Annotated in this window: 82 protein-coding genes and 1 pseudogene; 73 read left to right on the plus strand and 10 right to left on the minus strand. The window is 40.9% G+C overall.

The window, feature by feature from the left end:
* From J2S74_RS22540 to J2S74_RS22590, 11 genes are all read left to right on the plus strand, one after another.
* Nucleotides 1–732 (plus strand): IS4 family transposase (locus tag J2S74_RS22540; RefSeq protein ID WP_307330460.1); only part of this gene is annotated, 732 nt, incomplete at its 5' end.
* A 174-nt stretch (nt 733–906) separates the two neighbouring features.
* Nucleotides 907–1,497: a hypothetical protein gene (locus tag J2S74_RS22545; RefSeq protein ID WP_307330463.1), complete on the plus strand. Its 591-nt coding sequence runs from the start codon at nt 907–909 to the stop codon at nt 1,495–1,497.
* Nucleotides 1,498–1,943: 446 nt separating this feature from the next.
* Complete coding sequence (locus J2S74_RS22550; protein ID WP_307330465.1) at nt 1,944–2,321, plus strand: response regulator; 378 nt, start codon at nt 1,944–1,946, stop codon at nt 2,319–2,321.
* Between the two features lie 248 nt (nt 2,322–2,569).
* Nucleotides 2,570–3,433, plus strand: coding sequence for a class II fructose-bisphosphate aldolase (locus J2S74_RS22555; RefSeq protein WP_307330468.1), 864 nt, complete (start codon nt 2,570–2,572; stop codon nt 3,431–3,433).
* A gap of 231 nt (nt 3,434–3,664) precedes the next feature.
* Entirely contained in the window at nt 3,665–4,312 is a 648-nt protein-coding gene (gene fsa / locus J2S74_RS22560; RefSeq protein ID WP_307330666.1) for a fructose-6-phosphate aldolase, read from the plus strand.
* Nucleotides 4,313–4,503: 191 nt separating this feature from the next.
* A complete protein-coding gene (murA, locus tag J2S74_RS22565; protein ID WP_307330471.1) occupies nt 4,504–5,790 on the plus strand; it encodes a UDP-N-acetylglucosamine 1-carboxyvinyltransferase in 1,287 nt (428 codons plus the stop codon).
* A 239-nt stretch (nt 5,791–6,029) separates the two neighbouring features.
* A complete protein-coding gene (gene glpX / locus J2S74_RS22570) occupies nt 6,030–6,995 on the plus strand; it encodes a class II fructose-bisphosphatase (protein ID WP_307330473.1) in 966 nt (321 codons plus the stop codon).
* Between the two features lie 644 nt (nt 6,996–7,639).
* Entirely contained in the window at nt 7,640–8,914 is a 1,275-nt protein-coding gene (gene rho, locus J2S74_RS22575; protein WP_307330476.1) for a transcription termination factor Rho, read from the plus strand.
* A gap of 270 nt (nt 8,915–9,184) precedes the next feature.
* Nucleotides 9,185–9,430 (plus strand): type B 50S ribosomal protein L31, encoded by a 246-nt coding sequence (locus J2S74_RS22580; RefSeq protein ID WP_307330478.1) that lies wholly within the window; start codon nt 9,185–9,187, stop codon nt 9,428–9,430.
* Between the two features lie 288 nt (nt 9,431–9,718).
* A complete protein-coding gene (locus J2S74_RS22585; protein ID WP_307330667.1) occupies nt 9,719–10,333 on the plus strand; it encodes a thymidine kinase in 615 nt (204 codons plus the stop codon).
* Nucleotides 10,334–10,528: 195 nt separating this feature from the next.
* Nucleotides 10,529–11,029, plus strand: coding sequence for a hypothetical protein (locus tag J2S74_RS22590; RefSeq protein ID WP_307330479.1), 501 nt, complete (start codon nt 10,529–10,531; stop codon nt 11,027–11,029).
* A 195-nt stretch (nt 11,030–11,224) separates the two neighbouring features.
* Here J2S74_RS22590 and J2S74_RS22595 read toward each other — a convergent pair whose 3' ends face one another.
* Nucleotides 11,225–12,562 (minus strand): FAD-dependent oxidoreductase, encoded by a 1,338-nt coding sequence (locus J2S74_RS22595; protein WP_307330480.1) that lies wholly within the window; start codon nt 12,560–12,562, stop codon nt 11,225–11,227.
* A 169-nt stretch (nt 12,563–12,731) separates the two neighbouring features.
* On the minus strand, nt 12,732–12,905 hold the full coding sequence (locus J2S74_RS22600) for a hypothetical protein (RefSeq protein WP_307330481.1): 174 nt from the start codon (nt 12,903–12,905) through the stop codon (nt 12,732–12,734).
* A gap of 153 nt (nt 12,906–13,058) precedes the next feature.
* Here J2S74_RS22600 and prfA point away from each other — a divergent pair, with 153 nt between their 5' ends.
* From prfA to glyA, 11 genes are all read left to right on the plus strand, one after another.
* Nucleotides 13,059–14,132, plus strand: a complete 1,074-nt coding sequence (gene prfA, locus J2S74_RS22605) for a peptide chain release factor 1 (protein WP_307330483.1) — start codon at nt 13,059–13,061, stop codon at nt 14,130–14,132.
* Nucleotides 14,133–14,138: 6 nt separating this feature from the next.
* The gene (gene prmC, locus J2S74_RS22610; protein WP_307330485.1) at nt 14,139–14,990 is read left to right on the plus strand and encodes a peptide chain release factor N(5)-glutamine methyltransferase; all 852 of its coding nucleotides are present in this window, start codon (nt 14,139–14,141) and stop codon (nt 14,988–14,990) included.
* A 222-nt stretch (nt 14,991–15,212) separates the two neighbouring features.
* On the plus strand, nt 15,213–15,851 hold the full coding sequence (spoIIR, locus tag J2S74_RS22615) for a stage II sporulation protein R (protein WP_307330487.1): 639 nt from the start codon (nt 15,213–15,215) through the stop codon (nt 15,849–15,851).
* 249 nt (nt 15,852–16,100) lie between these two features.
* Nucleotides 16,101–16,541, plus strand: a complete 441-nt coding sequence (locus J2S74_RS22620) for a GNAT family N-acetyltransferase (RefSeq protein WP_307330491.1) — start codon at nt 16,101–16,103, stop codon at nt 16,539–16,541.
* Between the two features lie 248 nt (nt 16,542–16,789).
* On the plus strand, nt 16,790–17,851 hold the full coding sequence (locus tag J2S74_RS22625) for an L-threonylcarbamoyladenylate synthase (protein WP_307330494.1): 1,062 nt from the start codon (nt 16,790–16,792) through the stop codon (nt 17,849–17,851).
* Between the two features lie 146 nt (nt 17,852–17,997).
* Nucleotides 17,998–18,519, plus strand: a complete 522-nt coding sequence (locus J2S74_RS22630; protein WP_307330669.1) for a manganese efflux pump MntP — start codon at nt 17,998–18,000, stop codon at nt 18,517–18,519.
* A 299-nt stretch (nt 18,520–18,818) separates the two neighbouring features.
* A complete protein-coding gene (locus J2S74_RS22635; protein WP_307330497.1) occupies nt 18,819–19,463 on the plus strand; it encodes a low molecular weight protein arginine phosphatase in 645 nt (214 codons plus the stop codon).
* Between the two features lie 42 nt (nt 19,464–19,505).
* Nucleotides 19,506–20,798, plus strand: coding sequence for a methyl-accepting chemotaxis protein (locus J2S74_RS22640; RefSeq protein WP_307330500.1), 1,293 nt, complete (start codon nt 19,506–19,508; stop codon nt 20,796–20,798).
* Nucleotides 20,799–20,885: 87 nt separating this feature from the next.
* Complete coding sequence (gene rpiB, locus J2S74_RS22645; RefSeq protein WP_307330502.1) at nt 20,886–21,329, plus strand: ribose 5-phosphate isomerase B; 444 nt, start codon at nt 20,886–20,888, stop codon at nt 21,327–21,329.
* A gap of 325 nt (nt 21,330–21,654) precedes the next feature.
* Nucleotides 21,655–22,230 carry a TIGR01440 family protein gene (locus J2S74_RS22650; protein ID WP_370876052.1) on the plus strand — a complete coding sequence of 192 codons (576 nt, stop codon included), beginning with the start codon at nt 21,655–21,657 and terminating at the stop codon, nt 22,228–22,230.
* A 145-nt stretch (nt 22,231–22,375) separates the two neighbouring features.
* Complete coding sequence (glyA, locus tag J2S74_RS22655) at nt 22,376–23,617, plus strand: serine hydroxymethyltransferase (protein ID WP_307330675.1); 1,242 nt, start codon at nt 22,376–22,378, stop codon at nt 23,615–23,617.
* Nucleotides 23,618–23,823: 206 nt separating this feature from the next.
* On the opposite strand, the gene J2S74_RS22660 is transcribed toward glyA, so the two are convergent.
* Nucleotides 23,824–24,108 carry a hypothetical protein gene (locus tag J2S74_RS22660; protein ID WP_307330505.1) on the minus strand — a complete coding sequence of 95 codons (285 nt, stop codon included), beginning with the start codon at nt 24,106–24,108 and terminating at the stop codon, nt 23,824–23,826.
* A 415-nt stretch (nt 24,109–24,523) separates the two neighbouring features.
* Between J2S74_RS22660 and upp the strand changes: the two genes are divergently transcribed.
* The 13 genes from upp (at nt 24,524) to J2S74_RS22725 (ending at nt 37,333) form a co-directional block, all read left to right on the plus strand.
* A complete protein-coding gene (upp, locus tag J2S74_RS22665) occupies nt 24,524–25,153 on the plus strand; it encodes a uracil phosphoribosyltransferase (protein ID WP_307330508.1) in 630 nt (209 codons plus the stop codon).
* A 270-nt stretch (nt 25,154–25,423) separates the two neighbouring features.
* Nucleotides 25,424–26,566, plus strand: a complete 1,143-nt coding sequence (gene wecB, locus J2S74_RS22670; RefSeq protein WP_307330510.1) for a non-hydrolyzing UDP-N-acetylglucosamine 2-epimerase — start codon at nt 25,424–25,426, stop codon at nt 26,564–26,566.
* 166 nt (nt 26,567–26,732) lie between these two features.
* Nucleotides 26,733–29,021, plus strand: a complete 2,289-nt coding sequence (locus J2S74_RS22675; protein ID WP_307330513.1) for a S8 family serine peptidase — start codon at nt 26,733–26,735, stop codon at nt 29,019–29,021.
* Between the two features lie 435 nt (nt 29,022–29,456).
* Nucleotides 29,457–29,693 carry an AtpZ/AtpI family protein gene (locus J2S74_RS22680; RefSeq protein WP_307330516.1) on the plus strand — a complete coding sequence of 79 codons (237 nt, stop codon included), beginning with the start codon at nt 29,457–29,459 and terminating at the stop codon, nt 29,691–29,693.
* Nucleotides 29,690–30,097 (plus strand): ATP synthase subunit I, encoded by a 408-nt coding sequence (locus J2S74_RS22685; protein ID WP_307330519.1) that lies wholly within the window; start codon nt 29,690–29,692, stop codon nt 30,095–30,097. The genes J2S74_RS22680 and J2S74_RS22685 overlap by 4 nt, the downstream gene beginning before the upstream one ends.
* A gap of 60 nt (nt 30,098–30,157) precedes the next feature.
* Nucleotides 30,158–30,898: a F0F1 ATP synthase subunit A gene (gene atpB / locus J2S74_RS22690; protein ID WP_307330522.1), complete on the plus strand. Its 741-nt coding sequence runs from the start codon at nt 30,158–30,160 to the stop codon at nt 30,896–30,898.
* A 146-nt stretch (nt 30,899–31,044) separates the two neighbouring features.
* Complete coding sequence (gene atpE, locus J2S74_RS22695) at nt 31,045–31,260, plus strand: F0F1 ATP synthase subunit C (RefSeq protein ID WP_217067090.1); 216 nt, start codon at nt 31,045–31,047, stop codon at nt 31,258–31,260.
* A 165-nt stretch (nt 31,261–31,425) separates the two neighbouring features.
* Nucleotides 31,426–31,929 (plus strand): F0F1 ATP synthase subunit B, encoded by a 504-nt coding sequence (gene atpF, locus J2S74_RS22700; RefSeq protein WP_307330528.1) that lies wholly within the window; start codon nt 31,426–31,428, stop codon nt 31,927–31,929.
* Nucleotides 31,926–32,480, plus strand: a complete 555-nt coding sequence (locus J2S74_RS22705) for a F0F1 ATP synthase subunit delta (protein ID WP_307330532.1) — start codon at nt 31,926–31,928, stop codon at nt 32,478–32,480. The genes atpF and J2S74_RS22705 overlap by 4 nt, the downstream gene beginning before the upstream one ends.
* 11 nt (nt 32,481–32,491) lie before the next feature.
* Nucleotides 32,492–33,997 (plus strand): F0F1 ATP synthase subunit alpha, encoded by a 1,506-nt coding sequence (gene atpA / locus J2S74_RS22710; RefSeq protein ID WP_307330545.1) that lies wholly within the window; start codon nt 32,492–32,494, stop codon nt 33,995–33,997.
* 349 nt (nt 33,998–34,346) lie between these two features.
* Nucleotides 34,347–35,243: an ATP synthase F1 subunit gamma gene (gene atpG / locus J2S74_RS22715; protein ID WP_307330548.1), complete on the plus strand. Its 897-nt coding sequence runs from the start codon at nt 34,347–34,349 to the stop codon at nt 35,241–35,243.
* 110 nt (nt 35,244–35,353) lie between these two features.
* Nucleotides 35,354–36,766 carry a F0F1 ATP synthase subunit beta gene (gene atpD / locus J2S74_RS22720; protein ID WP_307330550.1) on the plus strand — a complete coding sequence of 471 codons (1,413 nt, stop codon included), beginning with the start codon at nt 35,354–35,356 and terminating at the stop codon, nt 36,764–36,766.
* A 159-nt stretch (nt 36,767–36,925) separates the two neighbouring features.
* Nucleotides 36,926–37,333 carry a F0F1 ATP synthase subunit epsilon gene (locus J2S74_RS22725; RefSeq protein ID WP_307330551.1) on the plus strand — a complete coding sequence of 136 codons (408 nt, stop codon included), beginning with the start codon at nt 36,926–36,928 and terminating at the stop codon, nt 37,331–37,333.
* A gap of 225 nt (nt 37,334–37,558) precedes the next feature.
* Here J2S74_RS22725 and J2S74_RS22730 read toward each other — a convergent pair whose 3' ends face one another.
* Nucleotides 37,559–38,107 carry a transposase gene (locus J2S74_RS22730; RefSeq protein WP_307330552.1) on the minus strand — a complete coding sequence of 183 codons (549 nt, stop codon included), beginning with the start codon at nt 38,105–38,107 and terminating at the stop codon, nt 37,559–37,561.
* Between the two features lie 1,140 nt (nt 38,108–39,247).
* Between J2S74_RS22730 and ndhC the strand changes: the two genes are divergently transcribed.
* The 33 genes from ndhC to J2S74_RS22895 all read left to right on the plus strand — a co-directional run bounded on the left by ndhC (nt 39,248) and on the right by J2S74_RS22895 (nt 75,275).
* Nucleotides 39,248–39,619 carry an NADH-quinone oxidoreductase subunit A gene (gene ndhC / locus J2S74_RS22735; RefSeq protein ID WP_307330553.1) on the plus strand — a complete coding sequence of 124 codons (372 nt, stop codon included), beginning with the start codon at nt 39,248–39,250 and terminating at the stop codon, nt 39,617–39,619.
* Nucleotides 39,610–40,137 (plus strand): NuoB/complex I 20 kDa subunit family protein, encoded by a 528-nt coding sequence (locus tag J2S74_RS22740; protein ID WP_307330554.1) that lies wholly within the window; start codon nt 39,610–39,612, stop codon nt 40,135–40,137. The genes ndhC and J2S74_RS22740 overlap by 10 nt, the downstream gene beginning before the upstream one ends.
* Nucleotides 40,134–40,757, plus strand: a complete 624-nt coding sequence (locus J2S74_RS22745; RefSeq protein ID WP_307330556.1) for an NADH-quinone oxidoreductase subunit C — start codon at nt 40,134–40,136, stop codon at nt 40,755–40,757. Before J2S74_RS22740 ends, J2S74_RS22745 begins: the two co-directional genes overlap by 4 nt.
* A gap of 14 nt (nt 40,758–40,771) precedes the next feature.
* Entirely contained in the window at nt 40,772–41,881 is a 1,110-nt protein-coding gene (locus J2S74_RS22750) for an NADH-quinone oxidoreductase subunit D (protein ID WP_307330558.1), read from the plus strand.
* Nucleotides 41,881–42,843: an NADH-quinone oxidoreductase subunit NuoH gene (gene nuoH, locus J2S74_RS22755; protein WP_307330559.1), complete on the plus strand. Its 963-nt coding sequence runs from the start codon at nt 41,881–41,883 to the stop codon at nt 42,841–42,843. The genes J2S74_RS22750 and nuoH overlap by 1 nt, the downstream gene beginning before the upstream one ends.
* Before the next feature lies 1 nt (nt 42,844).
* Nucleotides 42,845–43,300 carry a NuoI/complex I 23 kDa subunit family protein gene (locus J2S74_RS22760; protein WP_307330560.1) on the plus strand — a complete coding sequence of 152 codons (456 nt, stop codon included), beginning with the start codon at nt 42,845–42,847 and terminating at the stop codon, nt 43,298–43,300.
* Nucleotides 43,297–43,794: an NADH-quinone oxidoreductase subunit J family protein gene (locus J2S74_RS22765; protein ID WP_307330561.1), complete on the plus strand. Its 498-nt coding sequence runs from the start codon at nt 43,297–43,299 to the stop codon at nt 43,792–43,794. Before J2S74_RS22760 ends, J2S74_RS22765 begins: the two co-directional genes overlap by 4 nt.
* On the plus strand, nt 43,795–44,103 hold the full coding sequence (gene nuoK / locus J2S74_RS22770) for an NADH-quinone oxidoreductase subunit NuoK (protein WP_307330562.1): 309 nt from the start codon (nt 43,795–43,797) through the stop codon (nt 44,101–44,103). It abuts the gene before it with no gap.
* A gap of 192 nt (nt 44,104–44,295) precedes the next feature.
* Nucleotides 44,296–46,170, plus strand: coding sequence for an NADH-quinone oxidoreductase subunit L (gene nuoL / locus J2S74_RS22775; protein ID WP_307330563.1), 1,875 nt, complete (start codon nt 44,296–44,298; stop codon nt 46,168–46,170).
* The gene (locus J2S74_RS22780) at nt 46,167–47,693 is read left to right on the plus strand and encodes a complex I subunit 4 family protein (protein ID WP_307330564.1); all 1,527 of its coding nucleotides are present in this window, start codon (nt 46,167–46,169) and stop codon (nt 47,691–47,693) included. The genes nuoL and J2S74_RS22780 overlap by 4 nt, the downstream gene beginning before the upstream one ends.
* Nucleotides 47,694–47,698: 5 nt before the next feature.
* Nucleotides 47,699–49,159: an NADH-quinone oxidoreductase subunit N gene (locus tag J2S74_RS22785; RefSeq protein WP_307330570.1), complete on the plus strand. Its 1,461-nt coding sequence runs from the start codon at nt 47,699–47,701 to the stop codon at nt 49,157–49,159.
* Between the two features lie 773 nt (nt 49,160–49,932).
* Nucleotides 49,933–50,166, plus strand: coding sequence for a DUF1146 family protein (locus J2S74_RS22790; RefSeq protein WP_307330572.1), 234 nt, complete (start codon nt 49,933–49,935; stop codon nt 50,164–50,166).
* 350 nt (nt 50,167–50,516) lie between these two features.
* Nucleotides 50,517–51,296 (plus strand): YwmB family TATA-box binding protein, encoded by a 780-nt coding sequence (locus J2S74_RS22795; protein ID WP_307330581.1) that lies wholly within the window; start codon nt 50,517–50,519, stop codon nt 51,294–51,296.
* A gap of 32 nt (nt 51,297–51,328) precedes the next feature.
* Nucleotides 51,329–52,654 carry a UDP-N-acetylglucosamine 1-carboxyvinyltransferase gene (murA, locus tag J2S74_RS22800; RefSeq protein ID WP_307330584.1) on the plus strand — a complete coding sequence of 442 codons (1,326 nt, stop codon included), beginning with the start codon at nt 51,329–51,331 and terminating at the stop codon, nt 52,652–52,654.
* 789 nt (nt 52,655–53,443) lie between these two features.
* Complete coding sequence (gene spoIID / locus J2S74_RS22805; protein ID WP_307330587.1) at nt 53,444–54,490, plus strand: stage II sporulation protein D; 1,047 nt, start codon at nt 53,444–53,446, stop codon at nt 54,488–54,490.
* A 481-nt stretch (nt 54,491–54,971) separates the two neighbouring features.
* Nucleotides 54,972–56,516, plus strand: coding sequence for a glycine betaine uptake BCCT transporter (locus J2S74_RS22810; protein ID WP_307330590.1), 1,545 nt, complete (start codon nt 54,972–54,974; stop codon nt 56,514–56,516).
* 479 nt (nt 56,517–56,995) lie between these two features.
* Nucleotides 56,996–57,769, plus strand: a complete 774-nt coding sequence (gene spoIIQ / locus J2S74_RS22815) for a stage II sporulation protein SpoIIQ (RefSeq protein ID WP_307330593.1) — start codon at nt 56,996–56,998, stop codon at nt 57,767–57,769.
* 677 nt (nt 57,770–58,446) lie between these two features.
* Nucleotides 58,447–58,731 (plus strand): sporulation transcriptional regulator SpoIIID, encoded by a 285-nt coding sequence (spoIIID, locus tag J2S74_RS22820; RefSeq protein ID WP_307330596.1) that lies wholly within the window; start codon nt 58,447–58,449, stop codon nt 58,729–58,731.
* A 134-nt stretch (nt 58,732–58,865) separates the two neighbouring features.
* The gene (locus J2S74_RS22825; protein ID WP_307330598.1) at nt 58,866–59,870 is read left to right on the plus strand and encodes a rod shape-determining protein; all 1,005 of its coding nucleotides are present in this window, start codon (nt 58,866–58,868) and stop codon (nt 59,868–59,870) included.
* Between the two features lie 210 nt (nt 59,871–60,080).
* Nucleotides 60,081–60,887, plus strand: coding sequence for a flagellar hook-basal body protein (locus J2S74_RS22830; protein WP_307330601.1), 807 nt, complete (start codon nt 60,081–60,083; stop codon nt 60,885–60,887).
* Between the two features lie 573 nt (nt 60,888–61,460).
* Entirely contained in the window at nt 61,461–62,291 is an 831-nt protein-coding gene (locus tag J2S74_RS22835) for a flagellar hook-basal body protein (RefSeq protein WP_307330604.1), read from the plus strand.
* Between the two features lie 42 nt (nt 62,292–62,333).
* Nucleotides 62,334–63,020, plus strand: a complete 687-nt coding sequence (locus tag J2S74_RS22840; RefSeq protein ID WP_307330605.1) for a DNA-directed RNA polymerase subunit beta — start codon at nt 62,334–62,336, stop codon at nt 63,018–63,020.
* A 317-nt stretch (nt 63,021–63,337) separates the two neighbouring features.
* The gene (fabZ, locus tag J2S74_RS22845) at nt 63,338–63,769 is read left to right on the plus strand and encodes a 3-hydroxyacyl-ACP dehydratase FabZ (protein WP_307330608.1); all 432 of its coding nucleotides are present in this window, start codon (nt 63,338–63,340) and stop codon (nt 63,767–63,769) included.
* Between the two features lie 543 nt (nt 63,770–64,312).
* Nucleotides 64,313–64,474 (plus strand): hypothetical protein, encoded by a 162-nt coding sequence (locus J2S74_RS22850; protein ID WP_307330611.1) that lies wholly within the window; start codon nt 64,313–64,315, stop codon nt 64,472–64,474.
* A 148-nt stretch (nt 64,475–64,622) separates the two neighbouring features.
* Entirely contained in the window at nt 64,623–64,757 is a 135-nt protein-coding gene (locus tag J2S74_RS22855; RefSeq protein ID WP_307330614.1) for a hypothetical protein, read from the plus strand.
* A gap of 140 nt (nt 64,758–64,897) precedes the next feature.
* Complete coding sequence (locus J2S74_RS22860) at nt 64,898–65,203, plus strand: hypothetical protein (protein ID WP_307330617.1); 306 nt, start codon at nt 64,898–64,900, stop codon at nt 65,201–65,203.
* Between the two features lie 463 nt (nt 65,204–65,666).
* Nucleotides 65,667–67,100, plus strand: a complete 1,434-nt coding sequence (locus tag J2S74_RS22865; RefSeq protein WP_370876053.1) for a C40 family peptidase — start codon at nt 65,667–65,669, stop codon at nt 67,098–67,100.
* Nucleotides 67,101–67,339: 239 nt separating this feature from the next.
* Nucleotides 67,340–68,461 carry an N-formylglutamate amidohydrolase gene (locus tag J2S74_RS22870; RefSeq protein WP_307330623.1) on the plus strand — a complete coding sequence of 374 codons (1,122 nt, stop codon included), beginning with the start codon at nt 67,340–67,342 and terminating at the stop codon, nt 68,459–68,461.
* 130 nt (nt 68,462–68,591) lie between these two features.
* Nucleotides 68,592–69,767 (plus strand): poly-gamma-glutamate synthase PgsB, encoded by a 1,176-nt coding sequence (pgsB, locus tag J2S74_RS22875; RefSeq protein WP_370876054.1) that lies wholly within the window; start codon nt 68,592–68,594, stop codon nt 69,765–69,767.
* A 192-nt stretch (nt 69,768–69,959) separates the two neighbouring features.
* Nucleotides 69,960–70,412: a poly-gamma-glutamate biosynthesis protein PgsC gene (gene pgsC / locus J2S74_RS22880; protein WP_307330627.1), complete on the plus strand. Its 453-nt coding sequence runs from the start codon at nt 69,960–69,962 to the stop codon at nt 70,410–70,412.
* A gap of 97 nt (nt 70,413–70,509) precedes the next feature.
* A complete protein-coding gene (locus J2S74_RS22885; protein ID WP_307330629.1) occupies nt 70,510–71,688 on the plus strand; it encodes a CapA family protein in 1,179 nt (392 codons plus the stop codon).
* A 282-nt stretch (nt 71,689–71,970) separates the two neighbouring features.
* The gene (locus J2S74_RS22890) at nt 71,971–74,247 is read left to right on the plus strand and encodes a gamma-glutamyltransferase (RefSeq protein WP_307330631.1); all 2,277 of its coding nucleotides are present in this window, start codon (nt 71,971–71,973) and stop codon (nt 74,245–74,247) included.
* An 8-nt stretch (nt 74,248–74,255) separates the two neighbouring features.
* Entirely contained in the window at nt 74,256–75,275 is a 1,020-nt protein-coding gene (locus J2S74_RS22895) for a hypothetical protein (RefSeq protein ID WP_307330634.1), read from the plus strand.
* Between the two features lie 131 nt (nt 75,276–75,406).
* Here the strand turns inward: J2S74_RS22895 and J2S74_RS22900 are convergent, their stop codons facing one another.
* Nucleotides 75,407–76,396 carry a DUF3231 family protein gene (locus tag J2S74_RS22900; RefSeq protein WP_307330637.1) on the minus strand — a complete coding sequence of 330 codons (990 nt, stop codon included), beginning with the start codon at nt 76,394–76,396 and terminating at the stop codon, nt 75,407–75,409.
* A 154-nt stretch (nt 76,397–76,550) separates the two neighbouring features.
* Here J2S74_RS22900 and J2S74_RS22905 point away from each other — a divergent pair, with 154 nt between their 5' ends.
* Complete coding sequence (locus J2S74_RS22905; protein WP_307330639.1) at nt 76,551–76,838, plus strand: hypothetical protein; 288 nt, start codon at nt 76,551–76,553, stop codon at nt 76,836–76,838.
* A gap of 148 nt (nt 76,839–76,986) precedes the next feature.
* Here the strand turns inward: J2S74_RS22905 and J2S74_RS22910 are convergent, their stop codons facing one another.
* From J2S74_RS22910 to J2S74_RS22930, 5 genes are all read right to left on the minus strand, one after another.
* Nucleotides 76,987–78,213: an ROK family transcriptional regulator gene (locus tag J2S74_RS22910; protein WP_307330642.1), complete on the minus strand. Its 1,227-nt coding sequence runs from the start codon at nt 78,211–78,213 to the stop codon at nt 76,987–76,989.
* Between the two features lie 422 nt (nt 78,214–78,635).
* Nucleotides 78,636–79,298, minus strand: a complete 663-nt coding sequence (locus tag J2S74_RS22915) for a DUF624 domain-containing protein (protein ID WP_307330645.1) — start codon at nt 79,296–79,298, stop codon at nt 78,636–78,638.
* Nucleotides 79,299–79,304: 6 nt separating this feature from the next.
* Nucleotides 79,305–80,138, minus strand: a complete 834-nt coding sequence (locus tag J2S74_RS22920; protein ID WP_307330648.1) for a carbohydrate ABC transporter permease — start codon at nt 80,136–80,138, stop codon at nt 79,305–79,307.
* 29 nt (nt 80,139–80,167) lie between these two features.
* Nucleotides 80,168–81,100, minus strand: a complete 933-nt coding sequence (locus J2S74_RS22925; RefSeq protein ID WP_307330650.1) for a carbohydrate ABC transporter permease — start codon at nt 81,098–81,100, stop codon at nt 80,168–80,170.
* A 76-nt stretch (nt 81,101–81,176) separates the two neighbouring features.
* Nucleotides 81,177–82,490, minus strand: coding sequence for an ABC transporter substrate-binding protein (locus J2S74_RS22930; protein WP_307330655.1), 1,314 nt, complete (start codon nt 82,488–82,490; stop codon nt 81,177–81,179).
* Nucleotides 82,491–83,006: 516 nt separating this feature from the next.
* Here J2S74_RS22930 and J2S74_RS22935 point away from each other — a divergent pair.
* The 4 genes and pseudogenes from J2S74_RS22935 (at nt 83,007) to J2S74_RS22950 (ending at nt 89,149) form a co-directional block, all read left to right on the plus strand.
* Nucleotides 83,007–84,032: pseudogene (locus J2S74_RS22935) on the plus strand (DUF5005 domain-containing protein).
* A gap of 175 nt (nt 84,033–84,207) precedes the next feature.
* On the plus strand, nt 84,208–85,986 hold the full coding sequence (locus tag J2S74_RS22940; protein WP_307330657.1) for a glycoside hydrolase family 2 protein: 1,779 nt from the start codon (nt 84,208–84,210) through the stop codon (nt 85,984–85,986).
* Nucleotides 85,987–85,992: 6 nt separating this feature from the next.
* Nucleotides 85,993–87,390: a glycoside hydrolase family 43 protein gene (locus J2S74_RS22945; protein ID WP_307330660.1), complete on the plus strand. Its 1,398-nt coding sequence runs from the start codon at nt 85,993–85,995 to the stop codon at nt 87,388–87,390.
* Nucleotides 87,391–87,751: 361 nt separating this feature from the next.
* Nucleotides 87,752–89,149, plus strand: coding sequence for an N-acetylmuramoyl-L-alanine amidase (locus J2S74_RS22950; protein WP_307330663.1), 1,398 nt, complete (start codon nt 87,752–87,754; stop codon nt 89,147–89,149).
* Nucleotides 89,150–89,332: the final 183 nt, after the last annotated feature.

Genomic DNA, 89,332 nt, shown 5'->3' on the forward strand with positions numbered 1-89,332 from the left:
CCCTTAAACTTGACCAATTATAAATGGGCTAAATTTCGTAAAACGAAAGCTGGTGTAAAGCTACATCTACGACTTGTTTTCATGGATAAAGATACTGTTTATCCTGAAAAAGCTGTTATAACCACTGCGAAAGAACATGATCGAAACCAACTTGAAGTCCTCATAGACGATAAGGATGCCATGTATGTCTTTGACCGTGGGTATGTTGATTACGAGCGTTTTGATCGCATGACTGATGATGGATATTTCTTTGTATCTAGACTGAAGAAAAACGCAGTCATACGTGAAATTGAATCCTTCTCACTTCCTGAAGATAGTACTGTTCTATCCGATAAAATGGTCTATATAGGTACTACTCAAAAAAGAGCAGAAAATATCTTTCGTCTCTTAGAAGTGATTGATACGAAGGGAAATATCCTACGATTAATCACTAACCGATTTGATTTAAGCGCAGAAGAAATAAGTGAAATTTATCGATCACGTTGGGCTATCGAGTTGTTTTTTAAATGGTTAAAACAGCATGTAGAAATCAAGCATTTTTACGGAATGAGTGAAACAGCACTTCAAAATCAGGTGTACTTAGCACTCATTGTTTATTGCTTGAATGTCTTGATACAACTTGAAACGAAAAGTAAAAAGTCGTTACTGCGGATTACACGTTGGCTGAAAGCTTCGCTATGGAAACCAGCTTATAAATGGTTACGAAGGTTCGAAGAACCATCCAGTTCTTAGATAGATTTAACTGTCGTTGTCGTCCTTGTTTCTAAATGTATAATTTTCCCAAATGGACAGAATCACCTTTTTCTTTAGGCTTTGTCTTTTTGGCTCAAATTAAAGAAAAAATATTTACTGAATTTTTAGACTATATTAATGCAATGCTAGTGGTATGAAATAGAGAAAAATAGAGTGTTAAATTCAATTATTGCCCCCATGTTTGAAGTAGAAGCTGTGGAAGGAGAGGACGATGAATTAGAAGAAGACACAACAATGAATCCTGTGGAAAAATACAATGTATTTGCTGACTTTGAGCTGTATCATACTTATGGTTTAGCGGAAGAGCGTATGTTCTACCACAGCATAGCAACAGGATATGTGTTAGGGTCAGGTCACTTAGGGCATGCAGTGGGACATTTTGATTTATTTGAAATCAATGAAGCAGGTGATGAAGTTACGCTAATAAGAAAAATGAATGAAGATACGCATTATGATGCTGTTCAAGAAGTTAGAGGAACAGATGATTGGGAAGAAAAAATCATTCAATATATGTTGGAAAGTGTGGAAGCGGTAGAGGAATTGTTTTTTAAATATACAGAGGGGGTAGAAGAAACAGAAATATCCTTTGACGGCCAAACCTTCACTGTCTACCCTGTGGAAATGGACGGGAGAATCCATTATTTCAAAGAAGGTGAAGGATTATGGATGAAGTATTACAATGATCAAGCAACCATCGAATTCCATGGTGAAGCCCAACAGGCAACCAGAATTTTAAATAGGTAAATCACAGTTAAACGAACACGGGTCTTCTACAAGATGTTGTTTTTGTTAGAATATAATATTGCTTGGATACGCTGCAGGCCCCGCTTGTGGGCAACGGCGTAATGTCACCGTAGCCGCCGTCTTCCGCTTCTCCAAGCTTTTCAAAAAACAACAAAGTAGTGCTACGATGAGGATACCCGTGTTTTTTTTGTTTATTGTTCCTTCACAAAATAATACTGAAAAATTACCAAAAAAACCTAACACAAAATAAAAAATTTTACGACAAAAATTTTACTTCTCTTAACATACTACATGGTAGAGTAAACGTGTGGTTAACGACAATTCAACGGACATTATTTGACAAATGTCGTAAAATTTATTTTTATGTCATTTTAAAGGATTATTTACAAATTTAGCGAATTCTTATTTAATAAGAGTATAGTGAAGTGAAGTGGAGGGAAATCAAGGTGAAGAAGAAATTATTAATCGTAGATGACCAATTCGGAATTCGAGTGCTTCTTAATGAGGTATTTGAAAAGGATGGTTATGAAACATTGCAAGCTTCTAATGGGAAACAAGCCCTCAAACTAGTAACGGAGGAGCATCCTGATTTAATTTTACTAGATATGAAAATACCTGGAATGGATGGGTTAGAAATCCTTAGAGAAATTAAGAAAATGGATAACGTCACCTCTGATGTCATTATGATGACAGCGTATGGGGAACTTGAAATGATTAATGAAGCGATGCAACTGGGAGCGCTTACTCATTTTGCGAAGCCATTTGACATTGATGAAGTTAGGGAAGAGGTAAAAAATTACTTAGCTGCTAAACAAGGGAAATAATAATACATATTTGTGAAAATAAGTACAATTTTTTTAAAATTCACATGAAAAACATTTTTCTTATGCTATAATATCTTTTGAGTCAACCCTTAGAATGGTTTTGGCTGTGATCCAGTGAGGTTCATGGCTTTTTTGTTTACAAGAGGATAAATTGTCTTATTTTAGCAAATATTATCACTGTTGTTATAGGAAACTGAATCATTCTTAGGAAGAAAAACGAGCACGTGAATCAAAGGAGGATTATACGAATGCCTTTAGTATCAATGAAAGAAATGCTTGAAGAAGCAAAAGCAGGCGGCTATGCAGTAGGTCAATTTAACTTAAACAACTTAGAGTTTACACAAGCAATCCTACAAGCTGCAGAAGAAGAGCAATCTCCAGTTATCCTTGGGGTATCTGAAGGTGCTGCACGTTATATGGGAGGATTCTACACAGTAGTTAATATCGTAGAAGCTTTAATGGCGGATTATGGAGTAACTGTTCCTGTTGCTATTCACCTAGACCACGGTTCAAGCTTTGAGAAATGTGTAGAAGCGATGTATGCTGGCTTTACTTCCGTAATGATTGATGGATCCCACTACCCGTTAGAGGAAAACATCGCCCTTACAAAAAAAGTAGTAGACGTTGCACATACACTTGGAGTTTCCGTAGAGGCTGAATTAGGCCGAATTGGTGGACAAGAGGATGATCTAGTTGTTGAGGAAGCTGATGCAATGTATGCAATCCCAGCTGAATGTGATCAGCTAGTTCGTGAAACTGGTGTAGACTGCTTTGCACCTGCTTTAGGATCTGTACACGGACCTTACAAAGGGGAGCCAAACTTAGGGTTTGACCGTATGGAAGAGATCGGAAGAACTACTGGTGTACCATTAGTACTACATGGAGGAACTGGAATTCCAACTCACGATATCCAAAAAGCGATTTCCCTTGGAACTGCAAAGATTAATGTAAACACAGAAAATCAAATTGCTTCTGCGAAAGCAGTTCGTGAAGTACTTGCTGAAAAGCCAGACATGTACGACCCACGTAAATACTTAGGACCAGCTCGTGACGCTATTAAAGAAACAGTTATTGGCAAAATGAGAGAGTTCGGTTCATCAAATAAAGCATAATTAACATAAAAGTTGGCGGTACCCCTTAAATGAGGTGCTGCCCAACTTTCCTTTTTTGTCACCATTCGTCAAAATTTTCCGAAAACCGCAAACGTTTACTAAAGGCCCTCGGATTATGGAGAAAAGTATAAAGTTTTGGAATAGTATAAATCGGTGATTAAAAAAGTAAGTGGGTTACTAGCGAAAGAAGAAGTAATTATCCAAATTAACATATACGAGGTGTTTTCACTTATGAAGTTTTTCATTGATACTGCAAATTTAGATGAAATCAAAGAAGCGCATGAATTAGGTATTCTCTCCGGAGTGACGACAAACCCTTCCCTTGTGGCAAAAGAGGGTGTTAATTTTCAGGACAGACTGAAAGAGATTACCAGTGTTGTAACTTCTGGGTCTGTAAGTGCTGAGGTTATCGCGTTAGATGCGAAAGGAATGATCGAAGAGGGAAAAGAGCTCGCTTCCATCGCCCCAAACATTACCATTAAAGTACCGATGACCCTAGAGGGTTTAAAAGCAGTGAAAACTTTTAGCGACTTAAATATTTCAACAAATGTTACTTTAATTTTTTCAGCAAATCAAGCACTTCTAGCAGCAAGAGCAGGGGCAACGTATGTATCCCCATTTTTAGGAAGATTAGATGATATTGGACACAATGGATTAGAGCTAATTTCTCAAATTGCAGAGATATTCGAAGTACATGATATTTCTACGGAAATTATTGCTGCCTCTATCCGCCACCCGCAGCATGTGACGGAATCTGCAGCGAGAGGGGCTCATATTGGGACTGTTCCACTAAAGGTAATCAAACAGTTGGTGAGTCACCCGTTAACGGATGCGGGAATTGAAAAATTCCTTCAAGATTGGGACAAAACGAACCAATAAGGAACGAAAGATAACCCAAAAGGCAGTAAAATGCCTTTTGGGTATATACTAGTACCTGATTATAATTTCATGTCTAAAATAATTTTTCTCCGTATAAAATGGTAGATAGAAGGCATTTTATGTTACCATTTTATAGAGAGTAAAATGATAATATTTTATGTCAAACATGAATGACAGAAGGGAAGCTGGTTATGGAAAAACTATTGATCGAAGGCGGCCACCCGTTAGAAGGAACAGTACAAATAAGTGGAGCTAAGAACAGTGCTGTAGCACTTATTCCGGCAGCAATTTTAGCTGATTCTCCGGTAACGATCGATAATCTCCCGAATATTTCAGATGTGGAAACTTTAGCAGAGCTGTTAGAGGAAATTGGAGGTACAACGAATCTGGAGGACGATACACTCGTTATTCATCCAGAAAATATGTTTGCCATGCCACTTCCGAATGGCCGTGTAAAAAAACTTCGTGCCTCTTATTACATGATGGGTGCGATGCTTGGAAAATTCAAAAAAGCGGTTATAGGTCTCCCGGGAGGCTGTAATCTAGGCCCGAGACCAATAGATCAACATATAAAAGGATTTGAAGCCCTTGGTGCAAAGGTAACCAATGAACAGGGAGCTGTTTACTTACAAGCAGACGAGCTTGTTGGGGCAAGAATATACCTAGATGTAGTTAGTGTAGGAGCAACTATTAATATTATGCTTGCGGCAGTGAAAGCCAAAGGGAAGACAATCATTGAAAATGCAGCAAAGGAACCTGAAATTATTGACGTTGCCACCCTATTATCCAACATGGGAGCAAATATAAAAGGTGCAGGTACGAATGTCATCCGGATTACGGGTGTAGATGAGCTTCATGGCTGCAGACATTCCATTATTCCAGACAGGATTGAAACAGGTACCTTTATGATTTTAGGAGCAGCCATGGGCCAATCGGTTCTTGTGGACAATGTTATTCCAGACCACGTGGAATCCTTAACGGCAAAACTTAGGGAAATGGGCATCATGGTAGATGTGGCAGATGATCAAATATTAGTCCGCTCCAGTGAAAATTTAAAGTCAGTTGATGTGAAAACACTTGTGTATCCTGGTTTTCCAACGGATCTGCAACAGCCATTCACTAGCCTCCTAACCCAAGCGGATGGTGTGAGTATGGTAACAGATACTATTTACAATGCAAGATTTAAGCATATAGACGAACTCCGTAGAATGGGGGCTAACATTAAAGTAGAAGGCCGCTCAGCATTAGTTAATGGGGGTACTCCATTACAAGGGGCAAAAGTAAGGGCAAGTGACCTCCGTGCCGGAGCATCCCTCGTTGTTGCAGGCTTAATGGCAAATGGAGTAACAGAAATAACAGGAGTAGAGCATATTGACCGCGGTTACGGAGGATTAGAAAACAAGCTCAAAGGCTTAGGCGCAAAAATATGGCGAGAAGCCCTAACCGAAAAAGAACTCACAGAAATCAAAAACTCATAAATATAGACTATAGAGGTCTCCGTGCAAGTGAAATTTTGCACGATGGAGAATGAAAAGTGCTGGCAATGGCTGCACTCGCCGCACGGTATCTATGAGAAGACCACTCATAGATACCTTTGTGAAGATTGCGGCGGCTGCGCTCATTGCTTCGGTGGCACAAAAGATAAAGTGCGATCTTTTGTGCCACCTATTTTCAGGGTAGAAAACTTAAAAATATAAAGTACTGTGAGGGGAAACAGATGGAAAGAAGCTTATCCATGGAATTAGTACGAGTTACAGAAGCAGCTGCCCTAGCCTCCGCCCGTTGGATGGGAAGAGGGAACAAGGATGGAGCAGACAAAGCAGCAACGGAAGCAATGAGAGATGTATTCGACACTGTCCCAATGAAAGGCACCGTTGTCATTGGGGAAGGGGAAATGGACGAGGCCCCGATGCTTTATATTGGAGAAAAGCTAGGTAACGGTTACGGTCCAAGGGTAGATGTGGCCGTTGATCCGTTAGAAGGTACAAACATTGTTGCAAATGGGGAGTGGAATGCCTTGGCAGTCATCGCCATTGCAGACAATGGCAACCTCCTACACGCTCCTGACATGTACATGGACAAAATTGCAGTAGGACCAGAATCAGTTGGAAAAGTAGATATTGATGCCCCAGTTTTAGATAACTTGAAAGCCGTGGCAAGAGCGAAAAATAAAGACATTGATGATCTAGTTGTTGCTATCTTAAACCGGGAACGCCATCAAAAGTATATTAATGATATTCGCGATGCCGGTGCAAGAATCAAACTCATAAGGGATGGAGACGTTGCAGCAGCCATCAATACTGCCTTCGAAGACACTGGGGTAGACCTCCTCATCGGTTCCGGTGGTGCTCCAGAAGGTGTTTTAGCAGCAGTTGCATTAAAATGTTTAGGTGGCGAGCTTCAAGGGAAACTATTACCACAGAGTGAGGAAGAGCTTGCTAGATGCAAAAAGATGGGAATTGATGATGTGAGCCGAATCCTCCGAATGGAAGACTTAGTGAAGGGTGACGATGCTATCTTTGCAGCCACTGGAGTAACAGACGGTGAGCTTCTTAAAGGGGTACGCTACAAAGGAACTATCGGTACAACACAATCCCTTGTCATGCGTGCCAAGTCTGGTACGGTCCGCTTTATTGACGGAAAACATATGCTTACGAAAAAACCAGATCTAGTAATTCGCTAGTTAGGAGAATATAGTATGGCTATGATACAGGCTCAAACAGCTTTTTAAATAAACGTTTGTTTAAGTTCATATTAAGGGGGGAGAAATCTTTCCCCCAAACCCTCTTTCAAATCTGCTATAATAGAGTTAATATAATTGCTTACAGCACTTGAACTATAGAAAGTTTTATGCTTTGATTATATTGTAATCAAAAACTGTCTATCCTAGTAAAACAGTCTATTAGGGGCTGTTCAAAAAAGGGCGATCTCCGCTTGAGCATACTTTTAGCGATGACTGTAGCGGCTGCTTTTTTACATTCAGGCCAGGAGCGGGTTTCTTCTAGCTTGATGTGCACTGTGGTGCCATTACTATAAAATTTTGGCACATCTACTAGAGTAGATAGAAATAAAAGCCTATAACCTCTTGTAACTTCTCGAGACTTCTATCCCAAACCCTACAAAAATTAAAGGATCATTCAATATTACATGCAAAAAAAATTAACATAAAGGAACAATTATAATTTTTTTCCGCACGTATTTAAATGAAAACTGGACTTGCTCTTGTAAACGGTCAGTTTCACAGGAATGAACACATGGAAAACTTGAGGATGTGTTACATAGATACGACAACTTTTTAAAACAGAAGTAAAGGTGTGATTTATACTCATGGGAGTAACATTGAAAGAATTAGAGCAGATGAAGCTCAAGGAATTGTACGAAATGGCCAAGGAAGTAAAAGTGTCCTACTATAGCCAGCTTACAAAAAAGGAACTGATTTTTGCAATTATGAAGAAGCAAGCGGAACAAGAAGAGCTTATGTTTATGGAAGGTATTTTAGAAGTAGTGCCGACGGAAGGCTTCGGATTTCTCCGTTCTAACACGTATAAGCCAAGTTCCCAGGATATTTACATCTCCGCATCTCAAATCCGTCGATTTGATTTAAGAAACGGTGACACTGTATCTGGGAAAGTTAGAAAACCAAAGGAAAATGAACGTTATTATGGATTACTGCAGGTTGCTGCAGTTAATGGGGAAGATCCAGAAGCAGCTCGCCAACGCCCGCATTTCCCACAATTAACACCACTATATCCACAGAAAAAAATGACTCTGGAATCTGCACCACATTTAGTGGCATCACGAGTGATAGACATGATTTCTCCAATTGGGTTTGGACAACGTGGATTAATTGTTGCACCACCTAAAGCAGGTAAAACCCTTCTTTTACAAGAAGTCGCAAATAGTATTGCCGAAAATCACCCGGACATCGAGCTAATGGTACTTCTCATTGACGAGCGTCCAGAGGAAGTAACGGACATGGAACGTTCCATCAAAGGGGAAGTGGTTAGCTCCACCTTCGACGAGGTTCCTGAGAATCATATTAAGGTTGCAGAATTGGTGTTAGACCGGGCCATGCGTTTAGTAGAGGCGAAAAAGGATGTCGTTATCCTAATGGATTCGATCACTCGCCTTGCTCGCGCCTATAACTTAGTAGTTCCTCCAAGTGGACGAACTCTATCCGGTGGTATTGACCCAGCGAGTTTCCACCGCCCTAAGCGTTTCTTTGGTGCAGCCCGTAACATTGAAGAGGGCGGAAGCTTAACAATCCTTGCTACTGCCTTAGTGGATACTGGGTCACGTATGGATGACGTCATTTACGAGGAATTTAAAGGAACAGGTAACATGGAAATTCACCTTGATCGTAAGCTCTCTGAGCGCCGTATCTTCCCGGCAATTGATATTCGCCGATCCAGTACACGTCGCGAAGAGCTTTTATTACCGAAGGAGCAAATCGAGAACTTATGGGCAATCCGTAAAACGATGAACGATCAGCCAGAATTCCTAGAACGATTCCTGAAAAAAGTGAAAGATACGAAAACAAACGAAGAATTCTTCAATTCCTTCGAGCAAGAAAAAACAGGTAAATTAAGAGTTAGAAATTAGTAACGCAGAGGCAGACAGTAAAAGCGTTACTGAACAATATGATTGCGGTTATTTTATAAGAGGGCGTGTTAGTTAGTACTCACAATCTCTTTGTTTAGTTTTTTCTATATATTGGTATACATTAATTACGGCATTTAATCTAAAGCCTGTTGCAAATTGATCTTACACTTGATATAATTTCGTCATGTGTGAAATTGATGGGAGTAATCCTCACATCAACATTTGTAAACTCTGTTTCGAAAGACTCAGGGCGGAAGGAGATGAAAAAGAATGAAACCAGAAATCCATCCTAATCACCGTAAAGTTGTATTTAAGGATACAAGTACTGGATTTATGTTCTTAAGCGGATCAACAAAGCACTCTAGTGAAACAATCGAGTGGGAAGATGGAAACACTTATCCATTAATCAACGTCGAGGTATCCTCTGACTCTCACCCATTCTACACTGGACGTCAAAAGTTTGCCGATGCAGGCGGACGTGTGGAACGCTTCAAAAAGAAATACAACAGAAAGTAACAGTAATCAAACAGGTAAGCACCGCTTGCCTGTTTTTTTATCCCTAAAAATAAAAAATTTCCATTACCCAAAAAATCCGCACCGTTGTTAGGTTTCGCCCAACAAAAACAAAAAACAGCAAAATCTCCATTGTCCCCTTTGCGGAACATGACTATAATAAGAAGAGTACAATTACCGTTCGAGCCCCATCAAGCTGAACGGTTCCTTTATTTTATAGACCCAAAACATCGGAGAGTACATAAGCTACTTAAAACGATAGATAGAACAAAGAACAGGGAGAGTCGTCATATGCATTTAACCAGGAGAGAAGGCTGGCTGGAAGTAGTCTGCGGAAGTATGTTTTCAGGAAAGTCTGAGGAGCTTATCAGAAGAGTACGTCGAGCATATTACGGTCGACAAAAAGTACAAGTCTTTAAACCAGAAATCGATAACCGCTACAGCGAAAAAGAAGTGGTCTCACACAACGGCACAAAAGTATACGCCCAACCTATACGGGAAGCCGCAATTATATTAGACCTAATAGAAAAAGACACACAAGTCGTCGCTATCGATGAAGTACAATTTTTCGACCAAGCAGTAGTGGAAGTAGTCCAAGAACTAGCAGACCAAGGAATCCGCGTTATTGTAGCAGGCCTTGACCAAGACTTCCGAGGCGAACCATTCGGAACCGTCCCAGCCCTCATGGCCATGGCCGAAACAGTAACAAAGCTACAAGCAATCTGCATGTCCTGCGGCTCACCAGCAAGCCGCACCCAAAGGCTCATCAACGGTAAACCAGCATCCTACGATGACCCAATCATCCTCGTGGGTGCATCCGAATCCTATGAGCCTCGCTGCCGCCATTGCCATGAAGTACCAGGCAAGCCCAGCATGCACGTAAAACAAATCCAAACCACTTATTAAGAAAAAAGAGACCCCGCCATCTTTAGAGGGCGGAGGTTCAAATAAACACCAAATTAAAGGCCGATTGTTAAATCGGCTTTTTCCTTTGCCATAAAAACAGTACAGCGGCCCAATAAACCCAAACCCTCAAAATTTTTTTCACGAATTGTATTTGCATCCGTCATTTAGGAAAAGCTACCTCTAGGAGGTGTTTATATGAAGTATACCTTAGCTGGAATAGGTTTGCTTCTTCTTATAATTACAGGTTGCAATGACTTAGATACTCCTGAAGTCGGCGGCTTTGGTAACAATACAAACCCACAAACTGCACATGGACAAAAGGACTGGGGGGAAAGTCTATTTGGACCGGGTCCCGCAAACTACGGTGTGGCACAGCATAATCAGCAAGATCGAGTGGACAATTTTAGTGAGATAAATTCCACAGGTAAAAGCTATCGTTCACCACAAGCACCACACCCTACACATGCGGATGATCAGGAACGAATGGAGAATATCGTTTACGACTATCCCAATGTAGTCCCAGGCATGGTTGTCATAATGGGTGGTCAAGCTTGGGTTAATATTATGCACGAGGATCATCCTAATCCCGGAGTATCCCAAGAAGAAAATAATCGTCGCGTTCAAGAAATAGAGGAACGATTAATTCAAGCAAACCCAAGATACAACTATCGTGTCATCGTTAATGACTGGAGATAAAGCCTTAATGCCTTCTGTTAAAAGATCAGAAGGCATTTTTTATGCAAAAAAAGGGGTATTTTCAGGTAAGTTCTGCAGTTATGGAACAGGTAAGTGCAAAGAAAGGAGTGTTACCTGTCGCATGAAGTGTTTATAGAACAGGTAAGGTAGAGGGAGAAAGTGTTACCTGTCCTATAAAACTGTCCATAAAACAGACTAGTTATTCCCATATCTTCTTGCTGCCTGCTGAAGTGGATCCCATACTCCGTTAAAAGGAGGAGCATAGCTGAGATCGAGATTCTCCAAATCAGAAATTGTCATTTCATGGTACAAGGCTGTTGCTGCCACATCGATTCTCTTATCTACTCCCGATTTCCCAACTATTTGTGCCCCAAGAAACCGGTCCGTTTCCTTATTACGTAACAATTTAATGTACAGCTTTTCGCTATTAGGATAATATCCAGAATGGGTACGCCCAGTAAATTCCAATGATTCGTAAGGAATATGAAGTCCTTCTGCTTCCGCTTCACTAAGCCCTGTTCTACCTATGGTGAGATCAAAGAACTTCATAATGGAAGTCCCCACAATTCCCTGAAAAGTTTTAGGTAAACCAGCAATGTTACTTCCAGCTACTCTGCCTTGCTTGTTAGCGTGAGTTCCTAATGGGATATAATCATCCAGCTCCTTTATACGATGAAATTGGGTTGCACAGTCTCCGGCAGCATAAATATTTTCCACGTTCGTTTCCATATACGGATTGACAATGATTGCTCCTGATGTGTGAAGGTTCAGTCCGATATTTTTAACAAAGTCTGTATTAGGTTTTACTCCAATCGCAACGATGACCATATCACTTCGATACGTCCCTTTATCCGTTACAACGGTTTCTACCTTATTTTTTCCCGAAAAACCTTCCACAGACTCCCCAAGAATTACCTCAATCCCTCGGGCCTCCGCCTCATCATGAATTTGGTCACTAATCTCCTTGTCAAATACATTACCAAGGCTGTCAGCCATATCAATAATTCGAACTTTCCTCCCCAACCCCACCATATTTTCTGCTACTTCAAGGCCAATATAACCACCGCCAATAATTGTCACATTAAGGACATCCTCCTTCATATCCTTAATAATATGTTTTGCATCGGGAATTGTTTTAAGGACATGAATGCCATGAAGCTCCCCACCCTCCCATTTCGGAAAAATAGGAGCAGCTCCCGTTGCAATTAAGCATTTTTCATAAGGGATTTCAAATGATTTATCATTAATGAGATCCCATCCTTTAACAGTTCTCTCTTTTGGGTTTATTTCCCGAACCTCGTGAAAAATTCTTGCATCAATATCATACTCATCCTGAAAAGTCTCCCGTTTGCGGGCAATGAGTTTTTCAGAGCTGTCAATAACGCTCCCAATATAGTAGGGGAGGCCGCACTGGGCATAGGAATAATATTTTCCCTTTTCCAAAACGGTAATCTCCGCAACCTCACTGTTCCGAACAATTTGCATAGCAGCACTCATCCCGGCCGCATCACCGCCAATAATAACAACCCTCATCTCCTGAAGCCCTCCTTCCTTAGTCACAATTATAATTGTGGAAAAATAATATATAGCAATAGTTGTATACCTTACAATTCCCGATGATCTTCTAAAAATAACGTATATTCCTATTGTTAACGTATATTTTTCCCAGTACTCGGTCAAAGTTTCCAATAGAGGATTAATTTTAAGAAACACTTGTATCAAACAAAAATTCTGCATTTTTAGGATAGACCTCCATGCAAGTGATATTTGCACGATGGAGTATGAAAAGTGCCGGCAATGGCTCCGTCTGCCGCGCGGTAGCTAGGAAAACCCCACTCCTAGCTACCTTTGTAAAGATTGCGGCGGCTTCGCTCATTGCTTCGGTGGCACAAAAGATAAAGTGCAATCTTTTGTGCCACCTATTTTCAGGATAGACCTCTTTTTTGTAAAATTTTATTGATTTTTACAAATGACTCTCCCTATACTATAATGAGACTGTTGAGCGTTTATTAAATGAGGTGAAGGAACAGTGTTCGATCGATTAGAAGCCGTAGAAGAACGGTACGAAAAATTAAATGAGTTATTGATGGACCCTGATGTCATTAGTGACCCGAAGAAGCTCCGTGACTATTCTAAGGAGCAATCAGATATAGAAGAAACGGTGCAAACCTTCCGCCAGTACAAGGAAGTGAAGCAGCAATACAATGATGCCAAAACTATGCTCCGTGAAGAAGACTTGGATGACGAAATGTATGAAATGGTAAAAATGGAGATAGATGAGCTAGAAGAACAAATTCAGCCGCTAGAAGATAAACTCCGCGTTCTCTTATTACCGAAGGACCCTAACGATGACAAAAACGTTATCGTAGAAATCCGCGGAGCTGCAGGTGGAGACGAGGCAGCCCTTTTTGCTGGTGACCTGTATCGAATGTATACTCGCTTTGCTGAGGAGCAAGGTTGGAAACCAGAAGTAATTGAGGCGAGCCCGACTGCCATCGGTGGTTACAAAGAGATCATCTTTATGATTAACGGAAAAGGTGCTTATTCTAAGATGAAGTATGAAAATGGTGCCCACCGTGTACAGCGTGTACCAACGACAGAGTCTGGTGGTCGAATCCACACTTCTACAGCAACGGTAGCTGTTTTACCAGAGGCAGAGGAAGTGGAAGTAGACATCCACGAGAAGGACATCCGTGTGGACACCTTCGCATCCAGCGGACCAGGGGGGCAAAGTGTAAACACGACAATGTCTGCTGTTCGTTTAACGCACATTCCTACAGGTGTTGTTGTATCGTGTCAGGACGAAAAGTCTCAAATTAAGAACAAAGAAAAGGCCATGAAGGTATTGAGGGCCCGAATTTACGATAAATTCCAAAAGGAAGCGGAAGCAGAATACGCTCAAACTCGTAAATCTGCTGTAGGTACTGGGGACCGCTCAGAGCGAATCCGCACGTACAACTTCCCACAAAGCCGTGTGACTGATCACCGTATTGGTTTGACCCTGCAGAAGCTTGACCAAATCCTGCAAGGGAATCTCGATGAGATCATCGACCAATTAATTATGGAAGAACAATCCCGTGCCATGGAAGAAGCAGGGGAGTAACAGAAGATGTCTGGAAAAAAAGTTTACGAGGCCCTTCAATGGGCTTCTTCTTTTTTACAAAGTCATGATTATGAAGAACGGATCGGAGAAATATTGTTACTGCATCATACGGGCTGGAGCAGGTCAAGGCTGTTTAGTGAATATCAATCCGTTCTAGATGCTGAGGTATGGTCAGCCTTCCAAAGGGATGTGACGAAGGCAGCCAGCGGAACGCCTGTACAATACATTACTGGAGTGGAAGAGTTTTATGGCCGTATTTTTGCCGTAGGCCCGGACGTCCTCATCCCTCGGCCGGAAACGGAAGAGCTAATCGAAACGGTGCTGGAATTGGCTTCGAGTCTAGATGCTATTCAACTTGTGGACGTTGGTACAGGCAGTGGAATTATTGCCATAACCTTAAATTTAGAATTGCCTAAGAGTGAGGTCCATGCTGTGGACATCTCTGCAAGTGCATTGCAGGTGGCCCGCAACAATGCAGCTCAACTAGGGGCATCAGTCACCTTCCATAAGGGTGACCTTTTAGAACCCATCCTTTCTTCTGGGAAAAAATTCAATGTGGTAGTTTCCAACCCGCCATATATACCAGAGGGGGACCGATCGATTATGAAAGGGAATGTCCTCGACCATGAACCGGAGCTAGCATTATTTGCAGGGGAAGATGGTTTGGACATATATAGGGAGTTAGTAGCACAAATTCCAAAGGTCTTGGAGGTTCCAGGAGTAGTTGCCTTCGAAATCGGCCATGGACAAGGAGCAGCTGTGAAGTCTTTACTTCAAGGTACCTTTCCTACAGCACGTGTGGAAGTCCGAAATGATATAAACGGAAAAGAACGAATTGTATACGCAGTAGTTCAATAATAGAGTGTTTGGTTAGGATGGTTTCAAGTTGTGGCACACTGGAGCAACTAAGGACCATCCTTTTTTATAGGTTAAAAACATTAACCAAGAGAAAGAGCGGAACTCGCGTTTCAAACCTCTAAATCTATTAAACTGCAAATTTTGTCGCTCGAATCTATGAATTTCTATGTTTATATTTTTTCCCTTCTGTCCAGAATGAGGACTAGAAGGGGGAGGTTACAAATGAAGCAACAAATTCATCGAATTAGAATTTATTTATTAGCGGCCTTATCTATTTTAATTTTATCGTGGGAAGGGCAAGTAATCATGCCTGTATACGCAGATGAAGAATTTTTTATTCCAGAGGAATCTATTAGATTACGAATTCTAGCAAATAGCAATAATCCAGTCGATCAAACTGTTAAACGAAATATTCGAGACGCGGTAAATGCTCAAATCACAGAATGGGTGGAACAACTAGACGATTTGGAGCAGGCCCGTCATATTATAGACGAAAATTTAGATGAACTTAATCAAATAGTTGCCAACGAGCTGGAGAAAGCAGGAAGCAGGGAATCATTCAATGTTTCCCTAGAAGAAACAAACTTTCCTACGAAACTTTACGGTAACAGACTTTATCCTGCCGGAACTTATGAGGCGGTCCTCATTACACTTGGTGATGGTCAAGGGGACAACTGGTGGTGCGTCCTATTTCCACCATTGTGTTTCTTAGATTTTTCCAACGGAGATGCAGTAGCACATGAGGCAGATGACCATGATTCAGAGCATGACTACGAATATCAAGAGGAAGAGGACGGTGTACAGGTTTCCTTCTTCATTGTGGATATTTTTACTAGCATAATGGATAAATTCCGTGCTTAATTTTACCAATATATTTGCAAAACAAATGTAGCTGAAGTCACTTTAAATTAGTATTATCGATTTACTCAATATATATTTGAATTCGATAGAAGCAGGCGCTACTCCCCCGGGCGCCTGCTTTCTTTATGAACAGCCCCTATGAACCTACCCATTCTATTAAATATTAAAAATCTAGCAAATTATTAGTAATATATTTACTAACAGATAATATATATACTAGTACAAGCCGTATTAGAAAGGGTGGAAAACATGAGTTTTATTGTAAGGAAAGCGACGGAAGAAGATGCATTACCAATACAACACTTTATATCAAAAATAGGGGTAGATCCCACTTTATCTACAGACTGGTCCTCTTTCTTAGTAGCAGAAAATGAACAGGGGGACTTTGTATCCATCGTGAGAATTCAGCAAATTACAGAAGAGATAGGTCTTCTTAGAACCTTAATCGTAGACTCAGAAAAAATTACTAGTATTTTCATTTTAGAGTTTTTAGAAGCAACCCTCCATTATGCGAAAAATGAAGGTATTAATGCCCTTTATATGTTAGCTGCAAGCGATGCAGGTTTTCTGAAGAATTTAGGTTTCAACAAGGTGGAAAAGGACTCTCTTCCAATTGAATTAAAATCAGTAGATGATGTACAAGTACATTTGAAAAAAGGTCTTCCAATCTTCGCAAAAATAAATAATTAACATAAAAAGCTACAAAAAACTACAAAATGTGCATAAGTCCATTGCTTATACACATGGACTCACAAGGTTATACACAGAAAACCGGGAGTTATCCACTGAAAAATGTGGATAACTCTTGTTTTATCCCCGATCTGTCCACAGTTATTGACATTTCAACCATTCAAAAGCAAAATAATCATAACTGCTACATAAAACCGAAATACAGGAATAGTAGTTCAAAGGAACCGCATGAATCTAGGAGGCCATTAATGGACCATCAAAATACAGACATATTAAATGTGGGTAAAACCATAAATAACTTGGAGGAAGATCCCTCCATACAAATAGCAGCGCAACGTTTACAAGAAGGGGAAGTGGTAGCCTTCCCTACGGAAACAGTCTACGGACTTGGGGGAAATGCCCTATCTGATAAAGCTATCCACCGGATTTTTCAAGCAAAAGGAAGGCCTTCTGATAACCCACTAATTGTACATATTGCCGATGAGAATAAGCTTGATGACTATGTGGAGAAAATCCCATCCCATGCTCAAAAGCTGATGGAAGCGTATTGGCCGGGTCCCCTTACAATAGTTTTAGAAGACAAAGGGAAGTTATCCACAGGGGTTACAGCTGGGTTATCAACAGTGGCGGTCCGTATGCCAGATCACCCCATTGCTTTAGCATTGATCCGTGCAGCAAACCTGCCACTTGCAGCACCAAGTGCCAACACCTCTGGTAAACCTAGTCCTACAACGGCACAGCACGTTTACAAAGATCTGAAGGGATCCATTTCTACCATTATTGATGGAGGTCCAACCGGTGTTGGTGTTGAATCTACCGTTGTGGATTGTACAGGAAAAACGGTAACTATCCTTCGGCCAGGTGGAATTACAAAGGAACAGCTGGAAGAGGTTGTGGGCCCAGTTGATGTGGACCCCGCTTTAATAACAGAGGATACAGCACCAAAGTCACCGGGAATGAAATATACTCATTATGCTCCAAGTGCACCATTAGTGCTTGTGGATGGAAGCCCTGCTTTCTTTGAAAAAAAAATTAGTGAAGCTCGTGCATCTGGTAAAAGGGTCGGAATATTAATTTCAGAGGAAAACAAAGGTCGTTTCATCGCTCACAAAGAAGTGGTTTTGGGGTCAAAAAAGGACTTATCCACAGTGGCAGCAAAATTATATGAGTCCCTTCGAATATTCAATGAACAAGAGGTGGATATTATTTTTTCGGAAGTATATCCAGAGATGAACTTAGGGGCAGCAATTATGAACCGCCTGAGAAAAGCAGCTGGAGGAAACGTTCTAGTTGAACACCTTCCTAGATAAAAGCAACTAGGAGATGAATTGCCGAACAATACACATTTCACTTAATATAACAATCTGGATATAAATCCCTTTGGACTTGCATACATTATAAAGTAGCTAGTCCAAGGGGTGATACAGTGATAGGAGAACTTATTACAATAGGGTTTATGGCTTTTGCTCTCAGTATGGATGCATTCTCTCTTTCTATCGGCATGGGCCTTGTTGGATTAAGATATAAACATATTGCAAAAATAGGAATGACCGTAGGTGGCTTTCACGTCCTTATGCCGCTTATTGGTATTTTATTAGGAAGGTTATTATCCCAGTATATTGGATTTTTAGCCTTTATTCTTGGGGGAGTTGTCCTTATTTTTATAGGGGTGCAAATGATCCTTTCCACCTTCAATTACAATGAAGAACGTAGTGCCGTATTAAGTCCCACTGGCTGGGGGCTGTTTCTTTTTTCATTAAGTGTAAGTATTGACAGCTTTTCCGCTGGCCTTAGTCTTGGGATGCTCGGTGCAAAGACATGGATAACCCTAGTAAGCTTCGGATGGATGAGTGCTCTATTAACAATAGTAGGATTAATTCTTGGGCGGAAAATGGGAAATTGGATTGGAGGATACAGCGAATGGCTTGGAGGAGCCATCCTCGTTGCATTTGGAGTAAAAATAATATTTGCAGTATAAGGAGGCGTCTCAAAAGGTGTTTTTTACCATTTGAGACGCCTTCAATGCAATGAACGAAGCCGATGCACTCTTTTCAAAGTCCACTATGGGTGTTTTTCTCATAGTGGACTTGCGTCGAGGGAAGTCATTGCCATTATGTCGAGGCACCCTCTAAAACCATGTCGAAAAATAATGAAAATTAGGCGACAAAAATAAACGCTGAGGAGATTTAACAATAAAATATGATAAAATATTATAGTATATAATGGAAATTAGAAGATTATAAACCCTATATTAAACTACAGGAGGAGCGTTTAAAGGTGAAGAAAGTATTGTTTGTTTGCACAGGTAACACTTGCCGAAGTCCTCTGGCAGAAACAATATTTGAGCATACAAAAACGAGTGAGGAGCTAGAAGCAAAGTCAGCAGGGCTGTATGCCATGGAAGGAGCCCCTATGTCAGAAGGTTCCAGATCAGTTTTGGCCAATAAAGGAATACTTGAAAGCCACTCTGCCCAAACGGTGACCAAAGAATTGTTGGAGTGGGCTGATGTGGTATTAACGATGACAGAAGGGCATAAACGGGCTGTAATTGAACAATTCCCAGAACAATCCCTCAACGTTTTTACACTAAAGGAATTTGTTTATGACGATGCTGAAACATTAGAGAAGCTTGAGCAAATTAAGGAACAAATTGCGGAACTGGAGCTAAAGAGGGCCTCCTTACTTGCCGATAATCAAGGTAGAATTGATAATATTTCCAAACAAAAGGAATTGGAGCAGGAGCTATATGATCAATTGCTACCGTATCAACAAAACATTGAGCGTTTAATGGCTGAGCTTCCTTCGTTTGATATCCCTGATCCATACGGAGGAAATATTCAAATCTACGAGGAAACCTTAAAGGAAATTGAAGAAGCAATAACGATGCTATTGAACAAAATAAATCGAGATTTCTCGTCGTAGTTATAGACTGGGACAGGAACAGAGAGGGTTGCAGGGGGAAACATGGACAACAAAAGCTACCGATTTAGTATTCGAAAAAAATTAGTATTAGGCATTTGTTTCGTGGCGGTGATTACTTATGCTACAAGTGCTTTTTTCATCTTCTTTTTATACGATTATATTGGTGATTTTTTAGGAGTCAATGAAAATGTTTTTATGATTATTACCTTGCTTCTAGGAGTTTTTTGGTGTGGTATATTAGGATATTTTGCAGCAGGCTATATTGTTAAACCACTTCAAATGTTGGAAAAAGCCGCTAGGAATGTGGGGTTAGGGGATATTAACAATAACATCAGCGTTCCAAAATCTGATGATGAGCTCCGTTCTTTAGCCCTTGCCTATAATGAGATGATTTACAGTCTTCGTACGATGGTGACAGATATTAACGAAAATTTTAAAGAAACGAATACAAGGGTTTGGGAAATAAGGGAAGCTTCCACAACTGCCGCTAGTCAGGCTGATATTATTTCACAGAGTACAGAGGAAATGGCGGGAGGAGCAGACGCATCTGCCAAAGCTATTCAAAAAACGGCAGCATCAATGGAAGAGATATCTTTACTTGCGAAAGAAGTACAGGCGAATGCTAATAACTCCCATAAACTTTCAAAGGAAATGGTAGAAACATTAGGAGAAAGTAAGGAAGTAATTCAGTCCCTAGTGGATGGAATTCAAAATCTTGCTTCGGAAAATCAAGTGTCTTTAACCAAAGTTCATCGTCTAGAATCCCATGCTAATAAAGTAGGGGAGATTATATCTTTAGTGGGGGACATTGCCCAACAAACAAATTTGCTTGCGTTGAATGCATCTATTGAGGCTGCAAGGGCTGGGGAACAAGGGAGAGGTTTTGCTGTTGTTGCTGATGAGGTGAGAAAGCTTGCAGATGAAAGTAGTCAAGCCGTTCAAGGGATATCAGAGCTGGTGAAAAATATACAACACGAAGTAAAAAACGTGGTGAAGCAAATTACCAGTCAAGTGGAAGCAGCTAATTTGGAAGCAAATAAAGGGACACAAACGAATGAGGCCATAATGGAAATGTCCGACTCTGTAAATGAGGTTGCAGTATCCATTCATGAGATTCTTCATTTAGTGGACAAGCAAATGACAACGATTCGCTCCACCACGGAACAATCTCAAGAAGTGGCAGCTATTGCAGAAGAAACGTCCGCTGGTGCGCAAGAAGTAACATCTGCAACGGAAGAGCAAACAGCAGTTATGCAGCAAATTGCTGCTTCCGCAGAAGTACTTGGTGAACGTGCGGAAAAATTAAAGAAAACGATTGGGAAGTTTTCCGTGTAAAGGAAAACGACTCTTTTAGGGGAAAAATAAATATGGTAAGCTAATTTAATAATATAAACATATGGAAATAGCAGGGAGGATTTTATTATGAAAGTAGCCATTGGTTCAGATCATGGCGGTTATGAATTAAAGGGAGAAATTATTGAGTTACTAAAGGAAATGGGTATTGAATATAAGGATGTTGGCTGTGAATGTTCAGACTCAGTAGACTATCCAGACTATGGATTACCTGTAGCAGAAATGGTTGCAAATAGAGAAGTGGATCGGGGAATCCTTATTTGCGGAACAGGGATTGGAATGTCTATTGCTGCAAATAAAGTAAAGGGAGTCCGTTGTGCCCTTGTCCATGATTTATTTACGGCAAAGGTTACCCGTGAACATAACGATACAAATGTACTGGCAATGGGGGCTAGAGTAATTGGGCCAGGTCTCGCAACGGAAATTGCTCGAACTTGGCTTGGCACAGAGTTCCAAGGCGGACGCCATGCACGCAGAATAGAAAAAATTGCAGAGTACGAAGGAAACAAATAAACCACTACGCATGTATTTTAAAAAAAAGCTGAAAATACATGCGTTTTTATTTAAGGCTGTATTCGTTAAAATTTGTTACTTTTTTTAAAAAGCTCGGACAAGGCGGCGACTCCAGTGTTGCCCGCTGAAAGCGTCCGCCTGTAGCGGATACAAGCCACATTATATTTTTCACAGGAAAAATCTTTTAGAAAACAACCTTATTTCATTTTAATAAGTTAAACAAGTACGAAGAATCCTTTGTATAATTACAAGTAGAATCGTTGCACCATAGAACTAAATTACATAAACGGAGACGAATATATAACATATAGTGGAGAAAGGAATGATGGCAATGGATTTTTCCACATTACAGTCCGCATTAAAACAAGGTCTGGATGATCTTCAGCAAGCAGCAAAGCTTGAGAAGGGACAAATATTAGTGGTGGGTACAAGCACTAGTGAAGTGGTTGGAAAACATATCGGAAGTGCTGGGACAATGGAGGTAGCAGAAGTTATTTGGGCTGTCTTAAAACAATTCCAAGAAAAAACAGGAGTATACTTTGCATTCCAGTGCTGTGAACACCTTAATCGTGCCCTGGTTGTAGAGAAGGAATTGGCTGTCAACCGTCAGTTAGAACCGGTCACGGTAGTTCCCGCAGTTACTGCTGGGGGCTCCATGGCAACGTTAGCTTATGAAAAGATGCACCATCCGACAATGGTGGAAGAAATAAAAGCTGATGCGGGAATTGATATTGGGGATACTCTTATTGGAATGCATTTAAAAAAAGTAGCTGTACCAGTTAGGAGTTCCGTAAAGCAAATAGGAGAAGCTCATTTAACAATGGCACGAACCCGCCCGAAGCTTATTGGTGGCGAACGGGCTATCTATAATACACCAAAGGAAGATCAAAGCTGCCATTAAATGTAGAAAAAAAGTAAACATTTTATTGAAAAATTTCTGAATTTGAGGGAAGATAGAAAAATGAGATTCAAATGCCGAGAGTAAATAGGAGTCGGTAAAGATTTGAAGGAGGATTTAACCCGTGAATACAACAAAAACAGAATTTTTGAGTGAGGTTAAAAAGCAGGACGGTGATTTATTTAAGGCGATGGAGGCAGAGTTGCACCGTCAGCGAGCAAACATTGAGCTCATTGCTTCGGAGAACTTTGTTTCCAAAGCGGTAATGGAGGCACAAGGCTCTGTACTAACTAATAAATATGCAGAGGGCTACCCGAACAAGCGCTACTATGGAGGCTGTGAGCATGTTGATGTGGTGGAGGATATTGCTAGGGACCGTGCAAAAAAACTTTTTGGTGCAGAGCATGTAAATGTTCAGCCCCATTCTGGTGCCCAAGCAAATATGGCTGTTTACTATGCTATCCTTGAGCATGGTGATACGGTATTAGGAATGAACCTTTCCCACGGCGGGCACCTTACACACGGTAGCCCTGTAAACTTTAGTGGGAAACAGTATAACTTTGTTGATTATGGTGTGGATGAGAAAACAGGAAAAATTAATTACGACGATGTATTAGCTAAGGCAAAAGAGCATCAGCCAAAGCTCATTGTTGCTGGTGCAAGTGCCTATCCTAGGGAGATCAACTTTGAAAAATTCCGTCAAATTGCAGATGAAGTTGGGGCTTACTTAATGGTGGATATGGCTCACATTGCTGGTCTTGTTGCAACAGGTGATCATCCGAGTCCTGTACCATATGCAGATTTCGTTACAACAACAACACATAAAACATTACGGGGACCGCGAGGCGGGATGATTCTTTGTAAAGAAGAATACGGTAAAAAGATCGACAAAGCTATTTTCCCTGGACTTCAAGGTGGTCCGTTAATGCATGTTATCGCAGCGAAAGCAGTAGCGTTAGGGGAAGCGTTGTCTGGTGAGTTTAAGGTGTATTCTAAGCAAGTGAAGCTAAATGCAGCGGCTCTTGCTAAAGCTTTAAAAGAAGAGGGGATTAACCTTGTTTCCGACGGAACAGATAACCACCTGATCCTTTTAGATCTTCGCAGCCTTAATTTAACGGGGAAAGATGCAGAGCATGCCCTTGATGAAGTGGGGATTACGACGAATAAAAATACAATTCCTTATGATCCAGAAAGTCCATTTGTAACAAGTGGCCTTCGAATTGGAACGGCTGCGGCAACTTCCCGCGGATTTACGGAAGAAGCCATGTATGAGACTGGAAAAATTATTGCCAACGTCCTTAAGGGACCACATAAGGATGACGTTATGTCTGAGGCGAAAAAAGCAGTAGAAGCACTCACGGCTAAATTCCCTCTATATGATGATAGATAATAAACGAAGAGGTGTCTCAAAGATTTGTTTAAATCTTTTGAGACACCTTTTTGTCTAAAGATAAGAAAACATCTTCTAAGTTTCCCTATTATTATTTTTATGAATACAAACTCTTTGTTTGTCAAGGCTGTCATGCTATTCGTAAATCCCCTTATTGCTGTAAACTTTTGTACCACAAACCCTGTTGTATAGCGTATTCCAAACAATTAAAAAATAAGCAAATGGCTGAGGAGAGCAACTAGTGTGCCTATGTATAATACTCTCTTTTTTCCAGTGGCATTGGTTTTTGGTTTTAATATAAAGTGGCCAATGGCTAGTCCTATTGGGATTGGCAACCAGGCGTACCAGAAGAGGACGGTACCTAGGAGGAAGTAGCCTGCTAGTTTGAGTATTAGGTCTTTTTCTTTTTGTTGTTCGGTGGTGTAATAGCCGAATGCGACGGCGGCTATGATGGGAAATATGTATATGGGGAAAAATAATAATGAGTTCATTGGTTGGTTCCCTCCTCTGTTTGGAACAGTTTCCTGAAACCTTTTTGTGTTGTGATAGAAAATAGTATACCATTTCTGGGCATTGTAAGAACGTGGGCGAGGGAGACAAGTGGAAATAATTATTGACAAGTTTGTGGGTAATTCTGTGGCAATTTACATTTGTTCTTGAATCAACGTTTGTTTTTATGTAGAATTTTCAAAGAGAATATCAGAAATCGTCGATAATTCACCAAGATTTAGCATGATAATAAAAGGCTTTTTTCGAATAAATTGTTGTTTATTTAAATTACTGATGGAGTGGAAGGCGACGATTCCAGCGTTGCCCGCGGAAAGCGTATGCCTATAACGGATTTGAATAAAGATTAAACAATCTTTTAGAGATAAGTCTAAATAAAAATAAAAAGGAGTTAATAAAATGAGCAAAGTTTTTGTTTTTGATCATCCCCTTATTCAGCATAAGTTAACGTACATACGAGATAAAAATACTGGGACGAAGGAGTTTCGTGAGTTAATTGATGAGGTTGCAAGCTTGATGGCCTTTGAAATTACTCGTGATTTACCCCTGCAGGATGTGGAAGTGGAGACTCCGGTAGGTATGGCCCAGAGTAAAATGATTGCTGGTAAAAAATTAGGTCTTGTTCCAATTTTACGTGCTGGTCTTGGAATGGTGGATGGAATTTTGAAATTAATTCCCGCTGCAAAGGTTGGGCACGTTGGATTATACCGTGATCCTGAAACGTTGAAGCCGGTGGAGTATTATGTGAAACTTCCTAAGGACATCGAAGAGCGTGAGTTTATCGTTATCGATCCGATGCTTGCAACGGGTGGTTCTGCAGTAGAAGCCATCCATTCCTTAAAGAAGCGAGGGGCAAAAAATATGAAACTCATGTGCTTAGTTGCTGCTCCTGAGGGTGTGGAAGTAGTTCAAGAGGCACATCCTGATGTGGATATTTATCTAGCTGCTATGGATGAGAAGCTAAATGAAAAGGGCTATATTGTACCAGGTCTCGGGGACGCTGGAGACCGTTTATTCGGAACCAAATAAGTAGAACATGTAGATATAGAAGCTAGTGAGTATTTGCTTCGCCCACCACTTCACCTACTCCTGCGGTTACTCGTCGCAAAGGAACTTCACTACGAGAAAACCACTCGTAGTGGGCTTTTAAAAGATTGGAAGGCTTACGCAAAATACTTCGAGGGTGAGTCAAAAGGTTGAAAAAACACCTTTTGACTCACCCTCTTTTCTTTTTCCATCCTAACTTTTGCATCTCCCTCATATGTATTAAACAAGCGTATCATATAGGGAGTGATATTTTTGCCGAAACAAATAAAGGTGATGACCATATTTGGAACAAGACCTGAAGCCATCAAGATGTGTCCATTAGTATTGGAGCTGCAAAGGGAAAGGGACATTTTTGAACCGATTGTCGTAGTCACGGGGCAGCACCGAGAAATGCTGGATCAAGTGTTGCGGATCTTTGGAGTGGTGCCTCATGTGGATTTAAATATAATGAAGCCGCGGCAAACTTTATTGGATGTGACTGTTAGGGCTTTAGAAGGATTGGATGAAGTACTGAAAGGGGTTCAACCAGATATTGTCCTCGTTCATGGGGATACAACAACCACTTTTGCTGCGAGCTTAGCAGCTTATTATAATCGAATTCCCGTTGGACATGTGGAGGCAGGCTTACGTACGTGGAATAAATATTCTCCGTTTCCAGAGGAGATGAATCGACAGTTCACAGGGGTGTTAAGTGACCTCCACTTTGCCCCCACGAAAAAGGCGGCGGACAATTTATTCCGGGAAGGTAAGGGGGAAACTTCCGTTTATATTACAGGCAATACGGCAATCGATGCATTAAAAACAACCGTAACTGAGGATTATCGACACAGGATTTTAGATCACCTTGGTGAGGACCGTTTGCTGTTAGTAACAGCTCATCGCCGGGAAAACTTAGGTGAACCAATGATTAATATGTTTCGAGCAATTCGCAGGCTCGTAAATGAATATTTTGACGTGCAAGTAGTTTACCCCGTTCATCTAAATCCTATTGTTCGTGATTTGGCAGATAAGGTGTTAGGAGACAACCCGCGAATACATCTCATAGACCCCCTTGAAGTCCATGATTTTCATAACTTTGCGGCCCGTTCCTATTTGATTTTAACGGACTCAGGCGGGGTGCAGGAGGAAGCCCCTTCTCTAGGTGTTCCTGTATTAGTATTGAGAAATACGACAGAGCGACCTGAAGGAGTGGACGCTGGAACCTTGAAGCTAGCCGGAACAGATGAAGAGAATATTATTAATCTGGCAAAAAAATTATTAGACGATCAGGAAGCTCATGCTACCATGTCCAAGGCATCGAATCCCTATGGAGACGGTGAAGCCTCACAGAGAATCGCAGAGGCCATTAAATATTACTTCGGAAAACGGGAAAACAGGCCACCCCCATTCCAATAAAGTTATGTTAAATGGTTGCTCGCGGAAAGCATCCACCAGTAACGAACCGACAAATATGTGAATGAAATTTACCCAGAATTGGTATGCTAAGGGGAAATAAATTCCCCTTAGCTTTAATTTTTTCAGCATTAGAAATAAATGTTAGGGAGTAGAGGTGATCTGTTACATGGGTAAGACAAGATGGCGATATCTCGTGCTTGTCTTTCTTTTCATTTTACAAGTACCGCTCCAACATGGATATACAGCCTCAACGGATATGGAGCAGCAGGTATTACCGATTCATTTTCCAAATAGGCCTGTATTTACTGATAATGAAGATGAATCGGCCATTTTTATTGTGGAAGCAAGTGGAAACCCAATGGAAGCCATTGAATTAGTAAAATCAGTATTCCCTTCAGCAAAAATTAGAAGGACTTTCCAAAAGCTATATAATGGATTTTCTTTAGAGATCACTCGGAAGGACGTGGAAAGGCTTACCACCCTTCAAGGGATTAACCGAATTGATGAAGTTGCGTATTATGAGCCTTCCCTTGACGAAAGTGTCCCTTTCATCAGTGGTAATGACATTCGTCAGCTCCTTGATGAAGAAGGGGAAAAGATTACTGGTAAAGGTGTAAAGGTTGCTGTCATTGATACAGGAATAGACTACGAACATCCCGATTTAAAAAACAATTACTACGGCGGTTTCGATGTCATTGATGAAGATGACGATCCAATGGAAACAAAACAGGAGCAGGGGATCCCTACCTTGCATGGCACGCACGTAGCTGGAATTATTGCAGCAAATGGCCGGTTGAAGGGGGTTGCCCCTGATGCGGAAATTTACGCATACCGTACATTAGGTCCAACAGGAATGGGGACAACAGAGCAAGTCATTGCAGCCATTGAAAAGGCTGTGGAGGATGAAGTGGATATTTTAAACCTGTCTTTAGGGAATACAGTGAACGGACCAGATTGGCCAACAAGTGTGGCCCTCGATAAAGCGGTAGAAAAGGGGGTTGTGGCCGTTACTTCCAATGGAAACAGCGGACCAAGCCTTTGGACGGTAGGCTCACCAGGTACCTCTTCTAAAGCCATTTCCGTTGGAGCATCGACACCACCAATGCGAGTTCCCTATTTAAAGACGGGACCAAATGATGAGGAGGAAATTCCGGTCATTCCTATGCAGCGGGCAAAGCCTTGGGAAATGAAGCGGGAATACCCAGTTGAATTTCTAGGATTAGGGACGCAGGATGATTATATAAACAGGGACGTCCGTGGAAAAATAGTCCTTGCTGAGCGTGGCCAAATAAGTTTTACCATAAAGGCAAAGCTTGCGAAACAAGCAGGAGCAGAGGCGCTAATCGTCTATAATCACACAGACGGTGAATTCTCTGGAATGCTAGAAGAGCCGGTAGATCTCCCGGTTATTAGTATTTCTAAAAATGTGGGAGAATCCATAAAAGCTCAATTAGAAAAAAAGGATGTTTACCTTCGTACTGTTTATCGGCAGGAAGAGGACTTTATTGCACCATTTAGTTCCCGGGGGCCTGTTACCTATACGTGGGATATTAAACCCGACGTAGTGGCACCAGGTGTCGCCATCGACAGTACTGTTCCGAGGGGTTACTTAAATTTGAATGGGACGAGCATGGCCGCTCCTCATGTGGCTGGTGCAGCAGCCTTAATAAAACAGAAGCATCCGGATTGGACACCGGATCAAATAAAGGCAGCATTAATGAATACAGCCAAGCCCTTGGTGGATCAGGACGGAGAACTTTATCCACCCCATGTGCAGGGAACGGGCAGGATACAACTTAATGAGGCTTTGAATGCAGAAACTCTCGTATACCCAGGTTCCGTGTCCTTTGGCAAATGGCTTCGTACGGACAGTCGCTTAGAAAAAACAGTGGAACTTACGATTGAAAACCATTCTGATGAGCGAAAACGATATACAATTGAACCACCATTCCAGGTTCCCGACGGAATTCAATGGAAGGTACCTTTTTCCCTCTATTTATCCCCTGGGGAAAAAAAGACGGTACCTATTACAATGGATGTACTTCCATCTGTTTTTAAAGAAGGTATCTACCATGACATAATCAAAGTAAGAAGCGGAACAGACGTTGTAAATGTTCCATATATGTTTTTCGTAGAAGAACCGAATTACCCAAGGTTGATGGCGTTCATGTTCGAACAAACGACGGAACCAAACACCTTCCACTATGAGGTGTACTTCCCAGGAGGAGCAGATACTTTCGGAATAGCCCTCTATGACCCAGATACCTTCCAATTCATCAAGTACATTGATATACAAAATGAAATTGAGAGGGGCATGTACGAGCAAGATGTGAAAGTGGAAGGCCTGAAGCCAGGAATATACAAAGCCCTAATCTTTGCAGAAAAAGAAGGACACGAAGATACCATCGAAAGGGACATCTATATCGGCACCTGGGAGTTAGGGGAAACCCCTTAGTACCACCAGTGCACGAAATCCACTTGTAAAAAATGATTTCGTGCACTGGAACCCTGGAGTAGTGCACCAAATTAGAAAGGAAAACAAATTAAAAAACTTTCCTGCAGCTTATTTATCAACAAAACCACTATAAAATGAGTGGTTATAATAAATTGAATATTCAAACATTATTTTTTCCTTGATTTAGCAAAGACAATAGGACTTTTTTTATGTATAATAAAGATTGTGTGAAATAGAGGGATTTTTCAAAAAACAGGGCGTTTAGAAAGCGCTTTTAATTACTAAAAGAAACAGATGCCATCTGCCATATTTTACGAACAAATTCTCAATTGACATACAGGTACCCCTATTGTACGATTACAAAGGATATTTATCCAAGTAATGTAATAGGAATAAAATTTAATTGAGAAATCCTACTGTAAGGGTGAGTGCAACATGCAGGAGCCTTCTAAAAAATTTCGACAAGTGGTAAGATTACTTGCTTTAATGTCAACGATCAGTTCCTATTTCGTAGGGTCTGTATTGGTTGGTATTTTCGGCGGGAGATGGTTGGACAAGCAATTTGATACGGGGACAACGTTTCTCATTATTGGATTGCTCCTCGGAATTGGTACAGCAGTCACAGGGATTTACTACGCAATTCGCCGTTTTTTAGGGGGCGACCAAACATGAATGATTATAAAGCTGTTGCCAAACGATACTGTATGTACACAGTAATTTTAATTATTATCTTCTTAATTATTGCTCTATTCTTCACAAGTCAACGTTTTTTTCTTGGACTTGCATTGGGGACAGCATTTAGTCTCCTTAACCTTCTAAGTACATATCATCAGGTGAAGTCCATTGGTACAATTTTGGAAGGTGGTACCGTCCGATGGACATTTGGTACGGCAACGAGAATTATTACAGCGGTACTGGGAGTGTTCATTGGAATGCAATTTCCACAGTACTTTGATTTAATGGGTGTAATCATAGGTTTAATGATTACCTATGTTCTTATATTAATTGAACCAATTTTTTTCTTTAAGCAGTTGAATAATCAGACTGGCGCAGGTGAAGGGAATCGCGAAAACTAAAGCTAAAATCCCTCATCTATCGACCAACAAGAGTATTTACAAGAAAAGAGGTGAGAGTAATTGGGTGATTATTACAGACAACCTGTCGTATTCCTATTTGATAATCCGAACTTAGGGATCAACTTAGCGAACGTGTTCCTAGTTACTGTTTCGATGGCAATCGTGTTTTTGGTTCTTTTCTTCATGTCTAGAACAATCAAGATGTATCCAACAGGTGCTCAAAACGCCCTGGAATATTTGATTCAGTTCATTAAGAATGTAATTAGCAGTACGATGGATTGGAAGCAGGGTAAACACTTCGTTATACTTGGAATTTCCATCATCCTCTATGTATTTGTGTCAAACATGATGGGTATTCCATTCGAGATGGCGGCAACAACAGAGGAAGGGTATAAGTATGTTTGGTGGAAGTCACCAACATCTGAACCGATATTGACTCTATCCTTAGCAGCGATGGTAATCGTAATGACACACATTTATGGTATTAAGTTGAAAGGGCCGAAGGAGTATGGGAAAGATTATTTCCGTCCAGTATTCTTCTTGTTCCCATTCAAAATCATTGAGGATTTCTCTAACACATTAACGTTAGGAATGCGTCTTTACGGTAACGTATATGCGAAGGAAGTACTAATGGTAATGCTTGTAGGTTTAGGGACTTCTGGAATCCTTTGGGGGATATTCGCATTTGCACCAATGGTTGTATGGCAAGTCTTTGGTACATTTATCGGGGCACTACAGGCCTTCATCTTCTGTATGCTGACAATGGTATACATGTCTCACAAAGTAAATGAAGAGCACTAAGTTCATTTACGTGCGCAGGTGAAAAAACAGTAATGCGCATACAACAAAAGCAACACTCTAATACCTTGGTAATTATGCTCTTAATCATATAGAGCGTTACAAAATAAAAAATAAACTATTTTTCATAATTTAAGGAGGATTTTATCATGGAATTTTTAGCAGTAGCAATAGTAGCAAGTTTCGCTGCCATCGCAGGGGCGTTTGGTGTAGCAATCGTAGTACGTAGTGTAGTTCAAGGTATCGCTCGTCAACCAGAAATGAGAGGGCCAATCCAGTTACTATTATTCATCGGTGCTCCATTAGTAGAGGCGGTTCCAATCCTTGCTATCGTAATTGCCTTCATGTTATACGGTTCTCTATAAGTTAAGGTTTGAATGGTAGGATAATTTTAGACTTTGTCATAAGACAACAATTCCTAAAATTGAGAAACATCTCTACCGTGTAACAGTAAGCTTAAATGGCGGAGAAGTTGAATAGTCTTCGCCTTTCCTTATGAAAGGACTCGAAAGCGAAGGAGGCGAAAAAATTTGGATGCATTATTTGGAACACACCTTACTTGGTTAGATGCTGTTTATCAAATTCTAGGATTTCTAGTGTTAATGTGGCTATTAAAAAGATATGCACTCGGTCCAGTAATGGATATGATGGAGAAACGTGAAAAGCACGTTGCTGATCAAATCTCCTCCGCGGAAAAAAACCGTGAAGAAGCTGAAAAGTATTTAGCTGAACAACGAGAAGCTATCCAAACCGCTCGCAATGAAGCAAAAGAAATCGTAGAAAGAACAAAGAAGTTAAGCGAACAACAAGCTAGCGAGATCATCGCCAGTGCGAAGAAGGACGCAGAGCGTATAAAAGAAACGGCTATTGCCGAAATCAATCAAGAAAAAGAACAAGCAATCTCCGCGCTTCGTGAGCAAGTTTCTACCTTGTCTGTCTTAGTGGCAACAAAAGTAATTGAGAAGGAACTAAATGAGCAGGAGCAAGAAAAGCTTATTCGAGAAACTCTTAAAGAAGTTGGCGAAGAGCTATGAGAAGACATCCAGTAGGCTATCGCTATGCAAGTGCATTGTTTGAGTATGCACAAGAAAATAATGTACTAGATCAACTTTCTCAAGAGCTAGAGGTTGTCTCACAGGTTTTGCAAGATACGAACCTTCTTGACGAAGTGTTTATTCATCCGAAGATAACTTCAGATGAAAAGAAGAGGATTGTAACTAATAGTTTTAAAGGTAAGGTAAGTGAAGCGGTTCTTAATCTGCTATATATCTTAATTGATAAAAAGCGGGAAGAAGTTCTCCCATCCATTGTGAGAGATTTCAAGAACCTTTCCAACGAAGCAAAAGGAATTGCAGAAGCAACGGTCTACTCAGCAAAAAAGCTGTCAGACGATGAGAAGCAAGCTATTGCTCAAGTTTTTGCCGCTAAGGCAGGCAAGCAGCAGCTGCTTATTGAAAACGTTGTTGATAAAGATATAATCGGCGGTTTGAAGGTTCGAATCGGCGATCGTGTATATGATGGAAGCGTTGCACAGAAGCTTGAACGCCTACAGCAGCGTATGATGTACGGGAACGTTAGTAGATAGGGGTGAACGTAATGAGCATCAGAGCCGATGAGATCAGCTCTCTTATAAAAAAGCAGATTGAAGGCTATCAATCTGAAATTGAAGTAAATGATGTTGGTACCGTCATCCGAGTTGGAGACGGAATCGCTGTGGCTCACGGTCTTGAAAATGTAATGGCCGGAGAGCTTTTAGAGTTTTCAAATGGTGTCATGGGAATGGCACAAAACCTTGAAACTGATACAGTAGGTATCATTATTCTTGGGCCTTATACAGAAATTCGTGAAGGTGATGAAGTACGCCGTACTGGACGTATCATGGAGGTTCCAGTTGGTGAACAGCTTCTAGGACGTGTAGTTAACTCATTAGGTCAGCCGCTAGACGGCCGCGGCCCAATCGAGACGACAAAAACTCGTCCAATCGAAAGCCCTGCTCCTGGTGTTATGGATCGTAAATCGGTACATGAACCACTTCAAACAGGGATTAAGTCGATCGATGCCCTTATTCCAATCGGACGTGGTCAACGTGAGTTAATCATTGGAGACCGTCAAACTGGTAAAACGGCAATCGCCATTGACACAATCATCAACCAAAAAGACCAAGACATGATTTGTATCTATGTTGCTATCGGTCAAAAAGAATCCACTGTTGCGGGCGTAGTAGAAACATTACGTGAGCATGGTGCATTAGACTATACAATCGTTGTTACAGCATCTGCTTCCCAACCAGCTCCATTATTATTCTTAGCGCCATACGCTGGGGTAACAATGGGTGAGGAGTTCATGTACAACGGTAAACACGTCCTAGTTATCTATGATGACTTAACAAAGCAAGCTTCCGCATACCGTGAGCTTTCCTTGTTACTACGTCGTCCTCCAGGTCGTGAAGCATATCCAGGGGATGTATTCTATCTTCACAGCCGCTTACTTGAGCGTGCAGCGAAGTTAAGTGATGCAAAAGGTGCAGGCTCTTTAACAGCCCTTCCATTTATTGAAACACAAGCGGGGGACATTTCTGCATACATTCCAACAAACGTAATTTCCATCACAGACGGACAGATTTTCTTACAATCTAACCTATTCTTCTCAGGTATCCGTCCAGCGGTAGATGCCGGTTTATCCGTATCCCGTGTTGGTGGTTCCGCACAAATTAAAGCGATGAAAAAGGTAGCAGGTACACTGCGTCTTGACTTAGCTTCTTATCGTGAGCTTGAGGCGTTCGCACAATTTGGCTCCGACTTAGATAAAGCAACACAAGCAAAGCTTAACCGTGGTGCTCGTACTGTAGAAGTATTGAAGCAAGGTCTTCACCAACCACTTGCTGTTGAAAAACAAGTTGTAATTCTATTTGCCTTAACAAAAGGTCATTTAGATGACGTGGAAATTGCTGATATTCAACGCTTTGAAGCTGAATTATTTACATTCTTAGAGCACAACAATAAAGAGCTTTTGGATCATATCAAAAACACTGGCGGTCTTCCTGAGGAAGCAGATCTTAAGAAAGCGATTGAAGATTTCAAGCAATCCTTCAGCGCATCTTAATAAAAGTGTAGCATAGCATCTAAACAGCACAGTCCATAACTCCACTTTATTAGTATAAATGGAAGTAGTGGAAGGCGGCGACTCCAGCGGGAAAAGCAATAGCTACAAGTGTTTACTTCATGAGTTAGCTTCGAGTTGTCTCGACGGATGCAACACCAGAGCAGTGCTAGCAGAGGAAGAGACAGTAGGCCGGAGGGCGCTTTTCCCGAGGAGGCTGAAGCATTGCCCGCGGAAAGCGTCCGCCTGTAACGGATTCGATAAATTATAGTAAGTTAACAATTGGCTTATAAAAAGTGGAGTTACGGAGTCATGTTTTATTGGAGTTCGTAAGTAAAGGTGGTGAAGAACGTTGGCTTCATTAAGAGATATTAAGTCGAGAATTACCTCGACGAAAAAGACAAAGCAGATTACAAAGGCGATGGAAATGGTATCTGCTGCAAAGCTTAATCGTGCACAATCGAAAGCAACTGCCTTCTTCCCTTATACGGAGAAAATCCGTGAGGTTGTTTCCAGTATTGCTTCAGGCAATGAAGATTCAGAAGAAGGAATTTCTCACCCGATGCTAGAGGCGCGTGACGAAGTAAAGAAGACGGCTTATATTGTCATCACTTCAGACCGCGGGCTATGTGGTGCCTACAACAGCAGCTTGCTTAGGCACACATATAAAACCATAAACGAGCGTCACCAATCTCCTGAGGAGTATGGTTTGATCGTTATTGGTCGGGTTGGACGAGATTTTTTCAAAAAGAGGGGCATGCCGATCTACCAAGAGATTGTTGGCCTTCAGGATCAGCCTGAGTATGGGGAAATTAAGAATATTGCTTCTACGACGGTTCAGATGTTTGTGGATGGTATTTTCGATGAGATTTACCTACACTACAATCATTTCGTGAGTGTTATCAGTCAAAAGGTAACGGAATCGAAGCTTCTTCCTTTGAATGAGTTTGGGGCTGAAGCAGGAGCTGAAGGAGATAGCAAGAAGGCGGCTATGGAATATATCTATGAGCCGGATCCGAAGAGTATTTTGGAGAATTTGTTACCGCATTATGCGGAGAGCTTGATTTACGGGGCATTATTGGATGCAAAGGCTAGTGAGTTCGGTGCCCGTATGACAGCGATGCAATCTGCTACGAATAATGCGACGGATCGTATTGATGAGCTGACGTTAGTATACAACCGTGCTCGTCAGGCGGCAATTACGCAGGAAATCAACGAGATCGTTGGTGGAGCTGCGGCTTTAGAATAAAGTTGTTTTTGGGGTAAAATCAAGCCTCTACAAATAGATCGTGTGTAGGTATAGGTTTGTTTAAACAATCAGGACTGTTTGAACAAGTAAGGAAGTAAGGAGGAAAGCAGATGAATAAAGGACGCGTCACTCAAGTAATGGGTCCGGTCGTAGACGTACAGTTCGGCCGTGGTCAATTACCTGAAATTTATAACGCATTAAAAATTGAGCGTCAAGCTCAGACTTCTGGGGAAGTTGACGTTGACCTTACCTTAGAAGTGGCACTTCACTTAGGTGATGACACTGTTCGTACAATTGCCATGTCTTCCACAGACGGTATTGTTCGTGGTATGGAAGTTGCGGACCAAGGTAAGCCAATCGCTGTTCCAGTTGGTGACGATACATTAGGACGTGTATTCAACGTTCTTGGTGAAAACATCGACCTAGATGAGCCTATTGCTCCATCTGTTCGTCGTGATCCAATTCACCGTCAGGCTCCTGTTTATGAAGAGCTTTCTACAAAAACAGAGATCCTTGAAACTGGTATTAAAGTAGTAGACCTTCTAGCACCGTACATTAAGGGTGGTAAGATCGGTCTCTTCGGAGGTGCCGGTGTAGGTAAGACGGTATTAATTCAGGAATTAATCAATAACATTGCACAAGAGCACGGTGGAATTTCCGTATTCGCAGGGGTAGGGGAGCGTACTCGTGAGGGGAACGACCTTTACTTCGAGATGAAGGATTCCGGCGTTATCAACAAAACAGCGATGGTATTCGGTCAGATGAACGAGCCACCTGGAGCACGTATGCGTGTTGCATTATCAGGCTTGACAATGGCGGAATATTTCCGTGATGAAAAAGGTGCAGACGTACTTCTTTTCATCGACAACATCTTCCGTTTCACGCAAGCGGGTGGTGAGGTATCTGCATTATTAGGTCGTATGCCTTCTGCCGTAGGTTACCAGCCAACACTTGCTACAGAAATGGGTATGCTGCAAGAGCGTATTACATCGACGAAGAAAGGTTCCGTAACATCGATCCAAGCGATTTACGTACCTGCCGATGACTATACTGACCCAGCACCAGCAACAACGTTTGCTCACTTAGATGCTACAACAAACCTTGAGCGTAAGCTTTCTGAGATGGGTATCTATCCAGCGGTGGATCCATTAGCTTCCACTTCCCGTGCATTGTCACCGGAAATCGTTGGAGAAGAGCACTATGAAGTTGCTCGTCAAGTTCAGCAAACACTTCAAAAGTATAAAGAGCTTCAAGATATCATTGCCATCCTAGGTATGGACGAGCTATCTGAAGAAGATAAATTAACAGTACACCGCGCCCGTCGCATTCAGTTCTTCCTTTCTCAAAACTTCCACGTGGCGGAGCAGTTTACAGGCCAACCTGGATCTTACGTGCCGGTTAAAGAAACAATTAAAGGTTTCAAAGAAATTATCGAAGGTAAGTACGATGACTTACCAGAGGATGCTTTCCGTCTCGTAGGTAGAATCGAAGAAGTAGTAGAGAAAGCGAAGCAAATGCAATAAGAAGCTTGGGCTTTTGCAAAAATCGTGTAAAAAGACTTCCTAGTGAAGTATTTTGTTGGAAATCCTGATTTCTTTGAAATTTTGTAATTTCCTAGGGAATATTGCTAGGTTATAGTTGCGAATTTTGTAAAAGGGTCGCTTCGAAAAGGAGGGTGAACCGTGAAGACGATGCAAGCAAATGTCGTCACTCCTGATGGCAGCGTATTTGAAGGACAAGTAGAGATGGTTACTGTAAAAACTACGGAAGGTTCTCTTGGTATCATGGCCAATCACCTACCATTAGTTGCAAACTTAACTATCGGTGCTGTTCGCCTTAAAACAGAATCAGAAGTTCAGCTTATCGCTGTCAGTGGCGGTTTTATAGAAGTTCGCCCTGACGTTGTAAGTGTGTTAGCTGAATCAGCTGAATTACCGTCAGACATTGACGTCGCAAGAGCCCGTGCAGCGAAAGAACGTGCTGAACGCCGTCTCGAGCGAGCAAAACAAGAAAACATTGATTTCAAGCGTGCCGAGCTGGCCTTAAAACGTGCAATCAACCGATTAAACGTAGCCACCGGCGGGCAATAATAAAAGAATAATTAGATGGAAACGTCCAGAGCGAAGGCTCTGGACGTTTTTTCAGGTTTTGGGGTAAGGAGGGGGGGAGAAGCTTGCACCTATATGGTCACGGTGTCCCGGAGAAGGTTGACCGGGACGACAAAACCCAGAAAAAAAAAAGGAGAAAGGAAGAGGAAAAAGGAGCGTGAATTAGGGAGAAAATGTCCCGGACAAACCCGTCCAGGACAAATAAAATTAATAGCTACACCATTCAATATACTTCACTTTATTTTGATTATTAGACCCTTTAAATTGGTTAATAACTGGTGAAAGATCCATATAGGGTGGAATATTTGTTTGTACATTAGGCTGATAATACATCATGCTGCTCCACAGGTATATTTCTGGGTTCTTTACTATTTTAGCTTCGACAGGATTAAAGTGAATGTATTTACTTAAATGAAGAATTCCCCTTTTATCCTTAACGGGTTTGGATGTAAAGCGCCCCTCAAAAACTGGTCCTCTATAGTTGTATTTATTATTAAAGTATCGGGCATAAAGCTTGTTAATGTCGTACATAATTATTTTGGATATTTCTGTTCCGTTTGAGCTTATTTGAAGATGATAATGGTTATTCATGAGGCAGAAAGATGTAAGTTGGAAGGGGTATTTAGAATGAGTTCTTTCAACTAAATTTAGAAAGAACTGACAATCTTGTGGTTCATAAAAAAGTGACTCTTTTCTTATTCCACGGTTTAATATGTGGTACTGTTGACCTGGTGTCCATATTCTTTTTTTCGACATAATCAGATCGCTCCTACTCTAATAAAATGTTTTTTCTAAATTCGACAAATTATTTTTGTTTCCTTTTAAGTTTTTATTCAGATTTGACAGTTTTGTGAACAATTGAGAGGAAGGTTAGCAAGTGGTGTACGCTATAAAGTTCATTCCACTCCCCATGACGGTAAAACAAATTACCGTTTGAACAATTTGTTATTTTTCTATAGAAAAAAGGTATATTTTTATGTAATGGTGAATGGTATATAGTGTTGGGCTTGTTTTTGGGGATGGGGATTTTGGTGTGTTGTTTTATTTAAAAAAACACTCTGGGGCTGCGAAGGAGGGCTAGAATTGAAAAAATGGCCTCTTACTAGTTTTATTAAATTATTGAGTTGTTGATAAATCTAAAAACTTTAGGTTTTTATGGTAGTAGTTCTTTGACTTTTTACGGTAGCTTTAACTAGCTCCCCAAGTGCTGAAAGCCCCAGATAGCAGGAATTTAGCCAAATGAATTTCTAGAATGATATCACAATCAATTATCCTGCTATAAATTGATAGGAGGTAGGCCTCAAAGATCGGATTTATCTTTACTGTTCCAGCTTTATTATTTCATTTACTACAAAAAAATAATTTGTTAAACAAAAACACTAGATTGTTGATTTTTCGCCATATTTATTACACTTAATTGTTTAGAAAGTATAATAACTTAAACTGTACTAATGAAACTAATACAGCTGTTATAATCAAATTTTGTAGAAAAAAGATTGTTAAATGGCGCACAAAATCATTAAAAAACCGTCCAATGTAAAAGTGTAGCTATATATTTTTCAAAAAAAGAAAAACAGATATTTTTCCATATATAACCATCAACAATAAACAGAACCGAAATTTAACCATAACACCTTTGCTGACCAAAAAAATTTAATTTTTATTAAATAATAATAATTATAATTAAATAACCACCAATTGCAACACTCAAAACCCTTTTAAATCAACGTTTGGACCAAAATTAACAATCAGTAAAATAAGGAAAACAATATTAATATGGTATCAATAGTAATTACCTGAGAATTTCGAATAATATAGACATTAATTTCTCCACTTTGTTATAATTTGAGTGGGAGTTGGATTAAAACAGAATATTACATGGAGGGGAGTGAATATATGGGACTGGGAGTATATTTTGATAATTATATCTATGTGTTATTATTCATGACTTTAGGTGTTGCACTTCCAGTAGCAGCGCTAACATTTGGTAGACTTGTTCGACCAAATAACCCATACGCAGAGAAGTTGACTACGTATGAAAGTGGTATAGCTCCAACGGGTGATGCGCAGGTTCGGTATCATGTAGCCTATTATATCGTAGCGCTCGAGTTCGTCATTTTTGACGTTGAAACCGTTTTCTTATACCCTTGGGCCGTAGCGCTAGGACAGCTCGGTTGGGTAGGTCTTAACATTGGCTTAATCTTTATAGCCATCTTAGGGTTAGGACTTGCATATTCTTTCAAAAAGAAGGTGCTAGAATGGAACTAAAAGGTTTTCGCGAAACAGAACAATATGACCCTCGTATCCTCGAGGATATACAGAAAAGTGTGTTTTTCACCAAGCTTGAGCAATTGAAAGCATGGTCACGTACAAGATCTTTATGGCCTCTTACGTTTGGTCTTGCCTGTTGTGCAATTGAAATGATGAGCACTGGTGCAGCGAGATATGACTTTGACCGTTTTGGGGTTATTTTTCGTGCATCACCAAGGCATGCGGATGTCATGATTGTGGCTGGTACGGTAACAGCGAAAATGGCACCGGTACTAAGAACTCTATATGATCAAATGCCTGAGCCGAAATACGTTATATCCATGGGTTCCTGTGCTACTTGCGGTGGACCGTACAAAGAGTCCTACAGTGTATTAAACGGGGTAGACCGTATTGTACCAGTTGACGTATATGTACCGGGTTGTCCTCCAACTCCTCCTGCATTAATTGATGGTGTAGATTTGCTTCGTGAAAAGATTCGTAGAGAAGCAAAAGGAGAGAAGGTGACACAAGGATGAGTCAAGAAGTGTTGGACCTTATTGTGAAAAAAGTCGATGGATTCCTTGGAGAAGAGGTTGTAGGTAAAAAACCTGAACCTCCGCCAGAGCCGGAACCAGAAGAGGAACCAAAGGCAGAAGAGGCTGAAGCCGATGACCCAAAGGCAAAAGCTAGAGCTGCAAGGGCAAAAAAGGCTGCAGCTGCAAAAAAGGCGGAGGAACCGAAACCGCCTGCACGACTAAACTTCGGAAAGCCCTTAATAGAATTGCCAAGTGAAAAATGGTCCGTTGAACTTGCGGAGCTGCTTCGTGATGATCCGGAACTTCAATTTGATTTCTTATCTTGTATTACAGGTGTGGATTACGAAGAACATATGGAAGTTGTTTATAACTTTTATTCAACTGTAAAAAAGCACTACCTCTATTTGAAAGTGATAACACCTCGTGAAAAGCCATCTGTTGTTTCTGTAGATTCTGTTTGGAAGGCAGCAGATTACATGGAACGAGAAATTTATGATTTGCTAGGTGTTGATTTCCCAGGCCATTGGAATTTAAAAAGAATTCTTCTTGATGACGGCTGGGAGGGTCATCCACTTAGAAAAGATTATATTACCGACAAAAAAGCTCTTGGATTGGATTAGGGGGTGCTGAACGGATGTCAATTAAAACGGAAACGATGACATTAAATATGGGTCCACAACACCCTAGTACACACGGCGTATTCCGATTGCTCGTTGAAGTAGACGGGGAAACGATTACGAAGGCCGAACCAATCATGGGTTATTTACATCGTGGATCTGAGAAACTAGCAGAAAACTTTATCTATACGCAATTTATCCCATACACGGATCGATTGGATTACATGAATGCCATGACAAATAATTACGTTTATTGTGCTGCTGTAGAGAAATTGCTAGATTGGGAGATTCCTGAGAGGGCAGAGTATTTACGGGTTATCACAATGGAGTTAAACAGGATAGCCAGTCATCTTGTTTGGTGGGGAACGTATTTGCTTGATATTGGTGCTCTAAGTCCATTCCTGTACGCATTCCGTGATCGCGACCATATTCTTGATTTGCTAAATGAAATCAGCGGTGCGCGAATGACCTTTAACTATCATAGAATTGGCGGAGTAAAATGGGATGCTCCGGAAGGATGGGTTGATAAAGTTAAAGAGAAAGTTAAGGTTTTACGTGAAAATATCAACGAATACGACACCCTTGTGACAGGGAATGAGATTTTCCAAGCCCGAACAATAGGGGTAGGGAAATTAACAAAAGAACAAATCTTAAACTGGGGGATTTCTGGACCATTAGCACGTGCATCTGGTCTAAAGATCGATATACGTAAGGAGGAGCCATATTCCATCTATGATCGATTTGATTTCGATATCCCGACACAAGAAGAAGGGGATGTATACGCCCGCTATAAAGTAAGAATTGCGGAAATGTACGAATCTCTTAAAATTATTGAGCAAGCATGCGAGCAAATTCCTGAAGGGGATATTATCCATAAAAAAGGTGCACGTATCATGATGATCAAGCCTCCGGCTGGAGAAGCTTACACTCGTGCGGAAGCATCAAAAGGAGAAATCGGGGTTTACGCCATTAGTAATGGTAAAAACAAGCCTTACCGTGTAAAGCTTCGTAGACCTTCCTTCGTTAATGTAGCTATTTTACAAGATATACTTATAGGCCAAAGCATTCAAGATCTCGTAGCCATTTTCGGTAGCTTAGATATCGTTCTTGGGGAGGTGGATGCGTAATGGATCTCCTGTACATGACGATTTATTCCGTCATAATTTTAAAGTTAATGTTAGCAGGTGTTACGTTTTCCATTCTTTTTGAGCGTAAAGTTATCGGGTACATGCAAATGCGTCCAGGGCCAAATAGACACGGTCCTTGGGGTATACTTCAAACGGTTGCTGACGTTATGAAGCTCCTCATGAAAGAGGATGTTATTCCACGTCAGGCTGATAGAGCGATATTTGTATTAGCTCCAGTTATCGCTTTTGCTCCAGCATTTACGGTATATGCCGTTATCTCATGGAGTGACACAATTTACGCAGCGGATTTAAATATTGGTGTGCTTTATTTTCTAGGGGTATCCTCCATGACAATGTTAGGGGTATTAATGGGCGGATGGAGCTCAAATAACAAATACTCCTTACTAGGTGCTATTCGTGGGGTTGCTCAAATGATCAGCTATGAGCTCCCGTTAGTCCTTTCCATCTTAGGTATCGTAATTTTAGTAGGTTCATTAAATCTTAGAGATATCGTTTACTTTCAGCAAGATATAGGAATGTGGTTTATCATTCCTCAATTCTTAGCCTTTGTTATTTACATGATTTCAGCAATTGCTGAGTTGAACCGCTCTCCATTTGATTTACCTGAAGCAGAGTCAGAGCTTGTATCAGGTTACCATACGGAATATTCAGGGTTTAGATATGCGTTCTTTATGTTAGCAGAGTACACTTATGCGATTGCTATTGCAGCTTTTGCCACAACGCTATTTTTGGGCGGTTGGTTAGGTCCAGCCTTCTTACCAGGAGTTGTTTGGTTCCTGTTAAAAATGTGTATCTTTATGTTCATTTGGTTCTGGTTACGTGCAACATTACCACGTGCCCGCGTAAGCCATTTGATGCAATTTAGTTGGAAGGTACTCATCCCGTTAGCGTTATTGAACATTGTAGTTACAGCGATTATAAAAGTGTGGATGGGGTGGTAAAATGTTTCGATTATTAAAAGGATTCGGTGTAACCTTTAATTATTTTAGGAAAAAAAATATCACCATCCAGTATCCTGATGAAAAAGTAGTTATGCCGGCGCGTTTCCGCGGAATCCATAGATTTTTTCCAGATAAATGTATCGTCTGTGACTTATGTGTCAAGGTTTGCCCTACAGATGTTATTACACTAACTGGAAAAAAATCAGAAGAGAATCCGAAGAAGAAAGTAATAGATACGTATAACATTGATTTCCAAGGCTGTATATTATGTGATTTTTGTACAGAGGTTTGTCCTACGGATGCGATCGTTATGACGGCAAGATATAACAATTTAAGCTCCTTCAATCGTGCGGAGCAGTTTAAAGATATCCATTGGTTATCCGATAACCACGTCTACGGTCATTATGAAGAATCGGACCCTGTACCGGAGATGGGAGAAAGAGGTGAGCGTAAGTGAGTACGCAGTTAATCTTCTTTCTTGTTCTAGCAATCATTGCTATCGCTGGTGCGGTCTTAGTTCTTAAACTAAATAAAATCTCTCATCGAATAGTGTCTATGTTCTTCACCTTCTTTGCAACAGCAGGTATTTACTTCCTTTTAGGTGCAGAGTTCATTGGGATTATCCAAATTATCGTTTATGCGGGTGCCGTAACGATACTCTTCGTCTTCGGTATGATGATGACGGAGCACCGTAACATAACCTTTGGATATCATCCTAGGAAAATCCATAGGGTCCTTAGTTTCATAGGAGTTGGAACGTTATTAGGATTAATGCTCTATGGCATCTCTACCCTGGACAATTTGCCGTTAAAAGAGCAATACGTAGGAACGGCAGAGGATATTGGTATTTCCCTTTATGGACACTACTTTATTGCTGTTATTGGAATGGGCTTTTTGCTTACAGCAGCTCTAATTGGAGCAATCGTTATTGCTCGGAAGGAGGCGAAGTAAATGGTCCACATTACATTCTTTTTAGCCCTTGCAGCAATTCTCTTTTGTATCGGATTGTACGGCGTGTTAACTAGAAGACATTTGGTTATCGTCCTAGTCTGTGTGGAGTTAATGCTTATGGCCGTAAGCATCAACTTAATAGCATTCTCTGCTATAGGACCATCCGCCGGTATCGAAGGTCAAGTGTTTACACTGTTCATCATTTCAGTCGCAGCAGCAGAGGTAGCTGTCGGTTTAGCAATATTAATTGCACTATATCGTAATAGAGAATCTATCGACGTAATAAAACATGACTTGTTGCGCTGGTAAAAAAGAAAAGCGGAAGCGTCTTGAACACGAGCGAAACACTGCTTGAATTTACTTCTTTGTAGTTTTGCGACGAGTTTACGAGGAGCAAGTAGACGCTGGAGCTAGACAGCTAAAGTTAAAAACAATATTTTAATCTAAAATAGATTGTGAACTTTTAATCTATCAACGATTAATAGAGGAAAAGGTGATGGTATGATACAAAATGCCTGGTTAATACCGGTCTTTCCGCTAATCGCCTTCATCATCCTGTTATTCTTTGGGAGATATCTTAAACAGAAATCTGCTTACGTTGGAATAACAGCTATGGCCCTGTCGTTCATACTAGCTGTACTTGTCTTGTTTGAACGAATTGGTGGAGATACCTATACAAATACGATTACATGGCTAACATTTGGAGATAGTACGATCAGCATGGGGTATGAAGTAACGGCATTGAACGCAATGATGCTCATTGTTGTAACCCTAGTAAGCTTAGTCGTACACATTTTCTCAAAAGAATACATGCATGAAGATGATAGAATAAATGTTTTCTACTCCTATCTAGGATTATTCTCCTTCTCCATGCTAGGTTTGGTGCTGGCACCAAACATTCTTCAACTCTTTATTTTCTGGGAGCTAGTGGGATTATGCTCGTACTTGCTTGTTGGATTCTGGTTCTTCAAGCCAGAAGCGGCAGCCGCTGCGAAAAAAGCCTTCTTAACAACTAGAATTGGGGATGTTGGTTTACTTATCGGTTTAGTCCTTCTATTCACTGCTACCGGCAGCTTCGAATACGGAGAAGTATTTGCAGCAATGGAAGCTGGACTATTAAACGGAACAATTAGTGAAGCACTAGTAACGGTAATTGCTATCTGTATCTTCCTTGGTGCTGTCGGTAAATCGGCACAGTTCCCGCTTCATGTCTGGTTACCTGACGCAATGGAAGGTCCAACGCCAGTTTCCGCTTTAATCCACGCAGCAACGATGGTTGCTGCAGGGGTATACTTAGTTGGTGTTATGTATCCTGTATTCCTTGCATCTAACACAGCTATGACAGTAGTAGCTTATACTGGTGCAATAACGGCAATTTTTGCCGCAACCATTGCATTAGTAAATACAGATATAAAACGGATTCTTGCCTACTCTACGGTCAGTCAGCTTGGTCTGATGATCCTAGCCTTAGGTACTGTAGGATATGTTGCAGGTCTATTCCACCTTATGACACACGCATTCTTTAAAGCCCTCCTCTTCTTAGGAGCAGGTAGTGTTATTTACGGACTTCACCACCGTCAAGATATACGAAAAATGGGTGGTCTATGGAGCCGCATGAAAGTTACATCCATTACCTTCTTAATAGGTGCATTAGCCATCGCTGGGGTACCACCATTAGCAGGGTTCTGGAGTAAGGAGCTTGTTTTAGCAGCTGTATGGTACGAAGGGGACATCTTCCTTTTCATACTAGCAGTTCTAACATCTCTATTAACGGCATTTTATATGTTCCGTCTGTTCTTTAAAGCCTTCACTGGAGAGTTTAGAGGGGATCATGAGCCACACGGGGAGAACTCTAAACTAATGACTATGCCATTAGTAGTGTTAGCAACTTTAGCTGTTGTTGCAGGATTTGTGAATACACCATTTGGTTTCTGGTTAGAAGGATTTTTAACAGAAGGATTAAATGTAGGCTACTCCGCACATGGGGATGCTTGGTTAATCTTCTTATCTATTGGTATCGCAGTCGCAGGTATTGCTCTTGCGTGGGCAATGTACTATAAAAAATCAATTCCAGAGGACTTCTTGTCTAGTAAATTCCCTGGAGCCCATAAAGTTCTTTTGAACAAGTATTATATGGATGAATTCTATCAAAAAGCGTTCGTACTACCTACCGTTACCATCGGGAAATTCTTCTGGGAAGTGGACAGAAGTATCATCGACGGTATCGTGAACTTTGTTGGTCGTTCGACACGCAATTCTGGACGTACTTTTGCTAAACGCCATGATGGACAATTGCAAACTTACGGTCTTGTTACCATCATCGGAGGTCTCGCAGTCATCGCAGTTGCCTTCGTGTTAGGGGGGTATTTCGGATGATTGACACTATACTTTCATGGTTGGTCTTCTTACCATTAGCCGGAGCACTCTTAATCCTGACGATTCCGAAAGAAAACAAAAACGTGATAAGGTCCATTGCAATTGGGACATCGATCCTTGCGTTTTTCGTATCCGTCGTTTTATGGGCAGCCTTCGATAGGGGACATTCTGGGATGCAATTTTACCAAGTTGTTCCTTGGTTAAACCTTGACTTCCTGCAAATAAATTATGAAGTTGGTGTCGACGGATTGTCAGTACCACTTGTGGTGTTAACAACAATCGTAACGACCTTAGCATTATTTGCATCCTTGTCGATTCAACATCGAGTAAAAGAGTTTTATGTTTGGACCTTGGTATTACTTACGGGGATGCTAGGTGTATTTGTAGCTTTAGATATGTTCCTATTCTTCTTATTCTTTGAGCTAACCCTCATTCCAATGTTCTTCATTATCGGAATATGGGGTGGAAAGGAACGAGAATACGCATCATTCAAGTTCCTTGTATACACCGGATTAGGTAGTGCCATCATGTTCATTACTTTCATTGCTATGTTTGTTTATGGTGGAACAGCTATGGGAGGACTTCAGAACTCATCCTTTAGTATTCCACAATTAGCGGAAATTTATGCCAACACTGATGCAATTTCTGCAGGTGTTAGGGGAGCATTGTTCTTAGCTCTATTTATTGCCTTTGCAGTAAAGCTTCCAATCTTCCCGTTCCATACTTGGTTGCCAAATGCCCACGTTGAAGCACCAACAGCAGCGTCTATGATTTTAGCTGGTGTGTTGTTGAAAATGGGGGGATACGGTTTAATTCGTGTCGGAATTGGGATTTTACCAGACCAAGCAGCCCGCTTTGCAACATTAATTGCTATTCTCGGTGTTGTAAATATCATTTACGGTGCACTATTAGCCCTAGTACAAACGGATTTGAAGCGTCTTGTTGCCTTCTCGAGTATTAGTCATATGGGGATCGTTCTTTTAGGAATTGCATCCTTCACGGCATCAGGGATACAGGGGGCAATCTTTCAGCTTGTCTCTCACGGATTTATTTCTGCACTCCTGTTCTTTATGGTAGGTGCCCTTTATGAACGAACGAAGACAAGAACGATTTCTGAACTGGGAGGTCTATCTAAATCCGTACCGATTCTTGCAGGTTTCACCCTTGCAGCGGCGATGGCTTCTGTAGGTTTACCTGGATTATCTGGGTTCGTAAGTGAGCTTTTAGCTTTTATTGGTGTATTTGGAGCAGATGCATCCATTTTACCAGCTGCAAAGCTATGGGGTGTTATCGCTGGAATAGGTATTATCTTAACAGCGGCATACCTTCTATGGGCTGTACAACGTACAACATTCGGACAACTGAACGACAAATATAAAGAATTACAAGATGCACGTCCATTGGAATATATCCCTATGATCGGTTTACTTGGGTTCAGTATTCTCATCGGAGTATATCCATATATCTTAAGTGACGTGATTAACATTACAGTTCTAGACATCTTGTCAAAGATAGGGGGTTAAAGACAATGTTGTTAGCTAATGATGCAAACTGGTCTTTAATGACTCCGGAAATCGTTTTAGCAGCTCTTGCGTTAATCATCTTTACGATCGACTTTATGACCGATATTAAAGGGAAGAAACCTTTCCTTGGACGTTTGAGTATCATTTCTTTGCTTATTACAGCTGTACTCGTACTGTTTACAAACAATGATGGAGGTACGATTGGGCACGTTTTCGTTGTAGACTCCTTCTCCATGGTCTTTAAGTTGATCATTCTTGTAGGTGTAGCGCTAGTCATTGGGATCAGTATGTACTACCTAGATAAACATGAAGACATCTATCAAGGGGAGTATTATTCCTTAATGCTCTTTGCTACCCTAGGTGCAATGCTGATGGTTTCCTCAGCAGATTTGATTGTTTTATTTGTAGGGTTAGAGATCCTTAGTATCTCGTCTTACTGTTTAGCCGCCTTCAAAAAATATAATCGAAAGTCCACAGAGGCAGGTATCAAATACGTTGTCCTTGGTGGAACAGCATCAGCGTTTATCCTTTATGGGATGTCGTTCCTATATGGTCTAACGGGAACAACTAGTATTGTGGAAATCCGTGAAGCAATACCAACATTATGGGTTGATTATACATGGGTTATTGCCATGAGCTTTTTATTCATGCTGGCAGGTTTTGGTTTCAAAATTTCCGCAGTTCCATTCCATATGTGGGCACCAGATGTATATGAAGGATCACCAACACCGGTTACAGCATTCTTATCCGTTGTCTCAAAGCTTGCGGGCTTTGCCATCGTGTTGCGTTTGTTCTTCGTAACATTCGAAAATATTTACGTAGAATGGGCATTTACCTTTGCTGTCATAGCAGCATTAACCATGGTTATTGGTAACTTTATTGCCCTTACTCAGAAAAATGTGAAGCGTTTAATGGCGTATTCAGGTATTGCTCAAGCTGGTTACTTACTCGTACCGATAGCGGCAGTGGTAACAGAAGCAGATACCTTTACTATGATTGCTTTCTATGGAATGGCCTATGTATTAATGACACTAGGAGCTTTCGCGATCATTATTTTGGTTACGGAGGATTCAGGAAAGGAAGATATGTCCAGCTTTAAAGGGCTGTGGGAGCGCTCCCCATACATGGCAGTAGCAATGTCTGTATTTCTTATTTCATTGGCAGGTCTTCCACTTACACTAGGTTTCTGGGGTAAAGCTTACATCTTCTTCGGTGCTGTTGCAGCAGGCATGACATGGTTAGCAGTAGTGATGATCGTCACAAGCGTAGTTTCCTTTTTCTACTACTTTGGCATCATCAGGCAAATGTTCATGCGCGAACCAGAACCAACGGACCAAGAAATCAAAGTGCCTGTATACCTTTCCGTAGTGGTTACAATTTGCTTAGCAGTAACTGTAGCCCTAGCGTTCATTCCAAGCATCGTAATGGATTGGCTGCAAGGCCTAACCTGGATGGGGATGTTCTAATTAATACTTTGTGAAAAAATGTCCTGTTTACGGACATAATCAGCCTCTCTCACCGAATTTACTATTACAAGTAAGTTCAATGGTGAGAGAGGTTTTTGTTTTTAAAAGGCTATATTTTAAAGTTGTCTTTATAGAAAAATATTAGTTGGCTTGGATACGCTACAGCCTCCTACACTCCTCCAAGCTTCTCAAAAAAACAAAGGTACCAAAACAGCCTTTAAAAAGCAGGTTTAGGACAAATTAGCTTTGGTGAATTATTTAAGTATATTTCTATTTATATAAGAAATAATCCACTATGTTTACTTCTTCTCTAATTCGACTTTTTGTACCAAAAACTTACAATTGTCACGATGTTTTGGAAGAATTTCACTAATTTATACTTGGTAATTCATGTAATTATCCTAACAATTTAAACCAAAAATTATCCAATATTAGGAAATTACGAACTTGTAACTAAAGTACTATTTGTAACATGTCTGTAATATTTATCGCATGAAGTGGGGGTTTAGCACGTAAATATAGTAATAAGTTTATTATTATCTACAAAAATCCAAAAAGTATTCTTTTATAATTAAAAGAGCACCCATTTATTTCGGTACCCAAAGTATGAAAATAAAAGAGTTTTCACAAAAAAAGGAATAGCAATTTGTAAGGAAATTCGATATTATTATCATTGTGACCTTGTATCGTCTATTAAGGAGAATGGTGGATACTGGGACAAGTTAAAGACCGCAAGAACTATGCTTAAGTAGATGTGTTTGGAGGTAATAATCATGTTCCAGTCTTTGGGGCAGCAAGCTTTACTAAGTATCTTCGTAAACCTAATGGTTTTAACAATCGTTTGGTGGTCTATACAAACCTTTAAAATGGAGTTGTTTGTAAAAGATCCAGACGATCCAAAGGCAAAGGTACTGGTTATCATCATAGCAGTTGCATTGACACATTTAGTGAGCAGCTTTTTGTTAAATTATTTAAACTGGTCCATGATGTTAAGGCATTTATTTTAATAATTGTTGAGACATTTCCAGTAAATGAACGTCTAACTTAAAGAGTAGAAAAAATTGAAAGTAATGCATAAAAGTAACAGTTGATAGGTGTAGACTGTTTAGATCTAGCGCCTCCATGTTTTTTCAAGGTGCTGATGGTATTACTTACATAGGATTGGTATGTAATTAGTATTAAATAAATCGCATTTTTTCAATACCGTGTCCTATTGTGAAAAAAGTGAAGCACATGCAGAAAATGGCGTGTAATGTCGTGTTTTAGTGGATACTTCCATGTATGTCTTTCTCTTATAAGGCAACAATGCTAATAAGAGATCTCGTTCAAAAGAACGGTTTATCAGGAGAGGATATACATGGGGAAAAAGTGGCAATTAATCACCGTTACATTAGCACTGTTATTAAGCTTCACACTTCTATTTGAAGAGAGTAAAACTCGTTCAGAAAACAATGACACTCAATTACCGAAAGAAACCTTACAAATTATTGAAGAGGAATTGACTGGGCTGGATATTCGTTTGAATAACTACCATATTTACGGTCGTAATCACCAAGATGGAATTCCCTCATACGATAAAGTAATGGATTATCTAAACTATTGGAAGCAGACGAATGATCGAGTTGAATGGACGTTTCAAGAAACAAAAGGAAGAGAAAAATGGATAGGAACTTATAATGATCCCACATCGTCTTATACAGAGAAAATGACGGTATTTATTACACCATCAAATAATGGGAAGCAATACAGTGCCTACACCATTTATGAAGTTTCGTTTTTACCGATTGAAAAATGGCATGATTCGTTTTCTGAACTGTTTGATTCCACATCAACGTTGGCACATTTGAACAGCGATGACGTATTTTTGCGAGTGGAAGGATCAGTAAAGGGTAACGACGCAGCAAATGTGGATCAATGGGGCAATATGATTATGGACGTATTTTCTGCAGATATAGTTGAAGGCATAACTGAAGAAACGTTCGTCTCCTTATCAGCCCATACAGACTTGTGGGGACAGGAGATTGACTCGAACGGGCAAAAAATGAATCTACAAGTGGCATTACGAGCAATCCAAGACGGATTGGGCGAAGAAACAACCGTAACAATTGGAACACCACTAATAACTACTGAATATTAATAATATAGAATCTGGACGCGGAGGGGAATACTTTGGAAAAAATCATCGTCCGCGGTGGCAGGCGCTTGAACGGCACTGTCCGAGTCGAAGGAGCAAAAAACGCCGTTTTGCCGGTCATCGCTGCATCCATTTTGGCCAGCAAAGGCACGAGTAACATTTATGATGTACCAGCACTTGCTGATGTATACACAATAAATGAAGTATTACGCAATTTAAATGCAGATGTATCATATGAGGATGGACACATCTCAGTAAATGCTGAAGGAATGTTAAATACAGAAGCACCTTTTGAGTATGTTCGTAAAATGCGAGCGTCGTTCCTTGTGATGGGACCATTATTGGCCCGTGTGGGACACGCAAGGATTGCTTTACCTGGTGGATGCGCCATTGGCTCACGTCCGATAGATCAGCATCTTAAAGGTTTTGAAGCCATGGGTGCTGAAGTTGAAATCGGAAATGGTTTCATTGAAGCAAAAGTCGATGGTCAGCTAGTTGGAACAAAAATCTATCTAGATTTCCCAAGTGTAGGCGCCACAGAAAACATTATGATGGCTGCGACTATGGCAAAGGGCTCTACAATTATCGAAAACGCTGCGGAAGAGCCTGAAATTGTATGTCTTGCAACGTACTTAAACTCCATGGGAGCAAAAGTGCGCGGGGCAGGAACAGGAACAATCAGAATCGAAGGTGTGGAAGAACTGCATGGTGCAGACCACACAATAATTCCAGACAGAATTGAAGCTGGCACATTTATGGTTGCCGCTGCTATTTCTGGCGGAAACGTTTTGGTGGAAAATGTACTGCCAGAGCATTTACGCCCACTTATTGCAAAAATGACAGAAATGGGTGTCATTATTATTGAGGAAAGTAACGGACTGCGTGTAATTGGCCCAGAAAAACTTAAATCTGTGGACATTAAAACAATGCCACACCCTGGTTTCCCTACAGATATGCAAGCGCAAATGATGTCATTGCTTCTTTGCTCTGAGGGAACTGGAGTCATTACAGAAACTGTATTTGAAAACCGATTTATGCATGTAGAAGAGTTCCGTCGTATGAACGGAAACATCAAAATTGAAGGCCGTTCTGCTATCGTTACAGGGCCAAGTGAACTGCAAGGCGCTGAAGTGGCAGCAACAGACTTACGTGCAGGAGCAGCACTTATTTTAGCGGGACTCGTAGCTGACGGCTACACCCGAGTTACTGAACTAAAACACATCGATCGCGGCTATGTAGATCTCGCAGGTAAATTAAAAAATCTAGGTGCCGAAATCGAACGTGTATATGAAGTAGACGAAGAGGAACTGGAAAACAAAGAAGCACCAGCTCCACTAAAAATGAATCCAAACTTTGCTTAAGGATGTCAGCTCCAATATTTGTTGGAGCTGCTTTATTTATGTACAAAGTTTTTTTTCCAATTTAAAAAGGTGTATTTGCTTGGCATACTAACTTAATTCCAATACTATGTTATATGTTATCCAAATATGAAATAAAAAAGCGTTGTATTGAAATTGTAACAAAGTCCATTCAGCTGTAATAATACAGTTCAATGGACTTTTTATTTCAGGGAAAAACACTATATTAAAGCCCGAAAGAGGAAAAAGGTAATAATGGTTTCCAAAAGCTTCAAAATGAATTATTAAATGAATAAATTAATGTGTTTATACAAACCCTTTAGATAAATAACTACAAAATTAATTACCATTGGATTGAAATGTATCCAACTTATGTATGGTAAAAAATTTAAAGCAGAGTTTCTAATGAATGCTCTATTATACTCATGGTTTTAACCCGGGTAAAATGAACCTGGTTCAGCTTACCGGGGATCAAATTACTCTTTTCAAAACACCTCACCCCCTAAAAACTACTTCCCTTAATTCATCGCTTTCCATCAAAGAGAAAACACCGGCATACAATTGCTAGACGGACTTAAGTAGTAGAGACACGACTCATTTTTTTTTTTCATAAAGGGGTTAATGATAACTAGGTTTCACCGGTTTTCTATTAAAACCTACTAGTGCTAGAAAAAAATCTAGTATATTCTCTGTTAAATTTGTTCTAACTAGTAATGAGGTTTCATAGATATGTGGTGTAGGCAGGAAAAGGAAAGAACCGGAGATGTTATCATTGGAGAGGTGAAAATAAAAATGAAGCAGATCACAGCCGTAATGTTCATATTCATAGCAGTAATTTTAGTTATCCCGTCCTTACTTGTTGTGGGATTTTCAAACGATGACCCTGTACCAGTAAATACATTTTCTTCAGAGGAAGATGTACCCGATTTAGTGGTAACAGATGGGGAGCCTATGGAGGAAAAAGTTATTTCTGTCTTCCGTACGGAATCGGAAACGATTGAAGAAGTTCCTTTAGAGGAATATATTGCTGGTGTGGTAGCAAGAGAAATGGATGCAGCTTATGAGATGGAAGCCCTTAAAGCCCAGGCTTTGACGGCTAGAACATACATTATAAATTTACTCTTAATGGATAGTAACCTTGATTTGCCAGATGGTGCTGATGTATTAGACACGGTGCAACATCAGGTTTACTCCAATGAAGAGGAAATGAGGGAACGTTGGGGAACGGATTTTGACTGGAAGATGGCAAGGATAAAACAGGCGGTTTATGAAACACAGGGTCAAATAATCACTTACAATGGGGAGCCTATTACAGCTTCGTTTTTCTCCACTAGTAATGGCTTCACGGAGAATTCAGAGGAATACTGGACAAGTGAAATCTCTTATTTAAGGAGTGTTGAAAGTCCTTGGGATAGAGAATCCCCTCGATACGAAGGAGAAGCGAGTTTCTCTGTGGAAAGGTTTGAGCATACATTAGGTGTATCTTTAGGTGATGGGTCCGTTGGAAATGTGTTAAGTAGAACAACTGGAGGTAGAGTAGCTAAAATAGAAATTGGAGGTCAGGAGTTCACGGGCCGTGAAATTCGCGAACTCTTGGAATTGGATTCCACAGACTTTACAATAGAGCGTGTAGGTGACGTCATTGAGGTTGAAACCCGTGGTTGGGGTCATGGTGTCGGTATGAGTCAGTTTGGTGCCCATGGAATGGCCCAGGAAGGCTTTACCTATGACCAAATTATTAAACATTACTACCAAGGGGTAGAAATTCAGCATGCAGATAGCTTTCTCGGCTCCTTAATGGCTGCAGAGCAGACGGAAGGGGAAGTGACCACTCCGTAAAAAAATGGAGTGATTGTCACCAATTAATATTAATTTAAACCAAGGCTGGAGGGGATGGAAATTAGGTATCCCTTTCAGTCTTTACTTCTTTAGAGTGAAAAATCAAGTATTCCCCCATTTCCACCCCACTTCGCGAAAAAGGACGAATTTTGACTTATTTGTTAGCAATTATAACGATGTTAAAGACCATTTCTCATTTCTAAATAATATAAGGGAAAACCCTGTAGAATCCCCGCAATGCCCTTTTTCCAATTCTTAAACGTTATGGTTTAATTAAAAAAGGTTAATTTTCGACTACATAAAAATAAAGGCTGTTTTAGCAAACTTTGTTGCTTTTAAAAAGCTTGGAGAAGCGGAAGGCGGCGACTCCAGTGTTGCCCGCGGAAAGCGTCCGACTGTTGTTGCATCCAAGCTAAAAAATATGCTTTCAAAACAACAATCTATGCGAAAAGAGCCAAATTAAAAGGAAGTGAATTTTGTTTTGGATAAAGGTGAGAATGGCTCGAGGGTTTTTAAAATATCTGTCGGAATTGCAGCGGTATTTGTCCTGATCGGTATACTCATGCCTAATAGATTAGGATGGGCGATGGAACAAGCACAAGGGTTTATATTGAATTCATTTGGATGGTTTTATCAACTGGTGGCAACGTTTTTCCTGTTTTTTGCCTTGTTTATGGTTTTTAGCAAATACGGAAAAATAAAATTAGGAAAAGCAGATTCAAAACCGGAATACAATCGACCAACATGGTTTGCCATGTTATTTTCCGCAGGTATGGGGATTGGTTTATTGTTTTATGGTGTTTCTGAACCTATCGCACATTTTTCTGCTCCTCCGCAAGGGGAAGGAAGCACAGAACAATCTGCAATAGCTGGACTGAGATATACTTGGCTTCACTGGGGGCTCCATGCTTGGGCAATCTATGCCATCGTAGCATTAGCACTCGCTTATCAAAAATTTAGAAAAGATGCACCAGGACTAATGAGTGCAACGCTCTATCCTGTACTTGGTGAAAAGGTGAAAGGTCCTATTGGTCAAACAGTGGACATCGTTGCAGTTTTCGCTACACTATTCGGTGTAACTGCTTCGCTGGGACTGGGAACACAGCAAATAAATGCTGGGCTAGAATACCTGATTGGTATTCCGAATAACTTCACGGTACAAATGATTATCATGGGAATTATTACCGTACTTTTCATCATCTCAGCAAATACAGGAATCTCAAAAGGTATTAAATACCTTAGTAATACAAATATGACCCTTGCGGCCATATTATTTATTACGATGTTAATTTTAGGACCAACGGTGTTTTTATTAAATACGTTTACGACCACATTGGGAAGCTACGTACAAAACCTAGTGACCATGGGTTTACGTTTGTCTCCGTTTGATGAGGCAGAAGCGGCTTGGACTCGAGGGTGGACCGTTTTCTATTGGGCGTGGTGGATTTCTTGGACGCCGTTTGTGGGAATGTTCATTGCAAGGGTTTCAAAGGGGCGTACCATCCGTGAGTTTACGGTAGCGGTTCTATTAGTTCCAACCCTTGTATGCGCACTCTGGTTCACCATTTTTGGAGGAACAGGGATTTATTTAGAATTAATCGGAGGCTTAAGTGTTTCCAGCCAAAGCCTAGAGACAGCATTGTTCTATGTTTTTCAACAGTTACCGTTCGGTGTCATCCTGTCCATTTTAACAGTGGCATTAATTACGACCTTCTTTGTTACTTCAGCGGACTCTGCAACCTTCGTTCTAGGAATGATGACAACAGGAGGAAAGCTCAACCCACCGAACCGAGTCAAAATCACTTGGGGAGTTATTTTAGTTGCTTGTACAGCAGTATTAATGGCTTCCGGTGGATTAAGCGCCCTGCAAACAGCCATAATTGTAAGTGCCTTACCATTAACCTTTATAGTTCTAGTCATGTGCTATGGCTTGGTAAAAGCATTAAATAAAGAGATAAAAGAATTTAGCGTAGAAAAAACAGATAAGGAAACAAAAGAAAAAACACGCAAAATAAAAGCAAGCTAAATTCTATCGAATTGATTTTTGTTAAGAGATAGTTCGAAGTAATGAAAGGCGGCGACTCTAGTGACGAGCATGGTATCTAGAATTTCCAGCAAGTTGTCTCGATGGATACGCTACAAAACGATGCCTGTAACGGAGTCGAGTGAAAAAAATACTAACATTCTAGTAAAAAGGATGACCTAAAGGACAATACTTTTAGGGGCATCCTTTTTGATTGGATAACCCTGTTTAACTTTGATGTTGATTTTTCCTTCAGGTAGAGAGTGCTCCTGCGCCACTTCGTTTGCTCGTCGCAGGTAGAGAGTGCTCCTGCGCCACTTCGTTTGCTCATTTAAGCAATGAACAACGCTTGATTTCATAAGGGGTAATAGGGCCTCTTACTAGGTTATTCATAGGAAAATTGATTTTAAAAAAAATAATTTTCTAAAAAATGTATAAAGTTTAATCAATTTGATCAAAATGGTTGCTGAGGTGGTGATCAAATGAGTAATCATGAGGAGAAACAAGAAACAATGCAGGCGAAATTGAAAGGTCTAATGAAAAAGCGTTGGGCTGTGCCTGCAATCTATCTAGCATTAGCAGCACTAGTTTTGACAACATTTATGTGGCTTTCAGGATCTGGAGAGGATCTTGCAGACCGAGACTCTGAGTTTGATATAGAGAACCCAGATGGTCTTGAAGAACCATTGGCAGGAGACGATGAAGAAGCAATTCCTGTAACAGCTACAAATGAAGTATTCCAATTGCCAGTGCTAGACGAAAATGAAGTTGCAGTTGTTGGTACTTTTTATGACTATGAATCTTCTGCGGAAGAAAGACAAAACTCTTTAGTCCAATACAACAACTACTTCTATCAAAACAGAGGTATTGACCTTTCTTCTGAAGAAGGTGAAAGCTTTGACGTTACGGCTGCTATGAGTGGTACCGTAGTAAGAGCGGAAGAAGATGCCCTCTTTGGACAAGTGGTTCACATTGAACACGACGAAGATATTGTGACAATCTACCAAAGTCTTGAAGGAGTATTAGTAGAAGTTGGACAAACCGTGAAACAAGGTGACGTCATTGGTAGAGCTGGAAGAAATCTTTATAACAGCAATGCCGGTGTACACGTACACTTTGAAATTCGTAAGCAAGGTGTTCCTGTAAATCCAATGGATTTCATGGATCAACCAATGTCAGCTTTACCTCAATTCTCTGAGGATGACATCGCTGAAGAACAAGCACGAGAAGATGTTTTACCTTCCGAACACGAATAATAGACCCGAATAAAAAGGGCTATCTATCATTCAAGTTTGGAACGCTAAAGAACTGAGTCAGTAAAGGAAAACAATGTTTCCTACTTAACTAGGAAACATTGTATCCTATTGATCTTCTAAGTTTAGAATTAACAAATTTAAGCAGTAAAATGAAACTCAACGACTGAGAGATTTGTAGATGTAAACGAAAAAAATCAATTCGTTTTAGCTAGCACACCCGCCAAAGGAAAACAAAGCACTCAAGTCAATTTAAAAAGCAAAATCGCCTTGCACACAAACAAGCAGACGATTCAGCAATAAAAAGTTCACAAAATTTTCAGGGACCGGGTCCTTGAAATGAGGTTGTTACCAAAAATTTAATTGGTGGCAACCTTTTTTTGTTCCCTTATAAATCTTTGCTTTTTTGTGTTGTGTAAGGGTTTTAGCACTTCATTTATCATAAATATTATATTTGATTTACACTGTTCCTTGATTTTATGCATATCTCCCCGGGTTGGCTAATAAAATTTAACAAACCTTACCACAATGATAGGTCGTTCAAGAAGTATGAAGAGCGTGACAGGCAACCTGCATGCAACGGTGAACGCAGTAATTACATCTAAGAGAACGTCACGCTAGGGGTGCTGTCTTTTCTTCGTCTTTTTGAACTCCAGAAACACTCTAGGGAGGCGAGAGGTGTGCACGATTACATCAAAGAGAGAACAATCAAGATTGGAAGGTACATCGTAGAGACGAGGAAAACAGTAAGAACCATTGCTAAGGAATTTGGTGTATCCAAAAGTACCGTTCATAAGGACTTGACTGAAAGGCTTCCAGAAATTAACGCAGAGCTGGCAAATGAAGTAAAGGAGATCCTCGATTATCACAAGTCTATTCGACATTTGCGTGGCGGCGAAGCTACAAAGGTCAAATACCGAAAATCCGATGCGAAGAAAGAACCAGTTGCAGAAACAAAAGTATGATCATTCTAAATTCCTCCCACTATTTACCGTCAAAATATGATAAAATAATACAATAGTATAAAACTATTGTAGAATCGGTAAATTGAGTAAAAAAATTAGATCAATAGTCACACCATACTCAGGGAGGAAACGGAATGTTTGGAAGGGATATTGGAATTGATTTAGGTACAGCCAACGTGTTGATTCATGTAAAAGGAAAAGGGATCGTTTTAGATGAGCCATCGGTTGTTGCGATCGATACAACATCAAATCGTGTCCTCGCAGTGGGAGACGAAGCCTTTCGTATGGTCGGCCGAACTCCTGGAAATATTGTTGCCATCCGTCCATTAAAAGACGGGGTCATCGCAGATTTCGACACTACCGAAGCCATGTTAAAACATTTTTTAAACAAGGTCAAGGTTAAAAGCTGGCTGACAAAGCCACGTATTTTGATTTGCTGTCCTACAAACATCACTTCTGTAGAACAGAAAGCTATTCGAGAAGCTGCTGAAAAAAGTGGTGGAAAAAATGTGTACTTGGAAGAAGAACCAAAAGTGGCTGCAGTTGGTGCAGGAATGGATATTTATCAGCCAAGTGGAAACATGGTCGTAGATATAGGCGGTGGAACTACCGATGTTGCCGTTCTTTCCATGGGAGACATCGTCACCGCCTCTTCGATCAAGGTTGCAGGGGACCGCTTTGACAGCGATATCCTCCACTATATTAAGAAAAAGTACAAGCTGTTGATCGGAGACAGAACAGCAGAACAAATTAAAATAACCGTGGGAACAGTTTTTCCAGGAGCTAAAAATGAAGAAATGGATATTCGCGGCCGGGACATGGTTAGTGGCTTACCTAGAACTATTTCAATCAATTCAGAAGAGGTTAGGGAATCATTGGACGAAGCTATCTTCCATATTGTCCAAGCTTGCCGAAACGTATTAGAACGAACTCCACCTGAGCTTTCTGCAGACATTATTGATCGTGGAATCATTTTAACTGGTGGCGGTGCTTATTTGCATGGAATAGAACAGCTTCTCTCTGATGAGCTAAAGGTACCAGTTTTAACTGCAGAAGAACCTATGCACTGCGTTGCGAACGGAACGGGAATTTTATTGGAAAACTTAGAACGTGTATCAAGGAACAAAATACGCCTTTAGAAGGCGATTCAAGAAACGACAAACATAATAGAAAAAATTACCTTTCATTTGTTTTGCAGTTTCTTATGTGGCAAATTGTCTACATATATTATAATTAAAATCGACCTAGTCTATTATAAAAAATCTCCTCTACAGTTGTATAGAGAGTGTCGTACTGTTGATTATTAAAATACTGATGAATTTTTCGCAAAGAGGAATAGAGGTGGGAGTATGCTCCGAGGTTTATATACAGCAGGTGCAGGAATGATTGCCCAGCAACGTAGACAAGAAATGTTAACAAACAATATGGCTAATGCTAATACACCAGGGTTTAAAGCAGACCAAGCTTCCATGAGATCCTTCCCCAACCAGCTCTTAAAGGCTATGGGGACAAATCACATGCAAAAGTTCGGAACCAATCGAATCGGAGAACTGACAACGGGTGTGTACCTTCAAGAAGCAACTCCCAATTTCATTCAAGGGGCATTACAGGAAACATTTAACACAACAGACATAGCCCTACTCCAAGGGAACGTTCCTGGACAAGTCACCCTCATGTATTCGGTGGAAAACAACGAAGGGGAAGTTCGTTATACTAGAAACGGCAACTTCACCTTTGATGGACAAGGCTTCCTCACTACATCACAAGGTAATTATGTTCTAGATGCAGCAGGTGAACGAATTCAAGTTGGAAATGAAGATTTCCGCGTCACAAGGAACGGAGAAATTCTAGACGCTGACGAACAGCTTATTGCCCAACTAAATGTAGCAGTCATCCCAGATGCAGGGCAGCTTGTGAAAGAAGGGAACGGCCTCTTTCGATATGGCGGGGAAGAACAGGTAGTAACAGCTGTTAATAATGACGGCGTTACCTATCAGCTTCAGCAAGGCTTTATCGAACAATCCAACGTAGATACAGCCCAAACCATGACAGAAATGATGACAGCCCTGCGCACCTTTGAAGCAAACCAGAGAGTGCTTCAAGCCTATGACCGAAGCATGGAACGTGCCGTAAACGACATAGGAAGAATCGGCTAAGGTTGTTTTAAAAAAGCTGTTTTGTAAACATTTCAGCCAATAGCAACAAACAGAAAGATATTTCCAACCAAACAATAAACCAACCATGTTACAATAGTATTACTTTAATAACTTTTTTAGAAAGCTTGGAGAATTGGAAGGCGCCGACTCCAGCGGGAAAAGCAACTGCTGAAGACACCAGAGGGACGAGCTATTTCAGAGAGGCATCACGCGTGATGCCACTTGAATACGTTTCGAGTTGTCTCGGAACGTCATCGTTTACGATGGCTCTTGGATGTAGCTCCAAAGCAAAGCTAGCAAATGTTTTTGCGTCGAGTAATCGCAGACACAGGACTTGGGCTGTCTTCAGGCGTGATTGGTCCGCCTGTCTCTTCCTCTGATAGATCAGCTTCGTTGTATATCCGTCGAGATAAATTGATGTCTATTCGACGAAGCAATACACTTTGTAGCGGATCCAAGCTAAATTATATTTTAAAAAACAATAATCCATTTTGAAAAGAGCCTTCTACATATTCTGTAAGGTAATAACGATATGTTTATATACAAAAATTATAATAAAGCGAGTGAACCAAGATGAACCAAGCCATGATTACCTCTGCTGTAACAATGGGACAACTGCAGCATAAGCTGGATACAACTGGCCATAACTTAGCAAACTTAAATACGACCGGATACAAACGCCGAGACGTCTCCTTTTCCGACCTTTTATTTCAGCAAGTAAACAATCAAATCATGGCTCATCACGAGATTGGAAGACAGACACCAAATGGTATTCGAGTAGGCTCAGGGGCCGGCATAGCTCAAACAGCACTCCGCTTTGAACAGGGATCACTTCAAACAACGGACCGCCCACTAGACGTGGCCCTAACAGAGAAGGGATATTTCTTTGAAATTTCCCCAACAGAGGAAGGCCAACGCCGCTTCACGAGAGATGGCGCCTTTTACTTAAGCCCTAACCCAGAAGCAGATGGAACCAACCATCTCGTAAACCAAAATGGAGATTACATTTTATCGTCCGATGGGACACCAATAAATATCCCAAGCCAATACGAGGACATAAAAATTCGTGAAAATGGCATCATCGAAATCACAGCTTTAGGGGGAGAAAGTATCATTGTCGGGCAGCTTCAACTCGTACAGGTGGACAAGCCACAGCTCTTAACATCGTACGGCGACAACACCTTTATTTTCCCAAATCTTGAAGACCTTGGCCTAGAAGAACAAGACGTACTCCAAGACGCCACAGGAATAGGAGTATTCCACCAAGGAGCCCTTGAAATGTCCAACGTAGACATGGGACGAGAAATGGCAGAAATGCTGCTAGCACAGCGGAATTATCAATTCAACGCACGGGCCATCTCCATCACCGATCAAATGATGGGACTCGTGAACAACATAAGATAGTTAAACTGGGCAAAAGCTTAACATGACGAGGAGTTTGTCATAATGAATAACCATAAAAACAACAACCAAACAGAACTAAATAACCAAACACCAGAAGACCAACAACAAAATACTTCCTCTTTTGAAAAAACTCACGCCGAATCCGCAGAAAACGAGTCCAATTCCAATACAGTTAAAGAGGAAGGCGCTTCGACTCCTGCGGATCAGCCTAGTTCTGAAATGGAGAAAGAAACAGAGAGAGAAACGAATGAGGAACAAACCTCAGAAGACAATTTAGATGGGGTCGAATTAGAATCAGATTCCAATAAGGATGCAACACCTATAGGAGACGCAACAGACGCAAAGGCTGTTACATCAAGGATGCAACGCTATCACCAACAGGAAGAAACATGCGACAACAGCAAGAGCAACGAACAGGATGAGGAAGCTATGAAGAAGGAAGAAGCCAACACCCGTGAACAACGCCGGAATAAAGAGAGAGAAAAAGAAAAGGGTAAAGGAAAGAAACGGGAGCGAAAAGGGCGCATCCGGTTAATTCCAGTATGGGTGAAAGTGATTGTCTTCGTTCTACTATTAGCTGGCAGTACAGCAGCAGGAGCCATGTTCGGATTTGGTTTCGTAGGTGAAGGAGGAGAACCTAGGGACATCTTAGATCGTGAAGTATGGTACCAAATTTGGGACTTCATCTACACAGACACAGAACTCGAACGAACAGAAAATGTGGAATAAAGATAACGCAAGAAAACCGCTCCAAGGTGAAATTAACCTTAACCTCAGCGGTTTTTTATTTTGGGGGATTTGTAAACTTGTAACTTGTTTTAAAAAGCTTGGAGAAGAGAAAGGCGGCGATTCCAGCGACAAGGGAGGCTGCTTGAAATAGCTACGAGTTGTCTCGACGCATACGCTCCGAAGCAATGCTTGTAGAGGAAGGAATGTAGCCTTATTTTAATTATTGGTGGACATGTTCCCCTTGTTTCAGTGACGTAAAAAAAGTAAACTAAAGAGAGAATAGGAGTATTACCTACATATAGGAGGAGGTCACAAATATGTTAACCATAGAAGAAATAAAGGAAATTATCCCCCACCGTTACCCATTTTTATTAGTGGACCGTATTTTAGAGGTAGAAGAGGGGCAACGTGCCGTTGGGATTAAAAATGTAACTGCAAATGAAGAGTTCTTTAACGGGCATTTCCCTGATTACCCAGTAATGCCGGGAGTTCTTATCATTGAAGCATTAGCACAAGTTGGTGCAGTAGCAATGCTTAAAAAAGAAGAAAACAGAGGAAGACTCGCCTTTTTTGCAGGAATTGATGGCTGTCGCTTCAAAGGGCAAGTAAAGCCAGGCGATCAGTTACGGTTAGAAGTGGAAATGACAAGACTTCGTGGAAAAATTGGAAAAGGGAAAGCCGTCGCATCCGTAGACGGAAAAACAGTCGCAGAAGCAGAAATAATGTTTGCCCTAGGCGACAAAGAATAAAAATTAATATTACAAAATATTACAGGACCCGGTCTGTCACAGACCGGGTCCTTGTCTAATTTATGAACAAATGTTAAAACTTATGAAAATGTGTCAAAAAAATCAAAAAGAGGTTTGAGGAAGTCGTTATGGTGAAATAGAAGTCATAGAAATAGTAATAACAATTGAAACAATGCTAAGTAAAGGAGAAGTGTCATAACGAGATGTCCCTATAATAAATAAAAAGAGCTCCTACCCTTGTGTGCTTTATAAAATACCGATTCTAGCAAGCTGTTCTTAAAAAAGAAACGTTCTAATTTTGGAATAAAGGAGCATCAAGCCTCATATTCATTTTTATGGGAAGGTGTTATTTTACAATAATATCTACCCGGAAATACAAATACTGAGTTGGTATTCGCTGCAGCCCACTCCCTTTCCGCGGGCGAACCGCAAGCCTCCTCGGGCTTACGCTCACACCAACTGTAATAAAAACTTGTATTTTCATACCCTATGGTGCAAATTTCACTTGCATGGAGTCTACCCTGAAAGAGAAGGAATGATTGGATGTTAAAGAAACCATCCTTAGCATTACTAAGCCTATTTTTAACTTTAGGTTTATTAGGGGCATGTGTTGTAGACGATGGCTATGACCCTAAAGAGGAGCCGATGTTGGAGGAAGATGTTGAGTTTGAAGAAGAGTCCTATGAAGAGGAAGAGGACTCATAGTTAGAATGTGAATCTTACGTAACTTGAGGGGAACCAGGGTAAGTCCTTATATCTTATATAAGGATAAATCCCTTTAACATAGATTATGGGAGTGTGTTTCACCACTCCTTTATCCTATTAAACAAATCTGTTAAGGAGGAATTTTAAAATGAAGAAAAAATTATTATTATCAGTATTGTCAACAATGTTCGCTTTAGGATTTCTAGCTGCTTGTGCAGATGTGGAAGATGAGCCATTTGAGGAGGATCCAATGGGTGAAGAAGGAGATCCAGGCCTAGATTGATGTAAGCACGAAAGTATGTTTAGAAATTAGGATAAAAACATCCATTCATTAATCCTGTTGTTATTGGTAATGCTAACACAGTACAAACAATAGTAATTGCCACTTTAACGAATAGCTTTTAACAACAGGAGGAATGGATGATGAAAAGAAAGTTGCTGACATTAGCTTTAGCAAGTATTCTTGCCATGAATATCGTATCTGCTTGTGCAACAGTTGAAGAGGATGAACCTTTAGATGATCCACTAATGGAAGAGGATCCATTAACGGAAGAACCTATTGATGAAGGAGATCCTGGCTTAGATTACGATCCTGAAACAGAAGAGGATATAGACGAAGATTTTGATCAGGACGTTACCGACGATGAGGAAGACTTCACCGAAGACGATGAAGAAGAAGACTTCGATGAAATGGATGAGGATGAAGAAGAAGACGAAGACAACGAATAGTGAAGGATCCAATGCAAGTGAGAAACATACTTTAGTAAAGTCTCATGTGATGAAGCGATGAATTTCACTTTTAGTGATTGGAGCGGAGCATAGAATGGTAATAAGCAAAGATAGAATGCCACCACATTCCATCTATCAGCTTAAAAGAACAAAATTTTGCGGGACTTGATCTCGCAACCACCTACTCCCTTAGATTATATATAGAATGAAGCCAATGAGTCCGCCACCCTCATTGGCTTCTTCTTTTATTGAAACCTAATTAATAATTAATTTGTCAAAATTCAATGGAAAAACACATCTTTAGTAGTAAAGATAGGCCTTTGGTCCCTCTTTGATTGCGAAAAAACTTGATAAAATTTGGATATACAACCAAAGTTCACCACAGTGACAGGATGTAGCTATCAACATGACACATACATCAACGATTTTATTGTAGAACAAACGGGAAAGAGGTGGAGAAATGGTGAGTCTTCAATCGAAGCTAGGAGTAACGATTGCAACGACGGTAGCCGCTACTGGCGTATTTCTTGCTGCTCCTAATATGGCTGAGGCATCATTTGGTCAAAGAAACTTATCCTTCGGAATGCAAAACTCCGATGTGGTTATACTCCAAGAGCAGTTAAAGGAATTAGGTTTTTTTAAGCATCACACAGCAACAGGATATTTCGGACCAATTACGAGACAAGCAGTCCAGGATTTCCAGAGAGCAAATCGACTAACACCAGACGGTATTGTAGGACCGAAAACCTTCGGAGCCTTACGAAGTGCTACAGCTTCCACAAAAAGTACACAGGCAGCAAGCGGTACAAATTCAAATAATACAACATCAAACCAATCAAACACGCCCCAGACAGCTCAAACGGGAAACAGCGCTGGGACGAACAGAGCTCCATTACAGCAGTTGCAAACAAACCAAACATTAAGAGTTGGCTCAAGAGGAGCAGAAGTGGAGAAGTTGCAGCAATATTTAAAACAGGCAGGTTTTTTTGATCACCCGACGGTAACAGGCTTTTATGGGGCAATTACGGAAGAAGCAGTCCGCCGCTTTCAACGGTCTCGCGGCTTAACGGTAGACGGGCTCGCAGGAAGGCAGACATTGACTGCTGTAAACAAGGAAATTGCTGCAGGAAGCACCGTTAATAACAGTTCGACAAACAGAACAAATAACCAAAGCAGCGGGGGAACTTCGTCTACTAGTAATACAGGAAGTCAGACGACCAACGTCAGTTCCACTGCAACACAACAATCATCACAAACGGCACCGACAACCACAGCTTCCCAACCAGCATCTGTGATTTTACAGTCTGGAAGCCGAGGAGATTCAGTGACCGAGCTTCAATCCCGACTAAGGGTATTAGGTCATTTTAACCAAGAACCTACAGGATTTTTCGGAGACATTACAAGAAATGCAGTCATTCAATTTCAAAGACAATGGAATCTCGTTGATGACGGTTTAGTGACCCAAGCCACCTGGAACAAGCTGGAAGAGGTATCATCCGTACACCTGGCAAGTGCTGAACCAGACTCTGTTACCGCCTTTAACGTTCTGAATCTAATAGCCGATGCGGGAACCTACATAGGAACCCCTTACCTTTGGGGAGGAACGACAGGAGCAGGCTTTGACTGCAGCGGCTTCATCCAATATATTTTCAGAAAAAACGGAGTCCTACTCCCGCGAACCGTAGCACAGCAATGGAACGCAACTACCACCGTAAGCAAACCAAGAGTAGGGGACATCGTCTATTTCGAAACCTACAGAACAGGCCCATCCCACAACGGAATATATATCGGCAACAACCAATTTATTCACAGCGGCTCCTCCACCGGAGTCACCATCTCCAGTTTATCAAACAGCTACTGGAGCGCCCGTTATTTAGGAGCCAAAAGAATAAGATAAAAGCTTTCTTCAGGAGAATAATTACAAATAATTTTAAAACGTCTACCAAATTTTGTTAGACGTTTTTTATATGCAAAATATAGCTCATTACATTAAAAATTACCAACCACCCCCATATACCCCAATCACCCCATTCATGGTAATATCAAAAAAACGGAACCACAGGATAACATTACAGCACAACCCATATTCCCCCAAACGGAGAAGTTTTCAAAGTTTCATAGTCACGGAGGAGCACCATGATCAAACACACAACCCTACTACTTATTAGCACCTTTATACTATTTATCCTATTTATTCAACCCTCCCTTGGGAAAACACAAGTGACGGAAGTACCGCAAATCGTTCTATTCTACCAAGACATACTGCCGCGGGCAAACAGGTTAACAGAAGACAAACCTAGAACGATCCCTTCTTCCAACAAACGTTTTTTCCCCGAAACGATGGAAATCCCTAAGGAAGAAGACGAAGATGCGGAAGAATCAGACACAGAAATGGAATCGGGAGAGGAAGTTGTACATATGGAAGATCCCCCTCCGAAAGAAGAAGTAATCACTATTACCTTATCTACAGAGGTTGAGAAAGAAACAGAAGTAACGGAGGAAAAAGATTTAAGTAAAGAAGGAAAGAAAACTGCTTCTAAAAAAACCTCTCCAAAAGAAGAAAAAACAAAGGAAAATAAGTCTCCTATGAGAATAGATTTCGAAAATGGTACATTCGCAACGAAGGTCTTTCAATATGAAAGACTATTCTCCCAGAATTCCTATAAAGGAGATATAAAAGCCGGCAGTGAATTTCGCTTCGTTCAAGGAAACTCCAACTCTCGCATATTAGTAACTGCATCACATGCAACAAGTCATATGAGAAATGGAGAAAGGAAGCCTGCAGATATATACACGGGTGCAACGTCTCTTTTATTAAATGAATATACCGGAGTACACGTACTCCACAATACGAAAGAGAGTCGAGACGGCAACTTCTATGATGACGTGGATTTTAAAAGGGAGCTATCTCGAACTATAGCTGCCCATAATATCCAGTTAGTCATTGACATCCATGGAGCAGGAGCACACCATCCATTCCAAGTGGACATAGGAACAGGTAATGGACGATTTGCATCGGGGACTCAAGTTCAGCGAATGAAAGATGCCTTCCATTTACACGACATTACAAGGGTATATGATAACCATACTTTCACTGCCTTCGGGAACCTGACAGTAGCCAATTACACCCACTCCCAGCATGGTGTTTCTGCCATGCAGGTGGAGTTGCACAGCAGCTTAAGGGACCCGAGAAACGATATGGAACTATATCTAAGAACAGTAGAGTCCCTTGCAACATTTATACAACAGTCACAGTGATTTCCAACCACTGTGGCTTTTCTTTATATACGAATCCAATAGTACCTTTTCTCATAATCACCAATATTTTGGGTAGCATAGAAATACTACCTTCGATAGCTTTTGTTTTATGGAAAGGGGAATATGAACAGTGGCCTTAATCCCGATTATGTCCATCTTACTGTTACTAATAGGTATTTTCGAATACAAACAGCACCAAAAAAACGTGAAAAAAATTCCCATCCGTATAAATGTAAATGGTGTTCGGGGGAAATCCACAGTAACTCGTTTAATAACTGGTATTTTAAAAGAAGCGGGACTGAAAACAGTGGGAAAAACAACAGGGACGCAAGCAAGAATGATTTATTGGAACACACCGAAGGAGGAACCGATCATCCGAGATCCTGAAGGGCCTAATATAAAGGAGCAAAAGCGGGTCGTTCGTGAAACAGCTCAGCTTAATGTAGATGCTTTAGTGAGCGAATGTATGGCTGTAAATCCAGATTATCAAATTATCTTTCAGGATGTACTTGTACAAGCCAATATTGGTGTGATTGTGAATGTACTGGAGGATCATATGGATGTCCTTGGTCCAACCTTGGATGATGTGGCACGGGCCTTTGTTTCTACTATTCCTTACAACGGCCATCTTATTGTAAACGAGTCACCTTACGTGGAATATTATCGTGAAAAGGCTGCAGAAAGAAATACGAAGCTGATTGTTGCCGATAACTCGAAGATTACGGAGGAATACCTTCGAAAGTTTTCCTATATTATTTTTCCCGAAAACGCTGCACTGGCATTGGCTGTAGCGGAAGCATTAGAAATTGATGAGGAAACGGCGAGGGCGGGAATGATCAATGCCCATCCCGACCCAGGGGCGCTACGCATTACCCCAATTGAGCATAATGGGAAAGTATCCGAATTCGTCAATGCCTTTGCCGCTAACGATGCCCATTCTACCTTGGCCATTTGGGACCGGGTACAGCAGCTTGGATATCCAGGGGAACAGCCAATTGTCATCATGAACTGCCGCCCTGATAGGGTGGATCGTACAGAACAGTTTGCAAGAGATGTTCTCCCCAAAATGAAAATTGGTAAACTAGTGCTTCTAGGCTCAGTAGTCAGTCCCATTATAACTGCCTATGAAGGTGGTTTCATAGAAGCGGACGAGCTTATCAATCTAGAGGGAAAAAAAGCTCAGGAAGTAGCGAAGATATTGAGGGCTCAGGTGAATGGAGATGTTATGTTTGGTATCGGTAACATTCATGGTGTAGCAGAAGAAGTCATTGAGCTATTTGAGGAAAAAACCGAACAGGTAAGTTAAACGAACGTTTGAATTTCTACATGGGAAATTTAAACGTTCGTTTGAAAACAAATTAAACAAACGATTATTTAAATAACAAACTTAAATGAGTAAAAATGTTGTTAAATCCACACGTTAAAAAAGTAACCTTTTTTCAATAAAACGATCCTAGCAGCATGCATAATACACGTACTAGCATAGGGGGATTACACTATGTTCGGATCCGATTTATACATAACATTAGTGGTAGGGGTAGTTATAAGTCTGTTATATGCGGAAAAAGCAGGTGTTCTTCCTGGGGGAATCATTGTCCCTGGATATTTGGCGCTCATTTTTGACCAACCATTCTTCATCATGTCTATCTTTTTTATTAGCTGCCTCATTTACTTATTAGTTGTAAATGTGATTTCGAAGTTTACAATCCTATACGGAAGGAGAAAGTTTGCCGCGATCCTTTTAACAGGAGTAGTAATGAAGCTTGGGTTTGATTACTTCTATCCGATTATGCCATTTGAAATATACGAGCTGCGGGGGATCGGGGTAATCGTCCCAGGTCTCATTGCCAACTCCTTTCAAAAACAAGGTGTTCTCATTACGATTACAAGCACCATGGTACTGAGCGGAATCACCTTCGCCATCATGACATTATACTATCTGCTGTTTTAAAGTCGCTATATTTTTTCTATATTTCGAAGGAGTGGAAAGCGTCCGCCTGTAACGGAGTCAGATAAAACAATGTACCAAAGAAAGGGGGTTGTTCGGCATGACTCGCAAGTTTACATACCAAGAAAACCTGCTTCGATGGTCAAAAAAACATAAGAATCAACTAACGATACACACCTCTGTATTAGCAATCATTCTGGGAGCATTATTATTCAGTTCCCCTCTATGGTCTAACCTAACAACCACTGTTCCAATTGTGGAAAAGGACGAAGATGCTATACTGACGGCAAGTTTTGTTGGAGATATGATGTTCGGCCGCTATATTGAGAGGGTCATCAACCATAAAGGTTTTGATCACTTGTTTCGATACACGGATCCCTATTTTGAAGCTTCCGATTTTGTTACGGGAAATTTTAAGCATCCAGTTCTACTTGAAGATCGTGAGCCACTTGAACATAAGAATATCGTTTTTTCTACAACACCCGAAACGGTTGAAGCTCTTAAAAGGCGAAACTTCAAATCCGTTTCCTTGGCCAACAATAATGTGTATGACTACGGCTATCTAGCTTTCCGGGACACGGTGAGCTTCTTTGAGAATGATCCTGATATTGATGCCGCAGGGACGATGGTGGACAGGGAGAATACAGATAACGCTGTTTATTATGAGGATGAATCGGGGATTACCATAGCCACCTTAGGGGTGACAGATATTTGGGCAAAAAATTCAGCCGCAACCACCTTCAGACCGGGAGTTGTTCCATTAGATCCGCCTAATATAGCTATCGAATCCATCGTTAAAGCTAGTCAAAATGCTGAACTGGTAGTCGTTCATGTCCATTGGGGAGAGCCATATGATTCACACGTGAGTGAACGACAGAGACGGCTTGCATACGATATGTCCCATGCCGGTGCTGATATCATTATCGGCCATTACCCCCATGTTTTAGCACCGGTGGAAGTGTATAATGACACCATCATTTTTTACAGTTTAGGCAACTTTATTTTTGACCAGGGCTGGACAAGAACAAAGCAAACGGCCCTTGCTCAATACCGTTTATACGCAGACGGTGTTGCGGAAGTGGATCTTGTTCCCTTTACCATCCGGGAAGGACAGCCCCGCCCAGTAGCTAATTTCTCTTACCGCAGGATGTCTATCCAGCAAATGCTAACAAAATTACTGCCCAATGACAGATGGGAAGTTGTAGATGGAAGAATTAGATTCCGCATCAACCACGAAAGGATATTGGAAGAACCAATTCCATTTGAAGAATCAATATAAGAAAGGATTTTCGCATCAAAGCGAATGACACCTGATTCGAATTTTCAGGGTAAACCTCCATGCAATAGTAATTTTGTACCATGGAGAATGAAAATTTATGTCTGCATTGGAATGAGCGAAGGTTCACGACACTCCTGCGGAAGAACGAGCAAGCCAAGACCACAGGGCAAAGCACGTGGGGGCTTGACAGGTCGTCCGCGGAAAGGGAGTGGACCGTAGCGAATGACAACAAGATTCGAATTTTTAGGGTAGATGCTAAAAGAGGAAAGGATGTGAGATGCGATGCGTTTACGTCAGTTAACGAACCTGATAGGGATTCCACTTATTATAATTTTTATCATAGGAGCAGTTATTGAAGTGAGTCCGGAGCGGGAGGAGGTTCGCACACGGCAAGAAGAGTTACCACCGTTAGCTTCAGAAACGGCCTATGGTGTAAGTGCAGCCAATCCGTATGCAGTAGAGGTTGGTATGCAGATTATGGAGCAAGGTGGAAATGCCATTGACGCTGCCATCGCCGTCTCATTTATGCTAGGAGTAGTGGAACCATATGGCTCCGGTATTGGCGGGGGAGGTTCCATGCTTATTTATGATCCTAATATGGAAACGGAAAACAAGGTTCAATACATAGATTACCGGGAAACGGCGCCCCTTGAATTAGTCACAACCTCCATGTTGGAGGAGCAGCGACGAATTCAAGCTGCTGAAGCGGAAACGGAGCCTCTTAATCTGGAGGAAGAAGAGGAGCCTACTACAGATGTTCCAGTTCCAACGACTCCGGAAACAGAAGAAATGGAGGAGGAAGCAGATCAGGCTGCAGATCAGGAGGAGGATCCCCTTGTAGGCTCGGAGGATGAGGAGCCGGAAACAACGACAAACGAATCCCATGAAAAAGAAGATGAGACACTGCCACCTATTTCGGAGCAGGATATTAACCGTGAAGAAATGCGTGATTTCGGCGTTCCAGGTTTTCTAAAAGGAATGGCCCACCTTCATGAAAAATACGGGACAATTCCGATGGAGAACCTCATCCAGCCTTCTATTGATAGGGCGAGGGAAGGCTTTGAAGTAGATGCCTATTTAGCAGACCGTTTCTTTTACGCTCAAAACAGAATTTATCACGCGTCCATCCCGCATTTTTTTCCAGAAAATGATTTTATCCGAGAAGGGCAGACGTTAGTTCAAACGGAGCTCGCAGAAACGATGGAAGAAATCCGTGACCTCGGTCCAGAGGCATACTTTCATGAAGTGCTAGCTCCAGAAATGGCGCGAAAATATCCACTAATAACAGAAAATGATTTTCAGGAATATACCATTTGGGAGGAGGGAGAGATTCCAACAGGAACGTACATGGGCTATACTGTTTACGCTGCACCACCTCCATTGGGGGGACCTGTACTGGTACAAGCCCTCCAAATGGCAGAGGAAATGGGGTTGGACAGCTACAATTTCTCTCCGCCAAATGGCGAGGAAGGACCGTTCGCTAACTGGGATGAAACTACGTTACTGCAGTACATTGATTTTATGGAAAACATGATCGGCATCAATGATCGAACGTATCGCCGCCGTTTATCGGATATTGGTGATCCTAATACATCAGAGCTTGCTCGACGGAAGATGGGAGAAATTTACGAACGAGATTATGTCAGAAACATGATAGCTGAGTGGGAGCGAGAACTAGAAATCATCCAAGATGATCTCCTTCCAGGCTCAGAAGATAATATGGAATTAGAGGAAGGAACAGAAACCTTTTTACCATCGGAAAAAACAGATTGGCGCAGCCGGAAATTGGTGGAAAAAATCAAGCCTATCCGCAAAAAATACGTTCATCAACAGGATGAGCCATCGCAATCAATAAAAGAGGAAACAGATGGCATGATGGCAACGGCTTTTTTTGGAGAAAATGAATATAAGGCATCCCCATTTTTTGATGCACAATCAGAATTAAATCACCATAATAATACAACGCACTTTGTCATTGTGGATAAGGATGGGCGTATGGTTTCTGCAACACACACATTAAGCAATTTCTTTGGCTCAGGAGAGTACTACAAAGGGTTTTTCCTAAACGATCAGTTAAGTAATTTCAGTCAAACACCAGGTTCCATTAATGAGCCAAAACCGGGCAGACGACCTCGAAGCTTCATGACTCCGGCTATTCTCATTGAAGAAATAGAAGGACATGTAAATGAGGTAATTGGAATTGGGTCTCCTGGTGGAGCAAGAATTCCAATGATGATGGCCCATACATTAGTATATTACGGTTTGCAAGGGATGGATTTTGACGATGCTGTTGAAATGCTTCGCTTCCAATACGACTACAACGAAGGGTTACAGCAATTTGAGGTTCGATTAGAATCTGCTTATCAACAATCAGAGCTATATCCTATCTTGCGGGAACATCTCCTAAATCGAGGGTTCCGAACAACAATTGAAAATGGAAACATGTATTTTGGTGGAATTCAAGCCCTTATTCACAATGTTCGTGAAGGAGTGATTGATGGGAATGCTGACCCCCGTCGTGGTGGAAAGTGGGACCGCGCAGAATACGATGAAGGGTAGGCATTTGAATGAAAAATAGAAAGAAGCTCATGGGAAAATTATTTCCATTCATCTTCTTCTTTACCGTATTTTCCTTTATGTTGTTTTTCCGACATGAAGTGGTATTTACGCAGGCGGACGAACGAGCCATCCGCGATGTAACCTATGGAGATGAGTGGATAATTAATGCCAATATCCCTGATGACTTAAGGGAACAAACAATGGATCTAGATGGTCCATTGCGAAGTAAGATCATACACCGAATTTTGGGAGAGGAACAGCTTCAAGTAGTGTATATTCCTTCTAGTGAGGTAATGGAATCAACAGGTCTTGGCGATGAATTGGCAGGACTTGACCTGCCTCCGTGGGCAGAGAAAACGAAAGAGCTTTTACAAGAAGAGTATGACTACGATTTGTTAGAGCTAAGTTGGATTGATCCAGCCTATGTTGCCCCCGTTTACCCAGAAGGACAAGACGGAGAGGACTTCTTAGAAGAGGAGCAGCAAGAGGACAGGCAAGGTGGAACGGAAGGACGGCAACAGGTGGATGAAGAGGAAGGAAAGGTTGAAACGGACTTATTGGAGGATGGACGGACTTCTTGGCAAAACATTGATGAGTACAGACCGGAACGGGTGGAAATGAATGAACCTCAGGAGGATCGTCCCATCTACTTAGATGCGGTCCAATTCATTCGAGCCCAGAATCCAGATGTGATCCTGCTGGACATGGGATTGATTGTGGAGCACTTTGAAGACGAGTATCCAACGTATCGTGAAGTAGCACTAGTCACTAGGGAATTTCTAAGAACCCTGTACCGGTCCAACGATCGATTTTATACCTTCTTACTAATGGAAAATTCCGTTTACGATAAGTTAGGCTACAGTGAACGAAGTGAAAACCTAGACGAATATTTAGAAAACTTAACGGGACAAATGGACCACGTATCCGTTGCCTATTTAGATGTAGAAGGCATCAATAAACAATACCGCAGCCACGAGCTGGCAAAACTATTTGTAGGAACAGTTCCAATACGGTTTTATAATAAATAGCCTCTGTTAAAGAGCAATATTGATATTTTAACAAAGTTGATTGAAGCGAGTACTGAAGCGAAAATCAAAGTATGACAGAAGCATAAATAAGTTAAGCAGGCACCTTAAGGTTAGGGCCTGCTTTGGTTTTATTATAGATCCTTTGCTTTAGGCGGAGATTCCAACCAGCCATGATCAATCATAATATTGGCTCCATCTTCCCCATACATCTGTATTTCTGCTATCAGCCTATTATACATAACTCCAAGATCCTTTCGTAGACTACTCCCAACCCCAAGGCCATAAAAGGCGATCCCGTTATTTGTTAATGATGCTGTCATAAACATCATGAGCTTGTCTGAAAATACACGATGGGTATTTTCAGTGACCTGCGAATCCCAATAGAGTGAGGCTGGAAGATCATTTTCTCCTAGGAACGAATTAAACACTTCACAATGCTTCTCAGCAATTTCTTTCCCTCTTGTAATGTATTTAATCACATCCTCCGATTCAGCCGTCTGCATAAATCCAAGCATGGTAGCTGTCCCTAAAGCATTTCGCTGGAAGTTGGCATATAGATTAGTCACTTCAGGAGCTAATAAAGGCCGTTTATCCCCAAAAAACCCAGTCAAGAAGTTTTGATGTTGAATGAAATCAACCTTATGTGCTGATTGTAAATAGGGGGATCTAATAAAAAGTCCCTTTTCTAACAATAAATCTCTTGTGGCTTCATAGAGCTTTACAGAGTCCTCTACGCATTGTTTAAATAAGCTTGTACAGTCTTTCCTAACAGCTAAAGACAGGTTTAAGGCGTGGACCCTTAAGCCGATACGGGCAAATTGATGTAAGAATTCAAGCATAAAGTCATCGGAGAAAATCCTTGGGGCATTAACATCCACATCCTCCGTTACGCTAAAACCCTTTGGGACCTCGTGGCCATCAGCCTTAAACATATTGGCAATGAAATCTACATGACCAGATGCCCTATCTAATGCGAATTCAATATTGGATTTAATATCGGAGTTTTCCACTGTGTTCGCAAAATAAGATAATACGCAAATCTGAGAAGTATCTCCCATATACGTTTGCCATAATTGGGAAAGCTCAGCTGATGTAAGAGCTTGATCCTTAGTATTTTCCACAAATTCAACCTCCATTTTTTCAACATAGATAAAATAAGTTTGCCCTAAAGTTATCAATTTATATAAAAAAAGTTGTGGGAATGGCAATTATCTTTTTAACCTGTGTCTTTATGGTAAAATGAGGAATAGTTTTATATAGGGAAGGAGATTATTCATGGAGGTTCAATTATCTGCAGTTTTCGGAATTCTAATAATAGTATTAGTAACATTTGTTTTATATAAAGTTGGCAAATCCCGATCTAATAAATTATTAAAATACATACCATCCATTGCTTGTTTAGTTGGAATAGGGGTCTTTTATTTTAAACTTAACTTTATATCCGTAGGTTTAGAAGGAATTTTGGATATAATTATGATGATTTTTTTAGCTATTACTTTCGGTTTGTCCCTTGTCATCGCCCTTGTTATGGAATTTGTGGAACGGAGAGGGAAGTTTAAGTAGTTAGATGGCAAATAGTTTTTGTAAATGTTTATGGAAGGAACGCAATTAGGATGGAAGAAGGGAGAAGCGCGTTCCAGAACCGTTCAATATACAAAAAAGCTGGGTAACTTGATGTTATCATCAAAGTTACCCAGCCTTATAAGCAATCTTACAACCCGCCTGGGGTAAACATTTTTCGTAAAACTAAGGTAAAGGCTCCCATTACCATGCCTTTTTTCCCGAGTTTCGAGCATACAATGGAGACCTCTCCTGGTGAATTCCTCAACGAAGATTTTTTTACCATTTGCTTTAATGGCGTTAAAATTGTATCGCCGCCGGCTTCAAAAATTCTCCCCTCTAATATTACCTTTGATGGGGTAATGATATTAATAATATTAGCAATGGCAATTCCGAGGTAGCGGCCAGAATCTTCGAGGATCTCTAAGGCTAAGGGATCTTGCTCTTCCGCAGCACGAAATACCATTTCTATCGTCAGCTTACTGTCATCGCCGTCAATCCAGCGGTTGATGACCGTATCTCGACCCATACGAATTCCTTTTTTTATCCGGTTTAGAATGGCAAATTCCGAAGCATAGGCCTCTAGGCATCCATAGTTGCCACAAGTACAGCGGGGACCATTCACATCTACAATCGTATGCCCGACTTCTCCTGCAGAATGATATAGACCACTGTATATTTCATTATTAATCACAATTCCTGAACCTACCCCTAAACCAACACTTAAACAGATAAAGTTAGAGTTTCCTTGTCCCTCGCCATACCAACTTTCCGCTAAGGCAAGTGTCCGAACATCATTTTCTACCAGGACTGGAATCTCAAATTCCTCCTCGAGACAGTCTTTAATAGGAATATGCTCTAAATGTAAGTGCGGAGCAAATACGGAGGAGCCTTTCTCAGGGTCTACAAGACCATGCATGGCAACCCCAATTCCAAGAATGGAGTCTCTCTTCATCCTTTTGCTTCTAATAACCTCCCTAACTCCGCTCTTCATCATATCAAGAAATTCTTCTTTGGAAGGTTTAATGTTTAGTTTATTTTCGTAGCTAGATACAATTTCCCCACCAATCGTAGCAATAACAGTATTTATAACTTCAGCGGCAGCATATACACCAATAACATAAAAGGCAGATGTATTGATGCTGAGCATAATTGGCTTCCGACCGCCCTGTGCTTTCCCTTGCCCTGCTTCTTCAACGAGCATATTGTTTTCTAACAATTCACCGACGATACTACCAACAGTAGGGGGAGTTAATTTTGTTATTTTTGCAATCTCTGCTCGAGAAATGGGACCTTTGAGACGAATTAAGTTTAAAATGGCAGATTTATTAAGTGATTTCATACCTTCAAAACTACCCGTCTGTGGAATAAACGTCATATTTCAAACCTCAATTCTTTATGAAAATAAAAATTCCGTTACAAATTTAATTAATCATATTTTACCATTTTTTTATTTAATCAAGTGTTTATTTATAAAAAAATCAGACTGCTTTCTAAAAAATTACTCCTGTGCCACTTCCCTTGCAGTTTCACAATAGAATGCTCGTCCCATGAAGATAACTGAATTATTTACTATATTTTCTTGGAGAAGCGGAAGGCGGCGACTCCAGCGGGAAAAGCAACGGCTGAAGACACCGCAGGGCGGTTTTCCCGAGGAGGCTGAAGTGTTGCCCGCGGGAGCCAGGATGGCGACATTACGCCGTTGCCCACAGGACGTGGGCTGCCTTTAGGCGTAATTGTTCCGCCTGTAGCGTAGCCAAGCCATAATATACTCTCTAAATAATTCTTAACAGTTATATTCTATTTTTTCCAAGGCCTTAAGGATCCTTTCCAATGAACCTCGGGATCAAACTGGTACTGGTTTGGTTCATATTTATTTAAAAGGTAGAGGAGGGAGTTATATGCTGTAACAGCCATCCATCCGGCCCAGATAACGAGCATGATCGTAATGATACTGCATACTAAAGTGATAATAACCATGTATAGGGCAATGTTGATGGTGAACATATAATTCTCCGCTACTAAGCGTAAGGAGCGCTTTAGTAAGGTGGAGATTTTGGTTATATTTTGCTCCACAAGAAATGGCATAGTATAAACCATTAACAGGTGCCACATGACAAGAATATAGAGAATGATCATTGCCGTGAAATAGGTGAAAAAGCTATCTAACGTTAACAAAATAAAGAAATAGCTTAGCCCTGGAACAGCCACAAATAAATAGAGGAAGGATAATTGAATACCAATCCAAAAGTATTTTTTCATCCCATACCAAAAGTCACGAGGTCCTGCTGTCACATCATTTCTTTTACGGTTAATAACATAAAAGAGTCCAGCGGTTGCTGGACCCAATGTGATAATCGGTAACACACTAAGCCACCACAGAATAGTAGACCATAGAATGACCCCTAAGCTTTGGTACGTATCATATACAGATCGATGAAAGACAGTTAATGCATTTTTCATAAGACATTATCCCTTTATTCCTGATAGTGCAATCCCTTTTACAATAAACTTCTGAGCGAACATAAACAAGATAATGACAGGAATTGCCGAAAGAATCGTTGCTGCCATAAGCTTAGCAAATTGGATATTAAACTGCCCTTGCATGATAGCAAGACCAACTGGCAGCGTCCTCATGTCAGCACTTGTTGTAACAATTAATGGCCAGAGGTAATCGTTCCAGTTACCCATAAATGTAAAGAGGGCAAGAACGATTAATGCTGGCTTTGCCAATGGTAAGATAATCTTCCAGTAAATGAAGAAAGGAGATGCTCCGTCCATTCTTGCAGCTTCCTCCAGCTCGTGGGGGATTCCAATAAAGAATTGCCGAAGTAAGAAAATGCCAAATACTCCACCCAGTCCTGGAAAAATTAAGGCAGCGTAATTATTAACCCAGCCAATAGAACTAATTAGTCCGTAAAGAGGAACTAAGTTCATTACTGGAGGTATCATCATCGTTGCCATCAGCCCCCAGAATAAAACATCGCGGCCGCGGAATTTCAACCGGGCAAAGGCATAGGCAGACATAGAGTTAAATAACAGCATTAACCCAGTATGAATGGTAGCTACAAAAAAGCTATTCCAGAACCATCGTAATACTGGCACGTCTTGACGCATTAAAACGTCTTGGTAGTTTTGAAATGTTAATGTTTCCGGTATCCAGCGGATTGGCCAGGAAATAGCCTGGCTTTCTGGTTTTAACGAGGTAGATAGTACCCAAAGGAGGGGTAATATCCAAAATAAAGCCATTATGCTTAAGAAAATAAAACTAATTCTTTTTGAAGATTTATCTTCGATCGCCATAAATCTCCCTCCAATCTATCATAAAAATGCTATTTTTCTTTTGTCATTAATTTAAATTGTACAAGACTGATACAGAGAAGCATCAAGCCTAATACGACAGACATAGCAGCTGCTAGCCCTGCCCTTGGATTACCGCCAGTAAACCCAACCTCGTAAATATAAAGGATTAACACTCTTGTTTCATAGCCAGGTCCCCCGTTGGTTGCTAGCTGAGGCTGGGCCATAACATTAAAGGAGGCAATCGTTGTCATTATCATAACGAAGACTAAAGGCCCCTTTAAGCCTGGAAGTGTTACGTTGAAAAACTGTTGGATTCTATTTGCACCGTCAATTTTGGCGGCCTCATATAAATGGTCAGGAATTTCACCTAAGCCAGCTAAAAATAAGATCATATTTGTACCGATCGTCCACCAGATTGTCATTACTACTAGTGAAATCCAAACCCAAGGAGCTCTTGTTAACCATGGAATATTATCAAACCCAAGCCAACCTATATAGTAGTTAACTAATCCTGCATTCGTATCAAGCAACCAAATCCAAATAAGTACAACGGTAACGACAGATAATAAACTCGGTGCATAGAACAATGCACGAAAGAAATTATGACCAAATGGTCTCGCATTAATTCCAAGTGCAATAAATAATGGAATGATAATTAAGAACGGAACAGATAACACAACAAAGATTAATGTAGCTCGAAATGCAGCCCAGAAATAATCAAAGAAAATACTATCGGTGTTCCATAAAATATTGGCATAGTTTTGTAATCCAACGAAATTCATGTCCGTGAAGAAGTTCCAACTATGAAAACTAATATAAAGGCCATAAAACGTTGGATAGGCTAAAAAAATGATAAAAAAGAATAAATGTGGTGAAATAAATAAAAAAGGTGTTAGCTTTTCTTTCCAATTTCTCCTACTTTTTGTTCGAGGAGCGTTATTTTTTACATTAGATACGTTCATGCTCATTCCTCTCCCTAGTTAGTTAATGAGGAGGGGAACTTTCCCCCTCCCCATTAATTCAGGTTAATTATAGCTATTATTCTGCAGCCTCACGAGCGTTTGCTTCACCTTCACGTGCTGCTCTTTCTAGTGCTTCTTCTGGAGTTAACTGACCTAACATTGCTTCGTCAACGGCTGGGCCAGTTGGTCCCCAAGCATCTCCATAAAATGGTGTAGATGGAGGGAATACGAAGTTCTGTTGGGAAGCATTGTATTGATGCTCAAGTGCTTTGAATTCTTCACTCTCTAATACAGTGTAAGTGGCAGGTACTTGACCCGCTTTTGCCCATTGTAAACTGTTTTCAGAAACGAATTGGATAAATTTCATAGCCGCTTCTAATCTATCAGGGTCTTCATCTTGTTGCTTAGGTAAAACAAAGTTGTGGGATCCAGCCCATACTGCTTCTTGATCACCAAATGCAGGAACAGGAGCAGTAGCAAAGTTTAGTCCATCTTGTTGTTCAAATCCAGCAATCATCCAAATTCCGTTTAAGTGGAAAGCAGAGTTTCCTTGACGGAATAGTGTTACTTCACCATCTGCTTGAACGTCAGAAGGGGATACTTCATGTTTGTAAACTAAATCAACCATTTTTTGAAGTGCTTCATGACCTTCTGGTGAGTTATAAAGTGGAGTCAAACCATCTTCACTAACAGATTCCCCACCGTGAGACATTAAAGAAGTGTAGAAAATCATGTTACTTGGCCAGAATACTGGCATGGCAATTCCCCAAGCATCTGTAGCTTCTTGAATGGCCAATGACATTTCTAATAACTCGTCATACGTTGTTGGCGGCTCAGAGTAACCAGCAGCCTCTAATAAGTCCACATTATAAAACAACGTTAATGGGTGTACATCTAAAGGTATACCAAAACGTTGCCCTTCATATACACCTGCGTTCCAAACTTCTGGAATGAAATCCTTAGCTACTAAACCAATATCTGCGGATAGCTCATCAAGTGGAGTTAATAAATCGTAACGAGCATAGCCAGCAATTTGATCTAAGTGCATAATAGCAATATCAGGTGCTTCACCAGCAGTTACTACAGTACGATACTGATCGTAGAAGTTTGCCCATGGCATCGTTTGCGAACGGATCACAATTTCACCTTCGTATTTCTCGTTAAAATCAGCAATAATCTTTGCAATATCTTCACCATCTGGTCCAGTAAAACCATTCCAGAATTCTAGAGTAATTTCTGCTTCTCCAACATCACCAGGAGTTTCCGTAGTTGTATCATCACCATCGCCTCCAGCATTTCCAGGATCTTCTTGCGTTGGTTCACTACAACCGGCAGCAACAAACATGGCAGCGCTTAGCATAAAGGCCATCAACAATTTATAACTTTTCAATGAAATTTCCCCCTATATAAGAGTTTTTTATGTGGAAAGGATGAGTGCATGCGATTCATCCGAATTCCTATTAAGGATAATGAAAGCACTTACATATATTGGTGAAAAAATAGCATCTTACTTCATAATAAATACTTTAGTTAGATGCAACATGTAAGTTAGTTAAATAAATTTACTTTCTGACACATATGTTACATCATAGAATAAATTCTATCAAGCTATTTTCAATAAAAAATTAAATTAATTTATAAACTGTCTTATTGATGTAATGTTCGAAAGGTAGAGTTGATGAGAAGTGAAGTTGCGGTAGATGAAGGGGAAACAGGTAGCAAACAAGTTAGACTGTAATTTTTGTATTTAATGAAGGGAATGGAGCAAGAAAAAAATTCCTTAACATTTTTACTGACACTTTGCTATAATTCACAGTAGTTTATATAAATTAATTTTATTTACTAACTAAAGGAAGATACTTAAAAGGAGTGTCCATTGATGAACAAAAAGATTATTTGGGGACTGATGACCGTAGTTGTCCTTGCTCTTGTGGGAATTGTCTATTCCTTTGTTAATGAACAAGAAGAGAAAATTGCTGTTGGCCCGGAATATCAAAATCCTGTATTTGAGCCAGTCATTGCAGATCCTTCTATTATTAAAGCAGAAGACGGGTTCTATTATGTTTACGGAACAGAAGATAACTGGGGCGACGGAATGGGATCTAGAGTAGTACCGATCGTTCGCTCTGAAAATTTAGTAGATTGGGAATATGTCGGTGAAGCTTTCCATGAGAAACCAAGCTGGAAAGAAGATGGAGGAATCTGGGCACCAGATATCGTTTACTACAATGATATGTACTATTTGTATTACTCTCAATCAACTTGGGGTGACCCGAACCCAGCAATTGGAGTGGCAATTTCCGAAACGCCGCAAGGCCCATTTGAAGATCAAGGAAAATTATTTGACAGCCAAGAAATCGGTGTAAACAATTCCATCGATCCGCAAATGTTTCTAGATGATGACGGAACCCCATATTTATTTTGGGGTAGCTGGTACGGTATTTGGGGTATTGAGTTAAGTGAAGATGGCTTTGATTACGTCGGTGAGAAATTCCAAATCGCAAGTACAGACTTCGAAGCTCCATACATTATTAAGCGAGACGATTATTATTAATTCTTTGGCTCTAAAGGTTCCTGCTGTGAAGGTCAGTGGAGTCAATATCGTGTAGCGGTGGGACGTGCTGAATCCTTGAAAGGCCCTTATTTAGACAGAGATGGAAACGATATCATTAACTCAAGTGGTACACTCATCTTAAGTAGCGGCGATCAATTCGTAGGTCCAGGACACAATGCCATTATCACCGATGAAGCAGGACAGGATTGGATGATTTATCATGCCATTGACAAAGATGAGGCTTGGATTGGCAGTGGTATCACTAGACGACCACTCATGTTAGACAAAATTATTTGGGAAGATGGTTGGCCGACAATTGAAAATGGAGTACCAGGCGAAGGGAATCAAATAGGACCAGTAACAGGGGGAAGGAATTAGATTGAGCCAGTTGGTTTATAAAATAATTTAATATATTTAATAAATACTTCTTGAAACCATTAATCAGTTACTATACTATGAAACTATAGTAAATAAAATTAATTAATTAACTAAAGGGACCGGGTCCCGCACAATTTTGTGAACTAGAGAAAACCTAGATAGAGGAGTGTTTCATATGACTATTCCAAGATCAGAATATCCACGCCCCCAATTTCAGCGGGAGCAGTGGCTTAACTTAAACGGGCAATGGCAATTCGAGTATGACGATGAAAATAAAGGTTTAACCGATAAATGGTTTGAAGGAAACAACCACACATTTTCAAAGGAAATTACCGTTCCTTTCAGCTATCAAAGTGAACTTAGTGGAATTGGAGAAACGGAATTCCACGATCTTGTTTGGTACAAGAAAACCTTTACCGTTCCCGAAAAGTGGAACAACCAGCGAGTTCTCCTTCACTTCGGTGCAGTAGATTACGGAGCTTGGGTGTATGTTAATGGTAAATTCGTTACCTTCCACGAAGGGGGACATGTTCCATTCCACGCAGAAATTACAAATGTACTGCAAGAAGGAGAAAATGAAATTGTCGTCCGAGTAGAGGATGCTTCGAAGGATTTAGATCAACCTCGTGGAAAACAATATTGGGAAGAAAAATCCGAAGGAATCTTTTATCTAAGAACGACTGGTATTTGGCAAACGGTTTGGTTAGAAGCCGTTCCAGTTACCTACTTAGAAAAGGTAAAAATGACACCAGACATTGATAAAGACGAAATCACCATTGAATACTTGGTTAACGAAGGACAGCCTAATCAGCTATTGGAAATAGATATTTCCTTTGACGGAAAGCAGGTAGCAAAGGACCTTGTACAACTTACTTCCAATAAAGGCTCCCGCAGTATTTACCTCAATGATTTTAATGTCCATGATGCTGGCCGCCTTTGGAGTCCGGAGCATCCGAATTTATACGATATTACATTCCGGATTAAAGACAGCAGCACAACAATAGATGAGGTTAACAGCTATTTCGGAATGAGAAAGATCTCCGTGGAAAACGGTGTTGTCATGCTGAACAACAAGCCTTACTACATGAAACTAGTCCTTGATCAAGGCTACTTCCCAACGGGTATTTTGACTCCACCGTCTGATGAAGACATTAAGAAAGATGTGGAATTAACAAAGGAAATGGGTTTTAACGGCGCCCGCAAGCACCAAAAAATTGAGGACCCTCGCTATCTTTACTGGGCCGATAAATTAGGTCTTCTCGTTTGGGGAGAGATGGCCAATGCTTACACATACACAGATGATGCCGTTCGCAGGATGACTGCCGAGTGGCAAGAGGCGATGGAGCGGGATTATAACCATCCATCCATAGTTGCATGGGTGCCAATCAATGAAAGTTGGGGTGTACCACGCCTATTAGCGGATAAGCGCCAGCAGGATCATACCCTTGGAATGTACTATTTAACGAAGTCTCTAGATTCTACTCGTTTAGTTATCTCTAACGACGGGTGGGAGCACACAAAGTCAGATATGTGTACGATCCATGATTACGAGAGCGACAAAGAAGTTTTAAAAGAGCGATACAGTTCCGTGGAAAACATCATGAATTCCCAGCCAGGACACCGTCTCATTTACGTGCCAGGCTATGAGTATAATGGGGAACCAATCCAAGTAACGGAATTTGGCGGTATTGCCTATAAGAAGAGTAATTGGGAAGGCTGGGGCTATTCCGGTGCTACGAATGATGAGGACTTCGAGGAGAAATACTACAAAGTAGTTTCTGCAATGCTTGAGTCTCCACTCGTTCAAGGGTTCTGCTATACGCAGCTGACAGATGTGGAGCAGGAAATTAACGGACTATTAACCTACGATCGTAAGCCAAAAATTGATTTAGAGATCATTAGGAATATTAACGAAGGTAGAAATAGAAAACGATTCTCCACCGAGGAAGAGTGATAAATAATGAGCTACAGAAATCCTGTCATCGCTATTCAAGGTCTTGATCACGGTGACCCAGCTGTGTGTAAATACAATGGGAAATACTATTTATATCACACAGGCCCAAGGGAAATTCGTGTTTATGAATCAAAAAATCTAGTGGATTGGGAGCAGCAGGGGATTGCTCTGCACGCTTCCGATGATCCGGACCACTGGGCACAAATTGGTCTTTGGGCACCGGAAATCATCCATGAAAATGGTACGTTCTACATGTATGTCACAGCAGCACTTATGAATGAAGACGGTTCTGAAAATGATGCCGTACGCCGGATTGGAGTGGCCACGAGCGACAACCCACTAGGTCCTTTCAAGTTAGCGGCGGAGCCCCTGACGGACGAATGGTCCATTGATGCCCATCCATTTAAAGATGAAGACGGGACCTACTATTTGTTCTATAACGTTCGAAACGAATACACTCGTGGACCAAACGGTGTCATTGGAACGGGGAATGTGGTGGACCGCATGGTAGATCTAACAACCTTGAGCGGCAATCCCACAATGGTCGTTAAGCCGGAGCATCTATGGGAAGGGAATAAGGAACACTCCTTTTTCTGGAATGAAGGTCCTTTCGTACTGAAGCGGAACGGCAAGTATTTTCAAATGTACAGCGCTGGATTTTTCGGAGACGATACGTACGGTGTTTACTATGCCACATCGGATACACCGATGGGAACGGAAGGCATGAACGATACAAGTTGGAAAAAATGGCGGGGCGGTGAGGCTATTCTTAAAACGAATGAAGCCTGTCTTGGCCCTGGACATCACGTTGTTGTGAAAGGTCCCAACGGCATAGACGATTATATTGTCTACCACGGCTACGAGCCCGGGGAAGATGTTCCTGAAAGGCGCGTTCGGGTAGGGCGGTTCCAATGGGATGGGGATCACATTTGGTTAGAGCCGCCAAGCCTCGAGGAAATACCGGTGCCTTTAAAGCCGGAATTCGACGGCCGTTTTCTACCACTATTGGAGCAGGTGAACGAAGGTTTAAGTAAGTGTCATTTGTCTGATTATCATTTTGAAACAAACCTTCGACCTGGAAAAAATTCAGTGTCAGGGTTTGCATTTTTTGTAGATGAAAATAACTATGTGAAGTGGGAAATGGATCCTTCTGCAAAAACTTTAAAGGTGAGTGTTCATGAAAAGGCTCAACAGGTGTCTAGTTTTTCTGCGGAGCTATCAACAGATTTTAACCCGGAAGCCTACCATCTTTTTCAAGTAGTGAAAGAGGGAGCTAGCTTGAAAATTTATGTGGATCGTGTTCAACAGCTGGATCTGACTACAAATTTTGGCAACCAACCGGGAATGGTGCAGATCCATAACGGAAAAGTTGCCGGTACAATCGTTACCAAAATAAATAGTTAGAATTTAACTTTCATGAGTTAAATAGGAAAAAACCTAGGGTCTCTGCCGCTAGATCCTAGGTTTTGATAATTTTGTTAATGAAAGTAAATGTAACCCCGAACACTATGGATTAAACCCCATACTAGTTCGATTAAACCCCAAACCTCCTCCATTTAGCCCCAAATAAAGTACATTTTCCCCCATCCCCACTACTCAACCTGAAAAACAGCTTTACATCCTTCTAATTTAGCTGTAGTGCACCTACATTCATAGTAAAATTACCAATAACTGGCCCGCTAGTACAACTCCTATTAATGATAAAATGATAAAGTAACCTAAAATTCGACAAATAAAACAGCTTAGAAAAGGAGGGACAACCTTAGTGTTGAGTTCGAAAAAACCTCATATGAATATAGCATTTGCACTTATTATCTCCGTTTTTACCATTGCTCTAGTGGCGCCAACATCTGCTGATGCTAGATTTCCAGATACTAATTTAAGCGAGATTAATAGATTAGCAGGAGACGGCATTGTTGGGGGATTTCCCGACGGAAATTTTCACCCTAATCGTCCAGTAACACGGGGGGAGGCGATTGTCATGATCGGCCGAACACTCGACCTGAATACTGGAACGAGGTCCACCTCCTTCAGGGATGTTCCAAGTAACCATTTTGCCTCCGGAGCTATAGCTGCTGCAGTGGAAAAAGGGTTGGTATCTGGGTATCCAGACGGCACGTTTAAACCGAATGACCCTGTTACCCGTGGAGAAACAGCAGCGTTCCTCACGAGAGCTCATAATATGGAGCCGATTCAAAATCCAATTGCCTTCAGAGATGTTTCAGCCAATCATTTCGCAAAGGGGGCTATTGATAGAATTTCAAGTAGTGGGATTACAGTTGGGTTTTCAGATAATACATACCGACCAGATCAACACATTACGAGACAGGAATTTGCGGTGTTATTAGCTAGAACGATTTACCCTGAGCTTCGCTTGAAAGCCCCTGAACAGAGGCAGAATCCAAATACGATTGCCATTGCCAAGGTTGTGAATACGTCCAATCTTACTATTCGTTCAGGACCGGGTACGAACCACGGCATAGTTGGTAGTATCGCGAGAAACACGGAAATTCAAGTGTTAGATACGGTAAACAACTGGGCAAAGATTGATCATAGAGGCGGCGTGGCCTACGCATCCCTATCCAACCTCCAGGTAGTTTCGACAACTAACAGAGCTCCTCTACGGGGAAAAACAATTGTGGTAGATCCAGGGCATGGAGGGTCAGACCCAGGAGCTATCGCAAACGGACTAAGGGAAAAAGATGTTGTGCTAGACATTTCCCTTGTTTTACAGCGAAAACTAAGAATGGCTGGAGCAAACGTTGTCATGACACGTACAACGGATGTTTTCCCTTCCCTAGATCGACGTGTACAAATCGCAAACAATTCTAACGGTCATGCTTTCGTTAGTGTTCATGCTAATGCGTCTACACACACAGCAGCAAACGGGACGGAAACATACTGGAATAGGACTCACAGCAGTGCCAGCAGCCAGCGATTAGCAAGATTAACGCAAAATCATCTTGTAAGACAGTTAGGCACCCGTGACCGCGGTATCCACCATGGAAATTTCCGAGTGATTAGCCAAACGAGAATGCCAAGCATCTTAGTGGAAGTGGGCTTCCTCACAAACAGAGGGGACGCAGATAAACTAAGGCAAAACATTTATAAAGAAAGATCTGCAGAAGGTATATACAGAGGCTTAGTGGATTATTTTAACTAAGTTGACGTTAGGACAGTTTCGAGCACACATTTCGTGCCGTATCGAAACTGTCCTTTTGCTTTATTTCATGGGAGCTAGATAATAATCATTCTAGTTCGATAGATTAATGGTTGAAATCGATAGATTATAGCTGAAATTCGATAGAATATCGGCCCAATTCGATAGATTATCCATTTAGCTGGA

The sequence above is a fragment of the Evansella vedderi genome (assembly GCF_030813435.1).
GTDB classification, from domain to species: domain Bacteria; phylum Bacillota; class Bacilli; order Bacillales; family Salisediminibacteriaceae; genus Evansella; species Evansella vedderi.

What these genes read in the sequence shown, in the direction of transcription:
- J2S74_RS22555 (WP_307330468.1), top strand. Translation starts at nt 2,570, where the DNA reads ATGCCTTTAGTATCAATGAAAGAAATGCTTGAAGAAGCAAAAGCAGGC.
- fsa (WP_307330666.1), top strand. Translation starts at nt 3,665, where the DNA reads ATGAAGTTTTTCATTGATACTGCAAATTTAGATGAAATCAAAGAAGCG.
- murA (WP_307330471.1), top strand. Translation starts at nt 4,504, where the DNA reads ATGGAAAAACTATTGATCGAAGGCGGCCACCCGTTAGAAGGAACAGTA.
- glpX (WP_307330473.1), top strand. Translation starts at nt 6,030, where the DNA reads ATGGAAAGAAGCTTATCCATGGAATTAGTACGAGTTACAGAAGCAGCT.
- rho (WP_307330476.1), top strand. Translation starts at nt 7,640, where the DNA reads ATGGGAGTAACATTGAAAGAATTAGAGCAGATGAAGCTCAAGGAATTG.
- J2S74_RS22580 (WP_307330478.1), top strand. Translation starts at nt 9,185, where the DNA reads ATGAAACCAGAAATCCATCCTAATCACCGTAAAGTTGTATTTAAGGAT.
- J2S74_RS22585 (WP_307330667.1), top strand. Translation starts at nt 9,719, where the DNA reads ATGCATTTAACCAGGAGAGAAGGCTGGCTGGAAGTAGTCTGCGGAAGT.
- J2S74_RS22590 (WP_307330479.1), top strand. Translation starts at nt 10,529, where the DNA reads ATGAAGTATACCTTAGCTGGAATAGGTTTGCTTCTTCTTATAATTACA.
- J2S74_RS22595 (WP_307330480.1), bottom strand. Translation starts at nt 12,562, where the DNA reads ATGAGGGTTGTTATTATTGGCGGTGATGCGGCCGGGATGAGTGCTGCT.
- J2S74_RS22600 (WP_307330481.1), bottom strand. Translation starts at nt 12,905, where the DNA reads ATGAGCGAAGCCGCCGCAATCTTTACAAAGGTAGCTAGGAGTGGGGTT.
- prmC (WP_307330485.1), top strand. Translation starts at nt 14,139, where the DNA reads ATGTCTGGAAAAAAAGTTTACGAGGCCCTTCAATGGGCTTCTTCTTTT.
- spoIIR (WP_307330487.1), top strand. Translation starts at nt 15,213, where the DNA reads ATGAAGCAACAAATTCATCGAATTAGAATTTATTTATTAGCGGCCTTA.
- J2S74_RS22620 (WP_307330491.1), top strand. Translation starts at nt 16,101, where the DNA reads ATGAGTTTTATTGTAAGGAAAGCGACGGAAGAAGATGCATTACCAATA.
- J2S74_RS22625 (WP_307330494.1), top strand. Translation starts at nt 16,790, where the DNA reads ATGGACCATCAAAATACAGACATATTAAATGTGGGTAAAACCATAAAT.
- J2S74_RS22630 (WP_307330669.1), top strand. Translation starts at nt 17,998, where the DNA reads ATGGCTTTTGCTCTCAGTATGGATGCATTCTCTCTTTCTATCGGCATG.
- J2S74_RS22640 (WP_307330500.1), top strand. Translation starts at nt 19,506, where the DNA reads ATGGACAACAAAAGCTACCGATTTAGTATTCGAAAAAAATTAGTATTA.
- rpiB (WP_307330502.1), top strand. Translation starts at nt 20,886, where the DNA reads ATGAAAGTAGCCATTGGTTCAGATCATGGCGGTTATGAATTAAAGGGA.
- J2S74_RS22650 (WP_370876052.1), top strand. Translation starts at nt 21,655, where the DNA reads ATGGCAATGGATTTTTCCACATTACAGTCCGCATTAAAACAAGGTCTG.
- J2S74_RS22660 (WP_307330505.1), bottom strand. Translation starts at nt 24,108, where the DNA reads ATGAACTCATTATTATTTTTCCCCATATACATATTTCCCATCATAGCC.
- upp (WP_307330508.1), top strand. Translation starts at nt 24,524, where the DNA reads ATGAGCAAAGTTTTTGTTTTTGATCATCCCCTTATTCAGCATAAGTTA.
- J2S74_RS22675 (WP_307330513.1), top strand. Translation starts at nt 26,733, where the DNA reads ATGGGTAAGACAAGATGGCGATATCTCGTGCTTGTCTTTCTTTTCATT.
- J2S74_RS22680 (WP_307330516.1), top strand. Translation starts at nt 29,457, where the DNA reads ATGCAGGAGCCTTCTAAAAAATTTCGACAAGTGGTAAGATTACTTGCT.
- J2S74_RS22685 (WP_307330519.1), top strand. Translation starts at nt 29,690, where the DNA reads ATGAATGATTATAAAGCTGTTGCCAAACGATACTGTATGTACACAGTA.
- atpE (WP_217067090.1), top strand. Translation starts at nt 31,045, where the DNA reads ATGGAATTTTTAGCAGTAGCAATAGTAGCAAGTTTCGCTGCCATCGCA.
- J2S74_RS22705 (WP_307330532.1), top strand. Translation starts at nt 31,926, where the DNA reads ATGAGAAGACATCCAGTAGGCTATCGCTATGCAAGTGCATTGTTTGAG.
- atpA (WP_307330545.1), top strand. Translation starts at nt 32,492, where the DNA reads ATGAGCATCAGAGCCGATGAGATCAGCTCTCTTATAAAAAAGCAGATT.
- atpD (WP_307330550.1), top strand. Translation starts at nt 35,354, where the DNA reads ATGAATAAAGGACGCGTCACTCAAGTAATGGGTCCGGTCGTAGACGTA.
- J2S74_RS22730 (WP_307330552.1), bottom strand. Translation starts at nt 38,107, where the DNA reads ATGTCGAAAAAAAGAATATGGACACCAGGTCAACAGTACCACATATTA.
- ndhC (WP_307330553.1), top strand. Translation starts at nt 39,248, where the DNA reads ATGGGACTGGGAGTATATTTTGATAATTATATCTATGTGTTATTATTC.
- J2S74_RS22740 (WP_307330554.1), top strand. Translation starts at nt 39,610, where the DNA reads ATGGAACTAAAAGGTTTTCGCGAAACAGAACAATATGACCCTCGTATC.
- J2S74_RS22745 (WP_307330556.1), top strand. Translation starts at nt 40,134, where the DNA reads ATGAGTCAAGAAGTGTTGGACCTTATTGTGAAAAAAGTCGATGGATTC.
- J2S74_RS22750 (WP_307330558.1), top strand. Translation starts at nt 40,772, where the DNA reads ATGTCAATTAAAACGGAAACGATGACATTAAATATGGGTCCACAACAC.
- nuoH (WP_307330559.1), top strand. Translation starts at nt 41,881, where the DNA reads ATGGATCTCCTGTACATGACGATTTATTCCGTCATAATTTTAAAGTTA.
- J2S74_RS22760 (WP_307330560.1), top strand. Translation starts at nt 42,845, where the DNA reads ATGTTTCGATTATTAAAAGGATTCGGTGTAACCTTTAATTATTTTAGG.
- nuoK (WP_307330562.1), top strand. Translation starts at nt 43,795, where the DNA reads ATGGTCCACATTACATTCTTTTTAGCCCTTGCAGCAATTCTCTTTTGT.
- nuoL (WP_307330563.1), top strand. Translation starts at nt 44,296, where the DNA reads ATGATACAAAATGCCTGGTTAATACCGGTCTTTCCGCTAATCGCCTTC.
- J2S74_RS22780 (WP_307330564.1), top strand. Translation starts at nt 46,167, where the DNA reads ATGATTGACACTATACTTTCATGGTTGGTCTTCTTACCATTAGCCGGA.
- J2S74_RS22785 (WP_307330570.1), top strand. Translation starts at nt 47,699, where the DNA reads ATGTTGTTAGCTAATGATGCAAACTGGTCTTTAATGACTCCGGAAATC.
- J2S74_RS22790 (WP_307330572.1), top strand. Translation starts at nt 49,933, where the DNA reads ATGTTCCAGTCTTTGGGGCAGCAAGCTTTACTAAGTATCTTCGTAAAC.
- J2S74_RS22795 (WP_307330581.1), top strand. Translation starts at nt 50,517, where the DNA reads ATGGGGAAAAAGTGGCAATTAATCACCGTTACATTAGCACTGTTATTA.
- spoIID (WP_307330587.1), top strand. Translation starts at nt 53,444, where the DNA reads ATGAAGCAGATCACAGCCGTAATGTTCATATTCATAGCAGTAATTTTA.
- spoIIQ (WP_307330593.1), top strand. Translation starts at nt 56,996, where the DNA reads ATGAGTAATCATGAGGAGAAACAAGAAACAATGCAGGCGAAATTGAAA.
- J2S74_RS22825 (WP_307330598.1), top strand. Translation starts at nt 58,866, where the DNA reads ATGTTTGGAAGGGATATTGGAATTGATTTAGGTACAGCCAACGTGTTG.
- J2S74_RS22830 (WP_307330601.1), top strand. Translation starts at nt 60,081, where the DNA reads ATGCTCCGAGGTTTATATACAGCAGGTGCAGGAATGATTGCCCAGCAA.
- J2S74_RS22835 (WP_307330604.1), top strand. Translation starts at nt 61,461, where the DNA reads ATGAACCAAGCCATGATTACCTCTGCTGTAACAATGGGACAACTGCAG.
- J2S74_RS22840 (WP_307330605.1), top strand. Translation starts at nt 62,334, where the DNA reads ATGAATAACCATAAAAACAACAACCAAACAGAACTAAATAACCAAACA.
- fabZ (WP_307330608.1), top strand. Translation starts at nt 63,338, where the DNA reads ATGTTAACCATAGAAGAAATAAAGGAAATTATCCCCCACCGTTACCCA.
- J2S74_RS22850 (WP_307330611.1), top strand. Translation starts at nt 64,313, where the DNA reads ATGTTAAAGAAACCATCCTTAGCATTACTAAGCCTATTTTTAACTTTA.
- J2S74_RS22855 (WP_307330614.1), top strand. Translation starts at nt 64,623, where the DNA reads ATGAAGAAAAAATTATTATTATCAGTATTGTCAACAATGTTCGCTTTA.
- J2S74_RS22860 (WP_307330617.1), top strand. Translation starts at nt 64,898, where the DNA reads ATGAAAAGAAAGTTGCTGACATTAGCTTTAGCAAGTATTCTTGCCATG.
- J2S74_RS22870 (WP_307330623.1), top strand. Translation starts at nt 67,340, where the DNA reads ATGATCAAACACACAACCCTACTACTTATTAGCACCTTTATACTATTT.
- pgsC (WP_307330627.1), top strand. Translation starts at nt 69,960, where the DNA reads ATGTTCGGATCCGATTTATACATAACATTAGTGGTAGGGGTAGTTATA.
- J2S74_RS22885 (WP_307330629.1), top strand. Translation starts at nt 70,510, where the DNA reads ATGACTCGCAAGTTTACATACCAAGAAAACCTGCTTCGATGGTCAAAA.
- J2S74_RS22890 (WP_307330631.1), top strand. Translation starts at nt 71,971, where the DNA reads ATGCGTTTACGTCAGTTAACGAACCTGATAGGGATTCCACTTATTATA.
- J2S74_RS22895 (WP_307330634.1), top strand. Translation starts at nt 74,256, where the DNA reads ATGAAAAATAGAAAGAAGCTCATGGGAAAATTATTTCCATTCATCTTC.
- J2S74_RS22905 (WP_307330639.1), top strand. Translation starts at nt 76,551, where the DNA reads ATGGAGGTTCAATTATCTGCAGTTTTCGGAATTCTAATAATAGTATTA.
- J2S74_RS22910 (WP_307330642.1), bottom strand. Translation starts at nt 78,213, where the DNA reads ATGACGTTTATTCCACAGACGGGTAGTTTTGAAGGTATGAAATCACTT.
- J2S74_RS22915 (WP_307330645.1), bottom strand. Translation starts at nt 79,298, where the DNA reads ATGAAAAATGCATTAACTGTCTTTCATCGATCTGTATATGATACGTAC.
- J2S74_RS22920 (WP_307330648.1), bottom strand. Translation starts at nt 80,138, where the DNA reads ATGGCGATCGAAGATAAATCTTCAAAAAGAATTAGTTTTATTTTCTTA.
- J2S74_RS22925 (WP_307330650.1), bottom strand. Translation starts at nt 81,100, where the DNA reads ATGAACGTATCTAATGTAAAAAATAACGCTCCTCGAACAAAAAGTAGG.
- J2S74_RS22940 (WP_307330657.1), top strand. Translation starts at nt 84,208, where the DNA reads ATGACTATTCCAAGATCAGAATATCCACGCCCCCAATTTCAGCGGGAG.
- J2S74_RS22945 (WP_307330660.1), top strand. Translation starts at nt 85,993, where the DNA reads ATGAGCTACAGAAATCCTGTCATCGCTATTCAAGGTCTTGATCACGGT.